The sequence below is a fragment of the Streptomyces sp. NPDC002076 genome (assembly GCF_053593835.1).
The window spans coordinates 57,672-173,014 of the sequence record NZ_JBSFDI010000021.1; the positions used below are offsets into that span (position 1 = coordinate 57,672).

The following is a 115,343-nucleotide window of genomic DNA, read 5'->3' on the forward strand; positions in this document are numbered from 1 at the left end:
CTGCCGATCGTCGTCGCGCTGGCGACGTGGGGATTCCTGGGAGCTGAGGCCTCGATCGGTCTGCAGTTCGGGAAGTTCGTTCAGGTGCTGGCCATCGTGCTGGTCCCGGTCGCCATCGGGGTCTGGACCCGTCATCGGTTCAGCGCCTGGGCAGACGCCATGCGTCAACCCGTCAAGATCGCCTCGGCGTTGGTGCTGGCGCTGGCGACCGTTGGCGCCCTCGCGCAGTCCTTCGACGTCTTCGCAGCGAACATGGGCAGGCTCGGCGGAATCGACCTGCTGCTCTGCACGCTGAGCCTGACGATCGGCTACGCCGTGACTCGTCTCTTCCGGGTCAGCCGCCGCCAGTCGATCGCCTCGGCGATGGAGATCGGCCTCCACAACTCCACGCTGGCCATCATCGTCAGCGTCTCGGTGATCGGCGACGAGGTGATGGCCGTCCCCGCGGCTCTCTACGGAGTACTGATGTTCGTGCCGGCGGGCCTCGCCTCCTATCTGTTCTCCCGGCGCACCGAGCCGATCGTCGCGCCGGTTCCGGTACAGGGCGATGGTCCGGCTCCCGCCGAAACCTGACAGCACTGTCCATACCCCACGCCCTCACAAGGAAAGGCTCGAAAACATGACCGCACCCGTCTCTCCCGCCGTGGCCACCACCCGCGACGGCGTCCCGCTGCCGTTGGTCGCTCTGCCGCAGGGTGAGCTTCTGACCGTCAACATCGACCAGATCCCGCTGCTCAAGGATCTCGTCGGCCCCGGCATTCACATCCAGACGCTGCGCCTGGACCCCGAGCGCGGCGAGTGGGTGTTCCTTGCCACCTTGGCACCCGGTTGCAAGCTGCCGCTCCACTACCACACCGGTCCGGCTCAGGTGTGGACGGTCCAGGGCCGCTGGGTGTACCACGAGTACCCCGACCAGCCCCAGACCGCGGGCTCCTACCTGTACGAGCCCGGCGGCTCGGTGCACACCTTCTACTGCCCCGAGGACAACACCGAGGACACCGTTGCCCTGGCCTGGATCGAGGGTGCGCAGGTCAGCTTCAACGAGGACGGCACCTTCCACTCGGTCATGGACTCGGTGACCCTCCAGCACCTGACCGAGACCGGGGCGGCGACGCAGGGTATGGAACCAGTCGGCTACCTTCACGGCGGCGCCGCCGGTCCGAACAAGTCCTGATCGGCGAGGGAGCAGCCATGCGACCGGCGTTCGACGGCATCCGGGTCCTGGAACTGGGCCAGATATACAACGGCCCCTACTGCGGGCTCCTGCTCGCACAACTGGGCGCCGACGTCATCAAGGTCGAGCCACCCGGCGGTGAGCCACTGCGCTTCCGCTCGCACGAGCCCATCGAGTCCCACGAGTTCGTGATGCTCAACTCCAACAAGCGCAGTGTGGTGCTCGACCTGAAGACCGACGCCGGTCGCCAGGCGCTCCTCGACCTGGTCGGGACCGCCGACGTGCTCATCGAGAACTACGCGCCGGGCACGATGGAGCGCCTCCGGCTCAGCCCGGACCGGCTCCTGGAACACAACCCGCGTCTGGTCGTGGCCTCCGGCAAGGGCTACGGGTCCACGGGCCCGTACGCCCATATGTCGGCCATGGACATCACCGTGCAGGCGATGTCCGGAAGCGCCTCGGCCACCGGAGTGCCCGACGGGCCGCCGACCAAGGCCGGCGCCGCGTTCGTGGACTTCTCCGGCGGCATCCACCTGTTCGGGGCGATCAGTGCGGCCCTGTTCCAGCGCGAGCGCACGGGACGGGGGCAGATCGTCGAGGTCTCGATGCACGACACCATCTACCCGATGCTGGCATCCAGCCTCGGCGGCCTGCACAACCACCCCGACCGGCAGCTTCCCGAGCGCACCGGGAACCGGCATACGGGCATGGCGGTCGCGCCGTACAACATCTACCAGACCAGCGACGGATGGCTGGCGATCATCTGCATCGCCGAGCGGCACTGGCGCGGGGTGGCAACCGTGCTGGGCCGGCCCGAGCTGATCGACGACCCCAGGTTCCGCACGCAGAAGGACCGGGTCGCCAACATCGACGCGGTCGACGAGCAGATCTCTTCCCGCACCAGGACCCGGACGCGTGCTGAGCTGGTACGGGACCTTCAGGCCGCCGGTGTGCCCTGCGCGCCGGTGAAGTCGATCCGCGAGGTCGACTCCGACGAGCACCTGATCCAGCGCGGCATGATCCAGTACGTCGAGCACCCGGCCCGGGGCCGGGCACCGGTGCCAGGATGCCCCCTGAGGCTCAGCGACTCGCCGGTGGGTCCCCTGCGGACCGCCCCGCCGCTGGGCCGGTCGACACGGGAGGTTCTCGCGGAGCTTCCCGGCCACGCGGATGCCGCCGGCGAAGCCGGCACCCGGATCAACGGTGAGGAGCCCAGGCATGTTCACACCTGAACCCGGCACTCCGCTGGCGGAGTACTACGCCCAGAACCAGCCGCGGACCGGTGCCGTCCTTGCGCGCCGGAGCCTCGGCACGCTGGATGCGGTGACCATCGGCCGCTACGCACTGACCATCGGCGCCACGGACCCGATTTACTACGACCCGGCGGCTGCACGCTCGGCCGGGTACGCGGATGTCGTGGCGCCACCGAACATGCTCGCCGCGATCGTGGAGTGGGGGATCGGCACCCCCGAGGCCCAGCTCCAGCCCGACGGCACTCCCCTCGACGGTGACACGCCCCTCGGTGACGGCGGCCTCGGGCTGCGCGTGATGGGCGCCGGCGAGGAGATGGAGCTGGTCAGTCCCGTGACCGCGGGCACGGAGGTAATCCTCAAGACCACCCTCGAGGCGGTCACTCCCAAACAGACCCGCGCCGGCACCTGCGTGTTCGTCACCACCGTTCACACGTTCATGTCCGCCGAGGGTGCCGTCCTCAATCGCAACCGGCGCACCGTCGTACTGCGCAACCCCTTGCAGGAGTCGTAGTGTCCATCAGCTTCCAGGTCGGGGACATGCTCCCGCGGCTCAAGCACACGGCCACGCCCTTTCAGTTGTTCCGCTACAGCGCGGTCACCTGGAACCCGCACCGCATCCACTTCGACGACCGCTACGCGCGCGAGGAGGGCCACGGCAGTGTCGTGCTGCACTCCCATCTGCGGGCGGCGCTTGCCCTGCGCTGCGTCACCGAGGCTCTTGGCCCCAAGTGGCGCGTGGCGAAGGTCGCCTACCGCCTGCGCAAGCCCGTCTATGCGCCCGCCAACCTGACCTACACCGCCCGGGTGACGCAGATCGAGGGTGACAGCATGATCCTCGAGCTGGCCGAGGAGCACCCCTCCGGTGAGGTGGGGTTCGAAGGGACGGTACGGGTCAGCAGGACCGGGGGCGAGAACACCGGCGGTCTTGGTACCTCTACACCGGAAGAGTCGGCATGACATCAGCATCAGGGCGGGGGCAGCGTCCCCTCCGCGTGGGGAACTGCTCCGGCTTCTACGGCGACCGTGCATCGGCCATGGCCGACATGGCCCGAGCGGGCGGCATCGACGTCCTCACCGGTGACTACCTCGCCGAGGTCACGATGCTGATCCTCGGCAAGGCGCGTGCCAAGGACAGCACGAAGGGCTACGCGACCACCTTCCTGCAGCACCTCGACACGGCGCTCGAGCACCTTGTCGCGAACGGGATCAGGCTCGTGGTCAACGCCGGAGGTCTCAACCCCGCCGGGCTGGCCGCCGCGACCCGTGAACTGGTCGCACGCCACGGTCACGACCTGCGGGTCTCTCACATCGAAGGCGACGACGTCTTCGGCAGCCTCGACGGTCTGCGCCAAGCGGGCCATACCCTGCCCCACCTGGCGACCGGTCAGCCGCTGTCGGACTGGCCGCACCAGCCGCTGACGGCCAACGCCTACCTGGGCGGATTCGGCATCGCGCGCGCCCTCCACAACGGCGCCGACATCGTCGTCACCGGCCGCGTCACCGACGCCTCCCTGGTCGTCGGTCCCGCCGCCTGGTGGTGGGGATGGACTCCTGACGACCACGATGCCCTGGCCGGCGCGGTCGCCGCCGGACACGTCATCGAATGCGGGCCTCAGGCGACCGGCGGCAACTTCTCCGGGTTTCGTACCGTCCCCGACCTCGAGGAGCCGGGGTTCCCGATCGCCGAGATCGCCGCGGACGGCTCCTCGGTGATCACCAAGCACCCGGGCACCGGCGGCGTGGTCACCCACGACACGGTCACCGCCCAACTGCTCTACGAGATCGGTGAACCCGCCTATCTCAACCCGGACGTGACCGCCCACCTGGACACCGCCACGCTGACGGATATCGGCGAGGACCGCGTCGAGATCCGCGGTGTGCGAGGCTCGGCTCCATCCAGGACGACAAAGGTCGCGATCACGGGGGTGGGAGGCTGGACGAACAGCGCGATCCTCGCGCTCACCGGCACGGACCTCGACGCGAAGGCCGCCCTGGTCGAGCGATTCGTCCAGCGCTACACCCAGGCCGCCCGTGGGCTCGACGCGGTCGCCGTCGAGCGCATCGGGCAGGCTCAGCCCGATTCCGACACCCAGAACGCGGGAACCGAGCTGCTCAGGATCACCGTGCAGGGGACGCAGCAGGCCGCCGGGCGTGCCTTCTCGTCGCGCGTGGTCGAGCTGGCCCTGTCCAGCTACCCCGGGCTGTACGCCCTCGGCCCTCCGCAACCGGGGTCCGCGTTCGGTGTCTACTGGCCTGCACTGCTCGACCAGCGGATGGTCCATCACACGGTCCATCACCACGACGGCACGACGGAGACCATCGCCCCTGGCACCCTGGACGACGCCGGTGGCGAGGTGACGCCGCGGGCCGAGTCGGCGCTCGCGCAACCGGTGCCTGCACCGCGGGCAGACGAACTCATCGTCGCCCCTCTCGGTGAGATCGTGCACGCCCGCTCCGGCGACAAGGGCGGCGATGCGAACCTCGGCGTCTGGGTACGCGACCGTGAGGCATGGGACTGGCTCAAGTCCACCCTCACCATCGACGAGCTGCGACGCCTTCTTCCCGAAACACGCGAACTGAAGATCTCACGCTACGAACTCCCGCACCTGGGCGCGGTCAACTTCCTCGTTCGAGGACTGCTCGGGACCGGCGCGACCTCGACACTGCGGCTGGATTCGCAGGCCAAAGCACTCGGCGAATGGCTGCGCTCACGGAGCATCAAGGTACCGAGATCCCTGGTGCGATCCTGAGGAGACGGGGTCGCGGTTGCCCGGGGCCGGCACCAGGACGTCGGCCGTGCCTTCACCGGCATGAAGTCCTGGATCTCCCCCAGTCCGTCCTCGGTGAAGAATCGGGTGATCAGCACATTGGTCAGGGAAGGAGAACTGTTTGGTATCGGCCGGAACGGCGGGGGACAGCCCGAAGGACCCCTTCAGCGCGGTCGCGCGGTCGACGCCGAGCAGTTCAGCGACTGCGAGTGCGATGACGACGTTCTCCTTGAAGGTGAACCAGCTGAAGCCGCGCAGCTCCTCGTCGGTGACGGTCTCCGGGTCGACGTAGATCAGCTGGCAGTTCCGGGCGTCTGCCTCCTCCTTGAGGATGGGGAAGCGCTCTTCCTCCGCGGTGACACAGACGCCGCCCTCCGGCATGGACCGGCACAGGGACCGGGCCACATCGTCCAACGTCGGGCCCATCTCGGCGAGATGGTCCTCGCGGACGTTGCAGAGCACGCCGATGGTGGAGCGGATCAGCTTGGACTGGTTGATCTCCTGGAGTGCGGGCATGACGGCCATGCACTCCATGACCAGCACATCGGGTCGGTAGCCGGCGGCCCGCCGGACGATGCCGATCTGCTCCACGACGTTGGCGATGCCGAACTTGCGGTAGACCGGCTCTTCGGTGGCATCGGGGTGGATGAACCGTGCCGCGGTGCCCGTGGTCTTGGCGACGGTCACCAGGCCGCTGCCGCGCAGCGCGCCCGCGCACAGCCGGGTGATCGAGGACTTGCCGCGAATGCCGTTGACCAGCACTCGAGTGGGTATGACGGCGAGATTCGCGTCATGGCGGCGCTGTTCGACGATGCCTGCGACGAGCAGGCCGGCGCAGTACGTCGCGAGGACGCAGTACAGGAAGAGCACGGCGGGTCAGCTCCTGGGACCGGGGCCGGACGGGGAAGTGGAGGGGGTGGGCGCGCCGTCCGGGAAACCGGGCGCGGGCGGTGCGTCGGTGCGGGGGAGTCGCTGTCTGAATCAATTCGAGGCTGCGGGCGACGGATCCCACCTCGTCGCGATAGCGCGGGTAGAGCACCGTTCTGCGGTCCCGGGCTGCCAACGCCTCGGCTCGCTGCGCGATTTCACGCAGCGGACGGACGACGACGAGGTACAGCCAGCCGAGGCAGAGGGCGCCCGTGGTCACCCCCAGCAGACCGACGAGCATGATCCGCCGCTGTGCCTCGTACTCGGGCAGGCCGATCCAGAACGCCGGCCTGATCGAGGCGACCTTCCAGCCGAGTGCGCTCGCGACGCCCAGCTTGTCGTTGAACGGCGCCACTGCGGCGACCGCCGGATTCCTCCAGCCGAGCAGCAGCTCAGCGGAGCCCTTGGTTGTGCGGACGGCCCCCAGTTGGGCCCGCAGCCGGCCGTCGGAGACACACCCGAAGGCCGCGAACCCTTGTTGGACGCGATGACCCGATGCGCGGAGTCCACCAACCACACCGAGCCGAGACCGGGTCGGCTGAGGATGCCGACCAGGTACTGGACCTTGAACTCGCCCACGACATAGCGGCGTCCGGACCTCGCCGACTGCACCCTCGACCGGCTGAGCGGCCACGGCGGCGAGCACCGGTTCCTTGCCGGGGGTGTTCGTCTGCATGACCCCGGGCGGAAAAACTCTGTGGATCGTCGCGGCAACCCTTTCGGCCTCTCGGGCCACTCAGTGTTGTCCGGCCAGGTGGTCCGGTCAGATGCACGGCTGAAAGAGAGCACAGACATGCCCCTTGAATGAGAGCACAGACATGTCCCCAGCCCGCCCACGTCAGGGGTGGCGTCTCGCGTCGGCGGCCGCCGTGCCGACGGCGGCGCCCGCGGTGGTCGCTACAAGACGATGGCCGAGTCCGTGGGCAAGCCGGTGGTCCTGTGGCAGATCCCCGTGGGCAACATGGCGCAGAACAACACTCTCAACCATTACAAGGACGACAAGGTGGACTGGTTCTTCGCGCACATGGACCAGGTGGCGAACGCGCATGTCGCCGGGCTGCTGTTCGGTCCAAGGCAGCAGGAACAGACCACGGCCGAGAGCGACGGCGGAAACCTGATCCGCAAGACGATCCCTATCACAACTCGGGCGGTACAGCGCTCAAGTAAGCGAAGATGACGAATGCGCCCCCATCGGAGAGATGGGGGCGCATTCGTCATCTTCGTCGGGCTCAGCGGGTGGAGGTACTCACGCCGTAGACCGCTCGTCTACGCGCCGGCGCACCGCACCCGATCGCGATCACCGTGGATCAGGCAGGTCAGCGCTGGAGGGTGAGGACGCCCGGCCGCCAGGGCAGTTGGTCGTAGGGGCCGCTCGCGGTGGGGGACTTGCCCTGGTAGAGGAACTGCAGGTTGCAGGGGTCGATGGTCATGGTCTGGTCGGGGTTGTTGCGGACCAGGTCACCGTGGCTGATGTCGTTGGTCCAGGTGGCACCGCTGTTGGCCTTGCCCGCGAAGGGGTTGCTCTCGCCGGCGGCCTGCGGGGTCCACGAACCGTTCAGGCTGGAGGCCGTGAACGAGCGGAAGTAGCGCTGCTCATTCGCACCCCGCGCTTCGACGATCATGAGGTACTGGTTCTGGCCCTGGACCTTGTAGACCTGCGGCGCCTCGAACAGGTTCTTCACCGTGTCGCTCATGACCGTCGTGTACGACGAGCCGAAGCTGCCCGGGAAGTTCCCGATCGGCATGCTCGCCCGGTAGATCTTGCCGTTGTCACCGGCGAAGAACAGGTACATGTTCTGGTCGTCGGCGATCAGGGTCTGGTCGATCGGGCCGGTGGGGGATTCAGTCTTGGGGATGCTGCCGGTGAACAGCGGCTGCGGCGCGGACCAGCCGTCGGGGTTGGTGGGGTCGCTCGACGTACGGTAGACGAAGGGCGACGCGCCCCACTGGGATGCCAGCACCCAGATCTTCTTGGGTGCGAAGTAGAACAGCGTGGGAGCCACCGCGGACTGGCGCATCCCGGTCTGGCCGGCCGACGCCATGTCCGACCAGTTCGTGAAGGGCTTGAACATCATCGAGCCGTACGACGATCCCGACACGCTCGACGCGTAGACCAAGTGCTGGCCGTTGTACACCACGTCGGTGAAGTCCTTCACCGCGTCCCACCCGTTCGCAGGCTGCGCCAACGCACCCGTCGACGTCCACCGGTACGTCGACGGAAGGGCACACGCGCCGCCCGTCGGCGCGGGCGTCGAAGTCCTGAGGTTCCAGTGCTGGTGGGCGCCGCCGCCCGAGTCCCAGATCTGGACGGGAGTGCCGTTGGCGATCCGACCGCCGGGGATCTCCAGTGCCCGGCCGCTGGCGACGTTGGTCAGTGTGTAGGAGCCGTCGCTGTTGCGGTCGGCCCGCCAGTGCTGGTGGGCGCCGCCGCCCGAGTCCCAGACCTGCATCCTCGTCCCGTTGCCCGTCTGGTTGCCCGGCTCCTCCAGTACCCGGCCGCTGGCGACGTTGGTCAGCGTGTAGGAGCCGTCGCTGTTCCGGCCGGCCCGCCACTGCTGATTGGAGGCACCACTGGCGTCCCACACCTGGAGCGGGGTGCCATTGCCGTTGTATCCCGCGGGCTCGTCGAGAACGCGTCCGGCGGCCACGTCGGAGAGCGTGTAGACGGTGCCGGAGGTGATGCCCCCGCCCGGCGTGCCGTCACTGTTGCCGCCCAGGGCGGTGAGCACCGCGTTGTAGGCGGGTTTCTTGTTGCCGGCCGCGTCGAACAGCAGCGGGTTCTCACCGGTGCGCCAGGAGTCGCTGTCGCGGAGGCCCCACACCGTGATGCCCGTGCAGCGGGCGACGTTCATGCACGCCTGGACGGCGCCTGCGTACGCCTTCGGCGACGCCTGGGCGATGTCGAGCTCGGTGATCTGGACGTCCACGCCGAGCGCGGCGAACTTGGACAGAGTGGTCTGGTAGCTGGCCGGCGGGCCGCCTGCGCCGAAGTGGCTCTGGAAGCCGACGCAGTCGATCGGTACACCGCGCGACTTGAAATCCTTGACCATCGCGTAGACGCCCTGCGTCTTGGCGTCGGCCCAGTTCTCGATGTTGTAGTCGTTGTAGCAGAGCTTGGCCGAGGGGTCGGCGGCCCGGGCCGTGCGGAACGCCTCCTCTATGAAGCCGTTGCCCAGCACGTCCTGGAAGACCGAGCTGCGGTGCTGACCGCTGCCGCCGTCGGCGAACGCCTCGTTGACCACGTCCCAGGCGTAGATCTTGCCCTTGTAGTGGGTCATCTCGGTGGTGATGTGGTTGTCCATCACGCTGCGCAGAGTGTTGGCGTCGGTGATGGACTTGACCCAGCCGGGCAGTTGGGAGTGCCAGACCAGGGTGTGGCCGCGCATGCGCTGGCCGTGCGCGGAGGCGTGGCCGACGATCGAGTCGGCCGGGCCGAAGTTGAAGGTGCCGCGGGAGGGTTCGGTGGTGTCCCACTTCATCTCGTTCTCCGGGGTGATCATGTTGAATTCCCGGTCGAGAATCGTGGAGTACGTCGAGTCGCCGAGCCTGCCCGAGGACACCGCCGTACCGAAGTAGCGGCCACTGCCGGCCGCTGCACCGGCCAGGGTCGGCGTGCGGGCCTTCGGCGTGTGGGCGGCCTGGGCGACCAGGGGTACGGCAGCACCAGCGGCTGCGAGGACCACGGCGGCGGCGAGCACGCGGCCGGTAGCCGGACGGCGGCGATGAGAGCGGTTCTGATCTGACAACGGCATGTCCTTCTGGCACAGCGGGCCTTGATCCGGCCTCGTTACCCGCCAGTTGCCGCCACGCACACAAAGGTTGCCGCGATCGAGGGAAGAATTTTCACGGCCGCCGTCACCGTCCCCACCCAGTTCCACGGCGACCTGCTGGCCACCATGGAGGCCACCTACGCCGACGGGACCAACGCCGGCCCGGCCGACTGGACCCCGTAATAGCAGTTCGGGTACTTGTTCTCCCATCGAGCTGTGCGGCAAGGGGACTCGTCCTTGCCGCACAGCGGCGTTCACCGGGTCGGGACGAACCCTCCCCGGACCGACGCGGAGCCGCCCGAACCCTGCGCGTCGACGCGGTAGCCGTCGCCCGCGGCACTGCGCACGCCGGTGCCGTTGTTGAACTGGGCGGCGAACTCATAGCTCCCGGCCGGCACGGTCAGGCCCGGCTTGAGGACCCAGCGGTAGACCAGCGTGCCGCCGGCCTCCTGGGTGGTGACGGTGAAGTCAGCACTCGGCAGGGTCTGCCAGGTGCCGGTGATCTTCGCCCCGCCGGTCCGCACGATCCGCATCTCGACCGTGAGCGAGGTGAGCGGCTGGGTCGTCTTGAGGGCGAGGTTGCTCTGCGTCCAGTAGACGGTGCTGTGCGGGTCCACCGAGCCGGCCGACCACAGCGGTCCGTTCTGGCTCTCGCCGGCGGACGGTGATGGACTGGCGGTCGGTGGAGTCGGGCGTGAGCTGCCCGGGGTGGTGGCCGGGGCCGGCGCGACAGGGGTGGGGCGGCCCAATGTCGGGTGCGGGGAGCTGACGGTCGGGGACGGGGTGGCAGGCGTGGTCACGGTGGCCGACGGCGACGAGTGCGCGACGATGGCGGCGACGGCGAGGCCGCCGGTCGCCAGGATGCCGGTGGCGGCGAGCCCGGCGAGCGCGACCCTGGTACCGGACCTCGCGAACGGCCTGGCGCGGTGACGGACGCCGGGGCCGGCCATGCCGCGTTGCACCCGGGCCAGCATCCTCGCACGGTCGGGCCGGTGGGCCTCGGCGGCCTCGCGCAGCCGACGGGCGATCTCCTCGTTCACCGGTTCCTCCTCCCTGCCACCAGGTCCCCGACCGCTCGCGCGCCCAGTATCCTTTCCAGCTCGGCCATTCCCTTCGAGGTCTGGCTCTTCACCGTACCGACCGATATGCCCAGCGCTGCCGCCGTGTCCTTCTCCGACAGGTCGAAGGCGTGCCGCAGCACCACGCAGGCGCGCTTGCGGAACGGCAGCTGGGCGAGCGCCGCGCGGACGTCCAGCACGGCCGCCATGTCCGGCCCCTCCACCTTCTCGGGGCTGCGGGACCAGAACAGCGTGATCCGGAGTCGCTCGCGCACCGCGCTGCGGATCCGTCCCCGCGCCAGGTTGGCCACCACACCGCGGGCGTAGGCGAGCGGGTGGTCGGCCTGCTGCAACCGGTCCCAGCGCTGCCACAGGGCGACCAGGGCATCCGCCGCGAGGTCGTCCGCCGCGTCGGTCTCGCCGGTCAGGAGGTGTGCTAGACGGGCGAGTTCGGCATAGTGGCGTTCGAAGAATTCGTGGAACTCCGCGGACGCGTCATCGAGGACCATCCCCCGGTCGCCCTCTCCTGGCAATGACGTGCGCGTTGGTTGCGCGTTTAACAATGGGGGTGCAGCCTAACAGTGCCCAGCCCGGGATCCGAACGGCGGTCGTGCTCGGTTGCGGGCCGGTGATGGCTGTCCAGCGGGCTGGTCAATGCCGGGCGAACTCGATGCCGGTCGGCTGCGCGACGTCCAGCCGCACGGCGACGCCGTCGACGGCCCGTAGATGTCGGCGATCCTGAGCGCCCCGCCACAGCTGGTGCCATCGGCGGCCAGAAAGTAGTTGTAGTCGGTGCGGGGCAACTGCCGCAGCCGCCGGCGGTCCGCACCTCCAGCGCGGCCACCGGGTTCCGGTGGCCGATCACCTGGATCCCGCATCACCACTTGGTGGACCCGGTCTTGTACCGGATGGTGATCGTGCCCGGCAGGTCCGGGCTCAGCAGCGACCAGGTGATCGGGAGCCGGCCCACCGACGGGTCGGCGAGCTTGGCGAACGCCTGTCGGCTGAGGTCGAGTTGTCCCGGCGCGCAGGGCGACGGGCATTCGTTGACGATCCGTACCGTGATGGTGGCTCCGCCGGCCGCGCGGACCAGCACGTAGGCCCCGCACGCCTTGGCCGACTCGTAGTCGCCGGTGTCGGCGGCGCCGGGTACACGGCTCACGGGTGCCGACACCGGAGGGTCCAGGCGGCTGGTGAGGCGGAGATGCAGGGCCGGCAGGTGTGGCAGTACCTGGTCTTCGCGCAGGTGGGCGTTTGGAGCGCGACCGGGGTCGGACCGGGTAGCGCTGGTGTGGCCGTGGCGGCATCGGTAGCCGGGGCGGTGGTGAGTCCAGTGGGACTCCATGCGTCGGCCGCAGACACTGCAGCACAGCAGCCCTGCCAGGAGAACTCCTGCGCTCGCTCGCCGGGAACGTCATGGAGTGGGAGCTGTCCATGGCCATGGACAGCCAGGTGCGTCCCGGACTCGACGCCTGGATTCATCGGGGCGGGGGGTGACGCCCATGGCCCTGGTGCGGCTCAACTCATGTGTGCCACCGCGTAGTCCGCGTCCGAGGACGCCGCGTCGTCAGGCGTCGCTTCCGGCCGCGAGGTCGTACTGCGCCAGAGCCGGCGGCAGGACGAGACCGTTGCCACCAGAAGCAGCCCGTCGCGGATCAGCAGTACGACTATGCCCGGCAGATTGCTCCGCACGACCGGGCCGAAGCCGATGGGGAATTCGAGCACCGTGAAGAAGCACGCGACCAGGATGAGCAGCACGGGCCTGCGCTGGACCGTGGATCGGCTGGTCAGGCAGAGCGCGCCGAGGCCGAGCAGCCAGATCAGGTACTGCGGACTGATCACCCGGCTGGTGGTGACGAAGACCAGCACCGCGGCGAACGCAGCGTCGTAGAGCACGGCGTCGCTGAAAGTGCGGACGCGTACCCGCCACCAGACCAACCAGCAGAAGGCCAGGACCGCGCCGGCCAGCGCGATCCGGGCCGCGGTGGGTACATACGGCCCCAGGAACTCGAACGACCCGTAGTGCAGCCGGCAGGTGCCGTGCCACAGACCGAGCCAGCGCAGGACATGAAACGGCAGCGCTCCCAGCGACTCGATCTCGACGCCGCGCTGACGCTGCTCGGTGAGGAACGCGAACGGTCCCCGGGTGAAAGCCAGGAACGCGGCGCTGACGCCGACGGTGGTGACCAACGCCGCCACCCAGGAGCGGCGGGTCGTGAGACCCCGTCGCGCACCGGCGAGCACGAGTATGGGCCAGACCTTGACCAGCGCGCCGATCCCGGCCAGCGCCCCCGCCACCCGGGGATGCCGTGCGGCGGCCAGCAGGGCGGCGACCGCGAGGGCGGTGACCATCACGTCATATCGGGCCAGGGCCAGCGGGCCGAGCACGGCGACCCCGGCGACCCACAGCCAGGCGCCGGCCAGGTCCCGGCCGTGGGCCCGCCCGGCTCGCAGCAGCATCGCCAGGACTGTCGCGTCTGCCGCGCAGGCGAGCAGGTAGAAGGCGTGGGAGTACGTCAGGAACGGCAGCAGTGCCGGAGCGAGGAAGACCGCCGCTGCGGCGGGCGGGTACTGCCAGGTGACGTCGCCGACCGGAAAGCTGCCGGTCAGCAGCCGTTCGTACCAGCCGTGGTAGATGACGACCACGTCGGGGCGGACGTCGTCACCGGGGAAGCGCAGGGCGCCGAAGAGCGTCAGCAGCAGTGCGGTTCGCGTCACCGCCCAGGCCAGCACCGGCATCCATGTCCTTGAGCGACCCGCGGTCACCGTTCCACGCCAGCACACCGTCACGTTTCAGGGCCTCTCCGTCAACCGCCTTACACGGGTCACACTTCCGGTGTCGGTTCGCATGAAGGTGACAACACGATGAACATAGTGCGTCACCTTGTTGCACCACCCCGTGAACGGCTGCAAGCGACTGACCATGCTGCCACCCGTCACAGCGCGGCCCGGTTGCCGGTGTCGACTGGAACCGTGGCGAATGCGGCCCATACAGTGTCCGGCGCGACCTGCCGTGCGGTGAGCGCGTATCCGGTGAAGACATCGGATCCTGACCGGGCGCAGGCGACCCCGTGGCCCCGGCCGTCGTTGGCGAGCAGCGGACCGCGGAGACCGGGTCACCGCCCAGCTCGTGCCGTTCCCTTAGCTGCTTCACGACCGACCCCGGATGAGCGGCGGCGCGTCCACTTGCGGGTGATCAGACGGCGATGCCGGCGCAGCAACGTCGCCGGCGTCACGAAGTAGCTCTTCCACGATGACCGAGGCAGTAACCGGGACAACGCGGCCAACAGGACCCGGTCTCCGTCTCTCAGGTCAGGCCGATCGACCTGACGGCGCAGAACCGCGACCTGGTGCCGAAGCACGACAATCTCGATCTCCTTCTCACGGTCACCGCGTCCGGACAACAGCACGGTGTGAGGCCGGACGCACCGGCATTGAGTGTTTCGAGCCGAAGTCGAAAATCGGCCCGGCGTCGGCGGGCAGGTGCAGTCGTGGCACTGGAAAGGCAGAATGCTCGGGCGGCTCCGGCTGCCGGGCGGGCGCCGGGTGCGTGGATGGGCGAGCCGGCCCAGCGGAGCCGGCGGACAGCCAACTCCTTTTGGACACACAGGGTTTACACGCGTTCGACCCGTCGACCGGCGGGACTTGTTATGGTGTTACTCATTGGTAGCAAGCTGAGTGGGGGGACGCGGGGAGACCTGCGGCCATCTCGCCGCCGGGCGAGTGGCGAGACGGATGACCTGGCAAGGGGGCCCGGTCAACGGCTTCTGCGCGTGCGCATCACGCGGCCGTCGAACTCCAGTTCCCTCACCCGCTGACCCGGACAGGTGGGACTCGTCACATGGCTCGTTCCCTGGTCGAATTACTGACCGCACACGCCCAGCAACAGCCCGACCGTACCGCCTACCGGTACCTCCTCACCGGCGACTGCGACGGGGACATCCAGGACATCTCCTACGGACAACTGGCCCACCGCTCCCGGGCCGTGGCCGGCTGGCTTCAGGACCGCGGCCTGGCCGGCTCGCGCGCCCTGCTGCTCCATCCACCCGGCCTGGAGTTCGTCTCCGCCTTTCTCGGCTGCCTCGCCGCCGGCGTGGTCGCCGTGCCGGGCGTGCCCCCGCAGGGACGGTCGCAGAACCACCGCGCTCTCGTCCGGATGAAGCGTCTGATGGCCGACTCCGACGCCAAGGTGATCCTCGGCGGCCGCGAAGTCATCCGCGACTTGCGCACATGGACCGAGCAGCTGCCCGAACCGGACACGGTCCCCCGCGTCGCCACCGAGGACATTCCCGACGACGCGGCCGGCTCCTGGCACGCTCCCGACCTCACCGCCGACTCGGTGGCCTTCCTCCAGTACACCTCCGGCTCCACCTCCGCCCCGCGCGGTGTGGCGGTCACCCACGGCAACCTGCTGGACAACGAGCGGATCATCACCGAGCGGATGGGGCACACCCCTGAGGCCCTCGCGGAGCATGACCGGGAACTGATCCTCAGCTGGCTCCCCGTCTACCACGACATGGGTCTCATGGGCCCGGTGCTGAACACGCTGTACCTGGGCGCCACGGCCACGCTCTTCTCGCCGCTGCACTTCCTGCAGCGCCCCGATCGCTGGCTGACCGCGATCAGCCGTTACCGCCCGCACACCAGCGGCGGCCCCAACTTCGCCTACGAGCTGTGTCTGAAGCACACCACCGCCGACCTGGTCGACAGCCTCGACCTGAGCGCGTGGAAGGTCGCCTTCAACGGCGCCGAACCGGTGCGCGCGGCCACGCTGCGACGGTTCACCGAGACCTTCCGCGCGGCAGGCTTCCGCCATGAGGCGTTCTACCCCTGCTACGGCCTGGCCGAAGCCACCTTGATGGTCACCGGCGGTGCGGTGGGCGCCCCGCCCACCCTGCTGGAGGCCGCCGAGACCGGCCCGCACGCCGGCGAGGCGGACGCGGCCGCCGTGGGCTGCGGCCGGCCCGGGACCGGGATCACCGTGGTGATCGCCGACCCTGACCGGCAGGAGGAACTGGCCGAGGGCGAGGTCGGCGAGATATGGGTCGCCGGCGCGAGCGTGGCCAAGGGCTACTGGCGCAACACCCTGGCCACCCGCGAGACCTTCCGCGCCACCCTGACCGGCCGCGAGGGCCGCTTCCTGCGCACGGGCGACCTCGGCTTCGTGCGGGACGGCGAACTGTTCGTCACCGGCCGCCTGAAGGACCTCGTCGTCATCGACGGGCGCAACCACTACCCGCAGGACCTGGAGCTGTCCGCGGAGTTGTCCCACCCGGCACTGCGGCCCGGCTGCACCGCGGCGTTCTCCGTGGACGCCGGCGGTGCGGAGGGCGAACAGGTCGTCGTGGTGGCCGAGGTGGCGCCCGAGGCGGCCGGCGAGGCCGAGAAGATCACCGACCTGGTGCGCAGCGCGATCGGCGAGGCCCATGGCCTGTCGGTGCGGGACGTGGTGCTGGTCCGCCCCGGCACCATCCCGAAGACGTCGAGCGGGAAGATCCAGCGGCGCGCCTCCCGGGCGGCCTACCTCGACGGCACCCTCGCCTTGGTGGACGTGTCCGTCACGGGATGACCCCGCCGCCGCCGTCGGCGCGCCCGCCCGCGCCGGCCGCACGTCCGCCCTCCGCGGCCGCAGGTCCGTCGACTTCGGCCGTACATCACCCGATGTCAGCCGTACGCCGCTGCCGCATGCGGTCGTGCGGAATCCGCCCGCGTCACCGTTGCTTGAGGACCTGCCCAGATGCCTGCGAACGAGCCCCGGAAGCAGTCCACCATCCCGCCCCTCACCACCGCCGAGGACGTACGGGCCTGGCTGGGGTCGGCCGTCGCCGAGGCCGCCGGGCTCGACCCGCTGGCCGTCGACCCGGACCGGCCGATCGCGGAATTCGGGCTGGGGTCACGCGGGTTGGTGACGCTGGCCGCGGAACTGTCCGCACGGACCGGCCGACCACTGGAGCCATCGCTCGTCTTCGACCACCCCACGATCGCCGCGCTGGCCGACGCGGTCCTCGGCGAGCGGCCCGCCCCGGCGGCCGGCCCGGCCTGTGTCGAGGCTCCGCCGCGGGTGGCGGACGACGACATCGCCATCGTCTCCATGGCCTGCCGCTTCCCCGGCGGCGCCGACGACCCCGAAGGGCTGTGGCGGCTGCTCGCCGCCGGTGAGGACGTCATCTCCGAGGTACCGGCGGGCCGTTGGGACACCCAGAGCCTCTACGACCCCGACCCCGAGGCCACCGGCAAGGCGTACACGCTGCGTGGCGGTTTCCTCGACGGCATCGACCGCTTCGACGCCGCCTTCTTCGGGATCTCGCCCCGGGAGGCCGACGCCATGGACCCGCAGCAGCGGCTGCTGCTGCAGACCAGCTGGGAGGCGATCGAGCGGGCCGGGATCGTCCCCGAGACGCTGCACGGCAGCTCCACGGGCGTCTACATCGGCCTGTACGACAGCGGATACCTGGCCTCCGCCTCGCTGGCCCAGCTCGACGGGCACGTCGGCACGGGCTCGGCACCCAGCGTGGCCTCCGGGCGCATCGCCTACACCCTCGGTCTGCAGGGCCCGGCGGTCACCGTCGACACCGCCTGCTCCTCCTCCCTCGTCGCCCTGCACCTGGCGGCCCGCGCGCTGGCGGCAGGTGAGTGCGACCTCGCGCTCGCGGGCGGCGCGAGCCTGCTGGTGACCCCGCGCGGGCACGTGGAGTTCAGCAGGCTGCGCGGGCTGTCGCCGACCGGGCGGTGCAGCCCCTTCTCGGCCGACGCGGACGGCGTGGTGTGGGCCGAGGGCTGCGGTGTGGTGCTGCTCAAGCGGCTCGCCGACGCCCGCCGCGACGGCGACCGGGTGCTCGCCGTGGTCAAGGGCTCGGCCGTCAACCAGGACGGACGCAGCCAGGGGCTGAGCGCCCCCAACGGCCCGGCGCAGGAACGGGTGCTGCGCGCCGCCCTCGACGCCGCCGGACTCGCACCGGACGACGTGGACCACGTCGAGGCGCACGGCACCGGCACCCCGCTCGGCGACCCCATCGAGGGGCGCGCACTGGCCGCCGTCTTCGGACCGGGCCGCCCCGCCGGCCGGCCCCTCGGCGTCGGCTCGCTGAAGTCCAACATCGGTCACACCCAGGCCGCCGCGGGCATCGGCGGCGTGATCAAGACGGTGCTCGCCCTCGGACACGAGCTCATGCCGCCGTCCCTGCACGCCGAGACCCTCACGGAGCACGTCGACTGGGCGGGCAGCGGCTTGACCGTGCACGGCAGCGCCCGGCCGTGGCCGCGCGGCGGCGACCGGGTGCGGCGGGCCGGGGTGAGCGCGTTCGGCATCAGCGGCACCAACGCGCACGTCGTGCTGGAGGAGGCACCGCAGGACACCGTCGCACCGGCCCGGGCGGAGCCGGAGCTGCCCGGCCCGACGCTCTTCCCGCTCTCCGCCCGCACGCTCCCCGCGCTCCAGGGACAAGCCGACCGACTGCACGCACGCCTCGTCGCGCGGCCGGAGTTGCCGCTGCCCGCCGTGGCCGCGACGCTGGCCCACCACCGCACCCATTTCGAGCACCGCGCCGTCGTCCAGGCGGCCGGCCGGGACGAACTGCTGACCGCGCTGCGGGACCTCGCGGAGGGCCGGCCCGACCCCGGCCCGACCATCGGCCCCCGGCGGACGCTGCCCGCGGGCAAGGTGGCCTTCGTCTTCCCCGGCCAGGGCTCCCAGTGGGCCGGCATGGCCCGTGACCTGCTCGAACGCGATCCCGTGTTCGCCGACGAGCTCGACCGCTGCGACGCCGCCCTGCGACCGTTCACCGTCTGGTCCGCGGCGGCGGTCCTGCGTGGCGAGGCGGGAGCCCCGTCCCTGGACCGCGTGGACGTCGTCCAGCCGGTGCTCTTCGCGGTGATGGTGTCCCTGGCCGCGGTGTGGCGGGCCCGTGGCATCCGGCCGGACGCCGTGATCGGGCACAGCCAGGGCGAAGTGGCCGCGGCCTGCGTCGCCGGCGCGCTCAGCCTCAACGACGCGGCCGCGGTGGTCGCCCTGCGCAGCCGCTCACTGACCGAGCTGTCCGGCACCGGCGCCATGGCCGTCGTCGCCCTGCCGCACACCGAGGTCGTCACCCGCCTCGACGGTCTCGGCGGCCGGGTCTCGATCGCCGCCGTGAACAGCGGCCGGGCGACCGTGATCGCCGGTGACGTGGAGCCGCTGGAGGGCCTGCTCGCCGACCTCGACCGGGAACAGGTCTTCATCCGCCGCCTCGACGTCGACTACGCCTCCCACAGCGCCCAGGTCGAGCAGGTGCGCGCGACGATCCTCGACGAGCTCGACGGCGTGACCACGTACCCCACGCCGGTCGCCTGGTACTCCACCGTCACCGGTGAGCCGGTCACCGAGGAGCTGGAGGCCGACTACTGGTACACCAATCTGCGCGAACCAGTCCGCTTCGCGCCCACCGTGGAGCGCATGGCGGCCGACGGATACCGCCACTTCGTCGAACTCGGCCCGCATCCGTCCCTGCTCACCGCGCTGCACACGATCGGCGAGGACTCCGGCCACCAGCTGGTCGCCGTCGGCTCCCTCCGCCGCGACGAGGACGGACCCGCCTGCCTGGACCGCGCCGCCGCCGAACTGCACGTCCACGGACGGCGGTTGGACTGGCGGCGCCTGGTCGCCGACACCGTCCGGGCGGACCTGCCGACCTACGCTTGGGACACCCGGCGCCACTGGATCGAACCCGAGTCCGCCTCGGGGAGCCCCGGCCTGTTCGACCGCGCCGCGCACCCGGTGCTCGGCGTCCAGTTGCAGTCGGCCGACGAGACCCGCTGGACCTTCCGCAACGAGTGGTCCCCGGCCACCGCCGACTGGCTGTCCGACCACACCGTGTTCGGCAGGACCGTGGTGTCCGGCACGACCCTGCTGGAGCTGTGCCGGGCCGCCCTCGCCGTGGCCCGCCCGGACGACCCGGCCGACGTGACCGACCTGCTGCTGCTCGCACCCCTCGTGCTGCCCGCATCCGGCACGGTGGAGGTGTCCGTCGAGGTGGTCACCGCCGGCCCGGCACCGGAGATCACCGTGCACAGCCGCCCGCGCGGTCAGGAGGCCACCGGCTGGACCCTGCACGCCACCGCCTCGGCGGCCGGGGCAACCGCGGTGGCGGGGCGGCCGCCGGTGTGGCCCGAGGCGGCGGAGCCCGCCTGGAGCCCGGACACCTACGAGCGGCTGACCGGGCTCGGCCTGGGTTACGGTCCGGCCTTCCAGGGCGTACGGGAGGCGGTGGTGACCGGCGCCGGCGAGCTGCTGGCCCGGCTGTCGCTGCCGTCCGTGGCCCGCGACCTGGCCGACCCCTACCCGGTCCACCCGGCGCTGCTGGACGCCGCGCTGCACGTGGCCGCGGCCCTCGAAGGAGGTGCCGCCCCCGACGGCCGGGTGCTCCTTCCGGTCGCCGTGGGCCGCGCCGCGCTGTCGCACGGCGGCGGCGACGACCTCACCGTGTCCGTGCGGCGCACCGGCGCCACCGAAACGGATCTCACTCTGGACGTGACGCTGTGGGACGCCGACGGCCTCCCCGCGGGCCGGCTGGAGGGGGTACGGCTGCGGGCCGCGAGCCCGGCTGACCTCGTCGGCGGTTCGGGCAACGGGCGGCACCTGTACGAGGTGGCCTGGACGACCGCGCCCGAACCGGGCGTCCAGGCCCCGGCCGGTGCCTGGGCCGTCGTCGGCGACCCGGCCGACCCCGACGTCGCCGCGGCCCTGCGCGGCCTCGAAGCCGCGGGGATCCGGTGCCGCGACAGGGGTGGCGAGGTGCCCGTACGGTCCTGGCCCCGGCCGGTGTCCGATGCCGAACCTGCCGCTGACGCCCGGGAGTCGGCGTCACGTGACCGACGTGTCGTGGATGACGCGTCCGCCCCGGACGTCGTTGCGGCCTCGCGCCGCTTCGAAGCGGTGGGGGCCCAGGCGCACGACACGGGTGGCGACGTGCTCGTGCGGTTCTGGCCACAACCGGCCGAGGACGCCGAAACGGCCGCCGCCGCACGGGAGATGACGGAAGCCGCGCTGGCCGAACTGCAGACCCTCGTCGCACAGGAGGAGGCACCCGCCCGGACCGTCTGGGTGACCCGCGGCGCGGTCGCGGCCGACGACCGGGACACCGTGCCGGGCCTCGCCCAGTCGGCGCTGTGGGGCCTGGCCCGCAGCGCCCGTGCCGAGCATCCGGACCTCGGGCTGACACTGCTCGACCTCGAGGACACCGATCCCGCGGCTGCCCTGCTCGCCGCCGTCGCGCACCGGGACGAGCCCGAACTCGCCGGGCGCGCGGGCACCTTGCTCGTGCCCCGGCTCGTGCGCGCCCGCGCCGCCGGCACGGACCGGGCACGGACACCCGTCGACGGCACCGTACTGATCACCGGAGGCCTCGGCGCCGTCGGACGCCACATCGCCCGGCTCCTCGCCGAACGGGGCGTGCCCCGACTGCTGCTGACGTCCCGGAGCGGCGCCGACGACCCGCGCACGGCCGAGGTCACCGCGGAACTGACAGCACTCGGCGCCGAGGTCGAGGTGACGGCGTGTGACGTCGCAGACCCGGCGGCCCTGGCCGGCGTCATCGGTTCCGTCGCCGGCGAACTCCGCGGCGTCGTGCACTGCGCCGGCGTCCTGGACGACGGGGTGGTCGCCGAGCTGACCCCCGAACGCCTCGCGCGGGTGCTCAGCCCCAAGGTGGACAGCGCCGCCCACCTGCACCGGCTCACCGCGGACGCGCAGCTCGACCTGTTCCTGCTGGTTTCCTCCGCCGCCGGTGTCGTCGGCAACGCGGGCCAGGCCAACTACGCCGCCGCCAACGCCTTCCTCGACCAACTCGCCCACCACCGGCGCGCCCTGGGGCTGCCCGCGGTGTCGATCTCCTTCGGCGCCTGGGCAGGCGAGGGCCTCGCCGCCGAACACGCCGACCTGGAGCGGATGGCCCGCCTCGGCCACCGCGCCCTCACCCCGGAACAGGGCCGCGACCTCGTCGAACTCGCGCTGCGCCGGGACGCCCCGCACCTGGTCGCCTGGGCGCTCGACCTGCCCCGCCTGCGCGAGACCACGGCCGGCGCGGGAGGCGGTGCGGCCGCCCTGTGGCGCTCGCTGCTTCCCGCGCCCCGCACCGGGCAGGACGGCGCGGACGGCCTGGCGGACCGGCTGGCCCGGCTGCCGGAGGCCGAGCGCACAGGCCGCGTCCAGGCCCTGGTCCGCGAGGAGGCCTCCCGCGCCCTCGGTCTGCGCTCGGCGGAGTCCCTCCGCGCCGACCAGCCGCTGCGCGACCTCGGCATGGACTCGGTGACGGCGGTGGAGCTCCGTAACCGCATCGGTGCCCGCCTCGGCTCCCGGCTCCCGGCCACCCTGCTGTTCGACCACCCCACCCCGGCCCGCCTCGCCGAGCACCTGCTGGCCACCGTGATCGCGCCGAGCGGCCCCACCGCCCGCCGTCCCGCGCCCGCCGCGCCGCACACCCGCACCGCGGCGCACGACGAGCCGGTCGCCCTGGTGGCCATGGCCTGCCGTCTGCCGGGCGGCGTGGGCGACCCGGAGGAGCTGTGGCAGCTGGTCGCCGAGGGCCGTGACGCGGTCGGCCCGTTCCCGGCCGGGCGCTGGGACGTCGAGTCGCTGTACGACCCCGACCCGGAGGCGCCGGGCAAGTCGTACGCCCGGGAGGGCGGCTTCCTGGACGACATCGAGTCCTTCGACGCGGGTTTCTTCGGCATCACCCCGAAGGAGGCCGCCGCCATGGACCCGCAGCAGCGGCTGCTGCTGGAGACCGCGTGGGAGGCGCTGGAGCGTGCCGGGATCGTCCCCGCCGAACTGGCGGGCAGCACCGCCGGCGTGTACGTCGGCATGTTCGGCAGCGACTACCTGTCGGGCTCCCGGCTCGACCAGCTCGACGGGTACGTCGGAACCGGGTCGGCGCTCAGCGTGGCGTCGGGCCGGCTGGCGTACGCGCTCGGGCTGCACGGCCCGGCGCTGACGGTGGACACGGCGTGCTCGTCGTCGCTCGTCGCGGTGCACCTGGCGGCGCAGGCGCTGCGGTCGGGCGAGTGCGACCTGGCGCTGGCCGGCGGTGTGACGCTCATGGTGACCCCGCAGACCTTCGTGGAGTTCAGCCGGCTGCGGGGGCTGTCCCCGACCGGCCGCTGCCGCTCCTTCTCCGACGACGCCGACGGCGCCGTCTGGGCCGAGGGCGCCGGCATGCTCGTACTGAAGCGGCTGAGCGACGCGCGGCGGGACGGCGACGAGGTGCTTGCGGTGCTGCGCGGCACGGCCGTCAACCAGGACGGCCGCAGCCAGGGCCTGTCCGCGCCCAACGGCCCGGCGCAGGAACAGGTGATCCGGCGGGCCCTTGAGCTGTCCGGTCTCGAACCCGCCGACATCGACTATGTGGAGGCGCACGGCACGGGCACGACGCTGGGCGACCCGATCGAGGCGAACGCCCTGGCGCAGGTCTTCGGTGCCTCCCGCCCCCGGCACCGCCCGCTGTACCTGGGCTCGCTCAAGTCCAACCTCGGGCACACGCAGGCCGCCTCGGGTATCGCCGGACTGATCAAGGTGGTGCAGTCGCTGCGCCACCGGATGCTGCCGGCCACCCTGCACGCCGGCACACCCAGCCGGCACGTCGAGTGGGACGGCAGCGGTCTGCACCTGCTGCAGAAAGCCGTGCCGTGGCCGACGTCGAAGGAGCGCGTCCGGCGGGCCGGCGTCAGCGCCTTCGGGATCAGCGGGACCAACGCCCATGTGATCGTGGAGGAGGCCCCGCCGTCCGCGCCGGAGCCCGGCCTCGCAGGTGAACCTCCGGTCGGCAAGCGGCTGTTCGTCCTGTCCGGGCGGAGCGAGGCCGCGCTGCGCGCCCAGGCCGCACGGCTGGCCCGGCACCTGACCGGGGACACGGCGCTGCCGGACGTCGCCTACACCCTGGCCCGGCACCGCAGCCACTTCCCCTGGCGGGCGGCGGTCACGGCGGGCGACGTGGACGAACTGCGCGCCGCGCTCGACGCGTTGGGCAGCGGACGGGCGCAGCCGCCCACACCGCGCGAGGGGGAGACGGGCAAGGTGGCCTTCGTCTTCTCCGGGCACGGCGGCCAATGGCCGGGCATGGGCCTGGAGTTGCTGGCCGGCTCGGAGGCGTTCCGCGAGGAGCTGACCCGGATCGACGAGGCGGTGCAGCGGCACGTCGGCTGGTCGGTGCTCAACGCGCTGCGGGCACCTGAGGAGTTCTCCCCGCTGCACCGGACCGAGTGCCTGCAACCGGTGCTGTTCGCGGTCAACTCGGCGCTGGCCGCCGCATGGCGGCAGCTCGGCGTGGTCCCGGACGCCGTGGTCGGGCACAGCCTGGGCGAGATCGCCGCCGCCTACAGCGTGGGCGCCCTCGGCCTGGACGACGCCGTGGCCGTGGTGACCGGTCGGGCCCGGGCCGTCGTCCCGTTGGTCGGGCAGGGCGGCATGGTCGCGGTGGAGCTGCCGCGGGCGCAGGTCGAGGAACTGCTCGCCCCCTACGCGGACCGGCTCTTCGTCGCCGCGGTCAACAGCGCGGGCTCCACGGCCGTCTCCGGCGCCGCCGACGCGCTGGCCGAGCTGCGCCGCCACCTCGAGGAGCGGGGGATCACCGTACGACGGCTGTCGACGCCGTTCGCCTCGCACACCCCGCTGATGGAACCTCTGCGCACGGAGTTGCTCGACCGCTTTTCCGGTATCCGGGGCGCACAGGCGCCGACGCCGCTGTACTCGGCGGTGCTGGCCGAACCCGTCTCCGGCGACCGGCTGGACGCCGACTACTGGTACGCCAACCTCAGGCAGCCCGTCCGTTTCGCCGACACCGTCCGGCGGATGCTGGACGACGGCTACCGCTACTTCGTCGAGCTCAGCCCGCACCCGTCGCTGCTGTCCTCCATCGAGGCGGTGGCGGCGGAGGCCGGGATCGACGTGGCCGGCGTCGGCTCGCTGCGCCGTCAGCAGGATGGACCCGATGTCCTGCTGCGCAGGGTCGGCGAGTTGTACGTCGCGGGGCACGCGCCCGACTGGCCGGCGCTGTTCCCCCATGGCCGCCGCGTCGATCTGCCGACGTACGCCTTCGCCCGCGAACGCCACTGGCTCACGCCCGCCCCGGCCACCGCCACGGGCTCCTCACCGGTCCTCGGCACCCACGTCGAGTCCAGCGACGAGCCCGACCGGCACCTCTTCCAGAGCGACATCGACCTGCGGGACAGCCGCTTCGCCTATCTGAACGACCACCGGGTGGACGGCGAGGTCTGGCTGCCCGGCGCCGCCTTCCTCGCCATGGTGCTGGAGGCCGCCTCCGCGGTGCAGGACGGGCGCCAAGTCCACCTGAGTGAGATCGAGTTCGTGCAGCCGTTGCGGATGGATCCCGAACGGCCCGTACGGGTGCAGCTGGTGCTGCGGCCCGCCCGGGACGGCTTCAGGTCCTTCACCGTCGCCTCCGCTGCCGCCGGTGAGCGGCGCCCGCGGTGGGAGCGGCACGTCAGCGGACGCATCGCGGTGTCCGGCGAGCAGCCCCCGGCCGACGTGCGACCCGACGGCGTGCGGTTCGACGAGGTGCCGCTCGCCACCATGCGTGAGCGGTGTACGCAGGACGCGGACCTGCCGGCGGTGTACGCCGGGCTGAGCGCCCTCGGCATCGACTACGGCCCTGCCTTCCGGGGCCTGGAGCAGGGCCGCCGCGGCCACTCGGCGGCCCTGGGCCGGCTGGCCGCCAGGCCCGCCGCGGGCCATCTGCTGCACCCCGCGGTCCTCGACGCAGCGTTCCACACGGCCGCCTTGCCCGGGGACGCGCCCGAGGGCCGGGCGTTCGTGCCCGCCGGGGCGGGACGGCTGCGGTTCACCGGACTGCGCACCACGCCTGCCTGGGCCGGCTGCGAACTGCGCTCCGTGTCCGGCGACAGCGCCACCCTGGACCTCAGGATCTGGGACGAGGACGGGCAACTCGTCCTGGAGATGGAGGGGTTCCGGCTGGCCGCGCTCTCGCCGCTGGACGGCGCCCTCTACGAGACCCGCTGGCACCCGCGCCCGGTGGCGCAGGAACCGCCGGTGAAGGGCAACTGGCTGATCCTGGCCGACGACACCGGGGTGGCGGACGCTCTCGGCGAGCGGCTCGGCTCCTCGGTGCCGCACGTCGTCGCCCGCAGGGGCAGCGCCTTCGCCGTCGAGGGACCGGGACGCTACGTCCTCGATCCGGCCGACCCCGACCACCTGACCCGGCTGCTGGAGGAGGCTTTCGCGGGCGGACAGCCCGAGCAGGTGGTGCAGCTGACCGCCCTCGACGCCCCGGCGATCGGCGACGCCGGATCGGCCGAGCAGGCGGCGCGGCTGTGCTGCCTGAGCACCCTGCACCTGGTGCGCGCCCTCGCCGGCCGTCCGCAGGGCCGGGCTCCGCGCCTGTTCGTGGTCGTACGCGGCAGCCAGGCAGCCGGCGACAGCACCGGGGTGACCAACCCGCAGCAGGCGCTCGCCTGGGGCTTCGGGCTCACCGTGGCGCAGGAGTATCCGGAGCTGTCGACCACGCTGATCGACCTGCCGCCCACCGACGGCATCGACGCCCTGTGGACCCAGCTCAGGCACGCCGACGACGAACGGCTCGTCGCGCTGCGCGGCACCGGCCGCCTGGTGCCGCGCCTGGCCCACACCCGCCCGGACGACGGCGGTCACGGCGAGACCTCCTTGGACGGTGTGCACCTGATCACCGGTGGTCTGGGCGGCCTCGGCCGCGTCGTCGCCGAGCGGCTGGTCCGCCGCGGGGCCCGCCGACTGGCCCTCATGAGCCGGGGCACGCCCGACGCGGAGGCCAGGAACTGGATCACGGGTCTCGAAGAGCGAGGCGTCACCGTGCACCTGGCCCGCGCCGACGTCGCCGACCGGGAGAGTCTCACGGCCGCCCTGGCCGCCGTACGGCACGCCTGTGGCCCGGTCGCCACGGTCGTGCACACCGCCGGCGTGCTCGACGACGCCACGCTGGCGAACCTGACCGACGAACGCGTCCTGCGCGTCCTCGCTCCGAAGGTCCTGGGCACCGCTCTGCTCACCGAGCTGATCCCGGAGGCCCGGAACCTGGTCCTGTTCGCCTCCGCGGCAGGACTCCTCGGGTCGGCCGGGCAGAGCCCGTACTCGGCGGCGAACGCCTTCCTCGACGCCTGGGCACACCACCTTTCCCGCACCGACCGCCGTGCGCTGAGCCTGGACTGGGGGGCCTGGGCCGGTGTCGGCATGGTCGCCGGGTCCGGCACCCGGGCCTCCGAGACCAGCCGCTCGGGCCTGGTCGCCTTCTCGCCGCAGGAGGGAGGTGAGCTGTTCGAGCGGGTCCTGGCCACCGCCCGCCGCCAGCTCGCGCCGATCGCCCTGGACCGGGAGATGCTGACACTCGTACCCGACGCCGTGCGCACCCGCCCGATCCTGGGCGACCTGGTCACCGTCCCGACGGGCACGGCCGCCTCGGACGACCTCGTCAAGAAGGTGTTCGCGGTGACGACCGACCAGGACCGTGCCATCTGGCTGGAGGCGTACGTCCGGGCCCGGGTCGGCGAGGTATCCGGAGGAGCGGTCGACGTGTCGGCGACCACGGCCCTGAAGGAACTGGGCCTGGACTCCCTGATGCTGGTGCGGTTGCGCAACGCCTTCGTCCGCGAACTGGGCGTGGAGCTCCCGGCCGCGGACGTGTTCGCGGCGTCCGACATCCGCCGCCTCGCCCAGGCCCTGGCCGAGGGTCTTCCGGAGCGGGGCGCCGTGGCGCGGCAGGACTCCGGCGACCTCGCCGGGGAGGTCCCGGAGACCGAACTGCGGCCCGCGACACGCGACGTCGTACGACTGCTGCGCAGCGCCCGACCGAGCATGCCGGACGCGGCGCACGGCATCGGCCTCGCCGTACGACTGACCGCGCCGACCACACCGGAGACGCTCACCGGCATCCTCACCCGGCTCGTCGCGCGGCACGCGGCCCTGCGCACCGCCATCGTCACCGGGGAGGAAGGCGTCCGGCAGCTGCGCGTGGACCGGGAGCCGGCACAGCCGGTGCTGCGCTGGACGGACGTCGAAGGCCCACTCGACGGCGCCGAGCGCCTGCGCGCCCTGCTGGAGCCGCCGTTCGACCTGGCGACGACACCGCTGTGGCGGTTCGAGCTGGTGGACGGCGGCGCACACGGCCAGATCCTCGTGTTCGGCGCCCACCACGCCGTGAGCGACCTGCAGTCGCTGCTGCTCGTGGCCGGGGAGATCGACGCGGAACTGTCCGGCACCCCACTCGACGCCGCCGTCACCAACCGCGACATCGCCCTGCTCATCGAGGCCCAGCAGGGCGGCGAGGGGGCGGGCGCCGAGTGGCGCGAGCACTTCCACGGCAGCGAACGGCTCGACCTGGAGCTGGACCGCCCGCGCCCGGCGACCCGGTCGTACCGGGCCGGCAGCGTGACCGTGACGCTTCCCGACGGGCTGATGGAACGGGTCGCGGCGGCCGCGAGCAGGCTGGCGGTCACTCCCGCCGCCTTCTGCCTCGGCACCCTGACGGTGCTGCTGGCCAGGAAGCGGCAACGGGAGCGGTTCGTGCTCGCCGTGCCCGTGGACACCCGCATCCACGCCGACGCGTACGACGCGGTGGGCTTCTTCGGCGTGCCGGTGCCGTTCCCGGCCGAGGCCCGCGCGGGCGAACAGGTCGCCGAGGTGCTGCACCGCACCGACGCGCGCCTGCAGCGCCTCCTGGCCAAGGGCGCCATGTTCTCCGACGTGCTGGCCACCCTGGCCCGAGAAGGCCTGCACCGGGAGAACGCGCCGCTCGTCGAGGTCTACTTCAACTACGTACGGTCCTCGCGCCGCCTCACCCGGCTGGAGGTGCTGCCGGCCGGCACCGGCTACTCGGACCTCGACCTGATGATCACCATGACCCCGGATGCGGCACGCATCCGGCTCGACCACAACCTGGACATCCTGGACGCCGCGACCACCGCCGAGCTGGGGGAGGAGTTCCTGCGGTTGCTGGGGGAGGCGGCCGAGGACCCTGCGGCACCGGCGCGCGCCGTCACCCGGGCTCCCGCGGGTACGGCGCCCGCACCTCGCCGGTCCCTGGCCCTCGCCGCCACCTTCGCCCTCGGCAACCTCCCGCTGATGTGCGAGGCAGCCGTCGGGAACGGGGCAGGGGACGGCGGACCGGCGATCGCCGAGGCGCCGTACCACCACGTGCTCGCGAGTCTCCAGGACCCCTCGGGTGTCTTCGCCGACCCCGCGACCGCGGTGGGTGCGGTGCTGCTGCGGGCGGTGGACCTGGAGCGCTTCGGCCCGGTCGACGACGCGCTGCTCGCCGAGCTGCGCACCGCCTACCCGGCCGCGCTGAAGGCCCTGTCCGAACGCACCCGCAAGCCGCTGATCGTCGGCTTCCTGCCCGCCGCCCGTCAGGAGGACCGACTGACGCAGTGGGAGCGCGAGGTGGCCGCCGACCTGGCCGGCCTGCCCGGCATCGCGGTGCTCGGCACCGACGAGTGGACCCGGCACCACCCCGGCGGGGAACGCTTCGACGAGCGGACCGAGCGGCTGGCCCACCTGCCCTTCACGCCGCCCTTCCAGGCGGCCGTGGCACTGCGGCTCGCCGAGGTCGTACGTGCGGTGCTGCGCCCCGCGCCCAAGGTGATCGCGGTGGACGGCGACGAGACCCTGTGGGGCGGGGTCGCCGGCGAGATCGGCCCCGAGGCCGTCGATCTGACCGGTCCGCGCGCCCTGCTCGCGCGCAGGCTGCTGCAGTGGCGCGAGGCGGGCGCGCTGCTGGCGCTCGTCACCAACAACGACGAGGCCACGGTCCGCGCCGTCCTGGACCGCCCGGACAGCCTGCTGAGGGCGGAGCACTTCAGCGTGCTGTCGGCCGCCTGGGGACCGAAGCCGGGCCGCCTGGCCGAGGCCGCACGCACGCTCGACCTCGGCCTGGACAGCTTCCTGTTCCTGGACGACAACCCCGCCGAGATCGCCAAGGTGCGCTCCGCGCTGCCGCAGGTGCTGTCGGTGACCTGCCCGTCCGCGGACGAACTGAAGGAGTTCCTGGGCCGGTTGTGGCCGCTGGTCCCCGCGGCGGTGACCGCCGAGGACGCGCTGCGGGCCCGGTTCTACGCGCAGGAACGGGAACGGGAGACCGTCCGCGCAGCCGCCGGGTTCGAGGAGTTCCTCGCGCAACTGCAGCTGGAGGTGGACATCAGGGGGCTGTCCGAGGCCGACGTGCAGCGGGCCGAGCAACTCGTCCGCCGCACCAACCAGTTCACGCTCCACCACCGGTCGGCCGACGGCGGCGACGTCACCCGGTGGCTGCAGCGGGGCGAGGTGTGGACGGCGACGGCCCGGGATCGGTTCGGCGACTACGGCCAGATCGCCCTGCTTGCCGTACGCGCGGACGGTGACCAACTGGATGTCCTGGCCTGGCTGATGAGCTGCCGGGCGCTCGGCCGAGGAGTCGAGGAACGCCTGTTGCGGTGGCTGGCCGACCGTGCCGAGGAACTGGGCTGCACGAAAGTCCGGCTGGCGGCGGAGCGTACGGAGCGCAACGTACCGGCGCGGCGACTGGTGGCCGCGCTCGGCGGCGGTGACCAGGACGACGAGCGCCTGGAGGCGGTGGTCACACCGGACCACCTGAGGGCGTTCCGTTCCTGGGAGCAGCGGTGAGGACGTCCCGCAGCACGGACCTTGTCAAAGGCAACGGAAAGACGCGCACATCGATGAAGGGCTCTCATGCGTGACGTGACCAAGGACTCCGGGCAGCGGGCGACCGCCGAGGCGATCGAGCGCGGTGGCGGCGGGCTCGGCGTGGACGACCTGCTGGCCAGGGTGATGCAGGCCGCCACCGGTACGGACTCCGGTGCCGCCCCCGCCCCGCCCCGGGACGTGGACGGCGTGGCCGCCGCCATCGCCGCCGCGGCGGGCCGCCATCTGCCCGCGGGACACCTGTCGCCCGACGCCGACTTCTTCGACGCGGGGGGAACGTCCGTGCACGCCGTGGAACTCGTCGCGGAGCTGGAGGGCGAGCTGGGCATCGAGTTCGACCTGGACGAGGTGTTCGCCGACGCCCGTCCGATCAGTCTCGCCCGGCGCTGGCTGCAGACGACCGGGGCCGAAGCGTCGAGCGAGGCCACCCCGCCGACCGTGCAGGCAGGCACCCCGCCGACCGTGCAGGCAGGCACCCCGCCGACCGTGCACGCAGGCACCCCGGCGACCGTGCACGCAGGCACCCCGGCGACCGTGCACGCAGGCACCCCGGCGACCGTGCACGCAGGCACCCCGGCGCCCACCGCCCAGGGCACTCTGCCGGTTCCGGCCTCCGGTGTGCGGCCGGCCTCCGGCGCGGGTGCTGTTGCGGCTCCGGCCCCTGGCACACTGCCGCTCTCCCCAGCGGGCGCTCTTCCGGCCCTCGCCCCGCACACCCTTCCGATCCCGACGCCGGGCACCTCACCGGCACTTCGCCCCCGTGTCGGCAGTGGCGACGACCGGTATGCCATGGCCCGCCGCGAGGACCTGGAGCAGATCCTCGCCGATCTGAGCCTCGCCGACCGCCTGCCCTTCGCCGACGTGCCCGAGCCGCTGCCGCCCCGCCGGATCCTGCTGACCGGCGCCACCGGCTTCCTCGGCAGTCACATGCTGCTCGACCTGCTGCGCCACAGTGACGCGCACGTCTATTGCCTGGTGCGCGCGGCCGACGAGGAGGCGGCCGTAACCCGGCTCGGCGAGGCGCTGAGGAGTTACCGGCTGCCCTGGTCCTCGGAGGTGCGGCGCCGGGTGACCGTGCTGCCCGGCGACATCCGGCGGCCGCGGCTCGGCCTGTCCGACGAACTGTGGCACACGCTCGCCCACGAACTGGACAGCGTCGTGGGCGTGGCCGCGGCCGTGGACTTCCTGCGTGGATACCAGTCGCTGCGGGCGAGCAACGTCCTCGGCGCGCTCACTCTCGCCGAACTCGCGGCCACCGGACGGCCCAAGCCGTTGCACCACATCTCTTCGATCGCCGTCTTCAACGAGGTCGGCATCACCTCCATGGGCGAGGACGACCCACTCGCCCACGTCGACCGGCTCGTCTCGGGCTACGACCAGTCGAAGTGGGCGGCGGAGGTCGCCCTGCGCCGTGCCCGCGACCACGGCCTGGTCGTCACCGCGCTGCGCCCCGGCGGCATCGGCGGCCACACGAAGACCGGCGCCTACAACCCGCAGGACCTCAGCAGCGGCCTGATCTCGGCCTTCGGCCGCTTCCGCACCGTACCCGCCTTCCGCTGCCTGAACGCGGCCCCGGTGGACTGGGTGAGCCGGGTCGCCGCCGCCGCGATCTGCGAGCCCGACGCTTGGGGCTACGACTACAACCTCACCGGTGTGCCCAACACCCTCGACGACGTCGTCCGTGACATGGCGCTCGGCGGCATGCACGTGCGCGTCCAGGACTGGGACGAGTGGCGCACCGACGCCCTGGCCCGCCTGGAGGCCGAACCGGTCCCCGAACTCGCCTTCCTCTCCAGGGTGTTGCAGAGCCCCACCGCCCTCAAGCTGTGTGAGGCGACCCTGAAGGGCCCGGCGGCCGAAGGCGCACGCACCGCCGCGCTGGTCGCGGCGCTAGGGCTGCCGCCCGCGGTCCGCTACGACGCGCAGGCCCAGCTGAGGACCTTCGAGCGGCTCGCCAGGGACGGCCTCGCCCGGCTGCCGCACAAGGACGACCAGCCCTACCTGTGGTTCCCGGAGACGACGGAGGGCAGCGTGGGACCGGTCGGCGCCCCCGCCGACAGCCCCTGCTCCATGGCGCTCACCCTCTCCATCGCGAGCATGTACCAGCTGGTGAAGGAGCGCCGGGTGGACGTGACCGGCGAGGTCGTCTGCACCGCCGTACATCCCGAGCCGCTGACCGTCGAGCGCGGCGACGTCTGGATCCGCCCCGAGGAGGGGATCCCGCAGCAGCACGGACTCAGGCACCAACTCCTGCGCTACCGGCTGCGGTTGCGCGACGCCGACGGCGGCCACTGGTGGCTGGAGGGCCACAAGTACGCCCGGGCCCGCCGCGACCTGTGGCGGCAGACCCGCGCGCTGACCGTGCGGATCGGCCGCGAGGGCGAACCGGCGAGCCTGGCGGGCGAGGTCGTCGTGCCCGCGGAATCCTACGTCCGCGACCAGATCGACAGCATCAAGGTCGACCCGCGTCTGACCAGCCAGGAGAAGCGGGCCGCCAAGCTGACCTGGCTCACCTGGTTCGGCCTGGAGATGGGCCGCGGCCTGCTCGGCCCCTTCGCCCGCGCCGCCGCGGACCTGCTCGACCTGCGCCGCACCCCGACCCTCACGGAGCACCACCGATGATCCTCAGGACGACCACCTCCCGCGCCGGCCGGCCGGCCCTGCGCCGGGTCAGGACCACCGCGGCCCTGCGCCCGCTCCACCACCGCCTCGACCCGGCCCGCGTCGAGGAGATCCCCTTCCAGGCGGACGACGGCGTCCGCCTCGGCCTGACCCGCATCCACAGCGGCGCCGCGGACCGCCCCGCCGTGCTGCTCCTGCACGGACACACCGCGTCCGCCGACATGTTCCTGCTGCCGGAGACCCGCAATCTGGTCGATGTCCTCCTCGACGACGGCTACGAGCCCTGGCTGCTGGACTGGCGGGGCAGCTGCCGGCTGCCGTACAACGAGACCGGCCAGAGGTACACGTACGACGACGTGGCCCTGTACGACATCCCCGCGGCCGTCAAACACGTCCGCGAGCGTACAGGCGACCGCCCGCTGTTCGTGGTCGCCCACTGCATCGGCTCGCTCGCGCTGTCCCTGAGCATGGCGGCGGGACTGGTGCCGGGCCTCGCCGGTGTGGTGTCCCAAGGTGTGTTCCTGACGCCGAAGCTCGCCGGCCGGACATCGCTGCGGATGTCGCTGGCGGGGGAGCTGCTGAAGACGCGGATCGACCACATCCCGGTCGACTTCCGCAAGGTGGGCCTGTGGTCGAAGTACACCCCGTTGTTCGCACTGGCGTCACGGAGGGCGAGTTGCCCGGACCCGACCTGCCAGATCCTGCACAATTCCGCCTGGGGCACGGGCGCCTCGCTCTTCGTGCACGAGAATCTGTCCGAGGCCACCCACGACCGCCTCGCCGACCTCCTCGGCCCCGCGCCGCTGTGGATCCTGCCCCACCTGCGCCGCATCGAGCTGGCCCGCAGCGTGGTCCGCTGGCACGAAACCGACCACCGCTACCGTGACCTGCCGCCCAACGCGCTGGACGCGGCCGGCCGTATCGACACCCCCGTGCTGCTGCTCGCCGGCAGCGACAACGGGCTGTGGCTGGACTCCCAGCGGCTCTGCCACGACGTACTCGCCGACCGCCAGCCCCAGTTGGACGTGTCCTACACCGAGATCCCCGGCTACGGCCACCTGGACACATTCCTCGGCCGGGGCGCCGCCCTGGACGTCTTCGGTCACATCCTGGATTTTCTCGGCGAACGGCGGTGAGGGACGGCTGGTCGGCCGACCACCGAACCCGCCGGTGACCACCCACGGAAGCACCACATGCCGCAGCTCGCCGCCGACGGTGCGCAACGACGTACGACGTGGCCCCCGACCCCATCCCGGTATCGCGGCCCGAGTCACATCGGCGGCGGGCGGCTTGCGCTGTTCTCAAGGGGGTGTTCGTCGACACACCGACGTCCCCGGGCATCCCCGCGGACAACCAGGCCACCATGTTCATGGCTCTCGCCTGTGGCGACGCCGAATGGCCGCACGACATCGACGGCTACGCCCCCCGCGCCGCCGTCGACCGCAAGTGGCCGCTCGCCGCGGGCATGCCCGCGCAACACCCTGATCCTGCAGAGCCGCGGGGCAACCCCACCCCGTGGGAAGGCGGCCTCGGGCTGTACAAGGCCCTCGGCGACGGCTGCGCCTTCGTCGGCGCCGACAACGGCGGGCACTACGTCTACGACGAAGGCTCCGCCTGCATCGACGAGGCCACCGTCGGCTTCCTGTCCACCGGCCACCTCCGGGACAAGGACGTCTACTGCACCGACGTCACCCCGAAGTAGCCCGCCGGAACGCGATGTTTCCCTCTCCGGCCCGCTGTCCAGGAGACAGGGCCGTTGATCAGGCACTCCCCTCGGCAAAGTCGGGGGTGCGTTGTGCGTGTCACTGGTCGTGGACGGCGCTCGGGGAACGCAGCAGGGCGCGTTGGAGCAGTGCTTCGCTCCGTGCCAGGCGTTTGCGTACCGCAGATGCCGAGTCGGACAGTGCAGCGGCCGTCGGGCCGATACCTGCATCGGGGTGAAGCCGGGTAGTGAGCGTTTGCGCGATGGAGACCGCCTGCTGGCGGGCCAGGTCATCGACGGCGTCAACCTCTTTGACAGCAAGCCGCAGGAGTGGGAGGACTACTACAACCACCATCGCCCCTACGGCGCCCTTGCCAGCCAGACCCCTACGAATGCCTACCACAGAAAGCTCAAGGCCCACTGTCATAGGCATTCGTCAGCCGCACATTGGGAGCGCAGACCCGGTTGGTGACCCGGGCAGCGCCGGTGTGGCCATGGCGGCACCGGCAACCGGGACGGCGCTGGACTCGGTCGTGCTGGCCGGGCTGTCAGAGCAAGGTGTTGTAGATGCCCCAGCCGGTGCCGATCTTGATGCGGGTGCCGAGTACGGCGGTGGTGCCGGTGCCGGGGTAGAGCCAGAGGGCGCCGGTCTTGTCTCGGGCGAGGAGGTCCCCGTAGCGGTCGCCGGTGAGGTCGCCGGCGCCGGACACGCCCGAAGCACGCTGTGACGGGCGCGACTTCGGGTCCATCTGAGACGCAAGGTAAACAACCCACCATTTTTCCTGTGAGCCCTTTGTGTGACTGTTGTGGCCACGCCAAGATCCCCTCTGCGCCCGGGACACCCCCATATGCCCGGCGCAGGGAGGAGCGGGCATGTTGCCCCCGAAGCACCAGCGACGGTTCATAACCTGCACCGTCGTAGCGGCCGCGTTCGGACTGGTAGGCGCCCAGTCGTTCGCGGCGCCGAACAACGCAAGACCCCGGCCCTGGCAGGCGCGCCACCAGGCCGCCATGGGCCGGCAGCACATCAAGGCGGTACACGCGGGCCACGGCATGTCCGCGTTCGCCGCGGAAGGCGGCGATGACGACGGGGCCGACGAGGCGGAGAACTCCGCCGAGGCGACCGCCCAGTTCACCGAGGCCCGCACCGCGCCCGGCGTGGTCGCACCCGGCGCCTACGGGGCGGCCTGGCAGCAGCTGCAGTCGATGAAGCACACGAGCGGCAGCTGGGACCACGTCACCAAGAGGGCGTACAACTCCGACGACCCCCGCTACCGCGATGTGAACTCCAACTCCAGCGGTGGCGCGGGCGACGTCACGGGCCGGATCACCGGCATCGCGGCCGACGACCAGGGCTATGTGTACGCGGGCGGCGCCAACGGTGGTGTCTTCCGGTCCACCACCGGTGGCGGGCACTGGAAGCCGATCTCCGACAGGCTGCCGTCCCTGTCGACGGGCACCCTCGCGCTGGATGGGCAGAAGCGGCTCTGGTACGCCACGGGCGAGTCCAACACCGGGGCGACGTCCTTCGTGGGGACGGGCGTGTACGTCCTCAAGGACCCGCGCCACGGCCAGTTCCAGCCCGGCGACCGCGTCGGCGGCGCCGAACTGGAGTCCACCGTCATCCACGCGCTGCGCTTCGCTGGCACCAAGGTGTGGGCGGCCACCAGCACCGGCGTCTGGTCGCACTCCACGACCACCCTGTCCGGGCCCTGGAAGCGCGAGTTCGCCCCCAACCCCGACTATCTGCCGGGCGGTTCCAAGGCGGACGACCCGAGCGCGCCGTACAAGAACATCGCCAATGACATTGCGGTCGATCCGAAGGACCCCTCCAAGGTGCTCCTCGCGGTCGGCTGGCGCGGCGATGACACCTACAACGGGCTGTACGCCAAGCAGGACGACGGCAGCTGGAAGCCGGTCAGCGGCCTCGGTGACCTGCCCACCAGCAGCGCCGACGTCGGCAACATGACATTCGCCGCCGCGGCCGACGGCTCGCGCCTGTACGCCATCGACCAGTCGCCGGCGCAGATGGCCGCCAACCCGGACAGCGGGCTCAAGGGCGTGTACGTGTCGAAGGACGGCTCGCCGTTCGGGCCGTGGACGCAGATCGCGGACTACACGAAGCTGAAGGCGTCCGGCTCCGCCCTGCAGAGCGCGGGCTACATGCCCGGCATCCAGTCCTGGTACAACCAGTTCCTCCAGGTCGACCCGGCCAACGCCGACCACGTCTACCTCGGCCTGGAAGAGGTCTTCGAGACCAAGAACGGCGGCCAGAGCTGGACCGTGCCCGGCCCCTACTGGAACTTCCCCTTCCCCTGCTGGAGCATCGACCCGGCCAAGCAGACCGGCGACTGCTCGCCCACCACCCACTCCGACCAGCACGCGGTCGCGATCGGCAGCTACAAGGGCAAGACCTGGGCCTACGTCGGCAACGACGGCGGCATCTACCGCCGCCCGCTCAACGGCGCCGTCGACTCCGGCGGCCACGCCAAGGACTGGCAGTCCCTGAGCGACGGCACCCTCGACACCCTCCAGTACTACTCGGTGGGGGTCGGCAAGGACCTCGACCGGGGTGGCGTCTCCGTCACCGGCGGTCTGCAGGACAACGGCCAGTCGATCTTGCGCGGCCACGACAAGATCATGGGCTCCAACTTCGGCGGCGACGGCGGTGACACCATCGCCGATCCCGCCAACGGCTGCAACATCGCCGCCGAGTACGTCTACCTCGATATGTGGGTCACCCAGAACTGCGGCGTGAACGACGGTTCCTGGTCGACCGACCCGTCCAAGGCCACCGAGTACGAGGTCGCCCCGCCAGACAAGGACCAGGGCGGCGCGGGCGCCCGCTTCATCGCCCCGATCACCGCCGACGCCAAGGACACGGGCACCTGGATCGCGGGCGGCCGGCACGTGTGGGTGAACACCAAGGGCTTCGCCATCCGCTCCGGCAAGGAATGGACGAACGCCTACGACCTCGGCGAGGGCCACGTGGCCACTGCCGTCGCGTCTTCGGGTGGCACCGTGTACGTCGGCTGGTGCGGCCCCTGCAACAACCAGGGCTTCACCCGCGGCATCGCGGTCGGCAACGCCGACGGCACCGGCTGGCACCAGCTGAACCTCCCGGTCGACGGCACCGTCCCGAACCGCTACGTCTCCGGCTTCGAGATCGACCCGGCCAACGCCCAGCACGTCTATGCGGCGATCAACGGCTTCTCCCGCCGCTTCACCGAGGGCCCGGGCGCGGGCGTGGGCCACGTCTTCGAGTCCAAGGACGGCGGCGCGAGCTGGACGGACATCTCCGCCAACCTGCCCGACGTCCCCGCCGACACGGTCAAGCTCCTCCCGAACGGCGGCCTCGCCCTCGGCACCGACCTGGCCACCTTCTACCGCCCCGCCGGCGCCAAGAACTGGCTGGTCCTGGGGCACATCCTGCCCACCACGGCCGTGATGCAGCTGCGCCTCGGCCCTGACGGCAAGCTGTACGCCGCCACCCACGGACGCGGCATCTGGTCCTTCGACCTACGGCGCCTCAGGGGCCGTAAGGACTGATCCGACCGGTACGCCACGCCGTACGACGACGGCCGGTGCGAACCCCGCTCCCGGGGGCGCACCGGCCGCATGTCGTTCGGGTTCACTGCACCGGATACGCGGCCACACTCAGCCGAAGCGTGAAGAGCGGCGCGCTCTCGGGCCCCAGGTCACGGTCACCGCCCCGATGCGCGCGGCACGCACCGTGACCCAGTCCACCGGGAGTTTCGGACAGCCGTGTCCGGACCATCACGACCGCCATGACCAGCAGCAGGGTGGGGGTCGGCGCTTCGGCGCGGGCGCGCTCATCGGTGCCGGTGCGGCGGGTCTCATCGGCGGCGCGCTGCTGAACGAGGCGTTCGACGACGAGCCGGACGTGGTGGTCAACAACTACTACGAGGACTGACCACCCTGCCTCCCCGGTGCGGGGACGCGGGGAATTCGGCCGCCTACACTGGGTGGGCACATGGGTGTCGGCTGTGCAGTGGGCGGGACGGGAGAGGACTGTGACGGGGGACGTCGGTGGTTTCGAGGATCCGTCCGCCGAGGTTCTCGCCCAGGCGGCCGCCGCGTTCGGGCTGCTCGCCTCCGCAGCCCGGCTGCATCTGATGTGGGCGCTGTCACAGGGTGAGAGTGACGTCACGCATCTCGCCGACCGGGTCGGCGGAGCACTGCCCGCCGTCAGCCAGCATCTGGCCAAGCTGAAGCTCGCCGGGCTTGTGAACTCCCGCCGCGAGGGGCGGCGGCAGGTCTACTACGTCGATGACCCGGACGTCGTCACCGTGGTGCGGGTGATGGTCGGACAGTTGACGGCACGTTCGCAACACGCCCTCGCGCCGGTGCGCGAGCTGCGCGGGATCGGTGGCTGAGACCACCGCGGCCCCGGGGCAGGATGCCGAGCCGCCTGGCCCGTCGGCCGTAAGCGCACCCGAGGAAGGGGTCTCGCCGGGACTGTCTGCGCCGACCGTGCTGGAGACGTTGCGCCGGCTGGACAGCGGGCCACGCGGTCTGACCGAAGCGCAGGCCGAGGAGCGGCTGGCCCGGTTGGGGGAGAGCACCGGCCCGGCCTGGCGAGCGGCCTCCTGGCCGCGGCTGTTCCTGAGAAGCCTGCGGGACCCGTTCACTGCGGTGCTGGCCTGCCTCGGAGTGGTTTCGGCGGCCGTCCTCGCCTGGAGCACCGCCTCGGTGATCCTTCTGCTCGTTTTGGTGAGCTGCGTCCTGCGGGCCTCCGGGGAGCACCGGGCCGACGGGTCCGCGGCCGCGCTGCGCGAGCTGGTCGCCACGACCGCCACCGTGCTTCGGCGGGCCGACGAGGAGTCAGCCCCGGCGACCCGTGAGGTACCCGTGGCCGAGCTGGTGCCAGGAGATGTGATCCGGCTGGTGCCGGGCGACCTGGTGCCGGCGGACGTACGCCTGTTGCGGGCGAGTGGCCTGACCGTGCACCAGGCCGCGCTGACCGGTGAATCCGTGCCGGTCGCCAAGTCTGCCGACGATCTGCCTCGCTCGGCCCGCGGCGGACTGTTCGAGCAGGCGCAGCTCTGTTTCCAGGGCAGCAGTGTGGCCTCCGGCAGTGCCACCGCGGTCATCACCGCGACCGGCGCGCACACCCGGTTCGCGGCGGCGCACGAGCGCAGGGTCGGCCGAGCGGAGGCGAGCGCCTTCGACCGTTCAGTCCATGGCATCTCCTGGATCCTGATCCGCTTCATGTTGCTCACCCCGCCGCTGGTGCTGATGGCGAACGCGGCGCTGCGCGACCGCGGTCTGGAGACACTGCCGTTCGCCGTGGCCGTCGCGGTCGGGCTGACCCCGGAGATGCTGCCGGTCCTCGTCACCCTCTGTCTGGCACGCGGCGCCTCGCTGCTGGCTCGCACGCACGGGGTGATCGTCAAGCGCCTGCCGGCCCTGCACGATGTCGGTGCCGTCGACGTGCTGTGCCTGGACAAGACCGGCACCCTCACCCAGGACCGGCCCGTCGCCGACCGCGCTGTTGGCCTGGACGGCCGGGACGACCCCGAGGTCCTGCACTGGGCCGCCGTCAACGCGTGGTGGACCCTCCAACTCGCCGACTTTCCCGAACCCGACGCCCTCGACGAGGCGATCCTGGACGCGGTCGACGAGGACACGCTCACGGCGTACGACGGGGTCGCGGCCGTGCCCTTCGCCCCGGACCACCGGCTCGCCGTGGCAGTCGTGCGCACCCCCGGCCGGCTCGGGATGCACACCCTGGTCGTCAAGGGAGACGTCGAGGCCGTACTGGACCGCTGTGCCCTCGCGGACGACGCACGTGATCAGCTGCGCGCCCTCGCCACCCGGCAGGCCGACGGCGGGGTGCGCGTCCTGGCGGTCGCCACCGCGGAGCGATCCTCCCGTCGACGCGACTACACGCTGACCCATGCACGCGGCCTGACCTTCCGGGGCCTGCTCACCCTGCGGGACGCGCTCGCGCCCACCGCCGCCGGCGCTCTGAAGGTCCTCACCGACCAGGGCGTCACCGTCAAGGTCCTCACCGGCGACCATCCGGGGACGGCGGCCCGCGCCTGCCTCGACCTGGGCATTGTGGTGACCGATGACGCCGTGCTCACCGCCGACGCCGTCGACCTCCTCACGGACGCCGAACTCACCGAGGTCGCTGCCCGTACGACCGTTTTCGCGCGCTGCACCCCGGAGCACAAGGCCCGCATCACCGAGGCGCTTCGCACCGCCGGACACACCGTCGGCTTCCTCGGCGACGGGGTCAACGACCTGCCCGCGCTGCGCGCCGCCGACGTCGGAATCGCCCCACGCAATGCTGCCGACGTGGCCCGTGAAGGCGCGGACGTGGTGCTGGCCGAGAAGGACCTCACCGCGATCGGGCACGCCGTCGCCGCGGGCCGACACGCGGGCGGCAACATCGTCACCTACCTGCGCATCACGCTGTCGTCCAACCTGGGCAACGTCCTCGCGATGCTCTCCGCCGGTCTGCTGCTGCCCTTCCTGCCGATGCTCCCGGCCCAGGTCCTGCTGCAGAACCTGTGCTTCGACGCCGCCCAACTCACGTTCGCCCACGACCGGCCCGCCCCCGCCGCCCTGCGTCAGCCGACGATGCTGGACCCACGGGACCTGCTGCGCTTCATCTTCGGCTTCGGCGTGCTCAACGCCGTCGCCGACCTGGCCACCTTCGGTGTCCTCGCCCTCGCGATGCACGGGCAGGGGACAGGAGAGGACGAGGCGGTGTTCCACTCCGGGTGGTTCACGGAGAACCTGATCACCCAGGCCCTGGTGATGGTGCTGCTGCGCGCCGGCCGCCGTACCGCCGAATTCCGCCGACCGGGCCCGGTCGCCTGGGCCGCGCTGGCACTGGCCGTCATCGGCCTGGCGCTTCCCACCTCGCCGCCGGGCCCGATGCTCGGCCTGACCTCCCTGTCGCCCGTGTACTACCTGCTGCTCACCGCTGTCCTGATCCTCTACGCCGCAGGTCTGCTGGCGGCCAGGGCACGCTTCGAGCGTCGTGACGGCAGCGGCTTCGCTCCGGTTGGGCGACTCAGGCGATCGCCGGTGCCCGGCGCCGGCCCACGCCCGTCTCGATCTCCCCGCTCTACAAGGGCTCGTGCTGGTCTTCGCCCTGGTCGTGTACGTCATCGTGCGTGCGGCCGACACCCCGCAGGACGATCCGCCACCCCAGGGGAAGGCGTCTGTCTCCCCACCGAGCCCGGGAACGATCACTGAGGTCGGGCCGGAACTGGCTGGCAGTAGGCGGGTGTTGAGAGGCCGCCAGGGCTGCGGCGCGCCCGCTCGGCGGGCGCGTGCCCTCCGCCTCGGCCGCACGCCTGAGCTGACCCCACAGTTGCCTCGCCGTGCCCCGCCGCGCGCTGGATCGTGCGGCGGGGCACGGCGACCGTCCTGCTGTTACGCCTACGTCGCGGGCTTGGTCAGGAGCAGTTCGGTGTTGTGGTCTGCCGCGGTGCCGATGCGGGTGGCGGGGGTGGCGTAGGGGTCGTTGTAGGCGAGTTCCCGGTACAGCGCGGCGAGGCCGGGATCGGAGGTGTCGGTGAAGTCGGTCCGGTAGGGGGCGGCGGACTCGATGAGCGTGGTGAACAGCGACAGCGTGCCGTCCTGGTTGTCGGCGATCTCGATGATCCTGGCGTGATGCGGGTAGTCGACGTGGGAGGCGGTGTTGATCTCCCAGAAGGCGCGCTCGGGGACGGTGTGGCCGTGCGGGATGATCTGGTTGGTGTGGGTGTGCCCGTTGACCCAGGCCACCACGTTCGGGAAGCGCTGGAGGAGGGCGACCAGTTCGGCGCCGCTGTGGCGGGCTTCGAAGGGGTGGTACGGGTCGGGCAACAGGTTCCCCATCGTGCCGCTGGTGTGGTGGCTGAAGACGACGACGAGCCGGCTGCCGGATCCGCCCCGGACCACGTTGCCGTTGGTGTCGTACCAATGCCCGCTGTGCGCCTTGAGCACCGACTCCAGCCAGTTCAGCTGCGCGGTGCCGAGCGAACCGTCCGCGAATCCCGCCCGGTTGGTGGTGTCGAGGCTGATGCCGAGGACGCCGTCGGCGAGGTCGAAGGTGTAGTAGAGGTGTCCGCTGCTGACCGAGTCGTTGGTGAACCCGTGGCCGACGGGGCCGGCTCCGGTGTACGCCGGGTTCAGGTGCGCCTTGGCGAACTCGGTCGGCGTGAACGGGTGGCGCCGCTCGTCCGGGGTGACCGTGCGGATCGAGCCGCCGCTGGTCAGCAGCTTGCTCAGCAGCAGCACGGCCTCCGCCGGGTCGTGCAGTACGGCGTCCGCCAGCTGGGCCGCGGTGGCGTCGTCGCAGCCCTCCAGCTTGCGGGAGCCGGTGTAGAGGTCGTTCAGCAGACCGAGGTCGGGCAGGCTGCCCTCGATGCTGTCGTCGTGGTTGCCGACCGTCGTGTACCACGGCAGGCTCAGGCCGGGGGCGTCGAAGGGGCGGATGGCGCCGCTCAGGAAACCGGGGATCTGCGGCAGGCCCTTGGCCTTGTAGGCGTCCTGGAGGGACGACTCGGGGTTCCAGTACTGGGCGCTGCCGGAGTTCTGCACGCCTTCGTAGCGGGAGAGGTTGCCGCTGTTCGGGGTGATCCGGCCGCCGCTCATGACCGTCAGGTACCAGTCGAGCTCGATCCGTTCGTGGTTGTCGGTGTTGTCGCCGGTGGCCATGACAAGACTGAACGGCAGGCCGGTGTACGGGCCTTGGCGCACGGCGTTCACCCGTTCGACGAGTGACGAGGCACCGCGCACGGTCAGCGTCTCCTGCGGGCGGTGCGCGCTGTCGTTGAATCGCGCCAGGTACTCGAAGCGGACCGGCGACTCGGTGTCCGTCAGATGCAGGTCGGTGAACTGCACGAAGGAGGCGAGCCCGGTCCGCCGGTCGTCCCGCCCGGACGCGGCACCGGCCAGTTCGGCGCGCACCATGAGCGGCCAGCCGGGCCCCGCCGTCAGCCGCTTGTACGCCCCGTCGCCGGACGGCGTGGCCACCTGTTCCAGCGTGGTCCCCTCGATTCGCACCGCACGTGCGGCCGTGGCGGCCAGGGCCCGGTCCTGAGCACGTGCGCTGCCCGGCGTCAGCAGCGGCCACAGGGCGGCTCCTGCGGCTGCCGCGGATGCTCCCGACACGAACCGGCGACGGCTCATTCCGCTCATGAATCCCCCTGTCCATGGCGGCAATTGAGTGTCACGCCCGAGGGCCGGGCGCGTCCGCCGGGGCAACCTTACTGACGGGTAGACAAGTGTCCAGGGCACGGATGCAAACTTGGGGGAAACAGGGGGAACGAGTTGCATCGGCCGAAGGGGAGAATCAGCCGAAGGGCCTCTCCCCGCGTCACTGCTCGGCGAGTACGACCACCGCGTCGGCCGCGGTCAGTGTCAGTGACGCTGTCTTGGACGGGCGACCTTCAGTGAACTTCTGCGGGTCGGCTCGCAGTGCTTGTAGCCCAGTTGCTGCCGATCAGAAGCGTGTGTTCGGGCCTCGGCGCCCGGCTGGGTGCCGAGATGATCGCCGACTCGACGACCGTCGGCCGCGTCTCGGCCGGCTGAATTCACCGGGTGACGATGGCTGGTCGGCTCCGGCGGCGAGGGTCGCCTGGTAGCGGGCAAGACGCCGCTCGCATTCCCTGATCGCCTGAGGGGCGACGCGGTCGGCGCCCGGTGGCCGAGGCACACTGCCTCCCACCAGCGCGGACGAGTTTCGGCAGGCGCAGGCTCTGGTTCCGTGCGGTGCTCGGCGTGATGCTTTGCGAGGCTGAGTGCTGTGATGGTGGCGGTGAGCCGGTCCGGGGCGACGGCGCGGGTATACACGAATCCGGCGCCCGGCACACGACGTCTTCGCGCAGGTTGACGGTCCGCGGGTGGTCGAGCCCGGGGTGGCGCCGCGGCGCCGGGCGTCCTGCCGGAACGCAAGACCGGTCTCCGTTATCGCCAGCGGGGGCAGCGTGCGTCGCCGTCCCGCCCCTGTCCCACCCTGGGGTGCGCGCGGTCGCTCATCGGCAGCAGGCGCAACGCGGCGAAGGCGTTTTGACGGGCCGGTGGGCGAGACGCAACAACACAAGCGATCACGATGCCGCAGGCGTGCACAGGACGGTGAACTGTCTGGATGACGATTTCGGCGGGCGCAGTGGCAACGACTGCCGGGCATCCCGGCGTCGGGATGCCCGGTTGCTGCTCCGTGGGTCAGCCGCTGTGCATGGCACTGACAAGGTCGGGCAGGAGCTTCGCCGCGTTCGGCGTGCCCAGTCCGGTGACGGGGTCCCATCCTGTGGTGGCCGAGTAGCCCGGGACCGAGGCTTCGGTGGTGTTGTTGCCCACGGTGATGTCGTTGAAGTCCGCCGCGTATGTGGCCGGGTCCGACGCGAGCTTGTACAGAGTGGGGTTGATGAGTCCGAGTCCACCGCCGTTGATCTGGTCGGCGAGGGAGACCAGGCCCGCCCACTGGGGACAGGCCAACGACGTGCCGCCGATGTCGTACCAGCCCGTGCTGCACGGTGTGCTGCCGCACTTCAGCCCGCTCTGGCCGTCGGGCGGGAGGGACAGGTACACCAGCGCTCCCGTGGACGGGCTCGCCTGCAAGGAGACGTCCGGCACGCCGCGCATGGCATTGATGGAGGTGCTGCCGGCCGGCATCGCGCCCGACTGGTAGTCCGGCTTGGCGAAGAGGCTGCTGTAGCCGCCGCCGGAGCCGATCCAGCCGATCTCCGCCTGGCCGGAGGCCTTCTGACAGGCCCCCGGCGGGGAGGCGCTGTCCACGACCCTGCCGTGGGTGGTACCCGGGTCGGTGCACAGGTCCGTGCCGCCGACGCCGGTGACCAGCGGGTCGGACGCGGGCCACTCGACGGCGGGACCGGTGAGCGTGGTCCCGCCTTTGCCCACAGGCGTCTTGGCCGAACCGGCGCTTCCATCGTCACCCGACGAGCCGAGTACGGTGACGCCGTTCTGTGCCGCCGACTTGTAGGCGTAGCGCAGGTTCTCCAGCGACCGGGCGCTGCCGAAGGCGCCCTCCGCGGAGGCAAACGACTGGGAGATGACGGTCGCGAGGCGGTGCTCGACGACGTACTGCTCGGCGGCCATCATCTGGGGGAGACCCTGCACCCCGAGGGTCTCGGCGGTGGGGGTGGTGACCAGCAGGATGTTGGCGCCTGGTGCCATGGCGTGGGCGGTCTCGACGTCGAGAGCCACCTCCAGTGCCCACGCGCTCTTGTCCTCCTGCCCAGGGGATGTGCTCGTGGACGGCGGCGCCTTGGTGGCGGGCGAGCCCTGCAGATGAAGCTCGCTGAAGGTCGGCATGCCGGGCGCGCAGCTGACGTTCTCTTCCCCGCACATGGATGCGAGGTTGAATGCCTGGTCGAATACGTGCAGGTCGTGGGCCATGGTGTCGCTGCCGTAGGAGTCGACGATCGCAATCGTCTGACCGCGGCCGTCGTCTCCGGCTGAGTGCAGCGGGCCTACGTTGTAGGCCGCCTGGATGGCCTTAGGGGTGAAGCAGCGGCGTCCCACTGACGCGCACTGGGCTTGTGTTGGGGGTGTCTGGCTGGTCGTCAACTGAGTGTAGTCGGCGACAGTTGGCCGTACTTGCGGATAGGTTGCCTGGTGGGCAGCGCTCGTCGCGGGCACGGCGCCCGCCGCTGCGAGGCTGAGTGTGCCCACCCCCGCGAGCAGCCACCGTCTGATGGTGCGTGCCATCAGAGTCCTTTCTTGAGATCGAAAGGGAACTTGCGTGTCCGCCCCCAGGTGGGGGGTGGTGGCACAGGGGTTGCGGACGGGGCGACGTTACTCTCGCAGGTGTTGGGCGGATAGGCTCGTCCTGTCAACAATGACCAAAGAATGGTGCCGCTGGACGAGTTGAGTGGTGGTGCTCGAGTGCCGCAGGCGAAGCCGGCTGTGCCCGCCCCCGGGGGAGGGGCACGTGGATCTTCTGGGGGGCCGTACTTGAGTACGGCTCGGCTGGATGCTGAGGCATGCGCTGCCGGCGCCGGGAGTTCTCGCGGTGTTGTGCAACGGTCGTGAGACGGGGGAGCGGTCGGGGGCGTGGGGCTGGGGCAGGCCCACGAGAGCAGCCGGCGCAAACATGCTCTTCCGGCTGCCGTGGCTCGCAGTCGCCAGGGCGGCCCACGAAGGGAAACCGGCGATCGGGGCAGCCACTGCGATGGACCGGTGCCCGTGGTGGTCGGCCAGGGCCCCGGCCAGCGGGCCGCCGATGGCGATGGCGATGGCGATGCTCTGGGCCGCGCTGGCCGGTCCGGCGAAGGCGTAGCTGTGGGGCGCCGCCTGGTCCTGGGTGAGAGTGGCCGTTATCGAGTGTGTCTGGCGTTGTCTGTGCGGGCGCTGTCGTGCCGGGAGAGGAGGGAGAGGAGGTCTGCGACGGTGAGATCGGCTTCGGCGGGGTGGCGCAGGATGGTTCCGGGCTGGATGCGGTAGGCGTTGGCCCGGCCTTCACGGGTGTGGGTGAGATACCCGTCGGCTTCCAGATCGGAAATGATCTTCTGGACCGCGCGTTCGGTGAGCCGGCAGCGTGCGGCGATGTCGCGCATGCGGGTTGTGTGATCGTCGGCGATCGTGGCGAGCACCCGGGCGTGGTTGGTGAGGAACGTCCACCCGGTGTGCGGTTCCGGTGCTTCTCCCATGCATCCCAGGGTAGACGTCCTATTCGCGTACTCCAAAGGGTGAAATAGATTTCCGGTATTCCTTGACGGGTGAGGTCCGGTGAGCGGAGTCTTGGAAGCGAGGTCGGGGGGACACGGACGGGAGAGGTGGCCATGTCCGAACCGAGGCTTCCACCGCAGTGCGCCAGGGAGGAGGGCATGACCGTGCACGCAGCAATGACCGACGCCTCTGCCGCTGCGGAAGCGCCACTGCAGGATCTGGTGATCAATGTCTCCCCGTGCGGTGGGCGTGTGCTGGTGACGATCTGCGGCGAGCTGGACATCTGTACGGAAGGGGCACTTCGGTCAGCCCTGCGGGAAGCCGTCGGGCGGGGCCCCCAGGGCGTTGACCTCGACTTGACCGGGACAACGTTCTGTGACTGTTCCGGACTCAATGTCCTGCTGGCCGCTCGGCGTGATGCCCTCCGCGCCGGGAAGACCCTGACCGTCCAGGCCGCCAGTCGGCAGGTCCAGCGTCTGCTGAGCGTGACAGGGACCGGTTCCCTGTTCGTGTTTCGTCGTGTCCCGTACCCGCCGTCAGGGACTGCCCTGCCGGCTGCCGAGACCCAGGAGGATGCCCTGAGCCAGGAGGAGGAGCTGCGCACCGAGGTTGTTCAGCTGCGCCGCGCCATGCAGACACGCGCCGTCATCGACCAGGCGCTCGGGGTCCTGATGGCCTCGTTCCGCCTCAGCTCCGAGGACGCCTGGAACGTGCTGGTCACCGTCTCCCAGAACACGAACATCAAGCTCCACAGGCTCGCCGAGCAACTGGTCACCACCGTCCAGGGAGTTGCCCTGGCCGATGCGGTGCAAGCGCAAGTGGCCGCAGCCGTCGCTGCTCTGCATGCCGCCGCGAACATGCCTTCAGACGCCCCGCGGCCCACTGAGGAGGGCGAAGGCAGTGGTGATGCAACGCTCTGACGAGGGCGAAGGCGCTGGCGATGGTCCAGGGCGGGTACGTCCGGATGCCGGGCGGCGGTCGCCGCCAGGGCGTCGACGAGGGTGCGGGGCGGCGCGGCCGCCGGGCAGCGGAAGAGGCCCGGGACCTCGGAGGAGGGGTCCCCGCTGTACTCCGACGTCGTCCGGCCGCCTCACCGCACCGGGAAGCCGAATGTGTAGCCCTGCTCCTTCAGCCGGGGCAGGAGCGCGGCGAGCGCGGCCACCGTCTGCGACCGGTCCCCGCCGCCGTCGTGGAAGAGGATCGTCGGGCCGTTGCGCAGTTCCCGTTGAACCGTGCTGAGGATCGTTTGTACCCCGGGCCGCCGATAGTCCTCGGTATCGACGTTCCAGCCGAGCGGGCGCATCCCCAGCGACGCGGCGATCTGGCGGCTGTACGGGGTGAAGGCGCCACCGGGCGCGCGGTAGTACAACGGCTTCACCCCGCCGGATGCGCGCTCGATCATCCGTTCCGCGTCGACGACTTCGCCGTACTGGTAGGAGGCCGGCCTGCGGTCCATCGCCGTGTCGTGGTGGACGCTGTGGTCGCACAGCCGGTGCCCGTCGGCGACGACCTGCCGCACCACGTCGGGATACCTGGCCGCGTTCGGCCCGATCATGCAGAAGACCGCCTTGACGCCGTTGTCGCGGAGCACCTTCAGCACACGCGGCGTCCATACCGCATCAGGGCCGTCGTCGACGGTGATGTTGACGGCGTGCGCACCCTGGTCCGAGGCATGGGCGATGTCCATGCTCACCACCGGGGCGCGCAGGTGCGGATCGGGTACGGACTTCTGGACCGCCGGCGGCTGCTCGGAGGTGTAGAGCGGCGACGACGGCGAGGCGATCGCCCGACCCCGGCCGTCCGGCCGGTCGTCCGTCGCACTGCCCGTGTGGCCGCCCCATATCGGGCCCAGGACCGCGGCGACGACCACTGTGGTGGCCGCCGCGAGCACCGCCCGGGTTCCTTCCCGCATCCCGTGCCGCCCCCCTGTTCGTGGCCTGAGTGTTCCTGCGTTCCTGTCCCCCGGCACCGGACAAGAGGGCGGGATTCCTTCGCGGCAACCCGCTCGGCTCGGTGCGGCGCTCATCCGGCAGGCGCCTGGAGCCAGTTCACGGACGAGGATAGCTTCCAGCTTGCGCAACCAGGCAACCGGGGGGTTCTTCGCCGGACAGGTGCGCGATGAATCAGCCGTACGAAGACTCGTTCCAGCTCCTCGGGTGCCAGGCGGGTCGCCGGGAAAACCTGCTACGAGGGTCATGGCCTCGCTGTGATCCTCGGAATGTCAGCACGCGCTTGATCGTGGGACGTTCAAGCGGCCATGCTGAGCCACTTGAGTGGAAGCACCCAGCGGTTTCTTCGTCTGCTGGTGGTACACATGCCCGCACGACTTTGACCGTACGAATGGGCCGTGCAAGTCCGGTGTCGGAGCAACTCGTCCGCGTAGGTCCGGATCTTGGCAACAAGCCAGCAGGCCGGAAGCACGCCCACTCGTACGGACCGTGGAACCGAAGGGATCGGCGACCATGCGCGCCGATCAGCCGCCGAGGGCGTGGACCATGCCGACGATGGCGGTCATCTGGGAGGCGCTCCTGACCGCGAAGTCGGAGCCGGTGTAGCCGAACCAGTCCCAGCAGCCTTGCGGGTTGAGGGGCCAGACGCCGGAAACCGCCTGCGGGTAGAGGACGACGAGGTCGTTGGTGTCGGCGTAGGTGTCGAGGTTGCCCCTCTCGGCGAAGGCGGTGCCGAGGAGTTGCTGGGCGGACAGGCAGCCGTGCAGGGCGACCACCAGCTTGCAGGGCGCGCCCTGGGCGCAGTTGGGCGGGACGTAGAGCTGGCCGGTGTCGTCCATGGACACGGCGCGGGCGGAGCCACCGGGGACGTAGGCGTTCTGGTCGAAATGGGTGAGCGAGCCCTGCGGAGTGCCGGTGTTCCGCGGATTGACCGTGCCCAGCCAGGTGGTGAGCATCTCGCGCTGCGGGTCGTCATGGCAGTTGTTCAGGAACGGGGGCAGGGTGAGTGCGCAGGGGACGACGCCGTCGGGTGTGGGCCAGGAGTGCCCGGCCGGATCCCAGTTGTGGTACGTGACGTGGGCGCCGAAGTGCTCGTAGAAGTCGACGCCGGCCCGGGAGACGAGCGGGTTGACGACCGGGTCGAGGTAGCCGTGGTAGGTGTAGACCGGCTTGCCCGCCAGGTTGGAGACCGGGTCGATGCGCCCCTCGGCCGCCCAGTCGGTGGCCTGCTGCTCCAGTTGGCCGACGCCGAGGCCGAGATCACAGGTGACGAGGTCGACGACCTTGCCCTGGCCGCAGTCGTACGGACCGGCGGCGACGATTCCGGCGCCGTCGAAGGTGCCGGAGTAGGCGACCTGGAGCTGGGTGGCCATGAAGCCGCCGGAGGAGACGCCGGTGACGTAGGTGCCGGTGATGTCCAGGTCCGGCAGCGGTGGGGCGGCTGCCTCGGCGGGCGCGGACAGGCCGAGGGTGGCCAGGGCGGCTGCGGTGCCGAGCACAGCCACGGCGCGGACGGCTCTGCGCAGGGAGCGAAACCTCATTGTGCACACTCCGTGTGGGTGGGGGACGGTGCCGCCGGTGCGGGCGGCCCCGAGGCGACGGGGACGGCGGCGGCCGGTCCCGGAACCCTTCGGCGTCCCGCCGGGCGAGCCGACGGACGGTTGCTGCGGGATGCGGCGCGGGGGCCGGTCACCGGAGGGTCCCTCGGGTGTCACGCTCGGCTGACGGGCGGACAGTTCGTCAGATTGCCAACCAATCGATTGGTTGTTTCAGCTTCGTTGGGAGCTACCATCCGGCTTCTGCGCTAGGGTGTCAACCAATCGATTGGTTGGAATTTCTTCGCGTTCGCAGGAGTAGCAGTGGAACTTCCCGCCTGGGAGCCCCGCCGGGTCGTGGCGATGGGCGCCGTCCTGCCAGAGGGGGTGACGCCACCCGGTACGCGCGGGCGGATCCTGCAGGCGGGCTTGGAACTGTTCGCCGAGTCCGGCTTCGCCGGCGCCTCGATCCGGCAGATCGCGGGAATCGTCGGCATCAACTCCGCGACTCTGTACGCGCACTACCCCTCCAAAGGGCACGTGCTCGCCGCGCTGGTCCGCATCGGCCACGAGGAGATGCTGGCCCGCCTCACCGAGGCCGCAGCCGCCACCCGGCACGACAGTGCCGGCCGGCAGCTGGCCGCCCTGGTCCGCGCCCACGTGCTGCTCCACACCGACTATCCGCTGCTGGCGGTCGTCACCAACAGTGAACTGCACGCCCTGGCCCCCGATCTTGCCGGGACTTCGCTCGAACTGCGCGAGCAGTGCCGCCGTATGCTCGCCGATGTCCTCGAACTCGGCATGGAATCAGGCGAGTTCAGCATCGACGACCCGGTACTGGCGGTGACCGCGATCGGCGGCCTCGGAGTACAGGTCGCCCAGTGGTTCGGACCCGCCCTCGACCGCACCCGCGAACAAGTCGCCGACCAGTACGCCCAGTTCGCGCTGCGCATCGCCGGCGCCCACCGCTGAGCATTCGCCCCGTCCGCCCCTCGAGCCCAGGAGCGACCGTGAGACCAGTCCTCGGCACCCGGCACGGTGCCGTCCGCGGCACCACTGGTCCGGACGGCACCGCCTGCTTCAAGAACATCCCGTACGCCGCGGCCCCGACCGGACCGCTCCGCTTCGCTCCGCCCCGGCCGCCGGCCGCATGGGACGGGACACGCGACGCCGACACCCACGGCCCCACCGCGCCCAAGGCCCCGTACCTCCCACCGATGAACCGGCTCATCCCCGAGGTGGACATCCCGGGCGAGGACTTCCTCAACCTCAACGTCTGGACCCCCGACCCCGCGGGACGGCTGCCCGTCATGGTCTGGCTCCACGGAGGCGCGTTCAGCAACGGCTCGGGCTCCGTCCCCGGTTACGACGGCACCGCGTTCGCCCGCGACGGCGTGGTGCTGGTGACGCTGAACTACCGCCTGGGCGCGCACGGTTTCCTCTACCTCGGCCCCGAGGACACCGCCCCGGCCAACCTCGGTCTGCTGGACCAGATCGCCGCCCTGGAATGGGTGCGCGACAACATCGCCTCCTTCGGGGGCGACCCCGACCGCGTCACCGTCTTCGGCCAGTCGGCCGGGGCCATGAGCATCGGCGCGCTCCTCGCCATGCCCGCGGCCAGGGGCCTCTTCCACCGCGCCGTACTGCAGAGCGGAGCGGCCCATCACGTGCTGTCCCCCGGTTCCGCAGCACGGGTCGGGAGACGGCTGGCCGCCCTGCTAGGGGTGCCGCCCACCCGTGGGGACCTCGCCGCCGTACCGGTGCAGGGGCTGCTGGCCGCGCAGCAGCGACTGCGCGCGGAGATCTCGGCGCGCCCGGACCCGGCACTGTGGGGCGAGGCGGCCCTCAATCTGATGCCCTTCGAACCAGTCGTCGACAGCAGCACCCTGCCGCACCCACCCATCGAGGCGATCGCCGGCGGCACGGCCGCGGACGTCGATGTGCTGGTGGGCTGCACCCGGGACGAGTTCCGGCTGTTCACCGTGCCTACCGGGCTGGCCCGGCTGGTGTCCGACGACCTCCTGGACAGCACGGCAGCGGCCTACGGTCTGCCGCCAGAAGGGGTGCTCGCCTACCGCACGGCCTTCCCCGACGCGAGTCCGGGCGACCTGTTCGCCGAGATCGCCACGGACTGGTTCTACCGGCTCCCCGCCCTGCGTCTGGCCGAGGCCCGGGCAAGCCGGGGCGCCCGCGCGTTCGTCTACGAGTTCGCCTGGCCGTCCCCGGCCCTCGGCGGAGACCTCGGTGCCTGCCACGCGGCCGACGTCCCGTTCGTCTTCGACAACCTGGCCGACCCCGGCTTCGCAGCACTCCTCGGCGACATGCCTCCGCAGCACATCGCCGACAGCATGCACGCCGCCTGGGTCGCCTTCGCCACCACCGGCGACCCCGGCTGGCCCGCCTACCACGTACCCGACCGCACCGTCCGCCGCTTCGGCGCCACGCCCACCCTCGCCCGCGCCCCTCGCGAGCACCTGCGAGCGCTGTGGGACGGTGTGCGCTGACCGCTCGTCCCGGGCAACCTCACCGCAGGGCCCTCGGCGCGCCACTGCCTGGGCGATGGTGGTCCCTGTCGGCCGGGAACGCGGCGATGCGACCGCCCGCTCGGTGAACGGCGGCCGGCCCGCTTGTCCGGTCCCGGCCGGTGGGCCGCAGGGCATCGCCCCCTTCCAGAAGGGCGACCCGGTCAAGGCGGTTGTCCTCGCGCACCGGGTCGGGCTCGTGCCCGGCATCGTACGAGGCGGCACCGGGGAGGACAGTGGCGATGGAGCCGCCCCTGGCACCCAACGGTCATCCGCCTCGTTTCAGCTCTCGTTCGGCGACCTCCCGGAAGCTGCGGCGGGCGGCCGGTGAGGCGCTGGACGGTGTCGGTGATGCGGTCCTCGGCAAACAGGCCGGCACCGACAGCCCCTCCCGCACGGAGCACTACGAGCGATGGCATGCGCTGCTCCGTGCGCTGCTGGACCGCATTCCCGGCCTGGCCGGCACCGATTCCGCCGACTTCACCGCGCATGCCCTGCTCGCCGCCACCCGCGCCGACCTGGTCGCCCACCTGGCCGGCGAGAACGGTCTGCCCCGCGAGGAGATGCGGGCACGCCTGGCGGAGTTCGCCGGCAGAACCCTCTGCTCGCACACGCCCCAGGAACCGGCCGACCAAGGCTGACCACGGCCGGCCGGATGACGGTCACGCCCCATCGTGTCACCTGGCCGCGCGGTCGGCGAAAGCAACCCTTCGTGACGCGCGGCGGTCTTACCAGGCGTCGAGCCCAGAGGATCAGCCTCTGTCGATTCGTACTGGCAAACCGACTGGAAAGGGGCGCACTTCATGGTGCTGCATCCCGACTTCTGCCTGGACGTTCCGGAGGGTTTTGACGACTCGGACGCGGAGACCGGAGTGCATGCCATGGCCAGGAAGCTGTTCCTCGCCACAAGTGCCGCGGAGGCCTTCAGGAAGGCCCATGAGTGGGTGCAGGACCAACAGATCCGGCTGTCGGACGTGTCATGGGATTTCTTCCACGACGAGGCCGAGCCCTACTGCCTGAGCATCTACTTCACGTTCGAGCTGGATCCCGAAGGCACCTGAGCAGGACTGTGCGGTTGTGACTCCATCGCCGCCCGCTCACCCTCGGTCAGGCGTCCCGCTGAGCACAGCAACACGCCGAACCATCTGATCAAAGAGCCAGAGGCGGCGGTCATGGATCCCATGAACAGGACCGCGTGACCTCAACCCCCGGCCCAGGCTCACCGGCACGCGGTTGAGCCGGCCGGAGGCGACGCCCGGCGATGGCGTCCGGCGGTCAAGTGCCCGGACAGCCGTCGCAACAACCTCCTCCAGGGGACTGGCGTCTGGAGCCGCCGTCCGTGGCGTTGGTGCCGATGACGTCGAAGAATTCGGTGTGTTGGTGGCGCCGGGGAGACAGTGCGATCACGCCCAACCCGGTGCCATGCGACTTCTGCGACAGAGCCTCGGTGAAGCTCCGGACGAACGAGGAACAGCATCCGCTCGCCTGCGAACGCAGTCCCAGCGGGCAGCCGCACGGCGCGGACGATGCCGTCGACCACGTCCTGCCAGGACGAGCGGCACGAAGATCGCCGGGGCCACGTGGAGCTGTTCCTGCGACGGCACCAGTGCGGAAGGCAGAGTGCCTGCCCACCACAGCACGCCACCTCGAGTGGCGTCGACCGAGCTCGACCGGCATGAAGGGAGGGGCAGCAGGCGAGTGCCAGGCTCCCTGGCGGTGCCGGCGAGCCGATTCCGTCGTGGCATCGGTCTTCGGCCCATGTCACGAGCTACACGAAACGACCTGCGCACACCCGCGGCGCCGCACCCAGGGGCGCGCCGCCGCGAGCGTGGCAGGACCGGCCGACTGGCGGTGCGGACCGCCCTCCGGCATCGCCGACGACAGCGCGCAGGTCGCTCCGGCAACTGTTCAGAGGCACCGCACGGTCGACAGGCTCGGGCAGGCGCCGTCACCCTCGGTGTGAGGCGATCGCATGCCGCGGCTTCGTTCCGGGAGGGGCGATCAGCAGGCTGCCGACAGCTTCGAGCGGTACGGGCTCGGCCACGAGCCACCCGATCATCGAGAACGGCCGGTGCGTCGGCGGCCTCGGAATCTCAGGCGGCAGCTACGAGCAGGACCAGCAGGCCGCCGAGGAAGCCCTTGCCGCCCTCGGATTCGAGCTGTCCGCTCATTGACGAGGTGTCATCGAAGTCTGAGAAGCCCGGCTGACGGTCTCCGCGGCCCGCACAGACCGGGTGTCGATCACGGCGGCCACCGCGTACGGGGACTTCCTCATGGCGCGCCGGACCGGGCGGCGCGTTCGTCGTGGATCACATTGAAGACCCCGGCTGCCGTCCACTCCGGTTGAAGCCGCTGAGCATGGCGGGAGAAGGGAATCTGCAGGCAGATACCGCGACTTGATGCCCTCCGAACAACCGAAACCGGATCGCGTCGAAGATCGCCCACCGTGGGTGGGCCTCCGGCCTCACCTGCGTTGCCGCCCTGCCGGATGACGCCGCAGAGCGGCAGCCCGTCGGTGTGCGCGGTCACGGCACCGGCTGGCGGGCGGAGGTCGTGGATCCCATGAACTGGACCGTGCGGCGTCGGCCGGCCGCGCGGGCCAGGGTCGCCATCGCGCGGTTGAGGCGGCCGGAGATGACACTCGGCGGTGGCGTACGGCGGTCGAGCGTGCGCAGTGCCGTGGCAACGACTTCCTGCGGGGACTGGCGCTTGCTGCCGCCGTCTGCCGCATCCGTGCCGACGACGTCGAAGAACTCGGTGCTGGTCGCTCCGGGCGACAGCGCGAGCACGCGCAGCCCGGTCCCGCGGGATTCGTGCCACAGGGCCTCGGTGAAGTGCAGCACGAACGCCTTGGCCGCCGCGTAGACGGCCATGTTCGGGATGGGGAAGTACGCGGCCATGCTCGCGACGTTGACCAGTACTCCGGTCCCGGCGGTCCGCAGCGGCTCGATGAATGCCCGGCTGATGTCGACGACGGCCGCGATGTCGACGCTGATCTCCTGGCCGAGCCGCTTGGGGTCCTCGGTGTGGAACGGGCCGAAGGTACCGAATCCGGCGTTGTTCACGACACTGGTCACCTCCAGGCCGCGGCGCGCCACCTCGTCGGCGAGGGTCTGCCCCGCGGCGGGCAGGCTCAGGTCGAGGGGGATGACTGCGACCCGTACGCCGTGAGCCGTGGTGAGTTCGGCGGCGAGCGTCTCCAGCCGTTTCGCGCGGCGGGCAACGAGGATGACGTCCGAGCCGCGGGCGGCCATCTGCCGGGCGAACTCGGCGCCGATGCCGGCGCTGGCGCCGGTGATGAGGGTGGTCTGGCCGTGGTACTCGACGGTGCTCATGGGCGGCTCCCGGGAAAGGGTGGGCACTCTCGGCGGTGACACTGCTCTGGCACTGTACGTCGAATCTGTCACCGAGTGCCAGACCGGTACTGAGTGCAGAACGCGGTAGGCTACGGAGTCATGGACCATCGCGCGGGCAATCCGGCGGGGCTGCGGGAGCGCACCCGGCGAGCTGTGCAGGCCGAGATCGTCTCCACTGCGATGCGGCTGTTCCTCGAGCACGGATTCGAGGCCACCACCATGGAGCAGATCGCGAACGAGATCGGCATCTCGCGACGCTCACTGTTCCGCTACTTCGGCACCAAAGAGGACATCGTGCTCGGCGACCACGCCGAGCACGGCAAGGCCCTGCGGACCGCACTGGAAGCCCGTCCAAGCGGCGAACCGCCCTGGGAAGCTCTCCGAGCGGCCCTCAAAGCGCTCTACGACTCGCTCCCTTATCCACCTGAGGACTTCCTCAAGATCACCAGCATGCTGCACGCCTCGCCCTCCCTCCGGGCGCGCCAGTTGGAGAAGCGCCAGCAGTGGACGGACCTGCTCGTCCCGGACATCGTGCGACGCCTGGGCGCAACCACGGACCCGATGACCGAGGTGCGTGCCCGCGCGCTCGCCGCCTGCGCCCTGGCCTGCTTGGAGGCCGCAACGGACGCCTGGGTGCGCAGCGGCGGCACGATCGACATGGAGCGGGCCTTCGATGAGGCGGTCGCCGCAGTCCGGGGCTGAGGAGGCCGTCAGGCTCGGTCCGGGGAGACTGCCGTCGCAATCAGCGGGTTCGTGGCGCCCTCGTTCGCCGCGACCACCACGCGGCCGGCACCGTGTCCGTCGGCGAGGGCGACCAGGTGGTCGAAGTGCCGGACGCCGGCGCGCCGTTCACCAGGCAGTTCGCCGTGATGGTTCCCGGTCAGGGCGAACTCGGCGGCCCGCAGGCGCTTGCCGAAGTGCGGCCGGGCAGGAATGGATCGGGCCGGGCGCCGAATGCCGGTGTATCAGGACGTGCCGCAGGTTTCCCGGTGGTAGTCCTTGTTGCCGGCGGGTACGAGGTCCAGGTCCCGCCGGACGATGCTGATCTTGTCGCCCCAGCCCCGGCACGCCTTCTTCATGCCCTGCTCGGTGTACTCGATCACCATCATGTGGTTGCCGAACGCGGCGACGTAGTCCCCGCATTCGTCGTACTGGCCGCACTCCTCCACCACGGCGAAGTCGACACCGACCTGCTTGCGGTACGGAGCCAGCGCCGCGGTGTTCTTCTGACCGATGGCCAGGCCCTGCGCGTGTGCGTGGGCGGCGAGCAGGGACAGGAACGCCTTGGCGTCGTTCGCGGTGAGCAGCCCGTGGGGCGCGCGTGTGTAGCTGTCGTAGTTGTCCGGATCGATGGCCTCGTAGCCCTTGGCCGCGCATGCGTCGATCCAGGCGTTCACCTTCCGCGCGATCCGCTTGCGCTTGGCGTCGGTGTGAACGTCCAGCATGGCCTCCCCCCAGTCCTTGTCCATGACGACCTTGCCCGCCTTGTCGCGGAGCAGCAGGTCGGCATCCCACTCCCTCTCCGCGCCCGGCTGGGCCTGGAAGGCGTTGACGTAGCAGATGTTGTAGAGCCCCGGTGCGGGCGGCGCCGTGTGGTCACGGACGACGACGGACACCCCGGCCGGCGGGGTGTAGGGACCGCCGAGCTGGTAGTCGAAGCCCGCGTGCACAGGCGGAAGCATCACCTTGGACGATCCCTCGACCGCGTTCCCCGACGCGGCGTCGGACCCGGTCGACGCGGTCGCGGACGAGGAACGTGCCTGCTCCGTAGCCTCGCCGTGCGAACAAGCAGTGGCGAGGAACGAGGCGACGGCGGCCGACACCGCGCAAGCCACAGCGGAGCGACGGGGAAAGACTTGGTTACGCATGGTCGACAAGCTCCAGATAGCAGGGGGCATGACCCCGCCGCGGACGCTGACAGCGATCCGGGCGACTCGACTGCCCCGGTTTGACGTGGCACTTCACGGCCGGAGAGGAAGGGGGTCGCCAGCAGACACCGGGGCCGCACGCAGCACCGCCATGGGCCGCTGCCCGGATGAAGCGGTCACCTCGTCAGGACGATCAGTACGCCGGCCCCGAGGAAGGCCATCCCGCCCAACAGCAGGGACACCGCCGTCCCCATCATGTGCCGCCACATGTGCACCCGTGCCGTCTGGGGGTGCCGACCTTCATACACCACCGGAACCTCACGCCCGGTCTCCAGGCCCATCCCGGTCCCCCGCATCCGGGGCGAGAACTCCACGCGGTGTCCCTGCTGGTCGTGGAAGGCGATGACCGGCACCCAGATGTGCCCGTCGTCCTCGGCGACCTGCGTGTTGTCGACCACGACGCCTCGCGTGTGAATGCCGTCCCTCCGCAGCCGCCGCACCACAGCCGCCTCCCGCCACGCGACGGCGAAGAGCAGCACGGCCGCCGCAGCACACAGCACCGCGCCCGTAGTTCCGTTCGACATCGACCGCTCTTCCCGTTCCGTCCGGCACGCCGAGTCCTCGCAGTCGAGGAGACGCAGCACCCGGAAAGGCGGTTGCAACACCGGATGACCCGACTCCTGGAACGCCGGGGTTGGGCGACGGGAGATCGCCGGCCGGCAGGATGCCGGCTTCAGCAGGGAACGTTTGGCCGGTGAACCTTCCGCGCCCGGCCCGCGTCTTCCCGCGCGACCGTCACCACACGCCCAGGAGAACCGACCGTGGCCGACAAGGACGTTGAACAGACCGACGAGCGGGGATACGACCCGGGGCCGTGGTGGGCGGGCCTCGGGACGTGGGGGGCCCTCGCCCTGATCGTCTTCGGGGGGCTCGCGGCAGCGTGGGTCTTTTTCCGGCTGCCCGGCACCCCAGAGGAGTCGGCGTCCGGCTACTACCAGGCCGCCAGGGTCATCGCCATCGGCCTGGTGATCGCTGGAGGCACCTTGCTGAGCCGCCGTCGCGCCCGGACCACAGCCACCGAGGAGACGAACGAGCCGGAACGCTCCTGACGCCGTCGGCCGGTGAGCGACGTCAGACGGAGGCGACTTCCTGAACCCCGCATGACTTCGCAAGTCACTGGCCGAACTCGCAGAACAGGCCGGCAATCCGGAGAACTCGGCACGCATGGGCAACGGGTGTCAAGAGGGCTCTCACCTCCTGGCTTGCCCTGTTCTCAGTGCCCTTGCCGGGCGCCGGTCTGGGGGCAGAAGACGATGTGCCGAGTGCGCGAGTGAGGGTGGAGAAGACTTCACGACTCTGCACTGGAGTGAGGACGGGGCGGAGCACAGGGACTGCTTCGTCGACTCCGACGGGGTTGTCCGTTTACCTTACGGCCTTACCAGTGAGGAGACCGTGACTCACTGGGCTGAGCTGCCCGCCCTTCCAGGCAGGATGACGCACCTGGTTCTTGGGGACGGCGTGCGGTCAGCTCTCCAGAACGCGTGGCGCGCTCGTCCCCTCACCCGACCCACGGCCCGCTCGGACACTTTGCGCGAGTGCCTCGCTCTCCCGATGGGCCCGGGCCGTGGCCATCAGGACGTCCAATGCGGCCCGGGTCCGCACGAGTTCGTCGATGTGCTCGGAGAGCCGGTTGCGCTCCTGCGCCATCCGCTCGAGAGCGGCGTCGTAGTTGCCCTCGCTGGGTGTGTCGACGCAGGGCAGCAGCTCGGAAATCGTACGACTGGACAGGCCCGCCGCGTACAGGCGCTGGATGAATCGCACCCGCTCCACCTCGGCCTCCGTGTAATGCCGCTGGCCACCGGCGCTACGGCTGCTGGTCAGCAGCCCCTGCTCCTCGTAGTAGCGCAGCGACCGGACGCTGACGTCGGTACGCGCCGCGAGCTCGCCGATCCGCACGACTGCCTCCCGTGGTGAACCACGCCACACCGCTTGCCTCTGACATCCATGTCAGGTTCTAGCGTAGCGCTGTGCCCGGGGTCCGGGCACGCGATACGGACGGAGGAGCCCGACGTGACGACGTTGTTCAGCAGCTACCGACTCGGCGACCTGACCCTGCCCAACCGGATGGTGATGGCCCCGATGACCCGCGTGAGGGCCGCGGCCGGCGGCCTCGCCACACCGTCCATGGCTACGTACTACGCGCAACGCGCGACGGCCGGACTGATCGTGTCCGAGGGCGTGCAGCCCAGCCTCATCGGGCAGTCCAACCCGGGCACGCCTGGACTGCACACCGAGGAGCAGGCCACCTCATGGCGTGCCGTGACCGACGCCGTACACATCAACGGCGGACGGATCTTCGCCCAGCTCATGCACGGCGGCCGGGTCTCGCACCCCGACACGACCGGCCACCAGCCCGTCGGCCCCTCGGCGATCGCCGCAGTGGGCGATGTCTTCACCCCGACCGGCCCGCAGCCCGCACCCACGCCCCGCGCACTGGAAACCGCCGAGGTGCCCGAGCACGCCCATGCGTACGCCGAGGCGGCTCGCCGCGCGATCGACGCGGGCTTCGACGGAGTCGAACTCCACGGCGCCAACGGCTACTTGATCTCCCAGTTCCTCTCCTCCAACGCCAACCGGCGCACGGACCGCTACGGCGGCACGATCGCGGGCCGGATCCGGTTCGCCGTAGAGGCCGTGGCCGCGACGGTGGACGCGATCGGCGCGGCCAGGACGGGCATCCGCCTCTCTCCGGGGGGCGGTTTCTGGGACGTCGAGGAAAGCGACGCACTCGCCCTCAACACCGCGCTGCTGACCGAACTGGCCCGGCTCCAACTCGCCTACGTCCACCTGGAGGTGACCGCGGACGAGGAAGTGCTCCTTGATCTGCGCCGCGCCTGGCCCGGCACCCTGATCGTCAATCCGGTCCTTCCGATGGGCCCCAAGCAGACCGGCCGCGCGGAAGCCGACCACTGGCTGGGCCTCGGCGCCGACCTGATCAGCTTCGGCCGCGGCTTCCTGGCCAACCCCGACCTCGTCGAACGCCTCCGCACCGGCCTGCCGATCGCCCCCGTCGACGAGGCCACGTACTACCAGGGCGGCGACACCGGCTACCTCACCTATCCGGCCTACCAGCACACGGCCTGACGCCCGCGCGAGCGGGTTGACACAGACGGCCCGGCCAGCCATGCGCCCCCCACTGCGGACGCATGGCGCAAGTCAGCGCCGCGCCCGCGTCCGAACCACCCCCGGGACCGCGGGCCTGGGCTCAACGGGCTACGGTAGTGACGGATACCCGAGACAGTTGTCTCTCGCCGCGCGCAGGGAAGCCCACCAGCGCAGTGTTCAACCCTGAGCGAACGTGCGGCGCGCCCAGTCCGCGAATCCGGTCCACGGAATTTCCGGGTGAGCACCGTGCAGTGCGGGAATGTCCACGCGATAGCCGGGTCCATTCAGGAACGTCCACATCGCATGCATGTCCGGATTGCTGATCTCTGCCAGCGGTACGTACTCGTGACGGACCTCCCGTCCCAGCACCGCGCCCAGCGTGGCCGCCATCTGGGCGGGAGTGGGCGCGTCGCCGGCCAGCTCGATACGCCGCCCGACATAGGGGGCGGGGTTGAGCAGGACTTCCGCCGCGAACGCACCGAGGTCGGGGCGGGCCAGTTGCTGCAACGGCCGGTCGGGTGGGAGCGGCAGATCGAGAACGCCGTTGAGGATGCGTTCCGCACCGCCCAGGGCGTTGTCGAAGAAATACGTCGGCCCGAGGATCGTGTAGGGCACGTCCCCGGAGACCAGCTCAGCTTCGATCCGAGCCTTGCTGTCGAAATGGGGTACGCCGCTTTTTTGGTCGGCGCCGGCCACCGAGCTGAACACGAGATGGGGCACGCCCATTTCCCCGGCGGCAGCCAGAATCGCCCGCCCCTGAGCCACTTCCGCCTCCACACCGGCCTCGAAGGGAGTGGTCAACGCGAAGACGCCCGCCACCCCGCTCATCGCCGCGGCGAGCGACGCGCGATCGCTCAGGGACCCGGCCACCACCTCGACGCCTCGACGAGCCAATTCCCGTGCGGCTCCTCGCAGGGGGTCACGTACCAGCGCCCGGAGCCGGGCATCGCTACCCAGCAACGCGTCGGCCACGGCACCGCCCTGCCCGCCGGTTGCCCCCAGTACCAGGATCGGCCCATCGACCATCGGCAGAACGTCCTTCCTTGCGGCCAGGCATGGCAGTGGATCAATGCATCCGGCCTCCACCGTAACCATCTGTCTTGGACGGCAGGCGCAGCCGCGCGGCTGCCCGATGGTAAGCACCTCTCCGCTCGGAGTGCGGACCGTCTTCTTCCTCACCCGTACACCGGTATGAGCCTGCCGCTTTCTCACCGCCTTCTTCGTGTCCAGAAGTACACAAGGCCCTGCTCGTTGGACGCGGTGGAGGAGACAGCGCACGGATACTTGTGAACGACATGAGTCTGTACGTCAGGAGACGGCTTGTCCCGCACCCATCCCCGCAAGTTCTCACGTTCCGAGACCACACGGGCCGAGGCATTCAGTGACGGTGTGTTCGCCATCGCCGTCACGCTTCTCGTCCTCAATCTCGCCGACCCTCCGCACAAACCGGGCGGCCTTGGCCGGGCTTTGCTGGCTCAGTGGCCTGCCTATCTCGGCTACCTGGCGTCCTTCGGCTATGTCGCGGTGATCTGGCTCAATCATCACCAGGCCTTCGTCCGTATCAGGACCATGGATCGCGGGCTGCATGCCGCCAACCTGCTTCTGCTGCTCACCACGGGGTTGTTGTCGTTTCCGACCGCGGTGGTGGCGGACGCGCTGCAGGCGGATCCCATGGGCGCGGACGCGCGGGTGGCCGTCGCTCTGTACGCCGGCATCGCCGCGGCGATGTGCCTGAGCTGGGTGGCCTTCTACCAACAGATCTCCCGCCGGCCCGAGCTGCTGGACCCGGATGTGGAGGACACGTACGTGCGGCACGGTCGGCTTCGTTCCTGGGCCGGTGCCCTCGCCTACATGGTGGCCGGGCTGGCGGGGGTGCTCATCGCGCCGCTGCTGGCGATCGCCGTGTTCGTCCTCCTCCCTGTCTTCTACTTCGTCACCAGTGAAGGCCTGCCCGGTGGGACGGCTCCGCCTGGTGCCGGGCATCGGGCCGACGAGACAGGTCGTGACGGTGCGGTCTGACACGCTCTCACCTCGGTGGCACGCTGGTAGCCGGGCGGACGCTGCCGCGCGGGCGCCCGGCGCCCTGGGCCGGCCGAGGTGTTCCGCTTGCGGCCTGCGACGCGGCCGAGCCTCGCCGACCCTGACGTGACTCGCCGGGGTGCGGGCCGGCCGGAGGCGACGATCGCGCTGGAACGGTCGATCGACCTGCCGGCCAGCAGGCTGGGAATGGATCCGGTGGAGCTGCGGAGGCGCAACTTCACCGCACCGGAGAGCTTCCCCTACCAGACGCCCACCGGGCGGGCGTACGGCAGCGGTGACTACGCCGCGGCACTCGACGAGGCCCTGGAGACGCGCTCGCGCGGCCGCGGCGGCCACCGCTCCAGCCGCCGCCAGCAGGTCTGGCCCGAGCCGAACCCCCGGCTCCAGGGGCAGCAGCTGCCAGGCGATGTCGCTGTGCAGCACGTACAGAATGCCCTGCAGGCACAGCTGGTCCGGCACGGGCCGCGCGGGCCAGGAGCCTTCTCGGGCCAGGGCACACCAGCAGCGCGATCAGTGCCCTTGCGACCATGGAATCACGCCGACCGATGCCAGTCTCCAAGCCGGCGGCCGCTCGCCGCGGCGGCGGACTTTCACCAGAGGTTTCGCAACCCAAAGGAAACTGGTTTGCAGACCCGGCGGTCTCCTGGGTGATATTGCGGCATCAGGAATATGTGCCAAAGCGAAATGCGCCACTATCTGAAAGGGTGGGATCCCACCTGCAGTAGATATTGAATCCGGGTGCCAAATCCTAGAATATCGGCGCCATCTTCGGCTCCCGATTCGGCAGCAGCCAGCGTCGACACCTCTTCGAGCACCTCCGCGTCCACGTCGGCCGACCGCTCCGGTGGGCAGAACCAGGGATCCGGCAGCGTGCATTATCCGCGACCCTTGGTTGGCCGCACACCGTGGACAGCAGCTCCAAGGTATGGGGACGGATGTTCTGCTTCCGGCCGCAGTGCTTGAGGTTGACAGGTGCTCATAGCGGCTATTGGCGATGCGCTATTCACCCACCGTCGCGTCATACTGAGATTTTGATTGACAGCCTGTTAGTGTCTCGTGATCGCTTCGGCGCCATGTCCGATGAAGTGGAAGCAGCTTGCTGATTAGCACACTTGAGTGGAGCACTTGGGGCACGAACAGCAATAGGAGATGCTAGATTGGGTACTTCCGTGTCGCAACCATCGTCATCTGCACCGGTGGCTCCGCCGCCCGGACTCACCGCGCCCGACCCCGCGCCGCTCGGCCTCATCGCGTTCAGCTTGGCAAACATTATCCAGAGCTTCTTCAATGCCGGCGTGAACCCGGCTCTCTTCCCGGCCGCGTTCCCGCTCGAGTTCCTCGTGGGCGGCCTTGTCCAGATGATCGCTGGAATCTTCGAGTTCAGGCAGGGGAGCAGGCTCGGCGCCACCGCGTTCACCGTGTTGGGCGCATTCTGGCTGTGCTTCGTGATCTATGTCAAATACATCATCGTCACTCTGCCCGTGGAGCAGGCCCACACAGGGACGGGTCTGTTTCTGCTGCCCTGGGCAGTGGTCCTCTTGGTGCTCACGCTTGCGGCAGCGAGAACGACAGCCGTGCTTCTGGCCGCATTCGTCTCCACCACAGTCACCGTCTCCGTGCTCACCGCAGGCGAGTTCGTTCAATCCAACGCACTGATCAGGGTCGGAGGCGGCTTCGGCTTCCTCACTGCAGCACTTGGCCTCTACGGCGCGTTCGCGGGCCTCGTCAACGGGACCTGGGGTCGACACCTGATCCCCACCTACCCCGACCCCGGCAAACGTCTCGAGCGCCTTGCCCGCAACAAGCCACTCCCCACCTCGGTCACCTCATCCGCCGCGGAGCACCCTGAGCCTTCCAGTTGAACTACGGTCTGATCCGTCGAGACGCTGCCCGCCCGGGGCCGGAGATGCCGAGTCCTGGCAGGGGAGAGCGACCGACCGCAAGGGTTCCCAACTGGCTTGTGCCTGGCTGGATCCCTCAGCCGTGGGCGCGGTGACAGCCTCGGACTGCCAATGGAGGTTCCTGGCCCGCTCCGGGCTGGCCGGGTGCTGCTGACATACCGCAGTCGCCGACGTCCTCGGCTCGTGATCCTCACCGACCCGGTGAAGCAGACACCGCTTCGGTGGGCGCCGAGCTGCCGGGGCCGCTGACATAGTGTGGTCGTGGGCGGCCTCTACCACTAGCCGCCGGTCAGCGTGCGCTCCGCAGGCCTGTCACGGCCCCGGTATCAGCGGAGCGAGCCACTCCCTTTCCTGGTCGGTGCGTTCATGGTGGCCGACCACCACCATGAACCATCAACCGACCACCTTCGAAGGCGGACCTTAACTGAGAGCCTGGTACAGGGCATCCAGGCCGTCGCGGTAGATGCCCGCGAAGAGGTCAACCACCTCATTCTCGGTCGCACCCTCAGGCGTGAATCGGCCCGACCACTGCACTTCGCAGATGCCGTCGTCGCCGATCACCGAGTGCACTCGTAGGGTCGAGACATATCCGACGACCGGGAATGGCGCTTGGAGAATGGTGTAGCTGTAGTGTCGCTCCACCTCATTGAAGTCGACGAGGCGTTCGACGATGACGCTTCCGTCGGCGTCAGTCAGCCGGCGGACGCGACCTCCTTCCAGCAGTGTGCTCTCGGGGATGTAGGGCAGCCAGTCGGGCAGGGACCCGAAGCCGCCGATGGTGTCCCATACGCTGGCGGAGGTGGCCGGGATGATCCGGCTCACAGAGGTCGATGCCATGAGGTTCCTTCGGGTTTGGTCGATTGCTGTGGTGGGCGTGGGTGTCGCCGCCTGTGACTCAGACGCCGCCGGGCAGCGGTGCACACGAGCTGACCAGGCCGCTTCCCCGGAGCTCTCGCCAGAAGTCTGATGGGACGGGCTCGTCGAGCGCGGCGAGGTCCTCGGCGATCCGGCTCGGCTTGGTGGCGCCGGGGATGACGGCGGCGGTCACGGGGTGGGCGAGCGAGAACTGCAGGGCCGCGGCCTTGATGCTCACCTCATGCCGTGCGGCGAGTTCCTTGATGCGGCGGACCTTCTCCAGGATCTCCGAGGGGGCATCCCCGTACTCGAAGTGGGTTCCGCCAGCGAGGATGCCCGAGCTGTACGGCCCCCCCACGACCATACCGACGCCCTGCTCGGCAGCAGCCGGCAGCAGCCGCTGGAGGGCGTGGGCGTGGTCCAACAGCGTGTAGCGGCCGGCCAGGAGGAATCCGTCGGGCTGCGGCTCGTCCAGCGCCAGCGTCAGCTCGACGGGCTCGGTGCGGTTGACGCCCAGCCCCCACGCCTTGATGACGCCCTCGTCGCGCAGCCGGGACAGGACCCGGAAGGCCCCGGTGCGGGCCTCCTCGAACTTCTGCAGCCAGCTGTCACCGTAGAAGTCCTGAGCGATGTCATGCACCCACACGATGTCCAGGCGGTCGACGCCGAGCCGCTTCAGGCTGTCCTCGATGGAGCGCTCAGTGGCTCGGGCCGTCCACTCGTGAAGGATCTTGTTGGGCCGGCCATGCTCGAACAGAGCGCCCTTCTCCCCCAGGTCACGGGCTCCGCTCTCCACCTCGTCCAGGATGACGCGGCCGACCTTGGTCGACAGCACGAAGGTATCGCGAGGCTTGCTGGACAGCAGGCCACCGAGCCGGATTTCCGCCAGGCCTGCTCCGTAGAGCGGGGCCGTGTCGTAGTAGCGGATGCCGTGGTCCCAGGCAGCGTTCAAGGTTGCGGCTACCTCGTCGTCAGGGACAGCGCGGAACATGTTGCCCATCGGCGCGGTTCCGAAGCCGATGCGTGTGGGGAGTAGCTGACGGAGATTCACGGTGGTGTTCCCTTCTTTTCTCGGTTTGAGGCTCGGGAGCGTCAGCCTGGCCGCCCACAGCGTTGGCGGTCGCCGGGCCGGGGACTACCGCACACCGGCTTGAGAAGGTGACGGTCAAGACGTGAATGCCTGCGGGGATCTTCTGGCGAACCATGACGCACAACGCCTAGACGCCGAATTTGTCTGGGTTGACGCTGCCCGAACAAGCGCGCCCGCGCCTGGAACGCGGACGGGCGATCTTTCTTGTACCGCCGGCGGCGCAGCGTCCCCTGGCAATACCTGCCGCTGACCCGCTATGGCGCGGGCCCACAGCCGTGCGGGCAGCGGAGGGGGGTGGGGCGTTGTCCACGGGTCGGCCTGATCAGCAGGAACGAGCGGGCTCCGGGCCTCCCGGCACTTCAAAGATCCATCCTGTGTGACGGCCATCAACATTCAATTGTAGGTTTCCCGATCAGGAGTTCTGAAATTAGTCGGGGCAGACTGTCGCGGCAACTCTGACGCGCCCAGTGCGCTCCGTCAGATCATGGACCTCGGGCCTCGGACGTGCAGAAACGGATTGTTCTGGCTACGGCTGCATAAGCGCATGAGTCGGCCGACTGGTTCGCCATAGCTGGGTGGGCCGGCCCCGCGAGGGACCAAGCCTTCTTAGATGGCCCGGGTAAGTTTTTGAGATCAGTAGCGCTTAGATACAGAATTTTGGCACTTGAATTCAATTCTGCGCAGATTTAGTTTCTCTGAGTTGCTAGTAGTGGTTTGCGGGCTCAGACTGGTTCTTGGGCCGGAGACGCGCTCGCCGCGCACCTTCGGATCGAGGTCGCCACTGCGTATGACGGGCAGTTTCGAAGGTCGGTCGCAGTCACCCCGCACAGACTCAGCTCTTGCTTCGAGCCGCCGTGCATCGGCCCATGTGAGTCCTTCGATGACTGTGGGACAAGGAACTTGAAAGGAAACCCTTGACATGGCGCGTGCAGCACTGAAGAAGGTCCTTATCACAGGAGCCGGCACTGGCTTCGGGTTCGAAGCCGCCATGCGCCTCGCCGAGAAGGGCTTTGACGTGATCGCCGGGGTGGAGATCTACGCCCAGGTGCAGACGCTGAAATGGCAGGCGGCTGAGCGCGGGGTCAGGCTTCGGGTCGAGAAGCTCGACGTGACCAACGACGGAGACCGCCGCAAGGCCCTCGACTGGGGTGTGGAGATTCTGGTGAACAATGCCGGCGTCGGTGAGGGGGGCTCCACGGTCGACATTCCCGAGTCGAACATTCGGCACCAGTTCGAGGTCAACGTCACGGGGCCGCTCGTCCTCACCCAGGGGATCGCCAAGCAGATGATCAACCGCGGGGCCGGCCGCATCGTCTGGGTGTCCTCGCGGGAAGGCCTGAACGTCAACCCGTTCACCGGCATCTACTCTGCCTCGAAGCACGCGATTGAGGCGATCGCCGAGACCATGGCCTACGAGTTGCAGGAATACAACATCGAAGTCGCCACGGTCAACCCGGGGCCCTTCCTGACAGGCTTCAACGACCGCATGTTCCAGACCTGGGAAAGCTGGGAGGACGACCCGTCGCAGAGGCTCTTCGACTATTCCAAGCTCGCCTTCCCCCGCCCGCAATTCGACCCTGAAGCGGTCTTCGCCACGCTGACGGCTGTCGCCGCCGGAGAAGTCGACAGCTACCGCAACCTGGAGCCCAAGTCGATGATTGAGGAGACCAAGCGCCTCCAGGCCGTTCCGTGGGAGCGCAAGGTCACGGACGGCCTCGGGACCCGCCACCCGGCCATCCAGCACTCCTACGAGATGCAGCCCGAGACTCCCGTCGGGTGATCGCCTCCCGGGTGACTGCGAGTGGCAAGGCCGCCTGGGACGCGCTGCGGGCAGAACCCGAGTGTCAAGGCGGCCATGTGCGGCAACGCCTACGGCTACGTGAAGAAGGCGGCAGCGTTGGTGAGCGCTGCCGCCGGGCGGCTGCCCGAGTGGAAGAAGCAGGCCATCGTACGGGCAGCTGAGGAGACGATCGCGGGGGAGCTCGACGACCACTTTCCGCTCTTCGTCTGCCAGACGGGGTCGGGCACCCAGAGCAACATGAACGTCACCGAGGTCATATCCAACCGTGCATCACAGCTGCTCGGCGGCACGCTCGGGACGCACCAGCCGATCGCCCCGAACGACGACGTCAACATGGGGCAGTCCAGCCATGGGGCAGTCCAGCAACGACAGCTTCCCGACCGCGATGTACATCGCCTCCGTGCAACAGATCGACGAGCATCTCTTGCCTCGGGGGTCCCTGGACCCGATGGTGCGGGCGCACGGGGCACTGCGCGGACTGGCCGTGGCCTTGATGAAGATCGCCAACGACATGCGGTGGCTGGCCTCGGGCCCGCGCGGCGGAATGGATGCATGTGCATCGATAGAACATGTACGCCAGGAATGGCATCCACGCGCCACCCACGCACGAAAGCGGCGTCAGACTGCTGGGCGTGTGAGATCGGGAACGCTGTCCTGTCGGCCCCGGCACGCGTGGTGTCGGGCAGACCCGGCGCTGCCGGGTCTGCCCGCCGAGGTGTCATCCGAAGACGATGACCTGGCGTCCGATGACATCGCCACGGCCCAGGGCGTCCAGGTTCTCGTTGATGTCCTCCAGCCTGACCTTGGTCACGTTGTGTTTGACGAGGCCGGCCTCGGCGAGCGAGAGCACCTCGACGAGGTCCAGGTGGTTGCCCCAGAAGGAACCGATGTAGGACAACTCGGTGCCCACGAAGGGGAACTGCCGGTGCTCGACGCGCTGGCTCATCAGGCCGACGGCCGCCAGCGCACCCTCGGGGCCCAGTAGGTCGAAGCCCATGGAGATGGACGGCTCGCTGCCGACGCAGTCCAGGATGGCGTGGATCGTCCTGCGGCCGGTCAGCCTCTCCAGTTCGTCCTGGATGGCCTCCGTGGACTTGTCCCTGACGTTGATCCCGTGGTCCGCGCCGTTCTCCTTCGCCACGTCCAGCTTGCTGTCCGTCCGCGCGAGCGCCACCACGATCGCGCCGCCGCCGAGCAGCTTCGCGTACTGGACCGCGTAGCTGCCCAGCCCGCCGATGCCCGTGACCGCGACGGTACGGCCGGGGCCGAGCTTGCCCGCGTCCCGGAGCTTGCGCATCCCCCGGTACGGGGTCATGCCCGCGTCGGTCATGGGGGCGAGGAGCTCGGGTGCTTTCGCGGCCTCCTCGGAGACCGGGATCGCGTGGCGGCACTCCACGGCCATGTACTCGGCGAAGCCGCCCGGAGGGCCGAAGCCCACCCAGCGGCCGTTGCCGCTGCACAGCTGTTCGTTGCCTTCGCGGCACTGCCGGCATGTGCCGTCTCCCCAGCTGGGGTTTACCACGACCATGTCGCCCTCCGAGTAGCCCACCGTCGTGGGCACCGCGCTGCCCAGTCCCGCCACCCGGCCCGTGACCTCGTGACCGGGGATGTAGGGCAGATCCACCGGGAACGGACCCTCGAAGTAGCCGGTGAGAAGCTGGTAGTCGCTTCGGCACATGCCGGTCGCGGCGACCTTGAGGAGTATCTCGTCCGGCCCGGGCTCGGGCACCGGGACCTCTTCGATCCGAAGGGGTTCCTTGTATCCGTACATCCGGGCTGCCTGCATGTTCGCCATGAGAACCTCTATTTCGTGGGCAGGCGGACAGCGGCCCGGGCCGGAGGGCGCGAGCACGCAGTCCCGGTGTCGGCCACCGCGGCCGCCGCTTCGGACCCCACCATGGTCGCGCGCCTGCGCTTGCGGTGCATCCCGTGTCGTGCTGGGTGATCCGGTGCCGAGCAGGTGGTGTCTGGTTGGACGATGAGCACTGCCTCCGGAGGCAATAAAGGGGCAAATGGGTGAATTGCCGACCCTGTGGGGTGGCCATACCGTGGATCCATGGCTATCGCAACGACGAGTCCTGTGACAGGTGAGGTCCTCAGGAGTTTCGACGAGCTGACCCCCGAGGAACTCGAAGACAAGCTCGCCAGGGCGGCGGCAGCAGCCGCCTCGTACCGGCTGACGGGCGTCGAGGAACGGGCGGGATGGCTGCAGCATGCGGCCGAACGTCTGGAGAAGGAGATCGAGAGCGTCAGCCGGATGATCACCACGGAGATGGGCAAGACCTTCCGGGCGGCGGAGGAGGAAGTGGCCAAGTGCATTCGCGGGCTGCGCTTCTACGCCACCGAGGGCCCCGCGTTCCTGCGGGACCTGGAGGGCGACGGCCAACGCGTGGGCGCGAAGCAGACGTTCGTCACATACCAGCCGATCGGTGTCGTACTCGCGGTGATGCCGTGGAATCTGCCGTTGTGGCAGGCCATGCGGTTCGCCGCACCCGCGCTGATGGCGGGGAACGTGGGTCTGCTCAAGCACGCCTCGAACGTGCCGCAGTGCGCCCTGTACCTGGAGGAGCTCTTCCGTGACGCGGGCTTCCCGGACGATGTGTTCCAGACCCTGCTGATCTCCGCGAGGAGGGTGGAGCAGGTGCTGCGCGACCCGCGGGTGGCGGCCGCGACGCTCACGGGCAGCGAACCGGCCGGACGGTCGGTGGCCGCCATCGCCGGCGACGAGATCAAGAAGGTGGTCCTCGAACTCGGCGGCTCCGACCCGTTCATCGTCATGCCCTCCACGAACCTGGAGCAGGCCACCGATGTCGCGGTCAAGGCACGGACCCTGAACAACGGGCAGTCCTGCATCAACGGCAAGCGCTTCTTCGTGCACGAGGACATCGGTGACGCGTTCATCGAGATGTTCGTGGCGAAGATGGGCGCGCTGGTGATGGGCGACCCGATGGACGAGGGCACCGATGTCGGGCCGCTGGCCACCGAGTCCGGGCGGCGGGACGTGGAGTCCTACGTCGACGACGCCGTCGCCAAGGGCGCAACGGTGCTGCTGGGCGGCGAACGCCCGGACGGGCCCGGCTGGTTCTACCCGCCCACCGTACTGACCGGCATCACCCCGGAGATGCGGATGTACCACGAGGAGGTCTTCGGCCCCGTGGCGCAGGTGTGGACCGTCCCCTCCCTGGAGGCCGCCCTGCGGGAAGCCAACGGCCACCCCTACGGCCTCGGCTCCAACCTGTGGAGCGAGGACGAGGCCGAACGCGAACTCTTCGTCCGTGACGTCCAGTCGGGCATGGCCTTCATCAACGGCAACACGACCAGCTACCCCGAGATCCCCTTCGGCGGCGTCAAACGGAGTGGCTACGGACGTGAGTTGTCCGACCTCGGCATGCGGGAGTTCATGAACGCCAAGACCGTCTGGATCGGCCAGGACGCCTGAACCGGACGGGGATCGGGCGACCCTGTCGAGAACGGGGGCCCGGGCACCGCCCGCCGTTTGTCGCCGCGCGCGTGTCCGCCGAGCGTATGGAGGTCCGCCGATGAGTGGTACGAACCGGACGGCGCCGTCTGATGAGGAAAGGGATCAGGGAGGGCCCGTGGTCGCGGTGCTCGGCACCGGCACCATGGGGGATGCCATGGCGCGCAACATCGCGGCGGCGGGACTGGGCCTGCGCGCGTGGAACCGCAACCGCGCCGCCGCCGATCCACTGGCTGCCGTCGGAGCCGCCGTGTGCGACACGCCGGCCGAGGCCTGCCACGGCGCCGACGTCGTACTGACCGCGCTCGCGAACGAGAAGGTGGTCGCCGACGTGATGGACCAGGCTCGCGACTGCCTGGACGGGCACGAGGTGTGGGTGCAGACGTGCACGGTCTCCCCGGACGGGTCTCGCCGTCTCGCGGAACAGGCGACCCGCCTGAACGTCGCGTACGTCGAAGCCCCCCTCCTCGGCACCAAGGAACCAGCCGTGGCCGGCACCCTGACCATCCTGGCTGCCTCCCCCCAGCAGGAGGCACGGCAGGAGGTGCGACCGGTCCTGGAGGCGGTGGGCACACGCACCGTGTGGCTCGACGAGGTCGGCCAGCCCAGCAGCCTCAAACTTGCCTACAACGCCTGGGTACTTGCCACCGTCGAGGGCATCGCGGAGTCCCTCACCCTCGCTCACGCCCTGGGGGTGGATCCACGCTTGGTCATCGACGTCCTCGACGGCAGCGGCCTCAACAGCCAGTACGTTCAGAGCAAGGGCCCGAAGATGATCGACGACGACCTCGACACCCCCTCCTTCCCCCTGGAAGCGGCCGCCAAGGACGCCGACCTGATCACCGACACAGCCCGCGCCGCCGGCCTGCACCTGGGCATCGCCGAGGTCGTACGCGAACGCCTTCGCCTCGCGGCCGACGACGGACTCGGCCGCGCGGACGTCGCCGCGACCTACCGCATGTCCCGCCAGGCCGCATCCTGACCTGGCCGTCCCCTCGAGAGAGGCTGGAGAAACGATGACCCATGCCGGCCTGGCAGCCGCACGTTCGAGCACGGCGCAACTCGCCGAAATCATCCCTCAGTTGAACGACGACCAGTGGGAGCTGCCGTCCGCGTGCGCCGGCTGGCGCGTCATCGACGTGGTGGCCCACCTCGCTGCCCTCGCCTCAGAGGCGGTGGACCCTCCACCGCCCGACCCCTCACTGCCGAAGAACCGCGAGCGCTACCACGACCTGCGCGTCGACGAACGCCGTGGCTGGAGCCATGCCGAAGTACTCGACGAGTGGCGGCGCAGCACCCCTCGGCAGCTGGACCTCCTGGAAGCGGCCCAGGAACCGCCCGGCGCGGACGAGTCCGTCGAGGTGGCCGGGCTCGGGACGTATCCGCGCCATCTCCTGGCGAACACCATGGCGTTCAACGTCTTCTGTCACCTGCGCAACGACATGCTCGCTCCGGACGGCCCGCTCCCGTTCACCCTGCCGGAACCGACCGACGACCAGGTCGCCCCCGCCATCGAGTTCATGCTCGCCGGCCTTCCCCAGATGCAGGGGCCCGAACTCACCGCCACCGTCAGCCGGCCCCTCGTCCTCGACCTGACCGGGCCGGGCGCCACCACCGTCACGATCCTCCCCGCGACCGCACCGGACGGACAGCTGACCGTGACACCCGGCGCGGACGCCGTCGCCACCCGGATCCACAGCACGGCCCTCGACTTCATCGCCTGGGCCACCACCCGCAAACCCTGGCGCGACCACTGCCGCATCACGGGCGACGCGTCCGCCGCGACCCCGTTCCTCGACCACCTCGACATCATTTAGCGGATCTCCCGTGACAGGAGGTCTTCGACCAGATCGCGGCGGCCCTGACCGCGGACCGGGCGGCGTACTTCACGGAGTGGAACAAAGATCGAGGCCTGCGGTCCACGCTCGGCCGCGCTCGTCCCTTCGAACGAGTACGTGGCCATCGAGGGCGCCGGCCACGGCCTGTGCTGGACGCACGCCGACGACGCCAACGTCCAGTTGCTCAGCCTTTTCCGCCGACCAGGAGCGGTGAAAAGGAACCGTTCGTGTACTCGACGGTCATATTCAGTGACCCGGACAACATTCAACTCGAGTTCGTCGCCGTCGGCTGGACGGGGAAACTGAAAGCACCGGGATAAAGCGGCCTCGATGCCGGCGGCCTCCCTGGAAGCCGGCGAATAATCCTTGTCGACCACAGCCTGCGGCAGTGATGCCGCGAGATTCTGAGTTCACTCGAATGGCCCCTGCGCCGGGACGAGCCGTCACGCGCCGTCGAATATGGAATCCCGGGCGTCGTCCGACGTCCCCGCACCGAAGGACCGGCATGCGAATATCCCGCGAGTCCCTCCGTACCGTGCACATGGCCCGTTGGGCTGCGGCTCTTCTGGCCGTATCGGGTCTCACCTGCGCACTGACAGTCGAAACGGCGCAGGCCGGTGGTGGTCCGAGCGGTGATCCCGGCCGGGCGAAGCCCACCATCGTGCTCGTGCACGGCGCCTTCGCCGACGCGTCGAGCTGGAACGGGGTCGTGCAGCGGCTCCAGCAGAACGGCTACACGGTGGACGCGCCGGCCAACCCGCTCCGCGGCATTCCCCAGGACTCGGCCTACCTCGCGAGCTTCCTGAAGTCCGTCAAGGGACCGATCGTCCTGGTCGGCCACTCCTACGGCGGCGAGGTGATCTCCCAGGCCGCCGCCGGAAACGACAACGTCAAGGCCCTCGTCTACATCAACGCGATCATGCCGGACACGGGAGAGTCCTTCTCCAGCCTCTCCGCGAAGTTCCCGGCCGCCCCGCTCACCAAGGCCCTGAAGCAGGTGCCCTTCAGCAACGGTGACGGCACCACCGGCACGGACGTCTACGTACAGCCGGACAAACTGCACCAGGTCTTCGCCGCCGACCTGCCCACCAGCCAGACCGACCTCATGGGAGCCACCCAGCGTCCGATCGCGCTGTCGGCGTTCGCGGACAAGCTCACCGGCGCCGCCTGGCGGAACAAGCCCGTGTACGTCCTCGTCGGCAGGCAGGACCAGGCGATCAACCCGGCCCTGGAGCTGTTCGAGGCGAAGCGCGCGAACGCCCGTAAGACAGTGGAGATCAACTCCTCGCACGTGTCCCTCGTTTCCCACCCGCAGACGGTCAAGAACCTGATCGTCGACGCCGCCGAGGACTATATGCGGAAGAAGTGAAAGGAGGTGGCTGTACGAGGGTCCGTCGGCTTGCTGACGGGCGCTACCGAGGTACCTTCTGTAGCCGGCGTCGTTGGCCAGTGTCATCGCGCCACCCGGCAGATCCCTGCCGTCCCCCGCCCCGGCCGGAAGGTCGGTCACGGAGGCGGGGAGATTGGCCACAGCCCAATGCCAGGAGCCCGAAGCGGTGGGCACATCGGGGTCGAACATCGCCACTGTGAAACTCCGGTCTCCACGGGAAAACCGGACCGGCTCAGCTGTGGTGAGATGTCCGATCAGCCTGCCCCCAGGAGGCCGCTCGCCTGCTCACGGGCCAGTTGCTCGCCGTTGGCCACGGAATCGGAAGTCAACGAGAAGGTGCTGATCGGCGGCATGAAATCGTGGGGGCCATAGGGTTTGATCATGGCAATCCTCCGAAATGTTCTACTGTCGGAGCCGTGCGTATCCTATTTTTCGGCGCCAGAATTCCATTAGTGTTTCTTGACGTTCGCATACGATACGCGTGCATCGATCGGTCGCAAGTTGCCGGTTTCGAGTTGTGTGTTCACGCTTGTTATGTAGGTCTCAAACTGGTCATAACTGCACCCTCCCTGGGTGTCATCTTCTAGAGGAGCATCCCATGGCCAAGATCTTGTGCGTGATGACCGGCGCAAGCTATTGGACCCTGAAGGACGGGCATCGGCACCCCACCGGCTACTGGGCCGAGGAATTCGTGGCGCCTTACACCGTGTTCACCGATGCCGGACACGAGGTCACCGTGGCAACTCCGCAAGGTGTCATTCCCGTTGTGGACACGATGAGCCTGCGGCCCAGTATGGCGGGTGGCGAGGAGAACTCCCTCCGGGAGGAGGCCGTCATCGAGAAGGCCGAGGAGTTGCGGCACCCCGTCTCCCTCAAGGACGTGCATCTCGAGGACTTCGACGCGGTCTACTACCCCGGAGGCCACGGCCCGATGGAAGACCTTTCGGTCGACCCGGATTCCGGGGCGCTCCTGCGGGAGGCACTCGCCTCCGGCAAACCCCTCGGCGTCGTGTGCCATGCCCCGGCCGCTTTCCTCGCGACCCGTGACGAGAACGGCGACACGCCTTTCGTGAACTACCGTGTGACGGGTTTCTGCAACGAGGAGGAGGCTGGTGTCGGTTTCGCCGACAAGGCCAAGTGGCTACTGGAGGACGAGCTGAAGAAACTGCCCACCGACTATTCGCGGGGGCCTGCCTGGGAGCCCTACACGGTCGCGGACCGCAACCTCATCACGGGCCAGAACCCGGCGTCCTCGGGCCCCCTCGCCAAGGAACTCGTCAAGGCTCTGTCCTCCTGAAAGGATCTACCGGCTCTCGGTCACAGGAGCCGGTGCCCCGCCGGGGCGACGCCCGGCGGGGCTGACAGAACTCATCAAGAAGCGTCGGCGGGCTGTCGAGCTCAGCGTCCTGCCCTCTGTGACATCGGTCGATATGCGAGACCCCTGCCGTCAGAACAGCCTCTGGCAAGCCCGTTCCTGCCTGGCGCGTCGTAGGCGAGCGAGATCTCCTGACTGCGGAGGTAGAACGATTGCCCGGGCCGGTGTGGGCGGCCGCATTGCGTCCTTGCTTACGGCAGCCCGGCCGGGATGATCCATCTGGCCGGCGAGGCCGGGGCCGGGGCGGGTGGCGCCGGTGTGGCCGTGGCGGCACCGGTAGCCGGGACTGTCGTGGCTCCAGTGGGACTCCATGCGCCCGCCGCAGACGCCGCAGCACAGCAGCCCGGCCAGGAGATAGGTGCGTCCCTGTGCTGTCTGATGGCGCGGGCGCAGGTTCTGGACGGTGATGAAGTCGGCCTCGCTGACCAGCGCCGGGCGCTGCGCTGGGCGGGCGGAGATGATCCAGTCGCTGGGAGTGTTCCAGCGCATGACGTCGCGGTGGCCGAGGGTGGTGTTGGCCGGATCGACGAGGTCGTGGTCGGTGCGCCGGCGGTTCCAGACCTGCCGGCCGGTGCAACGGGGATTGGCCAGGACGGCCCGCACGTGTTCAGCACCCAGCGCCGCCCACCGCGGTGCGGGTTCCGGGCTCGATCGGCGGCGGCCGGGAACCAGTGGGTTCAGGGCTCCGTCTGCGTGGCCGGATTGCGTGGTCCCGGCGCCTCCATGCGTCGGGATATGGCCGTCGTACTTCACGATGCCCTGCGCAATTGATGCCTCTGAGGCAATGAGACCTTCTCAACGAAATGATCTCGTGACGTGACTCGGCCCAGGGGATTCCGCGAGCCGCGATGAGTCCTGCGGCGTTCGGCGGTCGTACTGTCGAACCCGTTACCGAGGAGGACTTCTGATGCGCAGCGTGACCTATTCGATGAACGTCTCACTGGACGGCTACATTGTCGGGCCGGACGGTGGCTTCGACTGGACGGCGCCCGACGAGGAGGTCTTTCGCTTCTGGATCGACGAGATTCGACAGGTCGGCGTCCACCTGTTGGGACGACGGCTGTACGAGACGATGCTGTACTGGGAGACCGCCGACCAGGATCCTGCGCTCGACGACTCCATGCTCGAGTGGACCGCGCTCTGGAAGCCGCTGCCAAAGGTGGTGTTCTCCACCACGCTGTCGGCGGTGCAGGGCCATGCCCGCCTGGCCTCCGGCGGCCTGGCGGAGGAGATCGAGCGGTTGCGAGCCGAGCCGGAAGAGGGCGACATTGCGATCGGCGGCGCGACTCTCGCCGTCGAGGCGGCCGCGTTGGGTCTGATCGACGAGTACCGGGCCATGGTCTACCCGGTGCTGGTCGGCGGTGGCATTCCGTTCTTCCCCCAGCACGAACGCCGGGTGGATCTCGAACTCCTCGAGACCCGCACCTTCAGCTCGAGAGTCGTCTACCTCCGCTACCGCGTGGCGCGTTAGCCGGCTCGTCCGCCGAGCCCCAGGGGGTGATGTCGCCGATTCGGCCTGGGCTGAGGGTGACTTGCCCGCCAGCGGTCGCCCTCACGTCGTCCATGACGCCCGGACTCACAGCCCGCCACCCGGCGCGGGGCGAGTTCCGCGACCAACTCGCCCAGTTTTTGGCGCGACAGCCCGCAGAAGGCAGGATGGGACATTGGCCGCGCGGGTCTGCTTGATCCTCACGCATCAGGCAACTCGCGAGGCCGTTCTTGATGCCCCGCAGCTCCCGACCAAGATCAATCCTGGGTCGGCCCATTAGGGTCGGAGCCATGACGACACCCCTTGCCAGTAGTGCCTTTGACTCCCTCCGCCTCGACGCCGTGCCCGACGAGCAGGCGTTGCGCCGGGTCTACGATCTCCCCAGCGACGCGGCCGTGCGCAAGCAGATGACCGAACTCACCGAGCAGACACGGCGGTTGATCGGCTGCTCATCGCTGGTCCTGGTCGCCAGCGCGGATGCCGAGGGCAACTGTGACGTCTCCCCGCGCGGCGGCCCCGCCGGGTTCGTCACCGTCCTGGACGCACGGACGGTGGCGATACCGGACGCGACCGGCAACAAGCGTCTGGACACCCTGCAGAACGTCGTCGCCACCGGACGGGCCGGGCTGCTGTTCGTCATTCCCGGGCGCACCACGACGCTCAGGGTGAACGGCCGGGCCTGCGTCTCCACCCGTCCGGAACTGCTGTCGCAGCTGACCGCCGTGGGCAAGCCGCCGGCCAGTGCGCTGGTGCTGGGGATCGAGGAGGTCTACCCGCACTGCCCCAAGTCGCTCCTGCGCAGCGGGGCCTGGAAGCCGGAGCAGTGGCTGCCGGCGGACGCCCAGCCGACCTCGGCCGAGGTGACGCTGGCCCAGCTGCGGATGCCAGAGCTGACGATCGCCGACATCGAGCAGGCGGAGGCGGATTCGCTCAAGTACCGGTACGAGTAGCGGGCAGACCTTGCGATTGCTGAACCACCAGCCCGCCGAACCAGCACGCTCCGAGATCAGTAGCGGGAGGTTCGGGGGGGGGCGCCTCACCTCTGGGTGTTGCAGTCGTAGAGGGCGAAGCTGCCGGCGGTGCGGCGGCCGTAGGCCGTGGGCGGGATGCGGGTGCAGTGGGACTTCACCCAGGTGGTGGCGGGAGTGGTGGGGCGCTGGGTGGTGAGCAGCGCATAGCGCAGTTGGTGGGTGGTGACGAGGCTGCCCAGCTGTTGGGCGGTGGGGAAGGGGGTGTTGCCGGTGAAGCCGCCCATGACGAGGATGGCCTCGGACTTCGCGCGCAGCAGGGGCTCGGCGGTGTAGGCGGCCTGGGTGGCGAGCAGGTACTTCTCGCCGTGGCGGTGCGTGGTGAGGTAGTCGAGCAGGGCGGTGTCGCGGGCACTGGGCCGGTCGAGTCCTACCCGCTGCGGAGCGTGGCGGTGGTGGACGCCGTACGCCTTGCCGACCGGACCGGCCATCGGCGAGGTGGCGGCGCCCGCGTAGAGCGGGTCGAGGCTGGAGATGGCCCAGCCTGCCGGTACGACCAGGGTGGCCGCGATCCCGGCGGCGAGGGCGGCGTGGACCATCCGCGGGGAGGTGCGCGGCCCGCGGGTCCACAGGCCCGCCACGCCGCACAGCGCGAGCATCACGGCGATCGGCAGCAGCCGTGAGACGAACCGGGTCGGCCAGTCGAGTACCAGTGCCCACGCCGCCGTCAGCACGATCGCCGCCGGCAGCGCCATGTGCCGCCGGCCGCCCGTCCCGTGCTCCGCCTCGTGCACCGGCTGGTACTGCGCCTCGTACTCCGACCGGAAGAGCGCGAGCCCGCCGCCGGCCAGCGCGGCGAGTGCCGGGGCGATGACGGCCGTGTAGTAGGCGTGGTTGCCGTTGGAGGAGCTGAACACCAGGGCATGTACGGCCAGATAGCCGCCCCACATCACAAATCCCGTGCGCAGCGGATCCGTTCGCGGTTGCCCGGCGCGCCAGACGACGCCCAGGACCGCGGCGAGCACGGCGAGCGGCAGGAACCAGGCGATCTGCGGGCCGACCGTGTGGTTGACCAGCATGCCCCAGCCGGTGTTGCCGGTGGTGCGGCTGGCGGCGGTGCCCGCGACGGCGCCGAACGCGGTGGAGTCGCTGCCGAAGCGGCTCAGTCCGTTGTAGCCGAAGACCAGGGTGAACGGATCGTTGTTGGAGGTGCCGTCGAGGTACGGGCGGTTCGCGGCCGGTGTCGCCCAGGCGATCAGCACCCAGGAGCAGGAGACCGCCAGGGCGACCGCGCCGGCCAGCAGGACGCGCAGAGCCCGGTTCAACCTGGTCCCGGGGGCGGCGAGTTGGTAGACAGCGGCGAAGACGGGCAGCACCAGCCACGCCTGCAGCATCTTGGTCTGGAAGGCGAGCCCGATCCAGATCCCGCAGGTGATCAGCGGCAGCAGCCGCTCGGTGCGCACCGCCTTCTGCAGCGCTCCGGCGGCCGCAACCAGCAGCAGGGTGAGTGCGGTGTCCGGGATGGTGGCCCGCGTGAGGGCCACGGTGACCGGGGTGAGGGTGAGCGTGAGCGCGGCGATCAGCGCGGCGAACGGCCCGGCCCAGGCCCGTACGATCCGGTGCAACAGCCATACGGTGAGCACGCCCTCGACGACCTGCGGCAACGCGGCCGCCCAGGTGTGCGGGCCGAAGATCCAGACGGTGACGGCGTCGGGCCAGAAGGCGCCGGGCAGCTTGTCGATACTGATCGAACCGCTCGCGTCGAGCCCGCCGAAGAAGAAGGCCCGCCAACTGTCGGCCATCGACCGTATCGCCGCGCCGTAGAAGGGATGGAGCGCGGCGTGCCCGATGCCCCAGGAGTACAGCACCGTGGCGACGACCAGCACCGTGGCGAGCGCCGGGCGCTCCCAGCGCGGGGCGTCTTCCGGTGGGACGGAGCGGCGGCCGGCCGCCCGGCGGCCTCGGTGCGCGCCGGTGGGCTGGACGACGGGGACGGCGGTCATGGCAGTGGTCCTCGGATCAGCAGGTCAGGTGAGGCGGTGGGACACAGGGGGCGGGCTCATCGGGCGGGGGGTCACAGGCGGCGGGCCGCCCGGAAGCCGCGGGCGTAGAAGTCGGTGCCGTCCAGCAGCGAGCGGCCCGAAAGGTCGCCCAGGGTGGGGCCGTTGGCGGCGGAGCGGCTGGAGTAGAAGCGGTGCCGGCCCTGGTCGTCGAGGCCCATGTACATGCCGCAGTGGTCGATGAAGTTCGGCCGGTCCTTGATGATGGCGAAGAAGACCAGATCCCCGGGTTGCAGGGCGCCCAGGTCGGTGGGCTGCTCGCCGGTGTCCGGGATCACCAGGCGGCCGGGGCCGTAGGCGGCGATGGCGAAGGCGCGGCGCGGCAGTCCGGGGCCCCGGGTGTTGGTGTTGTGCAGCGGGACGCCCATGCGGTAGCCCCACACCAGACGCTGGAAACCGGAACAGTCCACGTCGCCGTAGCGGGCCCGCTCCGGCTGCACGCGCGTGCCGTCCGGGAAGGTCCAGTCAATGCCCAGATAGTCGTAGAAGTCGGACTGTTCGTCGTGGTAGGCGAAGTCCAGCGGGTTGTTGACCTTGGCGTTGCGCGGACCGAAGTGGGCGGTGCCCGCGTAGCGCACACCGGCCGCGTTGTGCTTGTCGGGCGCCCCGGCGCTCGAGTACTCGAACGCCACCGCGAAGACGTCCGGGCTGGTGTCGCCGAGCGCCTTGCGGAACCAGCCCTTGAACCAGGCGGACTTCTCCATGCCCTGCTGCCACTCGTGCGGCAGCACCCGCACCCAGGCGTCCGTGGTCACCTTGGCCTCGGTGGTCCGCGGCTCGCCGAAGGTGCGGTTGGGGCCGGTGAGTACGGCCGTACGGGCTCCGTCGGTGAACGTGGCGAGCGTGCCGCCGTCGGCGGCGCGGACCACGGTGCGGTCGGGAGCGGACAGCCGCTCGAAGGTGTGGGGCCCGGTGGCCCGGGCGCTCGGGCCGGTGCCCGTGCCGTCGGCGGCCGTACCGCCGAGGTCGTCGCCTCCGCCGCGGTCGTGCCCGAGGTGGTCCCAGGCGTACCCGCCCGCCGCCCCGGCGGCCGCCACGCCCGCGATCGTCCAGAGCACGGCGCGGCGCGTCGGGCGGCTGCCTCTGGCGGTGGGTTCGGAGTGCATGGCCGATCCTCCTGGAAGTGCGAGGTGAGAGTGCGGTGGACAGGTCAGCCGGTGGGCAGCAGGCCGATCAGCAGACCGGAGACCAGCACCACGTACGTGGCCAGCGTCACCGCCGTGGTCGAGATCAGTGTGGCCGCCATCGGCTGGCGGACCATCTGGTAGGAGACCAGGCCGGGGACGATGAAACCAAGGGTCTGTGACGTGTACAGCAGCGGAAACTCGTGGCTGAGCGCGAGCATCACGGTGGTCTGCATCAGCACCGCGCACAGCACCACGGCGGCGAACAGCCGCTTGCCGTAGAGAATCACCGTGCGCTGCACCAGCTTCGTCATGAAGTACGTGAGCGCCGCCACACCGACCATCAGGGCGGCCATCTGCACGTCGGTGACGAGCGTGAGGGCGATCCACCCAGGGGTGATCATCCCCCCGGGGGAGAGGTTGGTCGTCAGATAGCAGACGAGCGAGAAGATCAGCCCGAGGGCGATCCCGAGCGCGGCGGTCTGTGCGGTGAGGTTGGCGGGGATCACGGGTTCCTCGTGGACTGGGACGGATCGTAGGAGTGGTGCGGGGCGCCTTGGGCACTCTCGGCGGCGGGCCGGCCCTGGCGGGCGGCGAACCGGCGGGCGAGTTCGCGCTGCTCCGGGACATGGAAGCCGTACGCCGGTGTCTCCAGCGGCGCGACCCAGCTGTACGGCTCCGGCTCGGGCGGACGGGCCACCGCGATCCGCGGCCGGGGCAGCGCGATCTGCATGGTTTCCTGGTCCAGGCCGTCACCGTCGGGAACGGCGTCGAGCGGGTCCTCGGAGTCGTCCAGCGGCAGTTCGGCGAGGCATTCCAGGAACAGCTCGCCCTGGCCGTGGATGTTGCCGATCGCCACCAGCGAGGAGGCCGGGCCGAGTTCCGCGAGCATCGCCGCGGTCAGTTCCTGGGGGTCCCGGCGGTCGCCACCGAGATCCACCACCCGTCCGGTGAAGCCGGACGGAATCGCATCGCGGGCGCTCTTGGTCGGATGGCCGATCAGAAACACGGTCTCGGCGGCCAGGTCGGGGACGATCGCGCCCATCTGGCCGTTGCGCTCCACCCGGTCCGGGCGGCAGTTGATGACGACGCTGAGCGGCCGTCTGATCGCGCCCAGATCCTCCAGCTGCTTGACGTTCATCAGCGTCGACTCGGGGTCGTTGGCCGCGAAGACGTTGGCGAACCGCAGCCGCTTGCCCTCGGGGGTGACGTAGCGCTCCACCGACAGCACGCCCGGGTCGGGCGGCGCGTCCCACATGCCCTGCATCGCGGTCTGCCGGTCGATGCCGAGGAGTTCGGCGACGGTGAGCGCGATCGCCACGTTCTCCTTGAAGGTGAACCAGCTGAAGCCGCGCAGCTCCTCGTCGGTGACCGTCTCGGGATCGGCGTAGACCAGCTTGCAGTTACGGGCGTCGGCCTCCTCCTGGAGGATGTGGAAGCGGTCCTTCTCCGCCGTCACGCACACCCCGCCCACCGGCATCGAGCGGGAGAGGGAGCGGGCGACGTCGTCCAGCGTCGGCCCCATCTCCTCCAGGTGGTCCTCGCGGACATTGCACAGCACGCCGATCGTGGAACGGATCAGCTTCTCCTGGTTGATCTCCTGCAGCGCGGGCATCACCGCCATGCACTCGATCACCAGTGCGTCCGGCCGGTAGGTCGCCGCCCGCCGCACGATGCCGATCTGCTCGACGATGTTGGACAGCCCGAACTTGCGGTACACCGGCTCCTCGGTGGCATCCGGGTGGATGAACCGGGCCGCGGTGCCGGTGGTCTTGGCCACCGTGACCAGGCCGCCGCCGCGCAGTGCGCCCGCGCACAGCCGAGTGATCGAACTCTTGCCGCGGATGCCGTTGACCAGCACCCGCGTCGGTATCTGCTCCAGCGAGGCGAAGTGCCGCTGCTGCTCCAGGATTCCGGCGATCCACAGCGCGGCACAGGACAGCAGGACTATGACATAGAGGAAGAGCATGCCGATTCCGTCCTTTACCGCTGGAGGGTGTTCTCGCGCAGGGACCCGGAGACCCTGGCGGCATGGCCGGATCTGGCCGCCCGGTCGCGTTCCGCCAGGGCCTGGCGCATCAGCTCCAGGCCGCGGGTGACGGAGCCGATCTCGTCGTGGTTGACCGGGTGCAGCACGGTGCGGCGGTCTCCGCCGGCGAGCCGCTCGACGAGCACGGCGACCGCGCGCAGCGGCCGGATCACCACGACATGCAGCCAGCCCAGGCAGGCCGCGCCCAGGCTGAGGCCCAGGATCCCGGCGAGCATGGTGCGCTGCTCGGCCTGCACCGCGGGGATCTGGAGCGCCGCCGCGGGCTCCGCGGTCACCACGTGCCAGCCGAGGTGGGCCGTCGGGCCGCTCTGCGCCAGCGGCGCCGCCGCGTCGACCGACGGGCCGGAGGACGTGCTGAGCACCGCCGAGTTCGCGGTGCCCGCGGTACCCGGGGCGCCCTGGGTACCGCGGGCCAGACGGGTCAGGCCGGGGTCGGGCAGCGACTGGAAGGCGCGGTAGCCCACGCTTGCCGCCAGCACCTTGTTGTCGTCGTTCGTCACCCACACGCTGCCCAGCTTGGGCCTGGCCAGCACGGAGTTGAGCGCCTTCACGTCGATCTCGCCGAACAGGACCACCCCGGCCGCCGGGGCCTTGCCCTTGACGGCGCGGACCTGGGCGTAGGCGGCGATCGCCGGGATCCGGCCCGAGGTGTTGACGGTGGTGATCCCGCCGCCGTCGGGCACGTGGACGAGGGTGCGCAGCGGTGTGTCGCCCACCCTCAGCGTGATGCCGCCCGAGCGGTCCAGGAGATACAGCGAGCGGTACTGCTTGTGGTCGGCGAGGGTGTGCCGCAGAACCTCGGTCTGGGCAGCGCGGCTGCGGCCGGGCAGACTCGCCGCCACGTCGCTCAGGTCGGTGTACGACTGGTCGAGGGACTGCCGGACCCGGTTCGCCGCGACCTGGGTGCGCGCCTGCTGGTCGGCGAGGACCGGAACCGGAACCGCGGTCGCGGTGTCCGCCCGGTTCAGCATGAAGATCATCGGCACCGCCCAGCAGGCCACCACCACCACGCCGACCACGGCCAGCGCCCGGTAGCCCGGTCCGCGCCGGGCCGGGAACTCCTGCGGGCCGCTCTCGCCGAGCAGTTGCAGGCGCAGCGACTCCAGTGCCCGCCCGATCCGGGCCAGTTCCCCGAAGCCGTGCACCGGAACCGGCCGGAACAGCTCCTCGAACGCGCCCGGCGCGTCCTCGGTCGCGCCCCGGGCCAGGCGCCCGGCGGACAGATACAGCCGTAGCAGCGGCCGCTGCACGAAGAAGTGCAGCACCAGCCCGAGCAGCAGCGCGAGTCCGGCCAGCGCCCCCGCGGCCTCGAGCGCGAAGCGCGAGTGGTCCGCGGCGGCGGTCGTGGTGGGCACCGCGCGCGAGGTGAACACCACCAGACCGAGGTTGTCGGTGTCGCCCGGACCGGTCGCCGAGGCGACCTGGGCCCAGCCGGCCACCGTGCGCCGGGAGCCCGTGGCGGCGCCCAGCATGCTTCCCGAGGCGTCGGTGTCACGCCCCGACTCCTTCGCCGCACGGGCCGCCGCCGCGGGCAGACCGCTGTCGGTGGCGGCCGGCGATGCCGCGCCGTCGGCCGTGGTGGCGAGCGCCGTGCCGCGCGCGTCCAGCACCTCGGCGGTGCGTCCGTCGCCGTACGTCGTGAGGACGGGGAGCGTCTCGCAGACCACCAGCAGCCACCGCCGGTCGGGCCGGCTCGGGGCCTGGAACTGGTCCTGGTTGGCGTCCTCCTGCTGCGCGGGCAGCGTGACCCGTGCGAAGTACAGCAGTTGTCGCGTGCCGCCCGAGGTCACCAGCCGGGGCGGGATCGCCCCGTGCCCGGACGCCGTCTGGACGACGTCCACCCCGGCCAGCGGCACCGCACTGCCGCCGGCCGCCAGCAGTTTGCCGGTGCGCGGGTCGAGGAGCGCCTTGCCGAGGACCGCCTTCCTGGCGGAGGTCAGCGCTTTGAGCGCGGTCGTGGGGGTCGATGCGCTCGTCGCCGGGTACGCGCCCGCCGTACGGCGTACGGTGCTCGCCTCGACGTCGATCGTGGTGCGCACCGACTGCGCGGTGTCCGCGGCGATCTGCTGCTCGCCGTTCAGCACGGCCTGCGGCACCCGCTCGGCGTGTACGCCGTCGAGGCCGATCACGGTCAGGGCGGCGACCACCAGTAGGAGTACGACGAGTGCGGCGATCGGCGGGCGCACCCCGCCAAGCATCGGCATATCGGCGCGGCGGCGGAGGCGGTGCCGGCGCGGCGCCCGGGGGGCGGAGGGCAGGGCAGGGGATCCTTCCTCAACTGGCGCCGAGCGCCGTAATGTTCGACAGCGCGAACACTCTAGCCTCATGCGATTACATAATCATCACACTTTCGTCCCTGTGTCGTACGCGTAAACGGGGCCACTGGGCCACGGCCGACGCATGCGGCCCCCTGACACGCCGAGGGGCGGACCCGCGGATCAGAGCATGAAGGGGCGGTCGCCACCGGCTTTGCGGCGACCAACAGCGGTCTGCGGCCGACAAGCCCGCGCATGTGCCACGAGCCGACGAACTCGTGAAGGCCCACGGGCATTCCCAGAAGCGATGTGCACGGGAGCGAGCGCCAAGGCCCAGGAGTTCCCAGGCACGGTGGGAACATCCGATGCGGCCGGCGCTGTTGCACCGGCCGAGGAACTGACGCCGCGCGGGCGGGGAACAGAGAGACGAAAATGCTCGCCCGCCCCGACGGGATCCGGGCTCCCGGGTCCGCGGTACGCCCGGTCACCCGATGTCGGGGCGACCACTTGTACGCCTGGCGCAGACTCGGACCAAGGCCTTTTCACTACAGGAGGACTGTTTCATGAATGACCGGCCCTTGACACTCATGGCGGTGCACGCCCACCCCGACGATGAGGCCACTGGAACGGGAGGTGTCCTCGCACGGTACGCGGCGGAGGGCATCCGCACGGTCCTCGTGACATGCACCGACGGCAGTTGCGGTGACGGACCGGGGGGTGTCAAGCCGGGCGATCCCGGCCACGATCCGGCAGCCGTCGCCTTGATGCGGCGGCAAGAACTCGAGTCGAGCTGCAGCATCCTGAAGGTCAGCCACCTGGAAACGCTCGACTACGCCGACTCCGGGATGATGGGCTGGCCGACCAACGAAGCCCCGGGATCCTTCTGGCAGACACCCGTGGAGGAGGGCGCTGCCCGACTCGCGGAACTCATGCGCCGCTACCAACCCGATGTGGTCGTCACCTACGACGAGAACGGCTTCTACGGCCACCCCGACCATATCCAGGCAAACCGGATCACGATGAGGGCGCTGGCCATGACCGCGCAGACTCCGAAGGTGTACTGGACGACGGCGCCCCGCTCGATGATGCAGCGGTTCGGGGAGGTCATGCGCGAGTTCGGTGCGGACTGGCAGGAGCCGGATCCCGCCGAGGCCGCCGCGATGGCCGAGATCGGCCTCCCCGACGCGGAGATCACCACCTGGGTGGACACCAGCGCGTTCGGCGGTCAGAAGTTCGATGCACTGGCCGCGCACGCCAGCCAGGGCGAGAACATCTTCTTCCTCAAGATGGGCCAGAAAAGGTTCACCGAATTGATGGGCGTCGAGACCTTCGTCCGTGTCCAGGACACCACCGGCGCTGCCGTGCCCGAGAACGACCTCTTCGCCGGACTGCGCTGATCCGCCCGCCTTCCGGGGGCTGAGAAGGCACTCCACCCGGGCAGCGCCGGCGGGGAACGTCGGACCGAGGCAAGCAACACCGGCTCTGTGATGGGTGAGGGCCGGTGCCTGTCCGGTGTACCTGTGGTCGCGCCCTGGGCGCTTGGCCTCTGCTGGGTGACGTCAGTGCCGTAGCTCCTCGGTATCCGCACGGCCCGGCTCTGCCGTCCGCTCTTCCCTATGCACCGCGGTGTGCAGTTCACTCGGGCGGAAGCCCGCGGCGGCCATCTCCGTGTGCGCCCGCGCCGCGAGATGTTCCGCGCCGCACCTCTCCGCCAGGTCGGCACCCTCGAAGAGCAGTTCCGCCGCCCGATCGGCATGGCCGCGGCGTCTGAGGCCGATGGCGAAGTCGACCAGTGCCTCGGCGTACAGGTACTGATTCGGGGACTTGCCGAGCGTCTCCACCGCGCGCTCCAGCAGCGCCATGGTGTCCCCGTCCTCGGACACCGCCGCGCTGAAGCGCAATGCCTCACCTTTGGCGGTGGGCGTGCCGTAACGCTCCGCTCGGCGCAGTGTCTGCGCTGCGAGAGCGCGGGCGCCTGCGGGGTCCTCCGGGGCGAGGGCGAGGGCGAGGTGTCCCGCCCAGGGACACCAGGTCGGATTGAGTATGCCTTTGCCCTCCAGCCGTTCCCCGGCGGCGGTGAGTTGGGCGATGGCTTCCCTGCGCCGCCCACGGACGAGCAGCAGGCGCCCGTACAGCGTCTGGGGATCCGGGAAGACCACCGCGTTGGGGTAAGGGGGCGCGAAGTCGTGCATCTCGGCGACGTTCAGCGCTTCCTCGAAGTGGCCGCGGGACAGCAGGACGTCGAGCAGCAGCCCGACGGCGTACCACTTGGCGGGCAACCTGGGTCCGACGCGGTCCGCCAGCCGGACTGCCTCACGCGCGCAGCGCTCGGCCTCGACGAGCAGTCCGCGCCGGAAGTGGACCAGGCCGAGGAGGCTGAAGCCGAAGGAGAGGTGGGCTCCGCTCCATCCGACTTGCTGGCACTCGGCGATGGCGGAGCTGAACAGCTCCTCCGCGCGGTCGCACTCGTCGGCGTACATGTATCCGAGCGCGGTGATGCTGGGCAGCTCGAAGCCCCAGTCGGGGTCGGTGTAGCTGAGCCCCACGGCGCGTGCGGCGACGGCCAGTGCGTGTTCGGCCGGCTCACTGCGCAGCGTGGCATCCCAGGTGCGCAGGCACAACAGGGCCTTCTCTCCCGCGTTCTGCCCGGACAGATGCTCGGCGAGCCGCGCGAGCCGACGGGAACGGACAGACGCCTGTACCTCCTGCGTGTCGAAGACCCGCCACAGGTGGTGTGCGGCCTGCAGGCGCAGCCGCGCCCCGGATGTCCGTGCCTGGGCGGCCTCGGCCCCCACCACAGCGGCTGCCTCGCCGAGCTGGTCGTTGTGGGCGAGAGCCTGGGCCAAGCGGAAGGTGGCGTCCTCTCTGAGCGTGGGGTCGAGGTCGGGAAGCTGCAAGGCCGCCGAGAGGTGGTTGACTGTGGTGGCCGGGGAGGTGAGCAGGGCAGAGCAGCCGAGCTCGTAGAGCACGGCCGCACGTTCCTCGGGCGGGGGCGGTTCGCGCAGCGCACGCTCGAGGCAGCGACGAGCGGCGTCCGGAGCACCTTGGCGAAGGTTCTCCCGTGCGGCCGCGCGCAGTTGCTCCACGGTCTGCGGGTCGTTGCTCGGATGGGTCTCCAGCAGGTGCCGGGCGGCGACGGTGATGTTCAAGCCCGCGTCGGTCACCGCGCTGGCGGCCTGCCCGTGTATGGCGGTCCGCATCGCCGGTGGGATGGCCCGGTACACGGCAGTGGCGATGAGGGGGTGGACGAACTCGAGCGTCCTGGTGCCGGTCAGGATACGAGCGACTCGCAAGGTGTCAATGGCGTCCTGAGCCTCGGCCGGTGGCAGTCCGGCCACCGAAGCCGCCAGTTCGGGGGAGATCTCGGTACCGAGTACGGCCGCCGCCCAGGCGAGCCGCACGGCCCGGTTGCCGAGCCTCTCCAGTCGCTTGACCAGTCCGGTGCCGCGAGACGACGCACCAAGGTCCCGCAGCAGATGAGCCGATTCCTCGGAGGGGGTCAGGCCTCGGTCCTGGATCTTGGCGACGAGTTCGACGGTCTCGTAGGGGTTACCACCGGTGACGGCCCAGCACTCGCGGCAGAAGGGATCGTCCGCGTGCGGCCCGAGGACGCCGCGGACCAGTTTCGCGACCGACTCAGGGCTGAGAGCGCGCAGGCTGATCGGGTGTGACCCGCGACCGTCGACCAGTTCACGGAACGCCGCGGCCTCCGCCGGAAGTTCGTCCGGGCGGTACCCCAGGACGATCAGGACGGGAAGCTCCTGCACGCGCACGGCGAACGTGGCCAGCCAGGTGAGGGACTCCGTATCGCCCCAGTGAGCATCGTCGACGACCGTGATGATCGGCGCCTTGCGCACGGCGAGCTGTGTGAGGACCCAGTCCAGACCGTCCCGGACGCCCTGTGGATCCGGTACGGCGGTGCCGGCCTGCTGGGCGAAGAGGCCGACGGCCGGCCCCGCGATCTCGTACCAGCCCCCGAAGATGTCGCGACGCTCGGCCTCGGTGCAGGAGGCCAGGACGGGTTGCAGCAACTGCCGGACGACGTGGAAGGGAACCGTATGCTCCTGCTCGCTGCCGCGCGCGGACAGGACCGTGCACCCGCGGGCAGCGGCCATGCCTCGGATCTCGGCCAGCAAAGTCGTCTTGCCCAGTCCTGCGGCGCCGCTCAGGAACAGCAGCCCGCCACGTGGACCACCGCTGTCCGCCGAGCGGTTGCAGAGCGCCTCCACTGCCTCCCGCGCGGCGGCCACCTCGTGGTCACGCTCGTACAGGGGCGTTCCGGCCCGGCTGGGGCCTACCGAACCGACTCGCCTCACGCTGCGCTCCTGCTCCGGCACGCTGTTCCCCTCGCTTCCCAGCCTGTTGGTCAGCCTAGCGAGGTGGGACGACGAGCCATAGAAAGATGCAGGAAACCGTGCAGGCGGTATTCCCAGCAGGGAGCCGCAGTGGTAGGCGGCGAGCGCCGTCGCGAGGCGTACAGGTCTGGAGCGCCGTCCAGGCGGCGGCGGTTCCGTCGCCGAGGGGGTGGTGCGGGTCACCGCCGCCGGCACCGAACGCGTCTCCATCCCCGTGACCGTCCTCGGTTCGAAGGCGCCTCGGGTGAGGACTGCGGCAGCACACCCAGCAGGAGGCACACCTCACGCGCACCAGGCGTGAGGCCACGGTTCACCTGTGATTCGCCCAGAGACCGCGACGGGGTTCCGTCGGGCCGCCAGCGTACCGGCATGCACTCTGACGAAAGACTGTTCGCACAGTTCATGTCCCGCCGCGGGCTGCTCTCGGCCATGGGCGCAGCCGGCGCGGCGCTGGCGGCGAGCGCGGTGCCGGCGGGTGCGGCCGCCGCCTCACCGTCCGCGGCCGGCAGCAGAACGGGACACTGACACCGATCCCGGTCGCCACACGCACGGACGTCATCGACACACGGGGCTCCGCACTCCCTTCGTTCGGGGCCGCGTGCCTCCGCGCGAATGAAGCGGAGTTGTCTGCATGGCTGCCACGATGGGTCCGTCAGCGAATGACCTCGAGGACTGTAAGATCCCGACGGCGTCGAACTCAGGCCGGGAAGCCGTAGCCGTAGCCTTGAGCGTCCAGCTGATTGAGGAGACGGGCGAGCGCCTGCACCGTCTGCGAACGGTCACCGCCGCCGTCGTGCATCAAGATGATCGCGCCGGGTCGCAAGTCCTGGTTGACGTTGCGCAGGATGCCGTCCACACCCGGGCGCCGCCAGTCGTTGGCGTCGTCGCTCCAGCCAAGCGGCTGCAGGTGGTTGGCGCCGGCTATCCCCCGGATCGTCGGGCTCCAGTCGCCGCCGGGTGCCCGGTAGTACATCAGCTTCACGCCACTTCCCGCGGCGTCGGTTATCTCGCGCTTGGCGTCGACGATCTCGTGAATGTTGTACTCGACCGACTTGCGGTCCTGCTGCTCGTCATGATGGACCGAGTGGTCGCACAGCCGGTCCCCGTCCGCGATGATCGCCTTGGTCAGGTACGGGTAGCGCTGGGCGAGCGGCCCGAGTTCGCAGAAGGTGGCCTTCGCGTGGTGCTGAGCGAGGAGCGCGAGCACCTGCGGGGTCCACCGCGGGTCTGGGCCGTCGTCGAAGGTGAGCGCTACGGACTTGCCGCTGCCCTCCACCCCGTAGCCGACCAGCGCGTCGGAGCCCGTCGGGGCGCTCGGCAGTCGCCCGAAGGCATTCGCCGAGCCGGATTGCGAAGCCTGTCCGGACGGCACCGCGGCGGAGCCTCCATTGCGGCCGGACTGCGTTCCTCCTGCCGCGCGGTCGGATGCCGACGCGGACGGGGAAGTGTAGGAGGGCGACGGCGCCTGGGACTGCGTGTGCGGCCTGGAAGAAGCGAGCGTCGTCGAGGGAGTCACGCTGCTGGGCGAGCTCTGGGGTGTGTGCCCGCCTGCGTGCTGCCCGCCTGCGTGCGGCCCGCAGGCCGTGAGCACGCCTCCCGCGATCGCCGCCGTGAGGACGGTTGCCGTCGCCACTTTGATTCTGGCCAACGCCACAGATTTACCTCCGTCGGCACCCCTCGGTGCTCAAATCGGTGCTGGTACTGGTCACATCGAGGCAGGTTGAGCGCAGGCGCGCTGCCGGTCGACGGCACGGCGGCATCCATAGTCAGGGTCCGCTGGTGACTTACGTCCCTGGGCGTCAGTGCCCATGGGTTACCGGTCGCTCCAAGTGCTCCGGGGGCCGGTCAGGCGGCGGGCTCCGTCGCCCGGCCGCGGATCCCCCGGCTCTCGATGGAGATGGCCGGTACATCCGGTTTATGCCTGATGTCCGACCACAATAAGGGAGGCCTGTCGCTTTGCTTAATAATTCCAATCTGTGACGAATGTCGCATTGGCTATGAGATGAAAGGGCCCGAGCCGAAAACGAAGCCCCTGGCATCGAATCGGAGCACCAAAAGTCAGGGCCGGTAACACTCTGTGATGGCCTGATCGGATCTGCGGTGACTGATGCTGCCGCGAGCCCCGGCTCCTCACGCCTCAGGAGTGCACAGGCGCCACAGTCGGCTCAGCGGTGGGGTGCCCGCGAAACCCTGATGAGGGCCGGGGGCAGCCTTGTTAGGGTCCTGCGGTGTCCTCTCTGCGCGAACCCCTTTTCTTCACCCGCCTGCGCTCCGCGCGACGGGTACTCGTCGCCGGTGCGGGCGGCGGCTTCGATGTCTACGCCGCACTGCCCCTGGCGCTCGCGCTGCGGTCGGCCGGTGCCGAGGTCCACCTGGCGAACCTGTCCTTCTGCGACCTCTACGGCCTCGGGCCGGGCCACTGGGTGGCCGAGGACGTTGCCGCCGTCCGCCCGGACACTCCGTTGCGGGGTGACTACTTCCCGGAGCGGTCTCTCGCTCAGTGGCTGCACGCCCAAGGTCTTCCGGACGTCGTGTACGCCTTCCCCCGCACAGGTGTCGAACCCCTCCGGTCCGCCTACCGGGCACTGGCCGAACATCTGGGCGGCGTGGACGCGATTGTGCTGGTGGATGGCGGGACGGACATCCTGATGCGGGGGGACGAGCACGGGCTCGGCACTCCGGAAGAGGACATGGCGAGCTTGGCCGCTGTCGCGGGCCTCGACGACGTTCAGCACCGGCTGGTGGCCTGCCTGGGTTTCGGAGTGGACGCCTATCACGGTGTCAACCACTCGCTGGTGCTGGAGAACCTGGCCGCACTCGCCCGCGAAGGCGGTTACCTCGGCGCGTTCTCCCTCACCCGGGACAGCCCCGAGGGGGGCGCCTACCTCGATGCGGTCGCCCATGCCCAGCGCTGTCACGCCGACCATCCGAGCATCGTCAATGGGTCCGTCGCCGCCGCAGTACGCGGTGACTTCGGCGACGTGCGGTTCACCGAACGCACCCGGGACAGCGAGTTGTTCGTGAACCCCTTGATGGCCCTGTACTTCTGCGTGGATCTGCCCGCTCTGGCGCGCGCCAACCTCTACCTCGACCGGTTGGCGGACACCGTCCTGATGCGCCAGATCAGCTCCGCCATAGCCGGCTTCCGTGAGGAGCTGCCCCGCCAGCGCCCGCCGCGGGCGTTCCCGCACTGACTCTCCCAGCTGGAGCAGCTCCCCGGAACGACTTGCCTGGGCATTGCGCAGGTTCCTGGTCTCCGACGACGGCGAGCCAGGGGCAGCAGAGCCGGTACCGCCACGGGTGGCCGCCCCGGCACGTGCTTCGGTTTCCCGGCGCGACGGCGACGGCAGGCCAGGGGTGTCCTTCCGGTGAACTGCCGACCGGTCGTCGCTGCTGCGTGGAGAGCGACTGCTGAACGGGGCAACCTGGGATGCCGTACCGTCCCCGGCTGATCCGGGTCCGGCCGATAGTCAAGACTCCGTCATGTGACATCAGCGGTTTGAGAGGGCGGGAGTTGTCCGACGTAGTGAGGGAGGAAGCAGACGGCGACTTCCCGACGAAGGGCAACTTCGTGATCCCGCAACGCATCGTCCTCGCCTCGGTCGCAGGGCTCGTGTCCGCGTTCCTGCTCGCGGCATGCGGCTCTTCGAACGACAACGCCTCCAGCATGAACTCCGGCAATGCCGCACCTGTCGCCACGGCTGCGTCGCATCCTGCGAGCTCCGCACCGGCCACCTCCGCACCTGCGGACAGCGGCAACCCCGGCAGTGGGCACATGGCCACGACCACCATGCTGATGGCCAAGGCGGTGAAGGGGATGGGCAGTGTGGTCACCGACGACAAGGGGATGACGCTCTACCGCTACGACAAGGACCAGGCGACCCCCTCCAAGTGGACGTGTGCCGGTGAGTGTACGAAGACGTGGATGCCCGTCATGGTGCAGGGCTCCGTACGGACCATGGGTGTGAAGAACAGCCTGCTCGGCACGGTTCACCGCAACGGCATGAAACAGGTCACCCTCGGCGGCTGGCCGCTGTACCGGTACATGGGCGACACCGAGGCCGGGCAGATGAACGGCCAGGGCAAGGGCAGGCAGTGGTACGCCGTCACCCCGACCGGCCAGAAGTCCGCCATGACGGGCTGACCGGCAATCGTGGCCTGGGCCGGCTGCGCAACCGCAAGGGCCGCCTCGCCGCCACCGCGACGGCCGCATGGTCGGCTACGCCTTCCTGGCCCGGGCACCAAACCCTCCCGCGCGCTTCCGGCGCCTTCCGCCGCGGCGTCTGCCGGCTCGCGCCCCACGCCCACGCTCATTCGGGCTCGGTGGAGAGAGTGGAAGCCAGGAGTTCACGGCAGCCCAGAGCGCATGAGGGCGGGACTACCCCGGCGAAGCGAGGATCATGTCGGCAATCTGTTGCATCGCGCAGTGACCCTAGACGACGTAGGGGGCGTGCGGCAGACGGTGTCCGGAAGAAGGGTTGAACGATTTCAGTGCACTCGAGTCGTCCGGTCAGCAGTGCTCTCGACTTAGCCGCACCAGCCGGCCAGGACAAGAGGGCGAGCGGAGCACATGTCCGTCGGCAAGTGCTGGGCCTGGACGGCCTCCGCGGCCTGGCGGCGCTGTATGTGGTTCTATTCCACTGCTGGTTGTACACCTTCCCGGGCTACCCCCACAGTTCGGCGCCTGGGTGGCTGGACGGACTGATGTTCGGGCGCCTCGCCGTCGTCTTCTTTCTGGTGCTGTCCGGCTTCTCCCTGGCAATCTCCCCGGCGCACCACGGTTGGCGCTCGGGCGGCGTCACCCGATTCCTGCGCCGACGCGCCTGGCGCATCCTGCCTCCTTACTGGGCAGCGCTGGCCATGAGTCTGGTCATTTCGTGGCTCGTGGTACCGGCATCGCACTTCGGGCCACCTACCGGTGCCTCAATCCTTGTGTACGGCACCGTCGCACAGGACATGGTCACCGCCCCGACACCGAACGGCGCATTCTGGTCGATCGGAGTGGAGGCCGAACTCTATCTCCTCTTTCCTCTTCTTTTGTTCGTTCGGCGGCGGTGGGGCACGATCGTCCTGGTCGTGTGTGTGACGCTTCCGGTGATCGTCCGTGGGCTGATGGCGACTGACACATCCCCCGTGGAGGGCGACAACTGGCTCGCTCCGCAGCTCGCTCCCGTGTTCGTCGCAGGAGTGGTGGGCGCAGGAGTCGTCGCTGCGTCGGACAGAGTTCAACGCCTGCCGTGGGGATGCTTCGCCGCCCTGGCCGCCTTGCCCGTCCTGGCTCTCTGCTTCATCCAGGGTTCTGTTTGGACGGTGAACCACTACTTCTGGGTAGACCTGGCCATTTCTCCCGCCATGACGATGCTGCTTGCCGCGGTTGCCACCGGCAGATCGGCCATCCTTGTACGGCTCCTGACGGCGCGACCCGTTCGCAGTCTCGGTGGCTTCTCCTACAGTCTCTACCTGATCCATCTTCCGATCGTCATGGCCGTAATTCGCCGAATAGCCCCGCATTTTGTGTCGTCGCGACTTTCCATATTCGGGTTCACTCTTGTCCTGGGTGTGCCGGTTGCGGTATTTGGGGCGTGGTTGTTTTCCCGGTTCTTCGAGATGCCGTTCAAGCGCAACAGATCCTGGAAATCCGTGGTCGCAGTGGGCGGGAGGGTCTCCTGCCCTGAGGAGGTACGGGGCGGCGGATGAGGTGGCCTTGATCCTTTGCCCCCGGTGGGGGCCCGGCCCGTGCGGGCCGGCATCCGTGCAACTGCGCATTCAGGGCGGCGAGTCGCAGTCGAAGACCACGGCTTTCGGCTGTGTCTCGCAGGGCGGCGGACGTTGCTCGGCACCATGGCCGCCGAGCCGTCCACGTCGCCGAGCGGTGTGACATAACAGTGAAGTTGCTGGTACGCGTCCGGTACAACCGGCGCGGCACCTGCGGCGTCATGAGTGTCACACGGCCAATGAGCAGCTTTGCGCAGCAGAAGGGCAGCCTCGATGTCATCCCCACTCACGCTCCGGCGAGTATTCCCGGCCACCGCGCTCACCTGCGTCGCGGTGCTCGCCACCGGCTGCAGCGCAGGCTCGTCCACGGCCTCCTCCGTTGGCACCGCTGCGGTGACGGCTTCTGGAGCGTCGGCCACGACGGCGCCGGGCACGACGGCCTCGGCCACGAAGGCGCCGGCCGCGACAACGCCGGCCGGGGCCGACACGGCTCGGCCCGGCAGTACGGTCGCCAGCGCCCAGGCGCAGTCGGCCGGGACGACGCACAAGCGCACCGCTGCCTGCGCCACCCGTGATCTGAACGCCAGACCAGGTATCAGCCAAGGTACGGCCGGCAGCGTCTACCAGGTGATCGACTTCACCAACATCTCCCAGACCACCTGCACCCTGTACGGCTACCCCGGGGTGTCGCTCGCCGGCGGCAGCCCCGTGCGGCAGATCGGCCCGGCCGCCACACGGAACACCACGGCTCCTCGCGCGCTGGTGACGCTGGCACCGGGGGCCACGGGCAATGCGCTGCTGCGGATCACAGACGCCGGCAACTACCCCACGACGCAGTGCCACCCGACGGGCACGCAGTACCTGCAGGTCTACCCGCCGGGCCGGACGACTCCGATCTACGTCGCCTACAACTCGACGGCCTGCGCCGGGACGGTCGGCCTTCTGAGCGTCAGTGCGGTCCAGGCGGGCTCGGGAAGTGCGTCGTAGCACGCCGCGGTGCCGTGGACGGGTCCCTTTGCCGATCTCTCGGTGCACCAGGGACTCCGGGCGGCGTGCCAGGTTGGCGAACACCTCGAACTGCTCGAGCCGGGAGTTGTGTTCCGCACCGACCGCACCCGCGGCCGGCAGTTCCGACGCATCGCTGCCGATGTAATGTCGGGCGTCATGACGCACTGGCAACCGTTGAGCGCCGTGTCGAAGACGGCGCTGGCCGTGGCCCGGGCCCGGGCTCACGAGAGCGCAGCCGGCAACGCCTTGTTCGATGATCCGTACGCTGCGGCCTTCCTGGCCGCCTCGGGAGAGCCTTTGCGACCGCGGCAACGTGTCGGTCCGCTCGCGGCCGCGCTGAAGTTCCAGACGGTGATCCGGACTCGGTTCTACGACGACCAGCTCCTCCAGTCCGGCTGCGATCAGGTGGTTCTGCTCGCAGCCGGACTGGACACCCGCGCCTACCGGCTGCCCTGGCCATCTGGGACCCGCTTGTACGAGCTCGACCTGCCGCCGGTCCTCGAGTTCAAGCACCGCGTGCTGGCAACGGAGTCCGCGGACCCACGCTGCGACCGCACCGCCGTGCCCGCGGACCTGCTGAGCACCACCTGGGCCGACCGGCTGGTCGCTGCCGGCTTCGACCCCGACCGACCGACCGCCTGGCTCGTGGAAGGTCTGCTCGTCTACCTCACCGCCGACGAGGCGGCCGCGCTGCTCCACACCGTCGGCGAACTGTCGGCGCCCGTCAGCCGACTGGCCCTGGAGCGAGGACGCAGCGGACAGACCGTTCTCGACGACCCGTCCCTCGCTCACATCACCTCACTGTGGAAGGGCGGCCTGGGCGCCGGCACCGCCGAGTGGCTCGACGACCACTGCTGGACCACGGAGACCCATCCACTCGACACCGTCGCGGCGCACTACGGCCGGCCGACAGCCAACCCGTCCGGCACCGGCTTCATCACAGCCCTGCGCACACCAGGTCGATAGGGAGGAAGGCGCAGGCGATGATGCCATCAGCCGGAGCCACGAGGAACTCACGCCACGTCGGCCCGCTGCGGCGGGCGCCGGGCCGATGCCTGACGCCGTCTCCGGTCCAGTCTTCAGTCCGATACCAGTACGTGTAGGTGTCGTCGCCGTTGTCGATGCACCACCAATGCCGGTACACCAACCCGTAGGCATACCCGTAGGCGTAGCAGAGGGATTCCGATGACAAAGTCGGCCCCTCAACCCAAGTCATGGGCAAGCGGGACGCAGTTGGACGCGTCTGGGTGATGTGGTGGCTGACGGTAGGGGGCGACCCCGACAGTTCGGTGGCCACGGCGGTGGGCGTGACCAGGGCTGTCGCCGCGACTGCCGCCGCAACTGCCGGGGCGATGAGTCCGCGCATGATGTCACTCCCTCGGATTACGAGGGTCTTCTGCCGCGTTCTGGGAATTGCAGCGCGCCCATGTGCATAACGCGGGGTTGGCGCGGCAAGTCAGCGACGATACCCGGTGTTCACTGGGCTGCGCTCTGCGCACATGTGCCGCAGACGAGCGGCGGCACGTACTCGATCTCCCTTTTTGGCGCTAGTTCTCGTCGACGGAGGCCGCAACCCGGCCTCGTGTTTCGGGCGCGGTGCGTACCGCTTCAGAATGGTCGCCCGTACTGGCCCATACGAATGATTCACCGGCGCCGCAGGGTGAACGGTGGCCCTGTGCGCCCCGAGTCGAGGGCCGGCAGCCGCTCGCGACCATACGTTGACTCGTGTGTCGCTGAGCTACGCCTTTGTGAACCTGAAGCCCGGGGTGGGAAAGACGACCAGCGCAGTCTGGTTGGCCCACGCACTGCACGAGTCGGGTGTCCCACCGCTACTGGTCGACAGTGACCCCGCTTCCTCCGCGCTGCGCTGGAGCGAATTGGCAGGTGGCTTCCCGTTTCCTGTGGTCGCTCTTCCAGTGGGCGATGTGCACCGGCGCGTGAACGACTTCTTGGGCGACCGGCAGGCCGTCGTATTCGACGCTCCGCAGCTTGAGGACCACGCGCACATCGCCCGCAGCATCATGAGGTACGCAAGCGAATGGATCGTGCCGGTGACCCCGGCTCCCATCGAGCTGGATCGCATGGCGCCCATCGGTGGCGAGATGGGCGACGTACAGTCCTTGCGCGTCCAGCCGGCCCGTGCCGCCGTTCTGCTGAACCGAACGAATCGGGCCGACGCCACGCGTACGGGTCCCGACGCCGACGCCCGCGAAGCTCTCACCGAGCGGGGGTTCGACGTGTTGTCCACCCACATTCCGCGGCTCGACTTGTACGCCCAGTCATTCGGAAGTCCGGTGGAGGTCAAAGGCTCGGCGTACATGAACCTCGCAGACGAACTCATCAAGCGACAGGACAAGGCATGAATCAGCGCATGGACACCTACCGGGCCGCATTGCAGCGCGGACCGGACGCCGTCGCACCACGTCCCGTCAAAGTCAGTCAGCTGCACACCCGATACGTGCGGGTGACCATCGAGCTTGACACCGGCTTGCCGCGTGACCTCGTGCAATGGGCAGGGTCATCGGTGTCCGCGATGGTGCGGGCCGGCGCCGCTGCTCTGCGACCCCTGAGAAGCGCCCCGTAAGCGGGTGCTCTCGTTGGATGGCGGGGGTCCGGAAGGTTGTGCCCGCTGAGGCCGGTTCTCATGGCGAGGCAGCGGCGGCAGGGGCGAGCCCTCGCCAGGCTCGGCCGCCCTCGCCGCGATTCCCCGCTGTGGAGAGCGGCCCTACCACTTCCGCCACTTGTCGGTGAGCTGGTACCGGCCCAGACCGTGGCGCGCGGTCAGTGCAACTACATCGACGCCGTGCTCAGCGAGCGACTCGTCGATGTAGTCGCACAGCTTCTCGCGCTCGTCGGTTTCGAAGGCGTTCCCGTTGTGGGCTTCGTTCACCGCGTTGAGGGCCAGGATGACGCGTTCCACCGCGACGAAGACCTGCTCGTCACTGGCATCGACAAGTCCAGCAAGTTCCGCCTGGAAACCGTCGAGGACCGCGTCGGTTGCCGTAAGCAGCTCCTCGGGGAACAACCGGGCCATACAGGCGCACTCAGGGCACAGGGTGCCGGCGGCAAGCTCTTCGGCTTCCTCGGCTATGCCGTGCCGCCAACTCGTAGTCGGTCTCTCAGCCATGGGCTGGACCGTACCGGCCAGGACTGACAGCAGGAGAGCCGAGCCTTCCGACGCGCCGGCCTGCAGACGGGCGGGTCTCCTTCGCAGGAGGCCGCACCGCCCGTACCCTTCGGGGACCACGGCGTCAGATAGCGGGCGCCAAACACTGGAGGCACCTCGTGCTGATTGCTCAGCGTCCGTCACTGACCGAAGAGGTCGTCGACGAGTTCCGCTCCCGGTTCGTGATCGAGCCGCTGGAGCCGGGCTTCGGCTACACCCTCGGCAACTCCCTCCGCCGTACCCTCCTGTCGTCGATCCCCGGCGCTGCTGTCACCAGCATCCGCATCGACGGCGTCCTGCACGAGTTCACCACCGTGCCGGGCGTCAAGGAGGACGTCACCGACCTGATCCTCAACATCAAGCAGCTGGTCGTCTCCTCGGAGCACGACGAGCCGGTCGTGATGTACCTGCGCAAGCAGGGCCCGGGTCTGGTCACCGCCGCCGACATCGCGCCCCCGGCCGGTGTCGAGGTGCACAACCCCGACCTCGTCCTCGCCACGCTCAACGGCAAGGGCAAGCTGGAGATGGAGCTGACGGTCGAGCGCGGCCGCGGCTATGTCTCCGCCGTGCAGAACAAGCAGGTGGGCCAGGAGATCGGCCGTATCCCGGTCGACTCGATCTACTCGCCGGTTCTCAAGGTCACGTACAAGGTCGAGGCCACGCGTGTCGAGCAGCGCACCGACTTCGACAAGCTGATCGTCGACGTCGAGACCAAGCAGGCGATGCGTCCCCGTGATTCCGTGGCCTCCGCCGGCAAGACGCTGGTCGAGCTGTTCGGTCTCGCCCGTGAGCTGAACATCGACGCCGAGGGCATCGACATGGGCCCGTCCCCGACGGACGCCGCCCTGGCCGCCGACCTGGCGCTGCCGATCGAGGAGCTGGAGCTCACGGTCCGCTCCTACAACTGCCTCAAGCGTGAGGGCGTCCACTCGGTGGGTGAGCTCCTGGCCCGCTCGGAGGCGGACCTGCTGGACATCCGCAACTTCGGTGCGAAGTCGATCGACGAGGTCAAGGCGAAGCTGGCCGGCCTGGGCCTGGCCCTGAAGGACAGCCCGCCCGGATTCGACCCGACCGCCGCTGCCTTCGATGCGGACGACAACGGGAACTCGGGTTTCATGGAGACCGAGCAGTACTGAACGTTGCGCCGCGTCGTGAGGTGAACCTCGACAGCCTGCGGATCAGGCCCCGCCGGCGGTCAGCCCGTGGTGTCCGCCGTGGCGCGCGGCGGGTTGGGCCCCAGCGGGGCGGCGATGCGTTCGGCGGTGGCGGCCGCCCAGCGGCCGGTGGTGATGGCGCCCAGTGCCAGGATGGCCGCCCCGCACCCGGTGATGATCCACCAGGCCGTGGGCCGCGCGCCCGAGGCGACCGCGGCGCCGATCACCGCGATGCCGAGCGAGGACCCGACCTGACGGCTGGTCGCGGCGACCGCGGCGGCGACTCCGGCCCGGGCGCGCGGCATGCCGGACACCGCCGTGTAGGTGATCGGGGCGTTGACGAAGCCGAAGCCGAGACCGAACAGCGCGTACGTGACGTACAGCAGGATGTCCGAGGGGTGGGCGGAACGGGTGACAGCGACGGCCAGTGCGCCGCTGGCGGCGATGCCGGCCCCCGCGAGCACCAGGGGAATCCGCGGACCGCGGCTGCCCACGATCCGCCCGGACAGCGGCGGGCACACCAGCGACAGCACCGCCATCGGCAGCAGGTGCAGCCCGGTGCCCAGGGCGCTCAGTCCCACCACCCGTTGCAGATAGAGGGTGTTGGCGAACAGGAAGCCACCGAGCGCGCCGAAGGCGAGGACCGCTGTCGCGGTGGCCCCGCTGAAAGGTGCGCTGCAAAAGAGCCGCGGCTCGATCAGCGGTTCGGCGCGCCGGTTCTCGTACGGTACGAAGGCGGCCAGCGTGCCCGCCGCCACGATCAGGCAGGCCACGATCGGCGGCGCGGTCCAGCCCTCGCCGGGCGCCTCGATGACGGCGTACGTCAGCGTGCCGAGCAGGACGATCACCAGCAACTGGCCCACGGGGTCGGCGCGTCGGGCCGCCGGCGCGCGGGACTCCGGGACGAACAGTGCGGCGAGCGCCAGCGCGGCCAGCCCGATCGGCACGTTCAGCCAGAACACCGACCGCCACCCGGCCGACTCCACCAGTGCGCCACCCAGAACCGGCCCGGCCGCCATGCTCAGGCCGACCACTGCGCCCCAGACGCCGATGGCCCGTGCCCGCTCCCGCGGTGCGGTGAAGGTGTTGGTGAGGATGGCCATGGCGACGGGGGTGAGCATGCTGCCGCCCACCGCCTGCACCACACGGAAGACGACGAGCAGGTCCGTCGTGGGCGCCACACTGCACAGGGCCGACCCGCCGGTGAACAGCACGAGACCGAGCAGGAAGACGCGGCGCCGTCCGACGCGGTCGGCGGTGGCCCCGGCCAGGGTCAGCAGCGAGGCCAGGACGATGGTGTACGCGTCGAGCGTCCATTGCAGGCCGGAGACGGACGCGTGCAGGGACCGCTGCATCGACGGGAGTGCGACGTTGAGGACGGTGACGTCGAGACTGACCAGCAGCACGCTCAGGCAGCAGACGGCCAGCACGGGCCGGTGTCGTCCCTGTACGGGATCGGGCACGTGGGCTCCCGCGCTCAGTCGGTGGGCCGGTGGGTGGCGTGGGCGTCGGCGAAGTCCCAGACCACGGGGAGGAGTTGCCCGGGGGTCTCGATCTGGGGCATGTGACCGGTGCGGGGGAGGAGTCGGAACTCGGCGCCGGGGACGGCGGCGGCGTACGCCCGTCCGTACTCGGTGTCGACGACCTGGTCGCTCTCGCCCCACGCGACGAGGACCGGGGAGGTGACCTTGGCCAGGCGCTCGCGCAGGGTGGGGTCGGCCATGGCATGGGGGCCCGAATAGACCTGCAGCGCGGCGCGGTTGGCGGATGCGACGGCGCGCTGCTCGTCGGAGAACGTGCTGGGGTCGATGCGGAACTTCTCGGGGTCGTGGAAGGAGAGGGCGGACAGTTCGGCGGGCGTCAGGGTGAAGGGGTCGGCGACCGGGTGGCCGGGGACCTGGATGCCGGCGGCGTTGACGAGGACGGCGCTGCTGATCCGGTCACTGCCGAGCAGGGCGATTTCGGCGGCGATCCAGCCGCCTATGGAGTTGCCGACGACGGTGACGTCCTCCAGACCGAGTTCGTCCAGCAGCCGTACGTAGATCTGGGCCAGGGTGGGCACGTCGGTGAGCCAGTCGGGCCGGGCGGTGCCGCCGAAGCCGGGGTGGACCGGCGTGATGACCCGCGCCGGCCGCTGCCCGGCGAGGAGCGCGGCGAACCCCGTGACGGTCTGCGGGCCGCCGCCGCCGTGCAGGAGCAGGAAGGGATGGCCCTCGCCCCGCTCGTCGACGGTGAAGCTCAGGTCGATGTCGCCGGAGTCGAGGGTGAGGGTGAACGTGCGGGCGGTGCTGGTCATGGAAGTCTCCAAGTCGGTTTCTGGCAACGGGGGTTACTGACGCGGGCCGTCACGCGTAGTCGGTCGCCGGCACGGTGGCGTACCGGCTCATCACCTGGACGGTCGCCTGCGGGGTGAGCTCCTGGCCGCCGGCGATCATGTCCCTCAGGTCGCGGAAGTACTGCACGTACAGGTCGGGGGTGAAGGTGTTGAGCATCACCGCCGGCTCGTCGCCGTGGTTGGCGAAGGTGTGCGGGGCGCCGGGCGGGATCATCGCGAGGGTGCCGGCCGGTGCGACGTGGGTCGTCTCCCCGACGGTGAAGTGCACGGTGCCGGAGACCACGTAGAAGCCTTCGTCGTGCTGGGTGTGGCGGTGTTGCGGGGGCCCTTCGGCGTGCGGGGCGAGGGTGATCTCGCCGATGCCGAGACGGTGCCCGGTCGTGCTGCCGTCCTCAAGGATGCGGATCTGCGCCGGTCCCAGACGGATCGTCTCGCCGTCGTGCGGGCCGACCACGGAAACCTCGGTCATCGCCATCTCCTTCGTGAGAGTCAGCTCTCACGAAGGAGCGTAGAGGGTGCTGCCTCGTCATGCAAGTGGACTCTCACAACGAGAGTGGTCAGTGATAAGGTGGCGGCGGATGGACAGACACGAAGCGGACGCGAAAGGGGACGTACCGGAGTGGCGACGACGCAGGCAGACACAGGCACCGGCCGCAGCAACCAGAAGAAACGCACGCGTACGGCGATCCTCGAAGCCGCCCGCGAACTCATCGGCACGGGCGGCGAGGTGACCATGCCCGCGATCGCGCGAGCTGCCCTGGTCTCCGAGGCCACCGCCTACCGCTACTTCCCCGACCTCCCCTCGCTGATCAGCGAGGCCCTGGCCGGCGCCTGGCCGCCCCCCGCCGAGGCGCTCGCGCCGGTCGCGGACTCCATCGACCCGGTCGAACGGGTCGCCTTCGCCTGCGAGTTCCTGTTGCGCGGCATACTCCTGCGGCAGGGGGCGGTGCGCGCCATGATCGCGGCCACCATCACCCGCCCCGAGGCGGCGACCGCCAGGCCAGGTGTCCGATTCGGGCTGATCGACCACGCGCTCCTGCCCCTGGAGGAGACGCTGGGGGCGACGGATCCGGAGGCCCTGGCCCAGCTCAAGCGGGACCTCGCCGTGGTCGTCAGCGCGGAAGCCCTCTTCTCCCTCACCGACCTGTGCGGCCTCGCCCCCGACGACGCCATCGCCAGCGCGGTACACACGGCGACCACGCTGACCGAAGCCGCACAGCGGACGATCGCGCGAGGGTGAGCCGAGCGCGGAAATCTCCGCAGCGTTTCCGGCAATGCGCAAGCCCCAGGTCACTGACCCGGGGCGCTTGGGTACCTGGAGAGCTTCCGTATCAGTGACGTAGGCCCGCGTCTTGACGGCCGTCGTCGAGACACCGAGCGACGGCCGCCTCCCGGCCGGCTGACGGTCCGGCCGCCCGACCCCGCAGCGGGCTGTCGCAGTCGTCGGCAGTCGTCGGCTGTGGCCGGACCACCGTGGCGGGCCCGGCCGGGAGTACGGTGGAGACACCGAGGGCATGCCGCGCACCCGCTCCGACACCGGTGCCGCTCTCGGCGATCGACGACGCCGGGGCGGCTTTCGTCCGCACCCGGGGCAGGGCCTCCTCCATGACCTCGCACATGGTCCTCCCGACGACTCCGGTGACGCCGACGACCTTGGACCTCCCCGCGTCCCGGCCCGCGCCGAGCAAGCCGCGCAGGCGCACTTCGGGCCGGCCGAAGCGGGAGCAGGGATCCTCGCCGCACGAGGGAGAGCGTCTTCGCCCGCTGACGCGCGGCCAGGTCGAGGACCGCCTGCACGAGCTGGGCGACCTGTACGCGGAGGTCTCCGGCGGCGACCCGTGGGCGTGGAACCAGGCGCGTGCCGCCTTTCTGCGGCATCTCGCGGCCGACGCACGACGGCCGGGGTTCTCGCTGCTGATCGCCGAGACCACCGTCCTGACCGGATGCGCCTACGGCTTTCCTGCGGGCGGCGCAGGTCCCTGGTGGACGGGGTTCGACGGACACTGGGGGAGCCTGTTCTGCCGCGTCGTCCCGGGGCGGCTCTTCGTCGTCTCCGGGATCGTCGTCCCGGCCCGTGTGCGCCGGGAGTACCAGGACCGTGCCTGGAACCTCGCCCGGCGCCTGCAGCGACGACTGCTCGCCGACCACGGCTCCGCACTCGGTGTCACGCTGGCGGACTCGCGGGACGAGGCGGCCATCGAAACTTTGCGGTCCTGGGGGTGGCGGAGCGCCGGAGACGACACCCTTACGGCCTTGCCGCCCCACCCGTTCCGCGTTCTGGTGCTGGCTCCCGGGACGTGAGCACCACCGGCGTCGATCACGCCTCGGCCCGGTTCAGGGCAGGGGCAGGCGCAGGGCGAGGAGGGCGATGTCGTCGGTGCTGCCAGGGGCATCCGGGCGGACAACTATGGGCTTGAGCGAGACTCCGAGCATGGTGATGGCGACCGAGTCGTTGCTGTCGGAGCGGTTCGCAGCGGGCTGGGCGTCCCCGCCGCTGCCCAGGCGCTCGAAGTGCGCGCCAGAGCAAGAGAGTTCGCATTGCCCCACCTCGCTGTGGCCTCACCTGTCGGTGATCGCGGAGAGCCATGCCGTGTCCTCCGGGCCAGGCGCTTCGAGGCCGGGTGCGGTCAGCCGGCGGACCTCGCCCGTGCGCAGGGCGACCGTGGCCCGTGGCTGCATCGGCCCGTGACCCCTGCGCGAGAGCAGGACGAGTTCCCAGACTGTCGCCGTCATGGCGTCGAGCCGGGTGGCGCAGTCGGCGCTGACTCGCCGCGGATCCCGGGTCCGTCCCAGGGACAGATGTGGGGTGAAGCTCTTGGCGAGCCCATGACAGCGCGGGAATCGCTGCTGCAGTACGCGGTGCAGGTCCGCCCACGGCGCAGTGCCGTTGGCCGTCGGGTCGAGCCACACGGTGAAGTACCCCCTCTGCTGGAAGGTCCGTACGCCGTCCAGCCGGGCGGTGAAGACCGGCGTGTCGGCCGTCGCCGCGGCGAGCAGCGGGGCGGCCCGCTCGAAGTCGGACTCCGGCACGAAACCGAAGAGGAGATCGACGTGCGGCGGCCAGCGGTGGATCTGCGGATCGTAGTCCCGGCGGATGTCCTGGATCGGCGGCCACAGCTCCGCCGGCGGGATCCAGGCCAACGCCGTGCGAGCCGTCGGCGACAAGCCGAGGACGCCGACGGGTTCTCCCCTGCCGAAGCTCGGGTCCGCCTGCGGGTTCCGCACCCGGCCGGCACCCGACGCGTCGATGCGGTCCACACCCGTGGCCCGGTCCCAGATCACCTCGCCGTCCGCCTCGATGAACATCACCCGGTGCCACGGGATGTCGCCCCCCGGGACGAAGGAAGGCAGCGCGATGCGTTTGAAGGAACCCCCGCGCTGGCTGATCCCCAGCACGAACCGGGCCGGGGCGAACCGCGGGTCCCAGCGGACCCGGTGATAGATCTCGTCGCTGGTTCGCATCACGCCTCCTCTCCCGCCGTCACACCTCTTCCTCCAGGGTGCCGCCCGCTGTCCTCACGGTCACTCCTCACTCACCGCGATCTGTCGGGTGCGGTCCGTGGGAGAGTCGGCATGTGCCGGGGCTGGTCGTCCGGACGGCAACAATCTCGCGTTCACGACGCGAGCGGCGTTGGCGCCGGCGCGGTCGAGGGCACGGTGTTGTGGGGCACGGACCCGGCAGCACCCGAGCAGTCCTCCCCGACCTCCGGTACGGCGATTACGGCGATTGGTGACCGACCGCAGGGAACCGTGATCTTCCCGGCTGCGGACAGTGCGGCATGAACCGGGGGTTTGCGGATGCGGCGGGGAGCGGCCCCTTGTGCATCCATCCGCGCCGGGTAGGGTCTGAGACCGGCTCGGCCAGGCGGTCGTGCCCTGTTGAACGTGAGGATGTGTCAGCCCGGGGTGGAAACCCGGCCCGGGTGACTTGGACTTCCGGCTGTCTGCCCGCGGAGGTGGCATGGAGCGACAGGCTGCTCACCGGGTGAACCGGGGCCTCGACTCCCACACCGGCCGATTGCGGCGGCCAGGGCGTAGGCGGGGCCGCCGGCGGTCTTTGACGGCTTGGCAACGGGGACGGACGGTGAACTGCCGAGTGCCGCGGGACGGTTCGGCCCGTGGCATCGCCGTGACGCTGTCCCTCCGGACCCCCGGCCCCGATCCACGGCGGTGCCGGCGCCCTTGCGCGGGTCGGTGTCCCTCCCGGCGGTTACAGCACGACTCCGTCGTATGACTGGTCGCGGCCACGCCCGGCCACGGCACTAGCGCCTGAAGGAGACACAGAGGAACGTGGACGGTCACTTGAACCTGGACGGGCACCCCGGCCGGGACCGGAACGAGGACCCGGACCGAGAGCCTGTCCCGGAACCTGCCCCGGGGCGGCGTGGTGGGAGGGAGTCAGGTCCCGAGGGGAGGACTGCGGCGCGCCCGGAAGTGGACACCGGTCCGCCGCAGGCCGGGCAGGACGGCGAAGGGGCGGCCCCCTCCCGGGCCGACGGCGACGGCGCTGCGATCCAGCAGCAGCGGGTCCACGTACCAGACGCCCGCCGCGTCCGGCGCTCCTCCCACCCCGACCGCCCGGGCAGTGACGGCGAGCACGGGCTCCAGGAGCGCATGGGCACCACGGACCGTGCCGACAAGTTCTACGACGAGCAGGTGCTCGACCGGCTCAATCCGCGGATGCGGGAATTCGTGGCGCGGCAGGAGATGTTCTTCCTCGCCACCTCCGACCGCCACGGGGAGTGCGACAACACCTTCCGGGCCGGCCCTCCCGGCTTCGTCCAGGTCTTCGACGACAGGACTCTGGCCTACCCCGAGTACCGCGGCAACGGCGTGCTCGCCAGCCTCGGCAACATCCAGGAGAATCCACACGTCGGCATTCTCATGATCGACTTCCTTCGGGACCGGATCGGCCTCCACGTCAACGGCAGGGCCCGTGTCCTCTCCGACGAAGAGATGCGCCGCGAACGCCCGGACCTGCCGGTCGACCCCGCGCCCGGCCGCCGGGCGCGGCTGTGGGTGGAGGTCACGGTGGAGGAGGCGTACATCCACTGCGCCAAGCACATCCCGCATCTTCGGAAGGTGCCGGCAGGCAGGGACCGCGCGTGGGGCACGGACGACTCCAAGCGCAAGGGTGGTGATTTCTTCGGCGCGGCGGCCGAGGCAGCCGACCGCGCTCCGGACGAGCACCCGCGCCGCGAGGCCGGCGACCCCCGGTCAAGCGCATGGGCCTCCCCGCCGCACGTCGCCCGGCCGGCCGGAAGGACCTGGTGACCGCGGTCGCCCGTACGCGCGGGCATCGTCGCACCCGCTTGCTGGGGAGAGCTTTTGACCCGCGGCTGACGCGGACCGACATCCTCGCCCGGCGGCCAGGTGTCATGTCACGCCATCGTGCGGGTCACCCTGTCTCCTGGCACATCTCAGCAGAGTTGTGGAACACCGTGCGCACGCCCCGTCCACACCGGCCGTGCCTCGCTCGTGCGTGACCGGGTGGGCCGAGTCACCGAGTACCTCCTGCGTACGCTGCGGGCGAACGGCGGCGCAGCGACCGCCGAGTGAAACACACCACGGCCATGTCCGTAGGCACAGGCGACCCCGGCGGGTAGGTTCCCACGGCCGGCGTCCACGAGGACGAACCCTGTGGACGCCCTTTGATCGCGGATAGCCCGTCAAGCCCTCCTCCCAGGAGAGAACACGAGAAATGTCTGCACAAGAACCTGCACACCACCCACCCCAGCGCGTCGGCGTGGTGGCCGAGTCCGTCTCCGGTGAGACGCGTGTCGCGGCGACGCCGGCGACCGTACGTCAGCTGCTGGCTCTCGGCTACGAGGTCGTGGTGGAGTCCGAGGCCGGCGCGGCGTCCGGCTTCAGCGACCAGGCCTACCTCGATATCGGCGCGGAGATCGGCGAGGCCTGGGACGCGGATGTCGTCCTGAAGGTGAACTCCCCCTCCGATGCGGAGATCACCCGGCTCCGGCAGGGCACGACAGTGGTCGCCCTGCTGGCGCCGGCACAAAGGCCCGAACTGCTTCGGACACTCGCCGATGCCGGGGTGACCGCTCTGGCGCTGGACGCGGTGCCGCGCATCTCGCGCGCTCAGTCGATGGACGTGCTGTCGTCGATGGCGAACATCGCCGGGTACCGTGCGGTGATCGAGGCCGCGCACGTCTTCGGCCGGTTCTTCACCGGCCAGGTCACCGCGGCGGGCAAGGTGCCGCCGGCGAAGGTGCTGGTCGCCGGCGCGGGCGTGGCCGGTCTGGCGGCGATCGGTGCGGCGTCCAGCCTCGGCGCGATCGTGCGGGCGACCGACCCGCGGCCCGAGGTCGCGGATCAGGTGAAGTCGCTGGGCGGGGAGTACCTCCCGGTGCACGTCGCCCAGGAGGCGAGCACCGACGGCTACGCCAGGGCGACCTCGGCCGACTACGACCGTGCCGCCGCCGAGCTCTACCACGAGCAGGCAGCGGACGTGGACATCGTGATCACCACCGCGCTGATCCCGGGCCGGCCGGCGCCGCGTCTGCTGACGGCCCGGGACGTGGCGGTCATGAAGCCGGGCAGCGTCGTCGTCGACATGGCCGCCGCCCAGGGCGGCAACGTCGAGGGCACTGTGCCCGGGCGTGCGGTCGTCACCGACAACGGGGTCACCGTCATCGGCTACACCGACCTGGCCTCCCGGCTGCCCGCCCAGGCCTCGCAGCTGTTCGGCACCAACCTGGTGAATCTGCTGAAGCTGCTCACCCCCGGCAAGGACGGGCGGCTGGCGATCGACTTCGACGACGTCGTACAGCGGGCCGTGACCGTGGTGCGCGACGGCGAAGTCACCTGGCCGCCCCCGCCCGTGGCGGTCTCGGCCGCGCCCGCCGCGCAGCCGGAGACCACGCTTGCCGAGCCCGAGCCGAAGCAGCCGAGGCTGACGCCTGCGGGACGCTTCGGCCTGATGGGGCTCGGCATGCTCGCCATGTTCCTGCTGGTCGCCTTCGCCCCCGCCCAACTCGCGGGAAACTTCACGGTGTTCGCCCTGGCGGTGGTGATCGGCTACTACGTCATCGGCAAGGTGCACCACGCGCTGCACACGCCGCTGATGTCGGTGACCAACGCGATCTCCGGGATCGTCGTGATCGGCGCCCTGCTGCAGATCGGGCACGAGAACCGGATCGTCACCGCATTGTCCTTCGTGGCGGTCCTGCTGACGAGCGTGAACGTCTTCGGAGGTTTCGCCGTGACCCGCCGCATGCTGTCCATGTTCTCGAAAGGCTGAGCCGAGATGACCTCACAGACGGCCTCCCACGCTGCCGACCTGGTCGCCGCCCTGTTGTTCATCCTCAGCCTGGCCGGCCTGTCCCAGCACCGCACCTCCCGCGCCGGCGTCGTCTACGGCATCGCCGGAATGGGCCTCGCACTGGTCGCCACGGTCGTGGTGGCGGCGCAGAGCATCACCGCCGGGGCGGTGGCCCTGATCGTGCTGGCCATGGCGCTCGGCGCGGCGCTCGGCCTGTGGCAATCCCGCCGCGTGGAGATGACGCAGATGCCGGAACTGATCGCGGTGCTGCACAGCTTCGTCGGCCTTGCCGCGGTGCTGGTGGGCTGGAACAGCTACCTGGAGGTGGAGGCGCACGGCACGGCGCAGACCCGGATCGGCGCCGACCTGCTGGGCATTCACCATGCCGAGGTGTTCATCGGCATCTTCATCGGCGCGGTCACCTTCACCGGCTCGATCGTCGCGTTCCTGAAGCTCTCGGCGCGCATCGAGTCCCGTCCGCTGATGCTGCCGGGCAAGAACGCGCTGAACCTTGGCGCGCTCGGCGCATTCGTCGCGCTGACCGTCTGGTTCACGATCAGCCCGGACCTGCCGCTGATGATCGCGGTCACCGCACTGGCGCTGGCCCTCGGCTGGCACCTGGTCGCCTCGATCGGCGGCGGCGACATGCCCGTCGTCGTCTCCATGCTGAACAGCTACTCGGGCTGGGCGGCGGCCGCGGCCGGCTTCCTGCTCGACAACAACCTGCTCATCGTCACGGGCGCGCTGGTGGGCTCCTCCGGCGCCTACCTGTCGTACATCATGTGCAAGGCGATGAACCGGTCCTTCATCTCCGTCATCGCGGGCGGTTTCGGTATCGAAGCCCCCACGGGCGGGGGCGATGAGCAGGGCGAACACCGCGAGGTGCGGGCCGCGGAGGCGGCCGAGATGCTCGCCCAGGCCCGCTCGGTGATCATCACCCCCGGCTACGGCATGGCCGTGGCCCAGGCGCAGCACCCGGTCGCGGAGCTGACGCGACAGCTGCGCGAGCGGGGCGTGGAGGTCCGCTTCGGCGTCCACCCCGTCGCCGGGCGCCTGCCCGGGCACATGAACGTGCTGCTGGCCGAGGCGAAGGTGCCGTACGACATCGTCCTGGAGATGGACGAGATCAACGACGACTTCACCGACACCTCGGTCGTGCTGGTCATCGGCGCGAACGACACCGTCAACCCGGCCGCGACCGAGGACCCGGGCAGCCCGATCGCCGGCATGCCGGTGCTGCGGGTATGGGAGGCGGAGCAGGTCATCGTCTTCAAGCGCTCCATGGCCTCCGGCTACGCGGGCGTGCAGAACCCGCTGTTCTTCCGCGAGAACAGCAGCATGCTCTTCGGCGACGCCAAGCAGAGCGTCGAGGAGATCCTGCGCGCGCTCAGCACCAACGGCAGCCATGGGGCGGCCCCGACCGCGCGTCAGGCGACGGTGGCCGGCCGGTGAGCTGGTTCTGAGTTCGTTCGCCGTCCCGCCACCGGCGTCCGGACCGACTCGATGGTTCAGCCGTTGGAGCGCCCTGATGCCGCAGGCGGCGGCCGACATGGTGTCGGCCGCCGCCTGACGGAAGGGATTCAGGTCTATAGGCCTGGAGTGACGTGGTGTCAGTGGGCCGTGCTGCCCGAGACCCACTCGGTCCACGGCATGTTCCAGTCGCTGAGGCCGTTGTCCGGGGCCAACGTGGTCTTGTCCTCGGAGTTCTTGACGATCACGAGGTCTCCGATCATCGAGTTGTCGAAGAACCACGCGGCGGGCTGCTTGCCGTCGCCGCCACCCTGGACGTCTTTCAGGCCGACGCAGCCGTGGCTGGTGTTGACCTTGCCGAAGACCGAGTCGGCACCCCAGTAGTTGCCGTGGATGAACGTGCCCGAGTCGGTCAGGCGCATGGCGTGCGGTACGTCGCCGATGTCGTACGCGGGCTTGCCGTCCTTCTTCGTGAGGCCGACGCTCGCACCGTTCATATGGATCTGCCGGTACTTCTCGGAGATGACCATCCGGCCGTTGTACGTCGGGTGCTCGGGGCTGCCGGACGAGATGGGGACGGTCTTGATCGTCTTGCCGTCCCGTACGACGGTCATCTGCTTGGTCCTGGCGTCGACGGTGCTGATCTGGCTCCGGCCGATCTTGAACGTGACCGTCTTCCGGACGCCGTGGTGGGTGAGCTTGACGGTGACGGTGGAGCCGGGCTTCCAGTAGTTCTCGGGGCGGAAGTCCAGGCGGTCGTCGTTGAGCCAGTGGCCGACCACCCGCTGCCCGCTGCTGGAGCTGACGTGGATCTCCGACTCCACGGCGGCCTTGTCGCTGATCGCTTTGTCGAAGTCGACCGTCACCGGCATGCCCACACCGACGGTCGAGCCGTCCTCGGGGGAGAGGTGCCCGATGAAGTCGTTGGCCGGGGAGACCGTGGTGATCGTGGCGTTGCTGGTGACGGAGCGGCCCTTGGCGTCCTCGGCCTCTGCGGCGACCTGATACCTGGTGGCCCGCTCCAGCGGGCCGTTCGGCTTCCAGGACGTGCCGTCCGGGGCCAGGGTGCCCGGAATCTCGGCACCGGTCGCGACGGCGGTCAGGGTCACCTTGGTGAGCTTGCCGTTGCTGACGGTGACTTTGACGGGG

General features: G+C 70.2%; 90 protein-coding genes and 4 pseudogenes (2 of these 94 cut by a window edge). 53 read left to right on the forward strand and 41 right to left on the reverse strand.

Features of this window, described 5'->3' with window-relative positions:
* The 6 genes in view from ACWCQS_RS34720 to ACWCQS_RS34745 are tightly spaced (at most 46 nt apart) and all read left to right on the forward strand, a layout consistent with a single transcriptional unit that may run on beyond the window.
* Nucleotides 1–573: the 3' portion of a bile acid:sodium symporter family protein gene (locus ACWCQS_RS34720; protein WP_451008137.1), read on the forward strand. The gene continues 315 nt to the left of window position 1, outside the view; 573 of the gene's 888 nt are visible here — the last part of the coding sequence; the start codon falls outside the window, past its left edge; it ends in the stop codon at nt 571–573.
* Between the two features lie 46 nt (nt 574–619).
* Nucleotides 620–1,174 (forward strand): 2,4'-dihydroxyacetophenone dioxygenase family protein, encoded by a 555-nt coding sequence (locus tag ACWCQS_RS34725; RefSeq protein ID WP_451008138.1) that lies wholly within the window; start codon nt 620–622, stop codon nt 1,172–1,174.
* A 17-nt stretch (nt 1,175–1,191) separates the two neighbouring features.
* Complete coding sequence (locus ACWCQS_RS34730) at nt 1,192–2,406, forward strand: CaiB/BaiF CoA transferase family protein (protein WP_451008139.1); 1,215 nt, start codon at nt 1,192–1,194, stop codon at nt 2,404–2,406.
* Nucleotides 2,393–2,938, forward strand: a complete 546-nt coding sequence (locus tag ACWCQS_RS34735) for an FAS1-like dehydratase domain-containing protein (protein ID WP_451008140.1) — start codon at nt 2,393–2,395, stop codon at nt 2,936–2,938. Before ACWCQS_RS34730 ends, ACWCQS_RS34735 begins: the two co-directional genes overlap by 14 nt.
* A complete protein-coding gene (locus tag ACWCQS_RS34740) occupies nt 2,938–3,384 on the forward strand; it encodes a MaoC/PaaZ C-terminal domain-containing protein (protein ID WP_451008141.1) in 447 nt (148 codons plus the stop codon). The genes ACWCQS_RS34735 and ACWCQS_RS34740 overlap by 1 nt, the downstream gene beginning before the upstream one ends.
* A gap of 35 nt (nt 3,385–3,419) precedes the next feature.
* The gene (locus ACWCQS_RS34745; protein WP_451008142.1) at nt 3,420–5,177 is read left to right on the forward strand and encodes an acyclic terpene utilization AtuA family protein; all 1,758 of its coding nucleotides are present in this window, start codon (nt 3,420–3,422) and stop codon (nt 5,175–5,177) included.
* Between the two features lie 53 nt (nt 5,178–5,230).
* Here the strand turns inward: ACWCQS_RS34745 and pgsB (ACWCQS_RS34750) are convergent.
* Nucleotides 5,231–6,065: pseudogene (gene pgsB / locus ACWCQS_RS34750) on the reverse strand (poly-gamma-glutamate synthase PgsB); the annotation flags it as partial.
* Nucleotides 5,986–6,639 carry a HAMP domain-containing protein gene (locus ACWCQS_RS34755; RefSeq protein WP_451008143.1) on the reverse strand — a complete coding sequence of 218 codons (654 nt, stop codon included), beginning with the start codon at nt 6,637–6,639 and terminating at the stop codon, nt 5,986–5,988. The gene ACWCQS_RS34755 and the pseudogene pgsB (ACWCQS_RS34750), both read right to left, overlap by 80 nt.
* 327 nt (nt 6,640–6,966) lie before the next feature.
* Here ACWCQS_RS34755 and ACWCQS_RS34760 point away from each other — a divergent pair, with 327 nt between their 5' ends.
* Nucleotides 6,967–7,299, forward strand: coding sequence for a hypothetical protein (locus ACWCQS_RS34760; RefSeq protein ID WP_451008144.1), 333 nt, complete (start codon nt 6,967–6,969; stop codon nt 7,297–7,299).
* A 139-nt stretch (nt 7,300–7,438) separates the two neighbouring features.
* Here ACWCQS_RS34760 and ACWCQS_RS34765 read toward each other — a convergent pair whose 3' ends face one another.
* The gene (locus tag ACWCQS_RS34765; RefSeq protein WP_451008145.1) at nt 7,439–9,874 is read right to left on the reverse strand and encodes a non-reducing end alpha-L-arabinofuranosidase family hydrolase; all 2,436 of its coding nucleotides are present in this window, start codon (nt 9,872–9,874) and stop codon (nt 7,439–7,441) included.
* Nucleotides 9,875–9,895: 21 nt separating this feature from the next.
* Between ACWCQS_RS34765 and ACWCQS_RS34770 the strand changes: the two genes are divergently transcribed.
* Nucleotides 9,896–10,075, forward strand: coding sequence for a hypothetical protein (locus ACWCQS_RS34770; RefSeq protein WP_451008146.1), 180 nt, complete (start codon nt 9,896–9,898; stop codon nt 10,073–10,075).
* Between the two features lie 71 nt (nt 10,076–10,146).
* Here the strand turns inward: ACWCQS_RS34770 and ACWCQS_RS34775 are convergent, their stop codons facing one another.
* From ACWCQS_RS34775 to ACWCQS_RS34795, 5 genes and pseudogenes are all read right to left on the reverse strand, one after another.
* Nucleotides 10,147–10,932, reverse strand: coding sequence for a hypothetical protein (locus ACWCQS_RS34775; protein ID WP_451008147.1), 786 nt, complete (start codon nt 10,930–10,932; stop codon nt 10,147–10,149).
* Nucleotides 10,929–11,459 (reverse strand): SigE family RNA polymerase sigma factor, encoded by a 531-nt coding sequence (locus tag ACWCQS_RS34780; RefSeq protein ID WP_451008148.1) that lies wholly within the window; start codon nt 11,457–11,459, stop codon nt 10,929–10,931. Before ACWCQS_RS34780 ends, ACWCQS_RS34775 begins: the two co-directional genes overlap by 4 nt.
* Before the next feature lie 368 nt (nt 11,460–11,827).
* Nucleotides 11,828–12,112 (reverse strand): expansin EXLX1 family cellulose-binding protein, encoded by a 285-nt coding sequence (locus ACWCQS_RS34785; protein WP_451008234.1) that lies wholly within the window; start codon nt 12,110–12,112, stop codon nt 11,828–11,830.
* A 126-nt stretch (nt 12,113–12,238) separates the two neighbouring features.
* Nucleotides 12,239–12,295 (reverse strand): annotated as a pseudogene (locus tag ACWCQS_RS34790) (hypothetical protein); the annotation flags it as partial.
* Between the two features lie 173 nt (nt 12,296–12,468).
* Nucleotides 12,469–13,689, reverse strand: a complete 1,221-nt coding sequence (locus ACWCQS_RS34795; protein WP_451008149.1) for a glycosyltransferase 87 family protein — start codon at nt 13,687–13,689, stop codon at nt 12,469–12,471.
* A 1,102-nt stretch (nt 13,690–14,791) separates the two neighbouring features.
* On the opposite strand from ACWCQS_RS34795, the gene ACWCQS_RS34800 reads away from it, so the two are divergent.
* The 5 genes from ACWCQS_RS34800 to ACWCQS_RS34820 all read left to right on the forward strand — a co-directional run bounded on the left by ACWCQS_RS34800 (nt 14,792) and on the right by ACWCQS_RS34820 (nt 34,946).
* Nucleotides 14,792–16,519, forward strand: a complete 1,728-nt coding sequence (locus ACWCQS_RS34800) for a fatty acyl-AMP ligase (protein WP_451008150.1) — start codon at nt 14,792–14,794, stop codon at nt 16,517–16,519.
* A 168-nt stretch (nt 16,520–16,687) separates the two neighbouring features.
* The gene (locus ACWCQS_RS34805) at nt 16,688–30,583 is read left to right on the forward strand and encodes an SDR family NAD(P)-dependent oxidoreductase (RefSeq protein WP_451008151.1); all 13,896 of its coding nucleotides are present in this window, start codon (nt 16,688–16,690) and stop codon (nt 30,581–30,583) included.
* 66 nt (nt 30,584–30,649) lie between these two features.
* Entirely contained in the window at nt 30,650–33,244 is a 2,595-nt protein-coding gene (locus ACWCQS_RS34810) for a thioester reductase domain-containing protein (protein WP_451008152.1), read from the forward strand.
* Complete coding sequence (locus ACWCQS_RS34815; protein ID WP_451008153.1) at nt 33,241–34,380, forward strand: alpha/beta hydrolase; 1,140 nt, start codon at nt 33,241–33,243, stop codon at nt 34,378–34,380. Before ACWCQS_RS34810 ends, ACWCQS_RS34815 begins: the two co-directional genes overlap by 4 nt.
* 173 nt (nt 34,381–34,553) lie before the next feature.
* Nucleotides 34,554–34,946, forward strand: coding sequence for an alpha/beta hydrolase (locus ACWCQS_RS34820; protein ID WP_451008154.1), 393 nt, complete (start codon nt 34,554–34,556; stop codon nt 34,944–34,946).
* 548 nt (nt 34,947–35,494) lie between these two features.
* On the opposite strand, the gene ACWCQS_RS34825 is transcribed toward ACWCQS_RS34820, so the two are convergent.
* Nucleotides 35,495–35,695: a hypothetical protein gene (locus ACWCQS_RS34825; RefSeq protein ID WP_451008155.1), complete on the reverse strand. Its 201-nt coding sequence runs from the start codon at nt 35,693–35,695 to the stop codon at nt 35,495–35,497.
* A gap of 124 nt (nt 35,696–35,819) precedes the next feature.
* Between ACWCQS_RS34825 and ACWCQS_RS34830 the strand changes: the two genes are divergently transcribed.
* The 4 genes from ACWCQS_RS34830 to mgtA all read left to right on the forward strand — a co-directional run bounded on the left by ACWCQS_RS34830 (nt 35,820) and on the right by mgtA (nt 42,179).
* A complete protein-coding gene (locus ACWCQS_RS34830; protein ID WP_451008156.1) occupies nt 35,820–38,495 on the forward strand; it encodes a WD40/YVTN/BNR-like repeat-containing protein in 2,676 nt (891 codons plus the stop codon).
* 166 nt (nt 38,496–38,661) lie between these two features.
* Nucleotides 38,662–38,880, forward strand: coding sequence for a hypothetical protein (locus ACWCQS_RS34835; RefSeq protein WP_451008157.1), 219 nt, complete (start codon nt 38,662–38,664; stop codon nt 38,878–38,880).
* A gap of 100 nt (nt 38,881–38,980) precedes the next feature.
* Nucleotides 38,981–39,343: an ArsR/SmtB family transcription factor gene (locus ACWCQS_RS34840; RefSeq protein WP_451008158.1), complete on the forward strand. Its 363-nt coding sequence runs from the start codon at nt 38,981–38,983 to the stop codon at nt 39,341–39,343.
* The gene (mgtA, locus tag ACWCQS_RS34845; RefSeq protein ID WP_451008159.1) at nt 39,336–42,179 is read left to right on the forward strand and encodes a magnesium-translocating P-type ATPase; all 2,844 of its coding nucleotides are present in this window, start codon (nt 39,336–39,338) and stop codon (nt 42,177–42,179) included. The genes ACWCQS_RS34840 and mgtA overlap by 8 nt, the downstream gene beginning before the upstream one ends.
* 186 nt (nt 42,180–42,365) lie before the next feature.
* Here the strand turns inward: mgtA and ACWCQS_RS34850 are convergent, their stop codons facing one another.
* The 3 genes from ACWCQS_RS34850 to ACWCQS_RS34860 form a co-directional block, all read right to left on the reverse strand.
* Entirely contained in the window at nt 42,366–44,111 is a 1,746-nt protein-coding gene (locus ACWCQS_RS34850; RefSeq protein WP_451008160.1) for a TIGR03767 family metallophosphoesterase, read from the reverse strand.
* A 1,026-nt stretch (nt 44,112–45,137) separates the two neighbouring features.
* A complete protein-coding gene (locus ACWCQS_RS34855) occupies nt 45,138–46,457 on the reverse strand; it encodes a S53 family peptidase (RefSeq protein ID WP_451008161.1) in 1,320 nt (439 codons plus the stop codon).
* A gap of 794 nt (nt 46,458–47,251) precedes the next feature.
* Nucleotides 47,252–47,584 carry a helix-turn-helix transcriptional regulator gene (locus tag ACWCQS_RS34860; RefSeq protein ID WP_451008162.1) on the reverse strand — a complete coding sequence of 111 codons (333 nt, stop codon included), beginning with the start codon at nt 47,582–47,584 and terminating at the stop codon, nt 47,252–47,254.
* A 177-nt stretch (nt 47,585–47,761) separates the two neighbouring features.
* Here ACWCQS_RS34860 and ACWCQS_RS34865 point away from each other — a divergent pair, with 177 nt between their 5' ends.
* Nucleotides 47,762–48,523 (forward strand): ANTAR domain-containing protein, encoded by a 762-nt coding sequence (locus ACWCQS_RS34865; RefSeq protein WP_451008163.1) that lies wholly within the window; start codon nt 47,762–47,764, stop codon nt 48,521–48,523.
* Between the two features lie 170 nt (nt 48,524–48,693).
* Here the strand turns inward: ACWCQS_RS34865 and ACWCQS_RS34870 are convergent, their stop codons facing one another.
* Nucleotides 48,694–49,515 carry a polysaccharide deacetylase family protein gene (locus ACWCQS_RS34870; RefSeq protein WP_451008164.1) on the reverse strand — a complete coding sequence of 274 codons (822 nt, stop codon included), beginning with the start codon at nt 49,513–49,515 and terminating at the stop codon, nt 48,694–48,696.
* A 561-nt stretch (nt 49,516–50,076) separates the two neighbouring features.
* Entirely contained in the window at nt 50,077–51,093 is a 1,017-nt protein-coding gene (locus tag ACWCQS_RS34875; RefSeq protein WP_451008165.1) for an extracellular catalytic domain type 2 short-chain-length polyhydroxyalkanoate depolymerase, read from the reverse strand.
* A 318-nt stretch (nt 51,094–51,411) separates the two neighbouring features.
* Between ACWCQS_RS34875 and ACWCQS_RS34880 the strand changes: the two genes are divergently transcribed.
* The 5 genes from ACWCQS_RS34880 to ACWCQS_RS34900 all read left to right on the forward strand — a co-directional run bounded on the left by ACWCQS_RS34880 (nt 51,412) and on the right by ACWCQS_RS34900 (nt 55,783).
* Nucleotides 51,412–52,059 carry a TetR/AcrR family transcriptional regulator gene (locus tag ACWCQS_RS34880; protein WP_451008166.1) on the forward strand — a complete coding sequence of 216 codons (648 nt, stop codon included), beginning with the start codon at nt 51,412–51,414 and terminating at the stop codon, nt 52,057–52,059.
* 38 nt (nt 52,060–52,097) lie between these two features.
* Nucleotides 52,098–53,591, forward strand: coding sequence for a carboxylesterase/lipase family protein (locus ACWCQS_RS34885; protein WP_451008167.1), 1,494 nt, complete (start codon nt 52,098–52,100; stop codon nt 53,589–53,591).
* 260 nt (nt 53,592–53,851) lie between these two features.
* Nucleotides 53,852–54,250 (forward strand): hypothetical protein, encoded by a 399-nt coding sequence (locus ACWCQS_RS34890; protein WP_451008168.1) that lies wholly within the window; start codon nt 53,852–53,854, stop codon nt 54,248–54,250.
* A gap of 162 nt (nt 54,251–54,412) precedes the next feature.
* Nucleotides 54,413–54,670, forward strand: a complete 258-nt coding sequence (locus ACWCQS_RS34895) for a hypothetical protein (protein ID WP_451008169.1) — start codon at nt 54,413–54,415, stop codon at nt 54,668–54,670.
* Nucleotides 54,671–55,666: 996 nt separating this feature from the next.
* The gene (locus tag ACWCQS_RS34900) at nt 55,667–55,783 is read left to right on the forward strand and encodes a heme-binding protein (protein ID WP_451008235.1); all 117 of its coding nucleotides are present in this window, start codon (nt 55,667–55,669) and stop codon (nt 55,781–55,783) included.
* Nucleotides 55,784–56,134: 351 nt separating this feature from the next.
* Here the strand turns inward: ACWCQS_RS34900 and ACWCQS_RS34905 are convergent, their stop codons facing one another.
* Entirely contained in the window at nt 56,135–56,944 is an 810-nt protein-coding gene (locus ACWCQS_RS34905) for an SDR family NAD(P)-dependent oxidoreductase (protein WP_451008170.1), read from the reverse strand.
* Nucleotides 56,945–57,064: 120 nt separating this feature from the next.
* On the opposite strand from ACWCQS_RS34905, the gene ACWCQS_RS34910 reads away from it, so the two are divergent.
* Entirely contained in the window at nt 57,065–57,667 is a 603-nt protein-coding gene (locus ACWCQS_RS34910) for a TetR/AcrR family transcriptional regulator (RefSeq protein ID WP_451008171.1), read from the forward strand.
* 263 nt (nt 57,668–57,930) lie between these two features.
* Here ACWCQS_RS34910 and ACWCQS_RS34915 read toward each other — a convergent pair whose 3' ends face one another.
* Nucleotides 57,931–58,833, reverse strand: a complete 903-nt coding sequence (locus tag ACWCQS_RS34915; RefSeq protein WP_451008172.1) for an endo alpha-1,4 polygalactosaminidase — start codon at nt 58,831–58,833, stop codon at nt 57,931–57,933.
* A gap of 176 nt (nt 58,834–59,009) precedes the next feature.
* Nucleotides 59,010–59,417, reverse strand: a complete 408-nt coding sequence (locus ACWCQS_RS34920) for a DUF3592 domain-containing protein (RefSeq protein WP_451008173.1) — start codon at nt 59,415–59,417, stop codon at nt 59,010–59,012.
* A gap of 237 nt (nt 59,418–59,654) precedes the next feature.
* Between ACWCQS_RS34920 and ACWCQS_RS34925 the strand changes: the two genes are divergently transcribed.
* Both ACWCQS_RS34925 and ACWCQS_RS34930 read left to right on the forward strand, forming a co-directional pair.
* The gene (locus ACWCQS_RS34925) at nt 59,655–59,942 is read left to right on the forward strand and encodes a hypothetical protein (protein ID WP_451008174.1); all 288 of its coding nucleotides are present in this window, start codon (nt 59,655–59,657) and stop codon (nt 59,940–59,942) included.
* 115 nt (nt 59,943–60,057) lie between these two features.
* A pseudogene (locus ACWCQS_RS34930) lies at nt 60,058–60,315 on the forward strand (hypothetical protein); the annotation flags it as partial.
* Nucleotides 60,316–60,357: 42 nt separating this feature from the next.
* On the opposite strand, the gene ACWCQS_RS34935 reads toward ACWCQS_RS34930, so the two are convergent.
* The gene (locus tag ACWCQS_RS34935; protein WP_451008175.1) at nt 60,358–60,789 is read right to left on the reverse strand and encodes a MerR family transcriptional regulator; all 432 of its coding nucleotides are present in this window, start codon (nt 60,787–60,789) and stop codon (nt 60,358–60,360) included.
* A 114-nt stretch (nt 60,790–60,903) separates the two neighbouring features.
* On the opposite strand from ACWCQS_RS34935, the gene ACWCQS_RS34940 reads away from it, so the two are divergent.
* The gene (locus ACWCQS_RS34940; protein ID WP_451008176.1) at nt 60,904–61,977 is read left to right on the forward strand and encodes an alkene reductase; all 1,074 of its coding nucleotides are present in this window, start codon (nt 60,904–60,906) and stop codon (nt 61,975–61,977) included.
* A gap of 198 nt (nt 61,978–62,175) precedes the next feature.
* Here ACWCQS_RS34940 and ACWCQS_RS34945 read toward each other — a convergent pair whose 3' ends face one another.
* Nucleotides 62,176–63,024: an NmrA/HSCARG family protein gene (locus tag ACWCQS_RS34945; protein ID WP_451008177.1), complete on the reverse strand. Its 849-nt coding sequence runs from the start codon at nt 63,022–63,024 to the stop codon at nt 62,176–62,178.
* A gap of 294 nt (nt 63,025–63,318) precedes the next feature.
* On the opposite strand from ACWCQS_RS34945, the gene ACWCQS_RS34950 reads away from it, so the two are divergent.
* The 3 genes from ACWCQS_RS34950 to ACWCQS_RS34960 all read left to right on the forward strand — a co-directional run bounded on the left by ACWCQS_RS34950 (nt 63,319) and on the right by ACWCQS_RS34960 (nt 65,900).
* A complete protein-coding gene (locus tag ACWCQS_RS34950; protein WP_451008178.1) occupies nt 63,319–64,017 on the forward strand; it encodes a TMEM175 family protein in 699 nt (232 codons plus the stop codon).
* A 126-nt stretch (nt 64,018–64,143) separates the two neighbouring features.
* Nucleotides 64,144–64,689, forward strand: coding sequence for a molybdopterin cofactor-binding domain-containing protein (locus ACWCQS_RS34955; RefSeq protein WP_451008236.1), 546 nt, complete (start codon nt 64,144–64,146; stop codon nt 64,687–64,689).
* Between the two features lie 506 nt (nt 64,690–65,195).
* Entirely contained in the window at nt 65,196–65,900 is a 705-nt protein-coding gene (locus ACWCQS_RS34960) for an acetate uptake transporter (RefSeq protein WP_451008179.1), read from the forward strand.
* Between the two features lie 459 nt (nt 65,901–66,359).
* On the opposite strand, the gene ACWCQS_RS34965 is transcribed toward ACWCQS_RS34960, so the two are convergent.
* Both ACWCQS_RS34965 and ACWCQS_RS34970 read right to left on the reverse strand, forming a co-directional pair.
* On the reverse strand, nt 66,360–66,776 hold the full coding sequence (locus ACWCQS_RS34965) for an SRPBCC family protein (protein ID WP_228620861.1): 417 nt from the start codon (nt 66,774–66,776) through the stop codon (nt 66,360–66,362).
* A gap of 58 nt (nt 66,777–66,834) precedes the next feature.
* A complete protein-coding gene (locus ACWCQS_RS34970) occupies nt 66,835–67,845 on the reverse strand; it encodes an aldo/keto reductase (protein WP_451008180.1) in 1,011 nt (336 codons plus the stop codon).
* A 958-nt stretch (nt 67,846–68,803) separates the two neighbouring features.
* Between ACWCQS_RS34970 and ACWCQS_RS34975 the strand changes: the two genes are divergently transcribed.
* Both ACWCQS_RS34975 and ACWCQS_RS34980 read left to right on the forward strand, forming a co-directional pair.
* The gene (locus ACWCQS_RS34975; protein ID WP_451008181.1) at nt 68,804–69,664 is read left to right on the forward strand and encodes an SDR family oxidoreductase; all 861 of its coding nucleotides are present in this window, start codon (nt 68,804–68,806) and stop codon (nt 69,662–69,664) included.
* Nucleotides 69,665–69,739: 75 nt separating this feature from the next.
* The gene (locus ACWCQS_RS34980; protein WP_451008182.1) at nt 69,740–70,420 is read left to right on the forward strand and encodes a lyase family protein; all 681 of its coding nucleotides are present in this window, start codon (nt 69,740–69,742) and stop codon (nt 70,418–70,420) included.
* Here the strand turns inward: ACWCQS_RS34980 and ACWCQS_RS34985 are convergent.
* Complete coding sequence (locus tag ACWCQS_RS34985; RefSeq protein ID WP_451008183.1) at nt 70,404–71,480, reverse strand: NAD(P)-dependent alcohol dehydrogenase; 1,077 nt, start codon at nt 71,478–71,480, stop codon at nt 70,404–70,406. The two genes, ACWCQS_RS34980 and ACWCQS_RS34985, sit on opposite strands and share 17 nt — an antisense overlap.
* A 261-nt stretch (nt 71,481–71,741) precedes the next feature.
* Here ACWCQS_RS34985 and ACWCQS_RS34990 point away from each other — a divergent pair, with 261 nt between their 5' ends.
* The 4 genes from ACWCQS_RS34990 to ACWCQS_RS35005 all read left to right on the forward strand — a co-directional run bounded on the left by ACWCQS_RS34990 (nt 71,742) and on the right by ACWCQS_RS35005 (nt 76,370).
* Nucleotides 71,742–73,124, forward strand: a complete 1,383-nt coding sequence (locus ACWCQS_RS34990; protein WP_451008184.1) for an NADP-dependent succinic semialdehyde dehydrogenase — start codon at nt 71,742–71,744, stop codon at nt 73,122–73,124.
* Between the two features lie 157 nt (nt 73,125–73,281).
* On the forward strand, nt 73,282–74,145 hold the full coding sequence (locus ACWCQS_RS34995; RefSeq protein WP_451008185.1) for an NAD(P)-dependent oxidoreductase: 864 nt from the start codon (nt 73,282–73,284) through the stop codon (nt 74,143–74,145).
* Between the two features lie 34 nt (nt 74,146–74,179).
* A complete protein-coding gene (locus ACWCQS_RS35000) occupies nt 74,180–74,980 on the forward strand; it encodes a maleylpyruvate isomerase family mycothiol-dependent enzyme (protein ID WP_451008186.1) in 801 nt (266 codons plus the stop codon).
* Between the two features lie 526 nt (nt 74,981–75,506).
* On the forward strand, nt 75,507–76,370 hold the full coding sequence (locus tag ACWCQS_RS35005; RefSeq protein WP_451008187.1) for an alpha/beta fold hydrolase: 864 nt from the start codon (nt 75,507–75,509) through the stop codon (nt 76,368–76,370).
* An 81-nt stretch (nt 76,371–76,451) separates the two neighbouring features.
* On the opposite strand, the pseudogene ACWCQS_RS35010 reads toward ACWCQS_RS35005, so the two are convergent.
* Together ACWCQS_RS35010 and ACWCQS_RS35015 are read right to left on the reverse strand one after the other, a co-directional pair.
* A pseudogene (locus ACWCQS_RS35010) lies at nt 76,452–76,580 on the reverse strand (YbhB/YbcL family Raf kinase inhibitor-like protein); the annotation flags it as partial.
* A 65-nt stretch (nt 76,581–76,645) separates the two neighbouring features.
* Nucleotides 76,646–76,774, reverse strand: coding sequence for a hypothetical protein (locus ACWCQS_RS35015; protein WP_451008188.1), 129 nt, complete (start codon nt 76,772–76,774; stop codon nt 76,646–76,648).
* Between the two features lie 215 nt (nt 76,775–76,989).
* Here ACWCQS_RS35015 and ACWCQS_RS35020 point away from each other — a divergent pair, with 215 nt between their 5' ends.
* Nucleotides 76,990–77,688 (forward strand): type 1 glutamine amidotransferase domain-containing protein, encoded by a 699-nt coding sequence (locus tag ACWCQS_RS35020; RefSeq protein WP_451008189.1) that lies wholly within the window; start codon nt 76,990–76,992, stop codon nt 77,686–77,688.
* A gap of 150 nt (nt 77,689–77,838) precedes the next feature.
* Here ACWCQS_RS35020 and ACWCQS_RS35025 read toward each other — a convergent pair whose 3' ends face one another.
* A complete protein-coding gene (locus ACWCQS_RS35025; protein ID WP_451008190.1) occupies nt 77,839–78,369 on the reverse strand; it encodes a recombinase zinc beta ribbon domain-containing protein in 531 nt (176 codons plus the stop codon).
* A 304-nt stretch (nt 78,370–78,673) separates the two neighbouring features.
* On the opposite strand from ACWCQS_RS35025, the gene ACWCQS_RS35030 reads away from it, so the two are divergent.
* Nucleotides 78,674–79,237: a dihydrofolate reductase family protein gene (locus ACWCQS_RS35030; protein ID WP_451008191.1), complete on the forward strand. Its 564-nt coding sequence runs from the start codon at nt 78,674–78,676 to the stop codon at nt 79,235–79,237.
* A gap of 308 nt (nt 79,238–79,545) precedes the next feature.
* Complete coding sequence (locus ACWCQS_RS35035; protein WP_451008192.1) at nt 79,546–80,205, forward strand: MSMEG_1061 family FMN-dependent PPOX-type flavoprotein; 660 nt, start codon at nt 79,546–79,548, stop codon at nt 80,203–80,205.
* Between the two features lie 86 nt (nt 80,206–80,291).
* Here ACWCQS_RS35035 and ACWCQS_RS35040 read toward each other — a convergent pair whose 3' ends face one another.
* The 5 genes from ACWCQS_RS35040 to ACWCQS_RS35060 all read right to left on the reverse strand — a co-directional run bounded on the left by ACWCQS_RS35040 (nt 80,292) and on the right by ACWCQS_RS35060 (nt 87,643).
* On the reverse strand, nt 80,292–82,226 hold the full coding sequence (locus ACWCQS_RS35040; RefSeq protein ID WP_451008193.1) for an ArnT family glycosyltransferase: 1,935 nt from the start codon (nt 82,224–82,226) through the stop codon (nt 80,292–80,294).
* 71 nt (nt 82,227–82,297) lie between these two features.
* Nucleotides 82,298–83,389 (reverse strand): NlpC/P60 family protein, encoded by a 1,092-nt coding sequence (locus ACWCQS_RS35045; RefSeq protein WP_451008194.1) that lies wholly within the window; start codon nt 83,387–83,389, stop codon nt 82,298–82,300.
* A 44-nt stretch (nt 83,390–83,433) separates the two neighbouring features.
* Nucleotides 83,434–83,916, reverse strand: a complete 483-nt coding sequence (locus tag ACWCQS_RS35050; protein ID WP_451008195.1) for a poly-gamma-glutamate biosynthesis protein PgsC/CapC — start codon at nt 83,914–83,916, stop codon at nt 83,434–83,436.
* Nucleotides 83,913–85,376: a poly-gamma-glutamate synthase PgsB gene (pgsB, locus tag ACWCQS_RS35055; protein ID WP_451008196.1), complete on the reverse strand. Its 1,464-nt coding sequence runs from the start codon at nt 85,374–85,376 to the stop codon at nt 83,913–83,915. The genes ACWCQS_RS35050 and pgsB (ACWCQS_RS35055) overlap by 4 nt, the downstream gene beginning before the upstream one ends.
* A gap of 14 nt (nt 85,377–85,390) precedes the next feature.
* A complete protein-coding gene (locus ACWCQS_RS35060) occupies nt 85,391–87,643 on the reverse strand; it encodes a HAMP domain-containing protein (protein ID WP_451008197.1) in 2,253 nt (750 codons plus the stop codon).
* 632 nt (nt 87,644–88,275) lie between these two features.
* Here ACWCQS_RS35060 and ACWCQS_RS35065 point away from each other — a divergent pair.
* On the forward strand, nt 88,276–89,109 hold the full coding sequence (locus ACWCQS_RS35065) for a PIG-L family deacetylase (protein ID WP_451008198.1): 834 nt from the start codon (nt 88,276–88,278) through the stop codon (nt 89,107–89,109).
* A gap of 162 nt (nt 89,110–89,271) precedes the next feature.
* On the opposite strand, the gene ACWCQS_RS35070 is transcribed toward ACWCQS_RS35065, so the two are convergent.
* The gene (locus ACWCQS_RS35070; protein WP_451008199.1) at nt 89,272–92,028 is read right to left on the reverse strand and encodes an ATP-binding protein; all 2,757 of its coding nucleotides are present in this window, start codon (nt 92,026–92,028) and stop codon (nt 89,272–89,274) included.
* A gap of 408 nt (nt 92,029–92,436) precedes the next feature.
* On the opposite strand from ACWCQS_RS35070, the gene ACWCQS_RS35075 reads away from it, so the two are divergent.
* On the forward strand, nt 92,437–92,592 hold the full coding sequence (locus ACWCQS_RS35075; protein ID WP_451008200.1) for a hypothetical protein: 156 nt from the start codon (nt 92,437–92,439) through the stop codon (nt 92,590–92,592).
* Between the two features lie 172 nt (nt 92,593–92,764).
* On the opposite strand, the gene ACWCQS_RS35080 is transcribed toward ACWCQS_RS35075, so the two are convergent.
* Complete coding sequence (locus ACWCQS_RS35080) at nt 92,765–93,439, reverse strand: polysaccharide deacetylase family protein (protein WP_451008201.1); 675 nt, start codon at nt 93,437–93,439, stop codon at nt 92,765–92,767.
* Between the two features lie 856 nt (nt 93,440–94,295).
* Here ACWCQS_RS35080 and ACWCQS_RS35085 point away from each other — a divergent pair.
* The 5 genes from ACWCQS_RS35085 (at nt 94,296) to ACWCQS_RS35105 (ending at nt 99,756) form a co-directional block, all read left to right on the forward strand.
* Entirely contained in the window at nt 94,296–95,261 is a 966-nt protein-coding gene (locus ACWCQS_RS35085; RefSeq protein ID WP_451008202.1) for a DUF1152 domain-containing protein, read from the forward strand.
* Nucleotides 95,262–95,593: 332 nt separating this feature from the next.
* The gene (locus ACWCQS_RS35090; RefSeq protein WP_451008203.1) at nt 95,594–96,211 is read left to right on the forward strand and encodes a hypothetical protein; all 618 of its coding nucleotides are present in this window, start codon (nt 95,594–95,596) and stop codon (nt 96,209–96,211) included.
* Nucleotides 96,212–96,651: 440 nt separating this feature from the next.
* Nucleotides 96,652–97,764 carry an acyltransferase family protein gene (locus ACWCQS_RS35095; RefSeq protein WP_451008204.1) on the forward strand — a complete coding sequence of 371 codons (1,113 nt, stop codon included), beginning with the start codon at nt 96,652–96,654 and terminating at the stop codon, nt 97,762–97,764.
* A 291-nt stretch (nt 97,765–98,055) separates the two neighbouring features.
* Entirely contained in the window at nt 98,056–98,769 is a 714-nt protein-coding gene (locus ACWCQS_RS35100) for a DUF4232 domain-containing protein (RefSeq protein WP_451008205.1), read from the forward strand.
* A 9-nt stretch (nt 98,770–98,778) separates the two neighbouring features.
* Nucleotides 98,779–99,756 (forward strand): SAM-dependent methyltransferase, encoded by a 978-nt coding sequence (locus tag ACWCQS_RS35105; RefSeq protein WP_451008206.1) that lies wholly within the window; start codon nt 98,779–98,781, stop codon nt 99,754–99,756.
* Here ACWCQS_RS35105 and ACWCQS_RS35110 read toward each other — a convergent pair.
* Nucleotides 99,728–100,156 (reverse strand): hypothetical protein, encoded by a 429-nt coding sequence (locus ACWCQS_RS35110; protein WP_451008207.1) that lies wholly within the window; start codon nt 100,154–100,156, stop codon nt 99,728–99,730. The genes ACWCQS_RS35105 and ACWCQS_RS35110 overlap by 29 nt on opposite strands.
* Before the next feature lie 361 nt (nt 100,157–100,517).
* Between ACWCQS_RS35110 and ACWCQS_RS35115 the strand changes: the two genes are divergently transcribed.
* Entirely contained in the window at nt 100,518–101,153 is a 636-nt protein-coding gene (locus ACWCQS_RS35115; protein ID WP_451008208.1) for a nucleotide-binding protein, read from the forward strand.
* A 362-nt stretch (nt 101,154–101,515) separates the two neighbouring features.
* Here the strand turns inward: ACWCQS_RS35115 and ACWCQS_RS35120 are convergent, their stop codons facing one another.
* On the reverse strand, nt 101,516–101,917 hold the full coding sequence (locus tag ACWCQS_RS35120) for a hypothetical protein (protein ID WP_451008209.1): 402 nt from the start codon (nt 101,915–101,917) through the stop codon (nt 101,516–101,518).
* A gap of 128 nt (nt 101,918–102,045) precedes the next feature.
* Between ACWCQS_RS35120 and ACWCQS_RS35125 the strand changes: the two genes are divergently transcribed.
* On the forward strand, nt 102,046–103,092 hold the full coding sequence (locus tag ACWCQS_RS35125; protein ID WP_451008237.1) for a DNA-directed RNA polymerase subunit alpha: 1,047 nt from the start codon (nt 102,046–102,048) through the stop codon (nt 103,090–103,092).
* A gap of 59 nt (nt 103,093–103,151) precedes the next feature.
* On the opposite strand, the gene ACWCQS_RS35130 is transcribed toward ACWCQS_RS35125, so the two are convergent.
* Genes ACWCQS_RS35130 through ACWCQS_RS35140 form a run of 3 tightly spaced genes read right to left on the reverse strand, consistent with a single transcriptional unit; the run spans nt 103,152 to nt 105,914 of the window.
* Entirely contained in the window at nt 103,152–104,573 is a 1,422-nt protein-coding gene (locus ACWCQS_RS35130) for a DHA2 family efflux MFS transporter permease subunit (protein ID WP_451008210.1), read from the reverse strand.
* Between the two features lie 14 nt (nt 104,574–104,587).
* Nucleotides 104,588–105,406: an alpha/beta fold hydrolase gene (locus ACWCQS_RS35135; RefSeq protein ID WP_451008211.1), complete on the reverse strand. Its 819-nt coding sequence runs from the start codon at nt 105,404–105,406 to the stop codon at nt 104,588–104,590.
* 49 nt (nt 105,407–105,455) lie between these two features.
* Complete coding sequence (locus ACWCQS_RS35140; RefSeq protein ID WP_451008212.1) at nt 105,456–105,914, reverse strand: cupin domain-containing protein; 459 nt, start codon at nt 105,912–105,914, stop codon at nt 105,456–105,458.
* A gap of 150 nt (nt 105,915–106,064) precedes the next feature.
* On the opposite strand from ACWCQS_RS35140, the gene ACWCQS_RS35145 reads away from it, so the two are divergent.
* On the forward strand, nt 106,065–106,685 hold the full coding sequence (locus tag ACWCQS_RS35145; RefSeq protein ID WP_451008213.1) for a TetR/AcrR family transcriptional regulator: 621 nt from the start codon (nt 106,065–106,067) through the stop codon (nt 106,683–106,685).
* 365 nt (nt 106,686–107,050) lie between these two features.
* Nucleotides 107,051–107,746, forward strand: a complete 696-nt coding sequence (locus ACWCQS_RS35150) for a hypothetical protein (RefSeq protein WP_451008214.1) — start codon at nt 107,051–107,053, stop codon at nt 107,744–107,746.
* Between the two features lie 33 nt (nt 107,747–107,779).
* Here the strand turns inward: ACWCQS_RS35150 and ACWCQS_RS35155 are convergent, their stop codons facing one another.
* The 3 genes from ACWCQS_RS35155 to ACWCQS_RS35165 form a co-directional block, all read right to left on the reverse strand.
* On the reverse strand, nt 107,780–107,992 hold the full coding sequence (locus tag ACWCQS_RS35155) for a hypothetical protein (protein ID WP_451008215.1): 213 nt from the start codon (nt 107,990–107,992) through the stop codon (nt 107,780–107,782).
* A 12-nt stretch (nt 107,993–108,004) separates the two neighbouring features.
* Nucleotides 108,005–108,907 carry an RNA repair domain-containing protein gene (locus ACWCQS_RS35160; protein WP_451008216.1) on the reverse strand — a complete coding sequence of 301 codons (903 nt, stop codon included), beginning with the start codon at nt 108,905–108,907 and terminating at the stop codon, nt 108,005–108,007.
* A 936-nt stretch (nt 108,908–109,843) separates the two neighbouring features.
* Nucleotides 109,844–110,044 (reverse strand): hypothetical protein, encoded by a 201-nt coding sequence (locus tag ACWCQS_RS35165; RefSeq protein WP_451008217.1) that lies wholly within the window; start codon nt 110,042–110,044, stop codon nt 109,844–109,846.
* Nucleotides 110,045–110,059: 15 nt separating this feature from the next.
* Between ACWCQS_RS35165 and ACWCQS_RS35170 the strand changes: the two genes are divergently transcribed.
* The 3 genes from ACWCQS_RS35170 to pntB all read left to right on the forward strand — a co-directional run bounded on the left by ACWCQS_RS35170 (nt 110,060) and on the right by pntB (nt 114,176).
* The gene (locus tag ACWCQS_RS35170; RefSeq protein WP_451008218.1) at nt 110,060–110,719 is read left to right on the forward strand and encodes a pyridoxamine 5'-phosphate oxidase family protein; all 660 of its coding nucleotides are present in this window, start codon (nt 110,060–110,062) and stop codon (nt 110,717–110,719) included.
* 427 nt (nt 110,720–111,146) lie between these two features.
* Nucleotides 111,147–112,703 (forward strand): Re/Si-specific NAD(P)(+) transhydrogenase subunit alpha, encoded by a 1,557-nt coding sequence (locus tag ACWCQS_RS35175; RefSeq protein WP_451008219.1) that lies wholly within the window; start codon nt 111,147–111,149, stop codon nt 112,701–112,703.
* 6 nt (nt 112,704–112,709) lie between these two features.
* Nucleotides 112,710–114,176 carry a Re/Si-specific NAD(P)(+) transhydrogenase subunit beta gene (gene pntB / locus ACWCQS_RS35180; protein WP_451008220.1) on the forward strand — a complete coding sequence of 489 codons (1,467 nt, stop codon included), beginning with the start codon at nt 112,710–112,712 and terminating at the stop codon, nt 114,174–114,176.
* Between the two features lie 158 nt (nt 114,177–114,334).
* Here pntB and ACWCQS_RS35185 read toward each other — a convergent pair whose 3' ends face one another.
* Nucleotides 114,335–115,343, reverse strand: the 3' portion of a protein-coding gene (locus tag ACWCQS_RS35185; RefSeq protein WP_451008238.1) for an Ig-like domain-containing protein. The gene runs 200 nt beyond the window's last position; only the last 1,009 of its 1,209 coding nucleotides appear in the window; its start codon lies off the right edge, out of view; it ends in the stop codon at nt 114,335–114,337.

Coding starts and splice junctions, on each gene's coding strand:
- ACWCQS_RS34725 (WP_451008138.1), top strand. CDS start 620: ATGACCGCACCCGTCTCTCCCGCCGTGGCCACCACCCGCGACGGCGTC.
- ACWCQS_RS34730 (WP_451008139.1), top strand. CDS start 1,192: ATGCGACCGGCGTTCGACGGCATCCGGGTCCTGGAACTGGGCCAGATA.
- ACWCQS_RS34735 (WP_451008140.1), top strand. CDS start 2,393: ATGTTCACACCTGAACCCGGCACTCCGCTGGCGGAGTACTACGCCCAG.
- ACWCQS_RS34765 (WP_451008145.1), bottom strand. CDS start 9,874: ATGCCGTTGTCAGATCAGAACCGCTCTCATCGCCGCCGTCCGGCTACC.
- ACWCQS_RS34780 (WP_451008148.1), bottom strand. CDS start 11,459: ATGGTCCTCGATGACGCGTCCGCGGAGTTCCACGAATTCTTCGAACGC.
- ACWCQS_RS34795 (WP_451008149.1), bottom strand. CDS start 13,689: ATGCCGGTGCTGGCCTGGGCGGTGACGCGAACCGCACTGCTGCTGACG.
- ACWCQS_RS34800 (WP_451008150.1), top strand. CDS start 14,792: ATGGCTCGTTCCCTGGTCGAATTACTGACCGCACACGCCCAGCAACAG.
- ACWCQS_RS34805 (WP_451008151.1), top strand. CDS start 16,688: ATGCCTGCGAACGAGCCCCGGAAGCAGTCCACCATCCCGCCCCTCACC.
- ACWCQS_RS34810 (WP_451008152.1), top strand. CDS start 30,650: ATGCGTGACGTGACCAAGGACTCCGGGCAGCGGGCGACCGCCGAGGCG.
- ACWCQS_RS34815 (WP_451008153.1), top strand. CDS start 33,241: ATGATCCTCAGGACGACCACCTCCCGCGCCGGCCGGCCGGCCCTGCGC.
- ACWCQS_RS34825 (WP_451008155.1), bottom strand. CDS start 35,695: ATGGACCCGAAGTCGCGCCCGTCACAGCGTGCTTCGGGCGTGTCCGGC.
- ACWCQS_RS34830 (WP_451008156.1), top strand. CDS start 35,820: ATGTTGCCCCCGAAGCACCAGCGACGGTTCATAACCTGCACCGTCGTA.
- ACWCQS_RS34835 (WP_451008157.1), top strand. CDS start 38,662: ATGCGCGCGGCACGCACCGTGACCCAGTCCACCGGGAGTTTCGGACAG.
- ACWCQS_RS34850 (WP_451008160.1), bottom strand. CDS start 44,111: ATGAGCGGAATGAGCCGTCGCCGGTTCGTGTCGGGAGCATCCGCGGCA.
- ACWCQS_RS34860 (WP_451008162.1), bottom strand. CDS start 47,584: ATGGGAGAAGCACCGGAACCGCACACCGGGTGGACGTTCCTCACCAAC.
- ACWCQS_RS34865 (WP_451008163.1), top strand. CDS start 47,762: ATGACCGTGCACGCAGCAATGACCGACGCCTCTGCCGCTGCGGAAGCG.
- ACWCQS_RS34870 (WP_451008164.1), bottom strand. CDS start 49,515: ATGCGGGAAGGAACCCGGGCGGTGCTCGCGGCGGCCACCACAGTGGTC.
- ACWCQS_RS34875 (WP_451008165.1), bottom strand. CDS start 51,093: ATGAGGTTTCGCTCCCTGCGCAGAGCCGTCCGCGCCGTGGCTGTGCTC.
- ACWCQS_RS34890 (WP_451008168.1), top strand. CDS start 53,852: ATGGAGCCGCCCCTGGCACCCAACGGTCATCCGCCTCGTTTCAGCTCT.
- ACWCQS_RS34895 (WP_451008169.1), top strand. CDS start 54,413: ATGGTGCTGCATCCCGACTTCTGCCTGGACGTTCCGGAGGGTTTTGAC.
- ACWCQS_RS34905 (WP_451008170.1), bottom strand. CDS start 56,944: ATGAGCACCGTCGAGTACCACGGCCAGACCACCCTCATCACCGGCGCC.
- ACWCQS_RS34910 (WP_451008171.1), top strand. CDS start 57,065: ATGGACCATCGCGCGGGCAATCCGGCGGGGCTGCGGGAGCGCACCCGG.
- ACWCQS_RS34915 (WP_451008172.1), bottom strand. CDS start 58,833: ATGCGTAACCAAGTCTTTCCCCGTCGCTCCGCTGTGGCTTGCGCGGTG.
- ACWCQS_RS34920 (WP_451008173.1), bottom strand. CDS start 59,417: ATGTCGAACGGAACTACGGGCGCGGTGCTGTGTGCTGCGGCGGCCGTG.
- ACWCQS_RS34945 (WP_451008177.1), bottom strand. CDS start 63,024: ATGGTCGATGGGCCGATCCTGGTACTGGGGGCAACCGGCGGGCAGGGC.
- ACWCQS_RS34965 (WP_228620861.1), bottom strand. CDS start 66,776: ATGGCATCGACCTCTGTGAGCCGGATCATCCCGGCCACCTCCGCCAGC.
- ACWCQS_RS34975 (WP_451008181.1), top strand. CDS start 68,804: ATGGCGCGTGCAGCACTGAAGAAGGTCCTTATCACAGGAGCCGGCACT.
- ACWCQS_RS34980 (WP_451008182.1), top strand. CDS start 69,740: ATGTGCGGCAACGCCTACGGCTACGTGAAGAAGGCGGCAGCGTTGGTG.
- ACWCQS_RS34985 (WP_451008183.1), bottom strand. CDS start 71,480: ATGGCGAACATGCAGGCAGCCCGGATGTACGGATACAAGGAACCCCTT.
- ACWCQS_RS34990 (WP_451008184.1), top strand. CDS start 71,742: ATGGCTATCGCAACGACGAGTCCTGTGACAGGTGAGGTCCTCAGGAGT.
- ACWCQS_RS35000 (WP_451008186.1), top strand. CDS start 74,180: ATGACCCATGCCGGCCTGGCAGCCGCACGTTCGAGCACGGCGCAACTC.
- ACWCQS_RS35005 (WP_451008187.1), top strand. CDS start 75,507: ATGCGAATATCCCGCGAGTCCCTCCGTACCGTGCACATGGCCCGTTGG.
- ACWCQS_RS35015 (WP_451008188.1), bottom strand. CDS start 76,774: ATGATCAAACCCTATGGCCCCCACGATTTCATGCCGCCGATCAGCACC.
- ACWCQS_RS35020 (WP_451008189.1), top strand. CDS start 76,990: ATGGCCAAGATCTTGTGCGTGATGACCGGCGCAAGCTATTGGACCCTG.
- ACWCQS_RS35030 (WP_451008191.1), top strand. CDS start 78,674: ATGCGCAGCGTGACCTATTCGATGAACGTCTCACTGGACGGCTACATT.
- ACWCQS_RS35035 (WP_451008192.1), top strand. CDS start 79,546: ATGACGACACCCCTTGCCAGTAGTGCCTTTGACTCCCTCCGCCTCGAC.
- ACWCQS_RS35040 (WP_451008193.1), bottom strand. CDS start 82,226: ATGACCGCCGTCCCCGTCGTCCAGCCCACCGGCGCGCACCGAGGCCGC.
- ACWCQS_RS35045 (WP_451008194.1), bottom strand. CDS start 83,389: ATGCACTCCGAACCCACCGCCAGAGGCAGCCGCCCGACGCGCCGCGCC.
- pgsB (WP_451008196.1), bottom strand. CDS start 85,376: ATGCTCTTCCTCTATGTCATAGTCCTGCTGTCCTGTGCCGCGCTGTGG.
- ACWCQS_RS35065 (WP_451008198.1), top strand. CDS start 88,276: ATGAATGACCGGCCCTTGACACTCATGGCGGTGCACGCCCACCCCGAC.
- ACWCQS_RS35075 (WP_451008200.1), top strand. CDS start 92,437: ATGCACTCTGACGAAAGACTGTTCGCACAGTTCATGTCCCGCCGCGGG.
- ACWCQS_RS35100 (WP_451008205.1), top strand. CDS start 98,056: ATGTCATCCCCACTCACGCTCCGGCGAGTATTCCCGGCCACCGCGCTC.
- ACWCQS_RS35110 (WP_451008207.1), bottom strand. CDS start 100,156: ATGCGCGGACTCATCGCCCCGGCAGTTGCGGCGGCAGTCGCGGCGACA.
- ACWCQS_RS35120 (WP_451008209.1), bottom strand. CDS start 101,917: ATGGCTGAGAGACCGACTACGAGTTGGCGGCACGGCATAGCCGAGGAA.
- ACWCQS_RS35135 (WP_451008211.1), bottom strand. CDS start 105,406: ATGACCAGCACCGCCCGCACGTTCACCCTCACCCTCGACTCCGGCGAC.
- ACWCQS_RS35140 (WP_451008212.1), bottom strand. CDS start 105,914: ATGACCGAGGTTTCCGTGGTCGGCCCGCACGACGGCGAGACGATCCGT.
- ACWCQS_RS35150 (WP_451008214.1), top strand. CDS start 107,051: ATGACCTCGCACATGGTCCTCCCGACGACTCCGGTGACGCCGACGACC.
- ACWCQS_RS35160 (WP_451008216.1), bottom strand. CDS start 108,907: ATGCGAACCAGCGACGAGATCTATCACCGGGTCCGCTGGGACCCGCGG.
- ACWCQS_RS35170 (WP_451008218.1), top strand. CDS start 110,060: ATGGGCACCACGGACCGTGCCGACAAGTTCTACGACGAGCAGGTGCTC.
- ACWCQS_RS35175 (WP_451008219.1), top strand. CDS start 111,147: ATGTCTGCACAAGAACCTGCACACCACCCACCCCAGCGCGTCGGCGTG.
- pntB (WP_451008220.1), top strand. CDS start 112,710: ATGACCTCACAGACGGCCTCCCACGCTGCCGACCTGGTCGCCGCCCTG.